This window comes from Marinobacterium iners, from assembly GCF_017310015.1.
Lineage (GTDB): Bacteria > Pseudomonadota > Gammaproteobacteria > Pseudomonadales > Balneatricaceae > Marinobacterium > Marinobacterium iners.
The window spans coordinates 977368-1092710 of the sequence record NZ_CP022297.1 but is presented as its reverse complement, the minus strand read 5'-3'; the positions used below and the strand labels follow the sequence as shown (position 1 = coordinate 1092710).

At 55.3% G+C, this 115343-nt stretch carries 113 protein-coding genes and 1 pseudogene; 43 read left to right on the top strand and 71 right to left on the bottom strand.

Going from position 1 to position 115343, the window contains the following annotated elements:
* Nucleotides 1-162 precede the first annotated feature (162 nt).
* The 10 genes from CFI10_RS05310 (at nt 163) to CFI10_RS05265 (ending at nt 12162) form a co-directional block, all read left to right on the top strand.
* Nucleotides 163-1230, top strand: coding sequence for a Leu/Phe/Val dehydrogenase (locus CFI10_RS05310; protein WP_206840326.1), 1068 nt, complete (start codon nt 163-165; stop codon nt 1228-1230).
* Nucleotides 1223-2311 carry a pyruvate dehydrogenase (acetyl-transferring) E1 component subunit alpha gene (gene pdhA / locus CFI10_RS05305; RefSeq protein WP_206840324.1) on the top strand — a complete coding sequence of 363 codons (1089 nt, stop codon included), beginning with the start codon at nt 1223-1225 and terminating at the stop codon, nt 2309-2311. The genes CFI10_RS05310 and pdhA overlap by 8 nt, the downstream gene beginning before the upstream one ends.
* A complete protein-coding gene (locus tag CFI10_RS05300) occupies nt 2304-3290 on the top strand; it encodes an alpha-ketoacid dehydrogenase subunit beta (RefSeq protein WP_206840322.1) in 987 nt (328 codons plus the stop codon). The genes pdhA and CFI10_RS05300 overlap by 8 nt, the downstream gene beginning before the upstream one ends.
* Nucleotides 3290-4402: a dihydrolipoamide acetyltransferase family protein gene (locus CFI10_RS05295; RefSeq protein ID WP_091825304.1), complete on the top strand. Its 1113-nt coding sequence runs from the start codon at nt 3290-3292 to the stop codon at nt 4400-4402. Before CFI10_RS05300 ends, CFI10_RS05295 begins: the two co-directional genes overlap by 1 nt.
* A 214-nt stretch (nt 4403-4616) precedes the next feature.
* Nucleotides 4617-6539 carry a PrkA family serine protein kinase gene (locus tag CFI10_RS05290; RefSeq protein ID WP_206840313.1) on the top strand — a complete coding sequence of 641 codons (1923 nt, stop codon included), beginning with the start codon at nt 4617-4619 and terminating at the stop codon, nt 6537-6539.
* A 75-nt stretch (nt 6540-6614) separates the two neighbouring features.
* Nucleotides 6615-7913 (top strand): YeaH/YhbH family protein, encoded by a 1299-nt coding sequence (locus tag CFI10_RS05285; protein ID WP_206840311.1) that lies wholly within the window; start codon nt 6615-6617, stop codon nt 7911-7913.
* Nucleotides 7903-9429 carry a SpoVR family protein gene (locus CFI10_RS05280; protein ID WP_206840309.1) on the top strand — a complete coding sequence of 509 codons (1527 nt, stop codon included), beginning with the start codon at nt 7903-7905 and terminating at the stop codon, nt 9427-9429. Before CFI10_RS05285 ends, CFI10_RS05280 begins: the two co-directional genes overlap by 11 nt.
* A gap of 51 nt (nt 9430-9480) precedes the next feature.
* Nucleotides 9481-9852 carry a histidine triad nucleotide-binding protein gene (locus CFI10_RS05275; protein WP_175527614.1) on the top strand — a complete coding sequence of 124 codons (372 nt, stop codon included), beginning with the start codon at nt 9481-9483 and terminating at the stop codon, nt 9850-9852.
* A gap of 152 nt (nt 9853-10004) precedes the next feature.
* Complete coding sequence (locus tag CFI10_RS05270; protein ID WP_242530122.1) at nt 10005-10976, top strand: bifunctional enoyl-CoA hydratase/phosphate acetyltransferase; 972 nt, start codon at nt 10005-10007, stop codon at nt 10974-10976.
* Nucleotides 10977-10980: 4 nt separating this feature from the next.
* Entirely contained in the window at nt 10981-12162 is a 1182-nt protein-coding gene (locus tag CFI10_RS05265; RefSeq protein ID WP_206840307.1) for an acetate/propionate family kinase, read from the top strand.
* Between the two features lie 15 nt (nt 12163-12177).
* Here the strand turns inward: CFI10_RS05265 and rlmB are convergent, their stop codons facing one another.
* From rlmB to rpoE, 18 genes are all read right to left on the bottom strand, one after another.
* A complete protein-coding gene (gene rlmB / locus CFI10_RS05260; RefSeq protein WP_206840305.1) occupies nt 12178-12930 on the bottom strand; it encodes a 23S rRNA (guanosine(2251)-2'-O)-methyltransferase RlmB in 753 nt (250 codons plus the stop codon).
* Between the two features lie 100 nt (nt 12931-13030).
* The gene (gene adk, locus CFI10_RS05255) at nt 13031-13687 is read right to left on the bottom strand and encodes an adenylate kinase (RefSeq protein ID WP_091825285.1); all 657 of its coding nucleotides are present in this window, start codon (nt 13685-13687) and stop codon (nt 13031-13033) included.
* Between the two features lie 234 nt (nt 13688-13921).
* Nucleotides 13922-16528 (bottom strand): phosphoenolpyruvate carboxylase, encoded by a 2607-nt coding sequence (gene ppc, locus CFI10_RS05250; RefSeq protein WP_206840303.1) that lies wholly within the window; start codon nt 16526-16528, stop codon nt 13922-13924.
* Between the two features lie 98 nt (nt 16529-16626).
* Nucleotides 16627-17430: a nucleoside triphosphate pyrophosphohydrolase gene (gene mazG / locus CFI10_RS05245; RefSeq protein WP_206840300.1), complete on the bottom strand. Its 804-nt coding sequence runs from the start codon at nt 17428-17430 to the stop codon at nt 16627-16629.
* On the bottom strand, nt 17427-19700 hold the full coding sequence (gene relA / locus CFI10_RS05240; protein WP_091825277.1) for a GTP diphosphokinase: 2274 nt from the start codon (nt 19698-19700) through the stop codon (nt 17427-17429). Before relA ends, mazG begins: the two co-directional genes overlap by 4 nt.
* Nucleotides 19701-19867: 167 nt before the next feature.
* Nucleotides 19868-20761 (bottom strand): cysteine synthase CysM, encoded by an 894-nt coding sequence (gene cysM, locus CFI10_RS05235; protein ID WP_206840292.1) that lies wholly within the window; start codon nt 20759-20761, stop codon nt 19868-19870.
* Between the two features lie 102 nt (nt 20762-20863).
* Nucleotides 20864-21241, bottom strand: a complete 378-nt coding sequence (locus tag CFI10_RS05230) for a holo-ACP synthase (RefSeq protein WP_206840290.1) — start codon at nt 21239-21241, stop codon at nt 20864-20866.
* Nucleotides 21238-22011, bottom strand: coding sequence for a pyridoxine 5'-phosphate synthase (gene pdxJ, locus CFI10_RS05225; protein ID WP_206840288.1), 774 nt, complete (start codon nt 22009-22011; stop codon nt 21238-21240). The genes CFI10_RS05230 and pdxJ overlap by 4 nt, the downstream gene beginning before the upstream one ends.
* The gene (recO, locus tag CFI10_RS05220) at nt 21998-22696 is read right to left on the bottom strand and encodes a DNA repair protein RecO (protein ID WP_091825265.1); all 699 of its coding nucleotides are present in this window, start codon (nt 22694-22696) and stop codon (nt 21998-22000) included. Before recO ends, pdxJ begins: the two co-directional genes overlap by 14 nt.
* Nucleotides 22696-23598 carry a GTPase Era gene (gene era / locus CFI10_RS05215; RefSeq protein ID WP_206840286.1) on the bottom strand — a complete coding sequence of 301 codons (903 nt, stop codon included), beginning with the start codon at nt 23596-23598 and terminating at the stop codon, nt 22696-22698. Before era ends, recO begins: the two co-directional genes overlap by 1 nt.
* Entirely contained in the window at nt 23595-24281 is a 687-nt protein-coding gene (gene rnc / locus CFI10_RS05210) for a ribonuclease III (RefSeq protein ID WP_206840284.1), read from the bottom strand. Before rnc ends, era begins: the two co-directional genes overlap by 4 nt.
* On the bottom strand, nt 24278-24658 hold the full coding sequence (locus CFI10_RS05205) for a DUF4845 domain-containing protein (protein ID WP_091825257.1): 381 nt from the start codon (nt 24656-24658) through the stop codon (nt 24278-24280). The genes rnc and CFI10_RS05205 overlap by 4 nt, the downstream gene beginning before the upstream one ends.
* 11 nt (nt 24659-24669) lie before the next feature.
* Entirely contained in the window at nt 24670-25482 is an 813-nt protein-coding gene (gene lepB / locus CFI10_RS05200; protein ID WP_206840282.1) for a signal peptidase I, read from the bottom strand.
* Between the two features lie 9 nt (nt 25483-25491).
* A complete protein-coding gene (gene lepA / locus CFI10_RS05195) occupies nt 25492-27291 on the bottom strand; it encodes a translation elongation factor 4 (RefSeq protein WP_206840280.1) in 1800 nt (599 codons plus the stop codon).
* 133 nt (nt 27292-27424) lie between these two features.
* On the bottom strand, nt 27425-28804 hold the full coding sequence (locus CFI10_RS05190; protein WP_206841952.1) for a DegQ family serine endoprotease: 1380 nt from the start codon (nt 28802-28804) through the stop codon (nt 27425-27427).
* A 50-nt stretch (nt 28805-28854) separates the two neighbouring features.
* A complete protein-coding gene (locus CFI10_RS05185; protein WP_206840278.1) occupies nt 28855-29289 on the bottom strand; it encodes a SoxR reducing system RseC family protein in 435 nt (144 codons plus the stop codon).
* A gap of 2 nt (nt 29290-29291) precedes the next feature.
* On the bottom strand, nt 29292-30128 hold the full coding sequence (locus tag CFI10_RS05180; RefSeq protein WP_091825246.1) for a MucB/RseB C-terminal domain-containing protein: 837 nt from the start codon (nt 30126-30128) through the stop codon (nt 29292-29294).
* Between the two features lie 42 nt (nt 30129-30170).
* A complete protein-coding gene (gene rpoE / locus CFI10_RS05175) occupies nt 30171-30761 on the bottom strand; it encodes an RNA polymerase sigma factor RpoE (RefSeq protein WP_206840270.1) in 591 nt (196 codons plus the stop codon).
* A 233-nt stretch (nt 30762-30994) separates the two neighbouring features.
* Between rpoE and nadB the strand changes: the two genes are divergently transcribed.
* Complete coding sequence (gene nadB / locus CFI10_RS05170; protein ID WP_206840268.1) at nt 30995-32632, top strand: L-aspartate oxidase; 1638 nt, start codon at nt 30995-30997, stop codon at nt 32630-32632.
* On the opposite strand, the gene CFI10_RS05165 is transcribed toward nadB, so the two are convergent.
* Entirely contained in the window at nt 32586-33053 is a 468-nt protein-coding gene (locus CFI10_RS05165) for a hypothetical protein (protein WP_206840259.1), read from the bottom strand. The two genes, nadB and CFI10_RS05165, sit on opposite strands and share 47 nt — an antisense overlap.
* Nucleotides 33031-33285 (bottom strand): FAD assembly factor SdhE, encoded by a 255-nt coding sequence (locus CFI10_RS05160; RefSeq protein WP_091825235.1) that lies wholly within the window; start codon nt 33283-33285, stop codon nt 33031-33033. The genes CFI10_RS05165 and CFI10_RS05160 overlap by 23 nt, the downstream gene beginning before the upstream one ends.
* Before the next feature lie 132 nt (nt 33286-33417).
* On the opposite strand from CFI10_RS05160, the gene pyrC reads away from it, so the two are divergent.
* Nucleotides 33418-34455, top strand: coding sequence for a dihydroorotase (gene pyrC / locus CFI10_RS05155; protein ID WP_206840255.1), 1038 nt, complete (start codon nt 33418-33420; stop codon nt 34453-34455).
* A gap of 17 nt (nt 34456-34472) precedes the next feature.
* Here the strand turns inward: pyrC and CFI10_RS05150 are convergent, their stop codons facing one another.
* From CFI10_RS05150 to CFI10_RS05130, 5 genes are all read right to left on the bottom strand, one after another.
* Nucleotides 34473-35030, bottom strand: a complete 558-nt coding sequence (locus tag CFI10_RS05150; RefSeq protein ID WP_091825231.1) for a DUF3833 domain-containing protein — start codon at nt 35028-35030, stop codon at nt 34473-34475.
* A gap of 67 nt (nt 35031-35097) precedes the next feature.
* Nucleotides 35098-36402, bottom strand: a complete 1305-nt coding sequence (locus tag CFI10_RS05145; protein WP_206840254.1) for an MFS transporter — start codon at nt 36400-36402, stop codon at nt 35098-35100.
* Between the two features lies 1 nt (nt 36403).
* Nucleotides 36404-37651: an SAM-dependent methyltransferase gene (locus CFI10_RS05140; protein WP_206840253.1), complete on the bottom strand. Its 1248-nt coding sequence runs from the start codon at nt 37649-37651 to the stop codon at nt 36404-36406.
* The gene (locus CFI10_RS05135) at nt 37651-38436 is read right to left on the bottom strand and encodes a DUF1365 domain-containing protein (protein WP_206840244.1); all 786 of its coding nucleotides are present in this window, start codon (nt 38434-38436) and stop codon (nt 37651-37653) included. The genes CFI10_RS05140 and CFI10_RS05135 overlap by 1 nt, the downstream gene beginning before the upstream one ends.
* On the bottom strand, nt 38433-39806 hold the full coding sequence (locus CFI10_RS05130) for an NAD(P)/FAD-dependent oxidoreductase (protein ID WP_206840242.1): 1374 nt from the start codon (nt 39804-39806) through the stop codon (nt 38433-38435). The genes CFI10_RS05135 and CFI10_RS05130 overlap by 4 nt, the downstream gene beginning before the upstream one ends.
* 153 nt (nt 39807-39959) lie before the next feature.
* Between CFI10_RS05130 and CFI10_RS05125 the strand changes: the two genes are divergently transcribed.
* The 4 genes from CFI10_RS05125 to phrB are packed head-to-tail and all read left to right on the top strand — an operon-like array spanning nt 39960 to nt 43596.
* Nucleotides 39960-40589 carry a sigma-70 family RNA polymerase sigma factor gene (locus CFI10_RS05125; RefSeq protein WP_206840233.1) on the top strand — a complete coding sequence of 210 codons (630 nt, stop codon included), beginning with the start codon at nt 39960-39962 and terminating at the stop codon, nt 40587-40589.
* Entirely contained in the window at nt 40586-41236 is a 651-nt protein-coding gene (locus tag CFI10_RS05120) for a ChrR family anti-sigma-E factor (RefSeq protein ID WP_206840231.1), read from the top strand. The genes CFI10_RS05125 and CFI10_RS05120 overlap by 4 nt, the downstream gene beginning before the upstream one ends.
* A gap of 17 nt (nt 41237-41253) precedes the next feature.
* A complete protein-coding gene (locus CFI10_RS05115; protein ID WP_206840229.1) occupies nt 41254-42216 on the top strand; it encodes a YbgA family protein in 963 nt (320 codons plus the stop codon).
* A complete protein-coding gene (gene phrB / locus CFI10_RS05110) occupies nt 42217-43596 on the top strand; it encodes a deoxyribodipyrimidine photo-lyase (RefSeq protein ID WP_206840227.1) in 1380 nt (459 codons plus the stop codon).
* On the opposite strand, the gene CFI10_RS05105 is transcribed toward phrB, so the two are convergent.
* On the bottom strand, nt 43597-44067 hold the full coding sequence (locus CFI10_RS05105; protein WP_091825208.1) for a Dps family protein: 471 nt from the start codon (nt 44065-44067) through the stop codon (nt 43597-43599). It lies immediately after the preceding gene.
* A gap of 309 nt (nt 44068-44376) precedes the next feature.
* On the opposite strand from CFI10_RS05105, the gene ahpC reads away from it, so the two are divergent.
* Both ahpC and ahpF read left to right on the top strand, forming a co-directional pair.
* A complete protein-coding gene (ahpC, locus tag CFI10_RS05100) occupies nt 44377-44934 on the top strand; it encodes an alkyl hydroperoxide reductase subunit C (RefSeq protein WP_425270444.1) in 558 nt (185 codons plus the stop codon).
* Nucleotides 44935-45059: 125 nt separating this feature from the next.
* Nucleotides 45060-46598 (top strand): alkyl hydroperoxide reductase subunit F, encoded by a 1539-nt coding sequence (gene ahpF / locus CFI10_RS05095; protein ID WP_206840219.1) that lies wholly within the window; start codon nt 45060-45062, stop codon nt 46596-46598.
* Nucleotides 46599-46650: 52 nt separating this feature from the next.
* On the opposite strand, the gene CFI10_RS05090 is transcribed toward ahpF, so the two are convergent.
* The 6 genes from CFI10_RS05090 to CFI10_RS05065 all read right to left on the bottom strand — a co-directional run bounded on the left by CFI10_RS05090 (nt 46651) and on the right by CFI10_RS05065 (nt 52200).
* Nucleotides 46651-47217 (bottom strand): PH domain-containing protein, encoded by a 567-nt coding sequence (locus CFI10_RS05090; protein WP_206840217.1) that lies wholly within the window; start codon nt 47215-47217, stop codon nt 46651-46653.
* Nucleotides 47218-47341: 124 nt separating this feature from the next.
* Nucleotides 47342-48241 (bottom strand): SphA family protein, encoded by a 900-nt coding sequence (locus tag CFI10_RS05085; protein WP_206840216.1) that lies wholly within the window; start codon nt 48239-48241, stop codon nt 47342-47344.
* Nucleotides 48242-48304: 63 nt separating this feature from the next.
* Nucleotides 48305-48847 (bottom strand): flavin reductase family protein, encoded by a 543-nt coding sequence (locus tag CFI10_RS05080; RefSeq protein ID WP_206840213.1) that lies wholly within the window; start codon nt 48845-48847, stop codon nt 48305-48307.
* A gap of 1 nt (nt 48848) precedes the next feature.
* Nucleotides 48849-50093 carry a styrene monooxygenase/indole monooxygenase family protein gene (locus tag CFI10_RS05075; protein WP_206840211.1) on the bottom strand — a complete coding sequence of 415 codons (1245 nt, stop codon included), beginning with the start codon at nt 50091-50093 and terminating at the stop codon, nt 48849-48851.
* Nucleotides 50094-50165: 72 nt separating this feature from the next.
* Nucleotides 50166-50954, bottom strand: coding sequence for an SDR family oxidoreductase (locus CFI10_RS05070; protein WP_206840209.1), 789 nt, complete (start codon nt 50952-50954; stop codon nt 50166-50168).
* Nucleotides 50955-50964: 10 nt separating this feature from the next.
* Entirely contained in the window at nt 50965-52200 is a 1236-nt protein-coding gene (locus tag CFI10_RS05065; RefSeq protein ID WP_206840208.1) for a dienelactone hydrolase family protein, read from the bottom strand.
* A gap of 213 nt (nt 52201-52413) precedes the next feature.
* Between CFI10_RS05065 and CFI10_RS05060 the strand changes: the two genes are divergently transcribed.
* Nucleotides 52414-53187, top strand: coding sequence for a cupin domain-containing protein (locus CFI10_RS05060; RefSeq protein WP_206840206.1), 774 nt, complete (start codon nt 52414-52416; stop codon nt 53185-53187).
* A complete protein-coding gene (locus CFI10_RS05055; RefSeq protein ID WP_206840204.1) occupies nt 53163-53423 on the top strand; it encodes a helix-turn-helix transcriptional regulator in 261 nt (86 codons plus the stop codon). The genes CFI10_RS05060 and CFI10_RS05055 overlap by 25 nt, the downstream gene beginning before the upstream one ends.
* 34 nt (nt 53424-53457) lie before the next feature.
* Here the strand turns inward: CFI10_RS05055 and CFI10_RS05050 are convergent, their stop codons facing one another.
* The 7 genes from CFI10_RS05050 to antA all read right to left on the bottom strand — a co-directional run bounded on the left by CFI10_RS05050 (nt 53458) and on the right by antA (nt 60273).
* Nucleotides 53458-54717 (bottom strand): TRAP transporter large permease, encoded by a 1260-nt coding sequence (locus CFI10_RS05050; RefSeq protein WP_206840202.1) that lies wholly within the window; start codon nt 54715-54717, stop codon nt 53458-53460.
* The gene (locus tag CFI10_RS05045) at nt 54714-55238 is read right to left on the bottom strand and encodes a TRAP transporter small permease (RefSeq protein ID WP_242530120.1); all 525 of its coding nucleotides are present in this window, start codon (nt 55236-55238) and stop codon (nt 54714-54716) included. The genes CFI10_RS05050 and CFI10_RS05045 overlap by 4 nt, the downstream gene beginning before the upstream one ends.
* Before the next feature lie 84 nt (nt 55239-55322).
* Nucleotides 55323-56309 (bottom strand): TRAP transporter substrate-binding protein, encoded by a 987-nt coding sequence (locus CFI10_RS05040; protein ID WP_242530119.1) that lies wholly within the window; start codon nt 56307-56309, stop codon nt 55323-55325.
* Between the two features lie 59 nt (nt 56310-56368).
* Entirely contained in the window at nt 56369-57292 is a 924-nt protein-coding gene (locus tag CFI10_RS05035) for a catechol 2,3-dioxygenase (protein ID WP_206840191.1), read from the bottom strand.
* A 39-nt stretch (nt 57293-57331) separates the two neighbouring features.
* Nucleotides 57332-58351, bottom strand: coding sequence for an anthranilate 1,2-dioxygenase electron transfer component AntC (gene antC, locus CFI10_RS05030; RefSeq protein ID WP_206840188.1), 1020 nt, complete (start codon nt 58349-58351; stop codon nt 57332-57334).
* A gap of 44 nt (nt 58352-58395) precedes the next feature.
* On the bottom strand, nt 58396-58884 hold the full coding sequence (gene antB / locus CFI10_RS05025) for an anthranilate 1,2-dioxygenase small subunit (RefSeq protein ID WP_206840186.1): 489 nt from the start codon (nt 58882-58884) through the stop codon (nt 58396-58398).
* Nucleotides 58885-58887: 3 nt separating this feature from the next.
* Entirely contained in the window at nt 58888-60273 is a 1386-nt protein-coding gene (gene antA / locus CFI10_RS05020; RefSeq protein ID WP_206840184.1) for an anthranilate 1,2-dioxygenase large subunit, read from the bottom strand.
* 267 nt (nt 60274-60540) lie between these two features.
* Here antA and CFI10_RS05015 point away from each other — a divergent pair, with 267 nt between their 5' ends.
* Nucleotides 60541-61548 (top strand): AraC family transcriptional regulator, encoded by a 1008-nt coding sequence (locus tag CFI10_RS05015; RefSeq protein WP_206840182.1) that lies wholly within the window; start codon nt 60541-60543, stop codon nt 61546-61548.
* 25 nt (nt 61549-61573) lie between these two features.
* On the opposite strand, the gene CFI10_RS05010 is transcribed toward CFI10_RS05015, so the two are convergent.
* From CFI10_RS05010 to CFI10_RS04960, 11 genes are all read right to left on the bottom strand, one after another.
* The gene (locus CFI10_RS05010) at nt 61574-62521 is read right to left on the bottom strand and encodes a ZIP family metal transporter (protein WP_242530118.1); all 948 of its coding nucleotides are present in this window, start codon (nt 62519-62521) and stop codon (nt 61574-61576) included.
* A gap of 186 nt (nt 62522-62707) precedes the next feature.
* Nucleotides 62708-62980: a Txe/YoeB family addiction module toxin gene (locus CFI10_RS05005; protein WP_206840180.1), complete on the bottom strand. Its 273-nt coding sequence runs from the start codon at nt 62978-62980 to the stop codon at nt 62708-62710.
* A complete protein-coding gene (locus CFI10_RS05000) occupies nt 62961-63233 on the bottom strand; it encodes a type II toxin-antitoxin system Phd/YefM family antitoxin (protein WP_206840178.1) in 273 nt (90 codons plus the stop codon). The genes CFI10_RS05005 and CFI10_RS05000 overlap by 20 nt, the downstream gene beginning before the upstream one ends.
* Nucleotides 63234-63397: 164 nt before the next feature.
* Complete coding sequence (locus CFI10_RS04995) at nt 63398-63589, bottom strand: 4-oxalocrotonate tautomerase (protein WP_091825178.1); 192 nt, start codon at nt 63587-63589, stop codon at nt 63398-63400.
* A 10-nt stretch (nt 63590-63599) separates the two neighbouring features.
* Nucleotides 63600-64406: a 2-oxo-3-hexenedioate decarboxylase gene (gene dmpH / locus CFI10_RS04990; protein WP_091825175.1), complete on the bottom strand. Its 807-nt coding sequence runs from the start codon at nt 64404-64406 to the stop codon at nt 63600-63602.
* Nucleotides 64406-65434, bottom strand: a complete 1029-nt coding sequence (gene dmpG / locus CFI10_RS04985; protein ID WP_206840176.1) for a 4-hydroxy-2-oxovalerate aldolase — start codon at nt 65432-65434, stop codon at nt 64406-64408. Before dmpG ends, dmpH begins: the two co-directional genes overlap by 1 nt.
* Before the next feature lie 14 nt (nt 65435-65448).
* Nucleotides 65449-66360, bottom strand: coding sequence for an acetaldehyde dehydrogenase (acetylating) (locus CFI10_RS04980; RefSeq protein WP_206840168.1), 912 nt, complete (start codon nt 66358-66360; stop codon nt 65449-65451).
* A 30-nt stretch (nt 66361-66390) separates the two neighbouring features.
* A complete protein-coding gene (gene dmpE, locus CFI10_RS04975; RefSeq protein WP_206840166.1) occupies nt 66391-67176 on the bottom strand; it encodes a 2-oxopent-4-enoate hydratase in 786 nt (261 codons plus the stop codon).
* 11 nt (nt 67177-67187) lie between these two features.
* Entirely contained in the window at nt 67188-68030 is an 843-nt protein-coding gene (locus CFI10_RS04970) for an alpha/beta fold hydrolase (protein ID WP_206840164.1), read from the bottom strand.
* A 35-nt stretch (nt 68031-68065) separates the two neighbouring features.
* Nucleotides 68066-69526 carry a 2-hydroxymuconic semialdehyde dehydrogenase gene (locus tag CFI10_RS04965; protein ID WP_206840154.1) on the bottom strand — a complete coding sequence of 487 codons (1461 nt, stop codon included), beginning with the start codon at nt 69524-69526 and terminating at the stop codon, nt 68066-68068.
* Nucleotides 69527-69848: 322 nt separating this feature from the next.
* Nucleotides 69849-70844: a hypothetical protein gene (locus CFI10_RS04960; RefSeq protein WP_242530117.1), complete on the bottom strand. Its 996-nt coding sequence runs from the start codon at nt 70842-70844 to the stop codon at nt 69849-69851.
* Between the two features lie 76 nt (nt 70845-70920).
* Between CFI10_RS04960 and CFI10_RS04955 the strand changes: the two genes are divergently transcribed.
* On the top strand, nt 70921-71955 hold the full coding sequence (locus CFI10_RS04955; protein WP_206837791.1) for an IS630 family transposase: 1035 nt from the start codon (nt 70921-70923) through the stop codon (nt 71953-71955).
* Between the two features lie 442 nt (nt 71956-72397).
* Here CFI10_RS04955 and CFI10_RS04950 read toward each other — a convergent pair whose 3' ends face one another.
* From CFI10_RS04950 to CFI10_RS04920, 7 genes and pseudogenes are all read right to left on the bottom strand, one after another.
* On the bottom strand, nt 72398-74059 hold the full coding sequence (locus tag CFI10_RS04950; protein ID WP_206840152.1) for an AMP-binding protein: 1662 nt from the start codon (nt 74057-74059) through the stop codon (nt 72398-72400).
* Between the two features lie 78 nt (nt 74060-74137).
* Nucleotides 74138-75634: pseudogene (tnpC, locus tag CFI10_RS04945) on the bottom strand (IS66 family transposase); the annotation flags it as partial.
* A gap of 235 nt (nt 75635-75869) precedes the next feature.
* Nucleotides 75870-76205, bottom strand: a complete 336-nt coding sequence (tnpB, locus tag CFI10_RS04940; protein ID WP_206834773.1) for an IS66 family insertion sequence element accessory protein TnpB — start codon at nt 76203-76205, stop codon at nt 75870-75872.
* 32 nt (nt 76206-76237) lie between these two features.
* Nucleotides 76238-76555, bottom strand: coding sequence for an IS66 family insertion sequence element accessory protein TnpA (gene tnpA, locus CFI10_RS04935; RefSeq protein WP_206834776.1), 318 nt, complete (start codon nt 76553-76555; stop codon nt 76238-76240).
* A 73-nt stretch (nt 76556-76628) separates the two neighbouring features.
* Complete coding sequence (locus CFI10_RS19330) at nt 76629-76832, bottom strand: class II glutamine amidotransferase (RefSeq protein ID WP_277987753.1); 204 nt, start codon at nt 76830-76832, stop codon at nt 76629-76631.
* A gap of 455 nt (nt 76833-77287) precedes the next feature.
* Nucleotides 77288-78538, bottom strand: coding sequence for an FAD-dependent monooxygenase (locus tag CFI10_RS04925; RefSeq protein WP_206840151.1), 1251 nt, complete (start codon nt 78536-78538; stop codon nt 77288-77290).
* 424 nt (nt 78539-78962) lie between these two features.
* Nucleotides 78963-79868: a LysR family transcriptional regulator gene (locus tag CFI10_RS04920; RefSeq protein ID WP_206840149.1), complete on the bottom strand. Its 906-nt coding sequence runs from the start codon at nt 79866-79868 to the stop codon at nt 78963-78965.
* A gap of 163 nt (nt 79869-80031) precedes the next feature.
* Between CFI10_RS04920 and CFI10_RS04915 the strand changes: the two genes are divergently transcribed.
* The 3 genes from CFI10_RS04915 (at nt 80032) to CFI10_RS04905 (ending at nt 84354) form a co-directional block, all read left to right on the top strand.
* Nucleotides 80032-80994: a TAXI family TRAP transporter solute-binding subunit gene (locus CFI10_RS04915; RefSeq protein WP_206840134.1), complete on the top strand. Its 963-nt coding sequence runs from the start codon at nt 80032-80034 to the stop codon at nt 80992-80994.
* A gap of 45 nt (nt 80995-81039) precedes the next feature.
* Nucleotides 81040-82953 (top strand): TRAP transporter permease, encoded by a 1914-nt coding sequence (locus tag CFI10_RS04910; protein ID WP_206840131.1) that lies wholly within the window; start codon nt 81040-81042, stop codon nt 82951-82953.
* Nucleotides 82954-83379: 426 nt separating this feature from the next.
* Nucleotides 83380-84354 carry an AraC family transcriptional regulator gene (locus CFI10_RS04905; RefSeq protein WP_206840129.1) on the top strand — a complete coding sequence of 325 codons (975 nt, stop codon included), beginning with the start codon at nt 83380-83382 and terminating at the stop codon, nt 84352-84354.
* Between the two features lie 181 nt (nt 84355-84535).
* On the opposite strand, the gene CFI10_RS04900 is transcribed toward CFI10_RS04905, so the two are convergent.
* A complete protein-coding gene (locus CFI10_RS04900; RefSeq protein ID WP_206840128.1) occupies nt 84536-85441 on the bottom strand; it encodes a LysR family transcriptional regulator in 906 nt (301 codons plus the stop codon).
* Nucleotides 85442-85563: 122 nt separating this feature from the next.
* Between CFI10_RS04900 and CFI10_RS04895 the strand changes: the two genes are divergently transcribed.
* The 6 genes from CFI10_RS04895 to CFI10_RS04875 all read left to right on the top strand — a co-directional run bounded on the left by CFI10_RS04895 (nt 85564) and on the right by CFI10_RS04875 (nt 90786).
* Complete coding sequence (locus CFI10_RS04895; protein ID WP_206840126.1) at nt 85564-85764, top strand: tautomerase family protein; 201 nt, start codon at nt 85564-85566, stop codon at nt 85762-85764.
* 525 nt (nt 85765-86289) lie between these two features.
* Entirely contained in the window at nt 86290-87186 is an 897-nt protein-coding gene (locus CFI10_RS04890) for a transporter (RefSeq protein ID WP_206840123.1), read from the top strand.
* A gap of 14 nt (nt 87187-87200) precedes the next feature.
* The gene (locus CFI10_RS04885; protein WP_206840120.1) at nt 87201-87635 is read left to right on the top strand and encodes a twin-arginine translocation signal domain-containing protein; all 435 of its coding nucleotides are present in this window, start codon (nt 87201-87203) and stop codon (nt 87633-87635) included.
* Complete coding sequence (locus CFI10_RS19325; RefSeq protein WP_277987746.1) at nt 87617-87751, top strand: hypothetical protein; 135 nt, start codon at nt 87617-87619, stop codon at nt 87749-87751. Before CFI10_RS04885 ends, CFI10_RS19325 begins: the two co-directional genes overlap by 19 nt.
* Nucleotides 87752-87770: 19 nt before the next feature.
* Nucleotides 87771-89315: a GMC family oxidoreductase gene (locus tag CFI10_RS04880; RefSeq protein ID WP_206840118.1), complete on the top strand. Its 1545-nt coding sequence runs from the start codon at nt 87771-87773 to the stop codon at nt 89313-89315.
* Nucleotides 89316-89331: 16 nt separating this feature from the next.
* Complete coding sequence (locus tag CFI10_RS04875) at nt 89332-90786, top strand: aldehyde dehydrogenase family protein (protein WP_206840116.1); 1455 nt, start codon at nt 89332-89334, stop codon at nt 90784-90786.
* Between the two features lie 56 nt (nt 90787-90842).
* Here the strand turns inward: CFI10_RS04875 and CFI10_RS04870 are convergent, their stop codons facing one another.
* The 10 genes from CFI10_RS04870 to CFI10_RS04825 form a co-directional block, all read right to left on the bottom strand.
* Nucleotides 90843-92723 carry a sigma-54-dependent Fis family transcriptional regulator gene (locus CFI10_RS04870; RefSeq protein WP_206841938.1) on the bottom strand — a complete coding sequence of 627 codons (1881 nt, stop codon included), beginning with the start codon at nt 92721-92723 and terminating at the stop codon, nt 90843-90845.
* 60 nt (nt 92724-92783) lie between these two features.
* Nucleotides 92784-93980: a benzoate/H(+) symporter BenE family transporter gene (locus CFI10_RS04865; RefSeq protein WP_206840113.1), complete on the bottom strand. Its 1197-nt coding sequence runs from the start codon at nt 93978-93980 to the stop codon at nt 92784-92786.
* Complete coding sequence (locus tag CFI10_RS04860) at nt 93980-94387, bottom strand: RidA family protein (protein WP_242530115.1); 408 nt, start codon at nt 94385-94387, stop codon at nt 93980-93982. The genes CFI10_RS04865 and CFI10_RS04860 overlap by 1 nt, the downstream gene beginning before the upstream one ends.
* 62 nt (nt 94388-94449) lie before the next feature.
* Nucleotides 94450-95235: a 1,6-dihydroxycyclohexa-2,4-diene-1-carboxylate dehydrogenase gene (locus tag CFI10_RS04855; protein ID WP_206840104.1), complete on the bottom strand. Its 786-nt coding sequence runs from the start codon at nt 95233-95235 to the stop codon at nt 94450-94452.
* A gap of 10 nt (nt 95236-95245) precedes the next feature.
* Complete coding sequence (benC, locus tag CFI10_RS04850) at nt 95246-96259, bottom strand: benzoate 1,2-dioxygenase electron transfer component BenC (RefSeq protein ID WP_206840102.1); 1014 nt, start codon at nt 96257-96259, stop codon at nt 95246-95248.
* Between the two features lie 71 nt (nt 96260-96330).
* Nucleotides 96331-96825 (bottom strand): aromatic-ring-hydroxylating dioxygenase subunit beta, encoded by a 495-nt coding sequence (locus CFI10_RS04845; RefSeq protein ID WP_206840099.1) that lies wholly within the window; start codon nt 96823-96825, stop codon nt 96331-96333.
* 3 nt (nt 96826-96828) lie between these two features.
* Nucleotides 96829-98169, bottom strand: a complete 1341-nt coding sequence (gene benA, locus CFI10_RS04840) for a benzoate 1,2-dioxygenase large subunit (protein ID WP_206840091.1) — start codon at nt 98167-98169, stop codon at nt 96829-96831.
* 263 nt (nt 98170-98432) lie between these two features.
* On the bottom strand, nt 98433-98981 hold the full coding sequence (locus CFI10_RS04835; RefSeq protein ID WP_206840090.1) for a LysR family transcriptional regulator substrate-binding protein: 549 nt from the start codon (nt 98979-98981) through the stop codon (nt 98433-98435).
* Nucleotides 98982-99177: 196 nt separating this feature from the next.
* Nucleotides 99178-100482, bottom strand: coding sequence for an IS1380 family transposase (locus tag CFI10_RS04830; protein ID WP_206834329.1), 1305 nt, complete (start codon nt 100480-100482; stop codon nt 99178-99180).
* A 107-nt stretch (nt 100483-100589) separates the two neighbouring features.
* The gene (locus CFI10_RS04825) at nt 100590-101036 is read right to left on the bottom strand and encodes a LysR family transcriptional regulator (protein WP_206840087.1); all 447 of its coding nucleotides are present in this window, start codon (nt 101034-101036) and stop codon (nt 100590-100592) included.
* A 111-nt stretch (nt 101037-101147) separates the two neighbouring features.
* Here CFI10_RS04825 and CFI10_RS04820 point away from each other — a divergent pair, with 111 nt between their 5' ends.
* The 4 genes from CFI10_RS04820 to CFI10_RS04805 all read left to right on the top strand — a co-directional run bounded on the left by CFI10_RS04820 (nt 101148) and on the right by CFI10_RS04805 (nt 104695).
* On the top strand, nt 101148-101366 hold the full coding sequence (locus tag CFI10_RS04820) for a class II aldolase/adducin family protein (protein ID WP_242530114.1): 219 nt from the start codon (nt 101148-101150) through the stop codon (nt 101364-101366).
* Between the two features lie 220 nt (nt 101367-101586).
* Nucleotides 101587-103029, top strand: coding sequence for an IS66 family transposase (gene tnpC, locus CFI10_RS04815; protein WP_206834310.1), 1443 nt, complete (start codon nt 101587-101589; stop codon nt 103027-103029).
* A 14-nt stretch (nt 103030-103043) separates the two neighbouring features.
* Nucleotides 103044-103649: a class II aldolase/adducin family protein gene (locus CFI10_RS04810; RefSeq protein WP_277987752.1), complete on the top strand. Its 606-nt coding sequence runs from the start codon at nt 103044-103046 to the stop codon at nt 103647-103649.
* Between the two features lie 20 nt (nt 103650-103669).
* Nucleotides 103670-104695 (top strand): TRAP transporter substrate-binding protein, encoded by a 1026-nt coding sequence (locus tag CFI10_RS04805; RefSeq protein ID WP_206840085.1) that lies wholly within the window; start codon nt 103670-103672, stop codon nt 104693-104695.
* A 199-nt stretch (nt 104696-104894) separates the two neighbouring features.
* Here the strand turns inward: CFI10_RS04805 and CFI10_RS04800 are convergent, their stop codons facing one another.
* Nucleotides 104895-105818: a catechol 2,3-dioxygenase gene (locus CFI10_RS04800; protein ID WP_206840083.1), complete on the bottom strand. Its 924-nt coding sequence runs from the start codon at nt 105816-105818 to the stop codon at nt 104895-104897.
* Between the two features lie 247 nt (nt 105819-106065).
* Here CFI10_RS04800 and CFI10_RS04795 point away from each other — a divergent pair, with 247 nt between their 5' ends.
* The 6 genes from CFI10_RS04795 (at nt 106066) to CFI10_RS04770 (ending at nt 111535) form a co-directional block, all read left to right on the top strand.
* On the top strand, nt 106066-107238 hold the full coding sequence (locus tag CFI10_RS04795) for an ABC transporter substrate-binding protein (RefSeq protein ID WP_206840081.1): 1173 nt from the start codon (nt 106066-106068) through the stop codon (nt 107236-107238).
* Nucleotides 107239-107307: 69 nt separating this feature from the next.
* Complete coding sequence (locus tag CFI10_RS04790; RefSeq protein WP_206840071.1) at nt 107308-108171, top strand: branched-chain amino acid ABC transporter permease; 864 nt, start codon at nt 107308-107310, stop codon at nt 108169-108171.
* Nucleotides 108172-108186: 15 nt separating this feature from the next.
* Complete coding sequence (locus CFI10_RS04785; RefSeq protein ID WP_091828022.1) at nt 108187-109149, top strand: branched-chain amino acid ABC transporter permease; 963 nt, start codon at nt 108187-108189, stop codon at nt 109147-109149.
* Complete coding sequence (locus CFI10_RS04780) at nt 109146-109907, top strand: ABC transporter ATP-binding protein (RefSeq protein ID WP_091828023.1); 762 nt, start codon at nt 109146-109148, stop codon at nt 109905-109907. Before CFI10_RS04785 ends, CFI10_RS04780 begins: the two co-directional genes overlap by 4 nt.
* A gap of 2 nt (nt 109908-109909) precedes the next feature.
* Nucleotides 109910-110620, top strand: a complete 711-nt coding sequence (locus CFI10_RS04775) for an ABC transporter ATP-binding protein (RefSeq protein WP_206840069.1) — start codon at nt 109910-109912, stop codon at nt 110618-110620.
* Between the two features lie 93 nt (nt 110621-110713).
* On the top strand, nt 110714-111535 hold the full coding sequence (locus tag CFI10_RS04770) for an IclR family transcriptional regulator (protein ID WP_206840067.1): 822 nt from the start codon (nt 110714-110716) through the stop codon (nt 111533-111535).
* Between the two features lie 45 nt (nt 111536-111580).
* On the opposite strand, the gene CFI10_RS04765 is transcribed toward CFI10_RS04770, so the two are convergent.
* Complete coding sequence (locus tag CFI10_RS04765; protein WP_206840065.1) at nt 111581-112546, bottom strand: AraC family transcriptional regulator; 966 nt, start codon at nt 112544-112546, stop codon at nt 111581-111583.
* A gap of 86 nt (nt 112547-112632) precedes the next feature.
* Nucleotides 112633-113529, bottom strand: a complete 897-nt coding sequence (locus CFI10_RS04760) for a LysR family transcriptional regulator (protein ID WP_206840063.1) — start codon at nt 113527-113529, stop codon at nt 112633-112635.
* A gap of 168 nt (nt 113530-113697) precedes the next feature.
* On the opposite strand from CFI10_RS04760, the gene CFI10_RS04755 reads away from it, so the two are divergent.
* A complete protein-coding gene (locus tag CFI10_RS04755; RefSeq protein ID WP_091828028.1) occupies nt 113698-114285 on the top strand; it encodes an antibiotic biosynthesis monooxygenase in 588 nt (195 codons plus the stop codon).
* Nucleotides 114286-114324: 39 nt separating this feature from the next.
* Nucleotides 114325-115335, top strand: a complete 1011-nt coding sequence (locus CFI10_RS04750) for an LLM class flavin-dependent oxidoreductase (RefSeq protein ID WP_206840060.1) — start codon at nt 114325-114327, stop codon at nt 115333-115335.
* The last annotated feature ends 8 nt before the right edge of the window (nt 115336-115343 follow it).

Sequence of the window (115343 nt, the reverse complement as noted above, 5' to 3'; positions counted from 1 at the left end):
ATCTGCACATGCCGCACCCAATCACTCTAAATCACTGATCCTCAAGCTGTACTTTGCCCAGAGCTGTGCTATTCAGAATGTAAGGGGTGGTGCTGTCCACAAGACTCAAGGTCACCCATTCACATACGTTTTCCCTGACGCCCCAGTGCGGAGGACCCCGTCATGTTGAAGCAGATGGAAAACGCCGGTCTGACCGACCTCCACTTCGGCCTGGATCCGGCTACCGGTCTAAAAGCCATTATCGCGATTCACTCCACAGCGCGCGGCCCGGCCATCGGCGGCTGCCGTTTTATCCATTACACTCGTGAGCAGGATGCCATTACCGATGCACTTCGACTTGCCCGTGGCATGAGCTACAAGGCCGCCTTGGCCGGCTTGCCCCACGGCGGCGGCAAGGCGGTGATTATCAAGCCGGAAGGCGCGTTTGACCGAGCCGCATTGATGCAGACCTTCGGCCGCATGGTGGATCAGCTGGGCGGGCGCTATATCACCGCCATGGACAGCGGTACCGAAGTCAGCGACATGGATGCCATCGAAACCACTACCCGCTTTGTCAGCTGCACAAGTGCCAGCGGCGATCCCTCTCCACATACATCACTGGGTGTATTCGAGGGCATCAAGGCTGCAGTTATGCATCAGCTTGGCAAGGACAGTCTGGCAGGGCTCAGCATCGCCATTCAGGGGCTTGGCCATGTGGGATACGCACTGGCACAGCGCCTGCACCAGGCCGGCGTACAGCTCTACGTCGCCGATATTGAGCGCGAACGGACCGATCGCTGTGTGCGTGAATTCAACGCCCGAGCCGTTGCAACCGAGGCGATCTACGATACCGGTGCGGATATTTTCAGCCCCTGTGGCCTGGGCGCCACCCTCAACAGCGACACCATCCCTCGCCTCAACTGTCGCATTGTTGCCGGCTGTGCCAACAACCAGCTGGCGACCGATGAGGACGGCAACCGCCTGCGTCAGCGAGGAATTCTGTATGTACCTGACTATGTGCTCAATGCCGGTGGATTGATTCATGTTGCCATGCATCATGCCGGTCGCTCCGCTGATGAGCGTGATGCCAAGATTCGTGAAATTGCAGCAACCCTCACTCATCTCTTTGCAGAAGCCGACCGTACCGGTCAGTCAGTGCACCATGTCGCTGACCTGCACGCCGAATCGCTGTTGCAGGCGGCCGGTGAGGTACAGCTGACTCATCAGCACCAGGAGGTGCAGCATGCATGAGATACGCTATCACGGCGAAATTCATCTGACCCGTTACCTGGCTCCGGACGGCACACCTGTGGGTGGCATGCCTGAGTGGGCGCAGGGCAGTGATCCCTGGTGCCACTATTACCGCCAGATGGTGCTCGCTCGGCAGTTTGATGCCAAGGCGATCAGCCTGCAGCGTACCGGCCAGCTGGGTACCTATGCCTCTCTGCTGGGTGGCGAGGCCATTGATGTGGTTTGTGGAGCACTGATGCAGCCGGAAGACGTGCTGGTACCCTATTATCGCAACCATATTCTGCAGATGATGCGCGGCGTTCCCATGCAGGATGTGCTGCTGTACTGGGGTGGTGACGAGCGCGGCAGCGCTTCACCGGCCATGCGCAAGGACCTTCCCAACGCAGTCCCCATCGCCACCCAGTGCCTGCATGCATGCGGCGTGGCCACGGCACTCAAGTTGCGTCAGCAACCACAGGCCGTACTCACCATGATCGGCGATGGCGGCACCTCCAAGGGTGATTTTCTGGAAGCCATCAATGTGGCCGGTGCCTGGCAGCTGCCGGTGGTCTTCGTGATCAACAACAATCAGTGGGCCATCTCGGTGCCTCGTGCCAAACAGTGCATTGCTCCGACACTGGCTCAGAAAGCGATCGGTGCCGGTATCCGCGGCGAGCAGGTGGACGGCAACGATGCCGTTGCCCTGCATGAAGTGGTCGGCCAGGCATTGGCACGCGCCCGCAACGGAAAGGGCCCCACATTGATTGAAGCGGTCAGCTACCGACTCTCCGACCATACCACAGCCGATGACGCCACCCGTTACCGTTCGGCAGAAGAGTTGAAACAGGCTTGGGCACGAGACCCCCTGCCTCGTCTGCGCACTTGGCTCCACAGCCAGAATCTGTGGGACGAACAGCAGGAGCAGCGCTGGCAGGAAGAGGCCAAGGGGATGATCGGAAAGGCGGTCGATGCCTACCTGGCCATGCCGCCACAGGCGATTGATGATCTGTTTGATTATCTCTATGCAGAATGCCCGCCGGGGCTGCAACGGCAGAAAGAAGAGATGCGTCAGAAGCGGCAGGGAGGAGAGGATCATGAGTGACAATGCCATTACCCTGCTGGATGCCGTTAATCTGGCACTGGCACGCGCTATGGAAGATGACCCTAACGTAATTTTGCTGGGCGAGGATATCGGCACCAACGGCGGCGTGTTTCGTGCCACTGCTGGCCTTCAGGATCGCTTCGGTGAACGCCGCGTGATCGACACGCCGTTGGCCGAAACCATGATTGCGGGTCTCAGTGTCGGCATGGCCACCCAGGGCATTCGGCCCGTCGCTGAAATCCAGTTCATGGGCTTCATCTTTCCGGCCTTTGAACATCTGGTTGCCCATGCCGCCCGCATGCGCCACCGCACCCGTGGCCGCCTGAACTGCCCCATGGTACTGCGGGCGCCGTTCGGCGGCGGCATTCATGCCCCCGAACACCATTCGGAAAGTACCGAAGCCCTGCTGGCACACATCCCCGGGTTACACGTCGTGGTGCCCTCGTCCCCCGCTCGTGCCTACGGTTTGCTGCTGGCCGCGATTCGTTGTGACGACCCGGTTGTCTTTCTGGAACCAAAACGGATCTATCGCGCCAGCAAAACACTGGTGGAAGACGATGGACAGGCTCTGCCGCTGGATACCTGCTTCACCTTGCGCGAAGGAGAGGACATCACTCTGATCAGCTGGGGGGCTGCCGTCACGGAAACCCTTGCCGCTGCCCGCCAGCTGGCAGAGAACGGTGTCAGTTGTGAAGTAATCGATGTTGCGACCCTGAACCCGATCGACCATGACACCCTGATCGCATCGGTCAGCAAAACCGGCCGCTGTGTCATTGTGCATGAAGCATCGCGGCACGGCGGCCTGGGAGGAGAAATTGCCGCCACTCTGGCCGAACAGGCTCTGCTCTCGCTCAAGGCCCCGCCACGCCGTGTCACCGGCTATGACACCGTCATGCCCTATTACCGTAATGAACAACTCTACCTGCCCACCACGGCTGACATTGTTCAGGCCGTGCAGGAAACGCTGGAGTACGCCTGATGAAATATTTCAAGCTGCCCGATCTGGGCGAGGGTCTGCCCGAAGCGGAAATCGTGGAATGGCATGTTCGTGAAGGAGACAGCATCAAGACCGATCAGATCATGGTATCGGTGGAAACGGCCAAGGCGATCATTGAAGTCCCTTCGCCCCAGGATGGGGTGATTGCGCACCTGTTTGGTGCAGAAGGTGACACCATTCACACCGGTGAGCCTCTGGTCGAGTTTGCGGATGAGGACGACAGTGACAGTGGTACCGTTGTGGGCGAACTGAGTCGACACCAGGGCAGTGACAGTCAGCGCGAAGAGTTCATTATCGGGGCCGCTCCCAGCAGTCGCCAGGCGGCATCCGCCCGAGTAACACCCGCTGTACGCGCCTTGGCTCAGCGCTTGAATGTGTCACTGGATACGCTGCGCGGCAGCGGTTCACAAGGCGCTGTCACGGCACAGGATGTGGAACATGCCGCAAGCCTCGACCGTTCACTGGGCGCTCCCGAGGCCCTGCGCGGCGTACGCAAACAAATGGCACGGACCATGGCCCAGTCCCATGCTGAGGTGGTACCGGTCTCGCTGTGTGAGGATGCCGATATCGACCACTGGCCCGCCGGTACCGACATCACCATGCGGCTGGTTCAAGCCATCGCGGCTGCCTGCAAGGCCGTTCCCGAGCTGAATGTCTGGTTTGATGGCCATCAGCTGGCACGGCGGGTACACCAGAAAATCGACCTTGGCGTGGCCGTGGATACCGAGCAGGGACTGTTCGTACCGGTCCTGCGTGATATCGGCAACCGGTCTGTCGAAGACCTTCGCGAAGGGCTGAACCGGCTGCGTGCCGATGTCAAATCCCGCTCCATTCCACCGGCCGAGATGCAGGGCGCCACCATCACCCTCAGTAACTTCGGCACCCTGGCCGGCCGTTACGCCAGCCCGGTGGTGGTACCGCCTCAGGTGGCGATTGTGGGTGCGGGTGTGATTCGATCAGAGCCGGTTGCCATTGATGATCAGGTCGTCGTACACAAGGTGATGCCCCTGTCACTGACATTCGACCATCGTGCCGCCACCGGTGGCGAAGCGGCGCGATTTATGCAGGCACTGATTATGTCGCTGCAGGCCTGAGCCGTTTGTCGCGATGCAACGTATGACAATTCAGATGGTCAAATCAGACAGGAGGACAGGACCGCTGGATGACAGGTGCGACCAGCTTTTTTAGGTCGCACCTCACTTGACTCTCCGTAATCTGAACTACACTGAAATCACTGGAACGCTTCGCCGGTTTGGCCAATAAGCGTTTGAATTTTCAGTGGGTAGCGTAACGTACAGGAAGGTGAGCATGAGTATCTTCGAGCACTATAAGGCACGTTATTCGGCCATCCTGCAGGAAGAGATGAGCCTGCAGGAGTATCTCAACCTGTGTCGGGAAACCCCAAAGGTATACGCCAATGCTGCCGAGCGCATGCTGGATGCGATCGGTGAACCCGAGGTGATCGATACCGCACTGGACCCTCGCCTGAGCCGCATCTTTTCAAACAAGGTGATCAAGCGCTACCCTGCTTTCAGCGAATTCTACGGCATGGAAGAAGCGATTGAGAGTATCGTGTCCTACTTCCGCCATGCAGCTCAAGGGCTCGAAGAGAAGAAACAGATCCTGTATCTGCTCGGACCTGTTGGGGGTGGTAAGTCATCGCTGGCGGAGCGTCTCAAGCACTTGATGGAGCATATCCCCTTCTATGCGATCAAGGGCTCACCGGTATTCGAGTCACCGCTGGGACTGTTCAATCCGGAAGAAGACGCCGAAATACTGGAGCAGGAGTACGGCATCGCCCGTCGCTACCTGCGTGGCATCATGTCCCCCTGGGCCGTGAAACGTCTGCATGAATACGGTGGTGATATCACTCAGTTTCGGGTGGTGAAACTGCATCCGTCCATTCTGGATCAGGTAGCCATTGCCAAGACCGAACCGGGTGACGAGAACAACCAGGACATCTCAAGCCTTGTCGGTAAGGTGGACATTCGCAAGCTGGAAGAGTATCCACAGCACGACCCGGATGCCTACAGTTTCTCTGGCGCCCTGTGCCGTGCCAACCAGGGGATTATGGAATTCGTCGAGATGTTCAAGGCACCGATCAAGGTGTTGCATCCACTGCTGACTGCCACTCAGGAGGGCAACTACAACAGCACCGAGGGCATGGGTGCCATCCCCTACGACGGCATTTTGCTGGCCCACTCCAACGAATCGGAATGGCAGAGTTTCAAGAACAACAAGACCAACGAAGCGTTCATTGACCGTGTGTATATCGTCAAGGTGCCCTATTGCACCCGAGTGAACGAAGAGATCCATATCTACGAGAAACTGCTGGAAAACAGTTCGCTCAATGCCGCCCCATGCGCACCGGATACCCTGCACATGCTGGCCCAGTTCACTGTCCTGTCACGCCTGAAGGAGCCTGAAAACTCCAGCATCTACTCCAAGATGCGCATCTACAACGGCGAGAACCTCAAGGACACCGATCCACGTGCCAAGTCGATGCAGGAGTACAAGGACTCCGCCGGCGTCAACGAGGGTATGGATGGTCTCTCAACCCGGTTCGCCTTCAAGATTCTGTCCAAGGTATTCAACTTCGACGCCATCGAGGTGGCGGCCAACCCGGTCCACCTGATGCATGTACTGGAGCGTGAGATCAGTCAGCAGCAGTTCCCGACCGAAACCCAGGAGCGCTACATCGGCTTTTTGAAAGAGTATATCGCGCCCAAGTACATCGATTTCCTTGGCAAGGAGATCCAGACCGCCTATCTGGAATCCTACTCCGAGTACGGGCAGAACATTTTCGACCGCTATGTCACCTATGCCGACTTCTGGATTCAGGATCAGGAGTACCGTGACCCTGAAACAGGTGACATTCTCGATCGCCAGGCCATCAACGAAGAACTTGAGAAGATCGAGAAGCCGGCGGGTATCAGCAACCCGAAAGACTTCCGCCACGAGATCGTCAACTTTGTACTGCGCGCCCGGGCCAGCAACAACGGCAAGAACCCGGCATGGAACAGCTACGAGAAGATGCGCTCCGTGATCGAGAAGAAGATGTTTGCCAATACCGAAGATTTGCTGCCGGTGATCTCCTTCAATCCGAAAGCCTCTTCGGACGATCAGAAAAAACATGGCGAGTTTGTGAAACGGATGATCGAACGTGGATACACCGAGAAGCAGGTTCGCCTGCTGTCCGAATGGTACATCCGCGTCCGCAAATCGCAGTAACCGGGCACCAGGAGCCGTAGCCTGATGGAACTGACCCGGCAGTTGCCTGGCAACTGCCGCATGGGAGCCTGAAACATGAGTTACATCATAGACCGCCGAGAGAACGCCAAGAAAAAAAGCACGGTAAACCGTCAGCGTTTTCTGCGCCGCTACAAACAGCACATCAAACGTGCCGTTGAAGACGCCATCCATGATCGCTCCATCAAGGAGATCGATCAAGGCGGACAGGTCACCATTCCTCGACGTGACATCTCCGAGCCGGTCTTCCATCACGGTGAAGGTGGATTGCGGCACAAGATTTTCCCGGGCAACAAGGAATTTGTCGAAGGCGACGAGTTCAAACGCCCCGAAAGCGGTGGTGGCGGTGGCGCCGGTCAGGGAAAGGCCAGCAATCAGGGTGAAGGCGAGGATGACTTTACCTTCACCATCAGCCAGGAAGAGTTCCTCGACTTCATGTTTGAGGATCTTGAGCTGCCCTGGATGGTGCGCAAACAGCTCAAGGATGCCACCTCGTTTGAAACCCGTCGTGCCGGCTTCACCAGCAGCGGATCACCGGAGAAGCTGCATATTGTGCGCTCGTTGCGGGCCGCTCATGCCCGTCGCATCGCGCTGACCGACAAGAACGTACGACAGCAGATTCGTGCCCTGCGCAAGGAGCTCTGGGCGCTTGAAGACACACCACCCTCCGTTGAAAAAACAGAGAAGATCACCGCCTTGCGTGAGCAGATCACTCAGCTTGAAAAAGGCTCTCGCAAACTGCCGTTTCTGGATGACTTTGACCTGCGCTACACCAACCTCGTGCGAGTGCCCTTGCCTTCCAGCAAGGCGGTCATGTTCTGCATCATGGATGTATCCGGCTCCATGACGCAAAGCGTCAAGGATATCGCCAAGCGTTTCTTCATCCTGCTCTATCTGTTCCTGAACCGGAACTACAAGCAGATCGATGTGGTCTTTGTGCGCCACCACACCCATGCCAAGGAGGTGGATGAACAGGAGTTTTTCTATTCTCGCGAGACCGGCGGCACCATAGTCTCCAGCGCCCTGGCTCTGACCGCCGATATTATCGATGCCCGGTATCCCCCGGCCGACTGGAACATCTATATCGCTCAGGCGTCGGACGGCGACAACTGGGATGGCGACTCGACCACCTGCAGCAAGCTGTTGGCCAGCCGCATTCTGCCCAAAACCCAGTATTACGCATACGTGGAGATCACCACCGGTCCACACCAGAATCTCTGGCATGAATATGAGCAGGTGCGTGAAGCTTTCAAGGAGCAGTTCGCCATGCAGCAGATCACCGATGCTGGCGATATCTATCCGGTCTTCCGCCGACTGTTCGAGAAGCGTACCGAGGGGGGTGCCCATGAGTCGTAAAAAACGCCAGCCAATCTCGACCGGCTCAGACTGGACCTTCGAGCTGATCGAGTCCTATGACCGGGAAATTGGCCGTGTCGCCCGTGAGTTCGGGCTTGATACCTATCCCAACCAGATCGAGGTCATCACCTCGGAACAGATGATGGACGCCTACTCCTCGGTCGGCATGCCGCTAAACTATAACCATTGGTCCTTCGGCAAGCAGTTTGTGGAGACCGAGCAGAACTATACCCGTGGCCGCATGGGGCTGGCCTATGAAATCGTTATCAACTCCAACCCCTGCATCGCATATCTGATGGAAGAGAACACCATCACCATGCAGGCGCTGGTGATTGCACATGCCTGCTACGGCCACAATTCCTTCTTCAAGGGCAACTACCTGTTCCGAACCTGGACTGATGCCAGTGCCATCATCGACTACCTGCTGTTCGCCAAGAACTACATCCGCCGCTGCGAGGAGAAGCATGGCGTGGAAGAGGTTGAGCAGCTGCTGGACTCGTGCCACGCCCTGATGAACTATGGTGTCAACCGCTACAAACGCCCACGCCCGCTCACCGCCGCCGAAGAACGTGAGCGTCAGCAGGACAGGGAAGAATACATACAGCGTCATCTGAACGATCTGTGGAACACCACCGTACCCCGCAAGGCGGACAGTGATGATCGCAAACACCCTCGCTTTCCGGCAGATCCGGAAGAGAACATTCTCTACTTCATCGAGAAGAACGCGCCACTGCTCGAACCCTGGCAACGGGAGATCGTTCGCATCGTGCGCAAGGTTGCACAGTATTTTTATCCCCAGAAACAGACTCAGGTGATGAACGAGGGCTGGGCCTGCTTCTGGCACTATACGTTGCTGCATCAGCTGTATGACGAGGGGCTGGTCACCGACGGTTTCATGATGGAGTTTCTTCATTCCCATTCCAGCGTGGTCTATCAACCCCCGTTCGACAGCCCCTATTTCAGTGGAATCAACCCCTATACGCTGGGTTACAACATGATGCAGGATATTCGCCGCATCTGTGAAAATCCGACCGATGAGGACCGGGAGTGGTTCCCCGATATTGCCGGCAGCGACTGGAAAGCAACGCTTGACCACGCCATGCGCAACTTCAAGGATGAAAGCTTCATCCTGCAGTATCTGTCACCCCGGTTGATGCGGGAGCTGAAACTGTTTTCGATCATGGATGACAGCAATCGTCCGGTACTGAAAGTCGATGCTATCCATAATGAACGTGGCTATCGTCAACTGCGCGAATCACTGTCCGCTCAGTACAACCTCGGCAATCGTGAGCCCAACATTCAGGTCTGGAATGTGAACATCCGTGGCGACCGTGCCCTTACCCTGCGTCATTACATGCATAACAACCAGCCATTGGGCCAATCAACTGAAGAGGTGTTGCGGCACGTACACCGCCTGTGGGGATTCGATGTACAGCTTGAATCCGTACTGCCGGACGGTACCGTTGCCAAGCAGTATGCCTGCCCACCACGGGAGCAAAAGGTTGAGGCAATCTGACTGCGCTCGCTATACTGCTTCGACACGAATCAAATGAGTCGAGAGAAGGTTATGGATTGTCTGTTCTGCAAAATTCTGGAAGGTGAAATCCCGGCTGAGCGGGTGTACGAAGATGACCAGGTCATCGCCTTTCGCGACATCAACCCACAGGCACCCTTTCACTGCCTGATTATTCCGCGCAAGCATATCGCAACATTGAATGACATTGCCGACGACGACCGCGAGGTAGTGGGGCATATGATTCAGGCCGCCAGCAAAATTGCTCAGCAACAGGGCTTTGATCAGGATGGCTACCGCACCGTATTCAACTGCAACACCCACGGTGGCCAAACGGTCTACCACATTCATCTGCACCTCCTCGGTGGCAAGCCGATGGGTTGGCCTCCGTATCAAGACACTCTGAAAACCCCGGTTAACAACTGAGGCATGGTGGCCGAGCCACATGCTCGGCTGCCCTGGATCTTGCCTCGGATCAATTTTGCCGCGAGCCTGTCCGCTTTATGTTGCACTGCGTCATAATGGGTTCATTATAGGACTATACCCTAGTCATCAGCATTCTCAGGAAGGATACCCCCATGTCGATATCAGCTGACGCCCCCAACACCACGATTTCAACCGAGACACCGCCGATGCACAACCAGCTGGAGTTCTTTATTGAGCAGGCACGCAAATCCGGCCCTATCCGCACCGCCGTTGTCCATCCGGTCGATCACAACAGCCTTTTGGGTGCCATCGAAGCGGCTGAACAGGGGTTAATCGAGCCTCTGCTGGTCGGCCCGGAGCACAAGATTCGTGCCGCAGCCGAAATTGAAGGCATCGACCTGTCACCCTACAAAATCATCAGCACCGAACACAGCCACATGGCGGCCGAATGCGCCTGTACACTGATTCGCGAAGCCAAGGCCGTCGCGCTGATGAAAGGCAGCCTTGGCACTTCTGAACTGCTCAGTGCCGTGGTTCATAAAACCAAAGGCATCCGTACAGAGCGGCGCCTGAGCCATGTATTCGTGTTTGACGTGCCCAACTACCACAAACCATTGGTGATCACCGATGCCGCCATCAACGTGGTGCCTGATCTGTTGGTAAAACGGGATATCGTTCAGAACGCCATCGACTTCTGTCAGTCATTGGGTAATGAGTCGCCCAAGGTCGCGATTCTGGCCGCGGTTGAAAAGGTGAAGCCGACCATGCAGAGTACCATCGACGCTGCCGCCCTGTGCAAAATGGCAGATCGCGGACAGATCACTGGCGGCATCCTGGACGGCCCGCTGGCTTTCGATAATGCCATTTCACTGCAGGCCGCCATCGACAAACATATCAACTCACCGGTCTCTGGTGACGCCGATATCCTGCTGGCGCCAGACCTTGAGGCCGCCAACATGATCGCCAAGCAGCTGATCTACCTGGCCGATGCCAAGTCAGCCGGCCTGGCCGTAGGGGCCAAGGTACCCATTATTCTGACCAGCCGTGCCGAAGGTACTCTGGGCCGCCTGGCGTCCTGTGCACTGGCTTCCTACATGGTCAAGCATCCACGCAAGGGGGGCTGAAAGCATGGATACCATTCTGACCGTTAATGGTGGCTCCTCCAGTCTCAAATGTGGCCTATATGCCCTGCGTGCGAGCGAACTTCACTGCCTGTTTCACCTAAAAGTGGAAAACCTGCTGGGTGACACCACACTGTTCAAGGTGCGTGATGAAGACAACCGGGTACTGGACTCGCATCAGCTGGAGTGCCAGTCAGTGGCACTGGACGAGCGTCATCAGTTCGCCTTGCGTGAAGTGCTGCAATGGGTCGAAGCGCACCTGCCGGAGTCACGTTTGATTGCGACCGGTCACCGAGTCGTACATGGTGGTGACCTGTTCAACACACCGATGCGACTGGACGATGCTGTGCTGGAGCAATTGAGAAGCTTTATCCCGCTGGCCCCGCTGCATCAACCTTATAACCTGAAGCTGGTTGAAGCCTGCCGTGCACTGGCACCACAACTACCCGTTGTCGCCTGTTTCGACACCATGTTCCATGCGGCACAGCCCCGGCTGGAGCGGCTATATGCCTTGCCGCGCCACCTCATCGAGAAAGGCGTGCACCGCTATGGCTTCCATGGCTTGTCCTACGAGTATATCCAGCGCCAGCTCAGCCTTGGCGGAGCTGGCAATTTGAAAACAGTGGCCTGTCACCTGGGCGCAGGCGCCAGCATGTGTGCCATTCGAGATGGACGCTCCATCGCATCCAGCATGGGCTTCACCGCCGTCGAAGGCCTGCCCATGGGTAGTCGCACCGGCAATCTTGACCCTGGCGTGCTTCTCTATCTGATGCGGGAAGAGAACATGGATGTGGATGCACTGGAAAAGCTGATCTACAAGGAAAGCGGCTGGCTGGGCGTTTCCACCATCAGCTCGGACATGAAGGAGCTGCATCAGGCCAATGATCCTCGCGCCGAGGAAGCAATCGACATGTTTTGCTACCGTGTCGCGCTGGAGATGGGCCGCCTGGGTGCCGCACTGGAAGGGGTGGAACAGGTGGTGTTCTCGGGTGGTGTCGGCGAGAACGATGCGGATGTGCGCGCGCGCGTGCTGGAGCGCTGCCGCTGGCTTGGCATAGAGATTGACAGTGAAGCGAATCAGCGCAACAGCGGTATCATCAGCACGCCGGACTCAAAGGTCACTGTGCGTGTGATGCCGACCAATGAGGAAGCGATGATCGCCACCCATGTGGATGAACTGCTGCACTGAAGCACACAGCGGAGGCTAGGCCTCCGCTTTTACCGCCCGCTGACGCACCACTTCAAACAGGCACACTCCGGTTGCCACGGACACATTGAGGCTACTGACCTCCCCTGCCATCGGAATGTTCACCAGCTGATCGCAATTTTCACGGGTGAGACGACGCATGCCCTTGCCTTCCGCACCCATCACGATCGCCTGCGGCCCGGTCAGGTCAGCCTGATACAGGCTCTGGGTCGCTTCGCCGGCGGTTCCGGTGATCCAGATACCGTGTTGCTGCAACAATTGCAGGGTACGCGCCAGGTTGGTCACCTGAATGTAAGGCACCACTTCGGCAGCACCGCAGGCAACCTTGGCAACGGTGGCATTAAGCGGTGCCGACTTGTCCTTGGGGGCAATAACGGCTGTTACGCCTGCGGCATCCGCTGTACGCAGGCAGGCTCCCAGATTGTGTGGATCGGTTACGCCGTCCAGCACCAGCAGCAGAGGAGCTGTGTCGGATTGTTCCAGCAGCCGGTCCAGTGCCTTTTCACTCAAGGCACGCAGCGGTTCACATTCGGCGATAACCCCTTGATGACGACCTCCACCAGCACGCTGATCCAACCCTTCACGCGGCTGTGTGATCACCTTGATGCCGCGCGTACCAGCCAGATCCAGTACTGTCTGCAACCGGGCATCTTCGCGGCCCTGCTGGATCAACAGGCAACGAACCCGATCGGAATTGCGCTGTAGAAGAGTCGTGACGGCGTGCAGGCCGAAGATATCCGTTGTGTTCATGCTGCCTCATATGGCTGTATCAGAAAACAGGCGGGTATTATGGGCCAATTGAAAGCAAAAAGCCGCCCACTGGCGGCTTTTTAACAATCAGAACAGGCAATCAGCCTTCGAGACCCGCAAACACCTTGTTGCGGATATCATCAACGCTGCCGACACCTTCAACGTATACATAACGCGGCGCGTTCGCTTCACCGGATTCATTCCAGCTGCGGTAGTAATTGATCAGCGGAGCTGTCTGGTCATGATAGACCTTCAGGCGCTGACGTACGGTTTCTTCCTTGTCATCCTCACGCTGAACCAGTTCCTCACCGGTAACATCGTCGAACCCTTCCTGCTTCGGCGGGTTGAACACGATATGGTAGGTACGGCCCGAAGCCGGGTGTACGCGGCGACCGCTCATACGCTTGATGATTTCAGCATCGGCCACATCAATCTCGACAACGGCATCAATATCCACACCGGCATCTTTCAGCGCATCAGCCTGCGGCAGGGTGCGGGGGAAGCCGTCAAACAGGAAACCATTGGCACAGTCTGCCTCTGTGATACGTTCCTTGACCAGCCCGATGATGATGTCATCGGATACCAGGCCGCCTGCGTCCATCACTTCCTTGGCCTGCTTGCCAAGCGGGGTGCCCGCCTTGACCGCAGCACGCAGCATGTCCCCTGTGGAGATCTGCGGAATGCCGTACTTTTCGGTGATGAACTGGGCCTGGGTGCCTTTGCCGGCGCCCGGTGCTCCAAGCAGAATAATGCGCATCTATTTCGTCTCCTGAACGTTGTTGTAAACTGCAACTCGGGCCGCACGCCAAGGCCCTGTCGGGACGATACAGCGGCAGCCACTTTATAGTTATCCTGCAGGACAGGCTAAACGCCCCTGCCCTGCGCACACAATTCGACATTAGACCTAGCTGCTGTCCAACTGTTGACAAAAAAGCCGAGGTTACGACAAAGCCCGAGTCCTGTTCAAGCCCTCACGTCCTCTTCGTAGTGATCAGCCGGTGTTACGCATGCCCGCTGAAATGCCAGCCATGGTAACCATCAACGCCTGCTCCAGACGCTGATCCGGCTGGTTGCGATCACGGAACAACAGCTCCGCCTGCAGTACATGTAATGGGTCGATATAGGGGTTACGCACCTCTATCGACTGACGAATCACGCTGTTGCCTTCCAGCAACTGCTGCTCCTGTTTTATCTGCTTCACCTGCTCAACAGCCTGCTGCAGGCGAGACCTGAGACTGGAACCCAGCACCCCCAACTCCGGCGAGGCCAACCGCTTTTCGTAGTAGGCCGAAATGTTGACATCACTTTTGGCCAACACCATCTCCAGCATATCGATCCAGGACTGAAAAAACGGCCACTGTTCATACATTCCGTGCAACAGTGGCTCCTGGCCTTCCTCCAGCGCCTGCTTCAACGCCGCGCCCGAACCCAGCCAAGCGGGCAGCATCAAGCGGATCTGGGTCCAGGCGAAAATCCAGGGTATGGCCCTGAGGCTTTCCACTCCACCATCGACCTTGCGCTTCGCCGGTCGTGACCCCAACGGCAGCTTGGCCAGCTCCTGCTCCGGCGTAACCGCGCGAAAATAGGGTACGAACTGGGGCTCTTCACGCACCAGCGAACGGTAAATGGTCATACCGCAAGTGGCCATGCTGTTCATCAGCGTACGCCATTCAGGTTCAGGCTGCGGCCCCGGACTGAGGGTTGCCTCCAGCACCGCTCCGGTGTAAAGCGTCAGGTTGCGTACTGCAATTTCAGGGATGCCGAACTTGAAGCGAATCATTTCGCCCTGTTCCGTCACGCGCAGACTGCCCGCGACCGAACCCGGTGGCTGCGCCAGAATTGCGGTATGGCTGGGGCCACCGCCACGGCCAACGGTACCACCGCGGCCATGGAACAGCGTGAGACGAACCTGCTTGCGCCGACACAACTCCGTCAGGGCCTCCTGTGCACGGTACTGCCCCCAGGCCGCTGCCAGCTGCCCGGCATCCTTCGAAGAATCCGAGTAGCCAATCATCACTTCCTGATGGCCTTCAATATAATCACGGTACCAGTCGATCTGCAGCAGTGACTCGATACAGTCACGCGCGTTGTCCAGGTCATCCAATGTCTCAAACAGCGGTACCACCCGCATATTGCGCTCTACACCAACCTCCTGCAGCAGCAGGATAACGGCCAGCACATCCGATGGCTGGCCCGCCATGGAAATCACGTAGGAACCAAGACTGTAATCTGGATTGGCGGCGATCACCCGACAGGTACTGATCACTTCCTGCACACTGGCAGAGGGTGCCCAGCGGTGAGGAATCAGCGGGCGACGCGAATTCAGCTCCTGCAACAGAAAAGCCTGCTTCTGTGTCTCATCCCAATCCGAGTAACAGCCCAACTGATAGAATTCGGTCAGAGCATCGAACACTTCGGTATGACGCTCGGCATTCTGGCGAATATCCAGACGCACCAGCGTCAGGCCAAAGCAGGCGATACGCCTAATCAGGTCTTCCAGCGCCCCTGCAGCGATGCAGCCCATGCCACTGTCATTGAGCGAGCGATGGCACAACAGCAAAGGCTCAATCAGTTCGTCCAGCTCGCTGATCCACAGGTCCGGATTACTGGCACGGCCCTTGAGATAGTCTTCGATGCCCTGCCGGGTTTCATGCAGGCGGCTGCGCAAGCGCCCCAGAATCTCACGGTAGGGTTCGGGGTGGTTATCCGTTTCATGTCGCAGCTCGGCATTGGCCTGATACATGGACAGCTCGCCACGCAACAGGTCCACGTCACGCGCATACAGGTCGGCAGCCATCCAACGCGCCAGCAGCAGCACCTCGGAGGTTACCTCGGCAGTCACATTGGGGTTACCATCACGGTCGCCCCCCATCCAGGACGAGAAGCAAACCGGTGAGCAGGTCAGCGGCAGTGAGGTATTCAGTGTTTCCTGCAGACGATCATCCAGCAAACGCAAAAAGCGCGGTACGGCACTCCAGAGCGAGTTTTCGATCACTGCAAAGCCCCATTTGGCCTCTTCTACCGGGGTGGGACGGTGCTGACGAATCTCATTGGTATGCCAGATCTGACTGATCAACTGATCGAGGCGATGCTGTACCGACTCACCGCGATCGCGCTGTTTGAGGGTCTCGGCAATGGCATCGTACTTCTGGATCAGAGTACGTCGATTGACTTCGGTGGGATGAGCCGTCAACACCAGATCGATGCACATCTCGTTCAGGCAGGCCAGGATTTCATCAGGACCGCGACCTTCGCCATGCAGGCGTTTAAGCAGGCTGTCAATCAGCTCTTCATCTTCGTCACCTTCGGTTTCATAGTGACGACGTACCCGATGATGCTCTTCGGCGATATTGGCCAGATTGAGGAACTGGGTGAACGCGCGGGCGATTGGCAACACTTCATCTTCACTCAGTTCACTGAGAGCTTCTCGCAGTGCGGCTTGTGTCGCATCCTCGGCATGTCGCGCCGACTTGGCCAGCTTGCGGATATACTCAACCTTGTCGAGGAAGTCGTGGCCCAGATGGGATTCCATTGTTCGGCCCAGGCTCTCACCCAGAATCCGGACATCATCGCGTAACGCTTCGTGCAGGTCGCTCATGCGCTCACCTCCATTGACATATCATGCCTCGATGCTAACCGATTCCGTCGATCAGCATAACCGCCATTGGTATGATTGCACAGCAACGAACGAAGGTATCAAAGCCCCTTCTGCTTGGCTTCGTCCCACCAGTGGTCAAGCTGATCCAGACTCAGCTGCTCCCACGCCTGGCCACTGTCGGCTACGCGTGATTCCACATGACGGAAGCGACGTTCAAACTTGGCATTGGTGTGACGCACTGCCTGTTCGGGGTCAATTTCAAGGTGCCGTGCCAGATTAACCTGCGCAAACAGCAGGTCACCGATCTCTTCACGGGCATTGTCCAGATCACCTTTCGCCAGTGCTTCGCGCAATTCGGCAATTTCCTCTTCTATCTTGTCCAGTACGCCCTGAGTATCCGGCCAGTCAAAGCCAACCCGCGCCGCACGGCGCTGCAGTTTGGCGGCACGGCTCAGTGCAGGCAAGCCAACAGGAATATCATCCAGCACACCGGTGCGGGATTTGGCCTCTCGCTCCTGCTGTTTGATCGTTTCCCAGTTGCGGTTGACCTGTTCCACGGCGATGGCGTCAACACCGGCGGAGTTCAGACTGCCGTTCGGGAACACATGTGGGTGACGACGAATCAACTTGGTCACCAACTGATCGATGATGCGATGCAGATCAAACCAGCCCTGCTCGTCCGCGAGGCGAGCATAGAACACCACCTGAAACAGCAGATCACCCAGTTCGTCACGCAGGTGCTCCCAGTCTTCCCGCTCGATGCAGTCGGCCACTTCGTAAGCCTCTTCCAGCGTATGCGGCACAATGCTGGCGAAGGTCTGCTGCAGATCCCAGGGGCAGCCTGAATCGGGCTCCCTCAGGGCATCCATCAGTCGGATGAGGTCATCAAGACTGTAGCTCATCGCCCGGCCCCGCTGCGTTCACGGTGTACGTCCAGGACGTTGGGCACCTGATTGATCTTGTCCATCAGTCGGCCCAGTCGCTCAAGCCGTGGAATCTCAACGGTCAGTGTCAGACGCGCCATGTTGTTCTTGCGATCAGTCAGGGTGTTAGCCGCCAGAATATTGAGTTTCTCGTTGCTCAGCACCAGCATCACATCGCGCAGAAGACCCGGGCGGTCAAACGCTTCAATGATCATATCCACCGGGTAAGTCTGTTCGTGCTCGTCACCCCAGTCGACACTGATCACCCGGTCCGGCTCGTTTTCACGCAAACCCATCAGGTTGAGACAGTCCTCATGGTGAATCGAGATCCCCCGCCCCTGGGTGATGTACCCCATGATCGGGTCACCGGGCACCGGTTTGCAGCAGGTCGCCAGGGTGGTCAGCAGGTTGCCAATCCCCTGTATGTTGATGCCGCTGCCACCGCTGCGGGGTTCCTTCGCCGACTGGCTGGTCGGCAGCGCCAGGTCCAGCTGGGATTCCTGCCGGTCAGGCTCAACCTGACGCTGGGCCTCATGAATGATCTGCGATAGGCGCAGGTCGCCAGCGCCAAGAGCTGCGCAGAGGTCTTCCGAGGTTTTATAGTTGAGTGCTCGCGCAATATCGCTGAGGTCTATCGTGTGCGGATCCAGCGCCAGGCGGCGGAATTCACGCAGAATAATATCTCGCCCCGCTTCGGCATTCTGCTCCTTGGCCTGAAGCTTGAACCAGTGCGCTACCTTGGCACGTGCACGAGAGGTGGTCACAAAGCCGTAGTTGCTGTTGAGCCAGTCACGTCGTGGCGCTTCCTCGCGGGAGGTCATGATTTCGACCTGGTCACCGGTTTTCAACGCCTTGTTGAGTGGGATAATGCGGCCGTTGACCTTCGCACCCCGGCAACGGTGCCCGACTTCGGTATGCACACGGTAGGCGAAGTCGACCGCCGTAGCGCCCTGCGGCAGGTCGATCACATGGCCATCGGGTGTAAAGACATAGACCCGATCCTGCACCACATCACCGCGCAACATATCACCCAGCGCTTCGGTATCACCCAGGTCGTCATGCCACTCCAGCACCTGCCTCAGCCAGGCGATTTTCTCTTCATAGCCATCGCCACGGGCCTGGGTATCCGTGCCCTTGTAAAGGTGGTGAGCACACACGCCCAGCTCCGCTTCTTCATGCATGGCGAAGGTACGGATCTGTACTTCCAGCACTTTGCCTTCCGGACCGAACACGGCCGTATGCAGTGAGCGATAGCCGTTGGGCTTGGGTGATGCGATGTAGTCATCAAACTCGTGCGGAATGTTGCGCCAAAGGCCGTGCACAATCCCCAGCACGGTGTAGCAGTCACGAATTTCGGGCACTAGAATGCGGACGGCACGTACATCATAAACCTGACTGAAGTCGATGTTTTTGCGCTGCATTTTGCGCCAGATACTGTAGATATGCTTGGCGCGCCCCATCACGTCACCAGCAATACCGGCATCGTCCAGTCGGCTACGCAGCAGCTCCACCACCTGGTTGATGAACAGTTGGCGATCGAGACGCTTTTCATCAAGCAGACGCGCAATATGCTTGTAGTCGTTGGGTTTCAGATAGCGGAAGGAAAGGTCTTCAAGCTCCCACTTGATATGACCAATGCCAAGTCGGTGTGCCAATGGCGCGTAGATGTCGAACACCTCGCGCGCCACCAGATAGCGCTTCTTGCGGTCACCGTCCTTAACGCCTCTAATGGCGCAGGTACGCTCGGCGATCTTGATCAGTGCAACACGCACATCATCAATCATCGCCACCAGCATCTTGCGGACATTATCGATCTGAGCAATCTTGGTGCCGAGAACACCATCATCCGAGCGCGGATTCTTGCGGCTGCCGATGGCAGCCATCTGCAATACACCGTCGATCAGGCCCGCGATGGTTTCACCGAACTGCTCCTGCACTCGCCCCAGGCTGAGCTTGCGCTCACGCACTGCGCGGTAAAGGATCGCCGCAATCAGCGTTTCCTGGTCTTGCTGCAGCTCCGCCAGAATCTGGGCCATTTCCAGCCCGGTACGAAAACTGCCAACCGTGTTGTGAGACCAGTCATCATCCGACTCGGCAACCGCAGCCCTTGCTTGCTTGGCCAGCAGACACGCCTGACGGATCTGGTCGATATCGCTGACTTCCACCTGCTGCTGCAGACGCAGCAGCCAGAGGTCCAGATCAACGGTACCATCTTCTCGTATCGGGTGTTCTTCTCGAACCTTCACCATGGCTGAACGCCACTCCTGTCTTGCCTCCGGCGACCATTACTGAAAGGCGGGCCAGTGCCGGCAACAGTGACTCACCCTCAGGATGGAGCCACATTCTAGTCCCTAAGACCGCTCAGTGCGAGCAAGTTCCCTGACCGGTTTTCACCGTATGTGACTAATGGTTAACACTAGCCAAACACACCGGTGGACAGGTAGCGGTCGCCCCGGTCACAAATGATGCACACAATGGTCGCGTTGCTAACTTCCTCGGCCAGCTGCAGGGCACCTGCAACAGAGCCACCGGAGGACACGCCACAGAAAATGCCCTCTCGACGCGCCAGTGCGCGCATAGTCTCTTCTGCCTGCTTCTGAGAGATATCGATCACCCGGTCTACGCGGCTGCGTTCAAAAATTTGGGGCAGGTAGGCTTCAGGCCAGCGCCTGATACCGGGAATCTGAGATCCCTCCTGCGGCTGCAGGCCAACAATCTGGATTTCTGGATTCTGCTCTTTCAGGTAGCGCGACACGCCCATGATGGTACCGGTCGTGCCCATGGAGCTCACAAAATGGGTGATGGTACCCTGAGTCTGTTGCCAGATTTCTGGGCCGGTGCTGCGATAATGAGCCTCGGGGTTGTCGGCGTTGGAAAACTGATCCAGCACCTTGCCTTCTCCTGCCGCCTGCATCTCAAGCGCCAGATCACGGGCACGCTCCATCCCTTCAGCCTGAGTTACCTCGATCAGCTCGGCACCATAGGCGCTCATCGCTGCCTTGCGCTCAGAACTCATATTGGCTGGCATGATCAGTTTGAGCTGATAGCCCTTGATCGCGGCGGCCATTGCCAGCGCAATACCGGTGTTACCGGAAGTCGCTTCAATCAGGCAGTCACCCGGCTGGATATCACCACGGGCTTCGGCCAGCTCGATCATGCTCAGTGCCGGGCGATCCTTGACCGAGCCTGCCGGGTTGTTGCCTTCCAGCTTACACAACAGGGTGTTGCCATTGGCCACCGGGATACGCTGCAGACGGACCAGCGGCGTGTGACCGACGTAATCGGCAATTGTTGGATAATCAATGGCCATGAATGCTCCTGAGCAGTGCTTCAATATAGATATAACAGCCAGATTACTTATTCCTGACTAATATTGTCGGAATAATATCAGGACGCATGAACAACGGCAATCTCAGCCGGTTTCAGCTACCACAAAGGCCATCACCAAGGCCTGTTCATCACTGTAAGACAGATGCCAGCGGCTTATGCCCTGCTCACAGGCCAGCGTTTCGGCCGCTCCCGCCAGTTTCAGCAAAGGTCGGCCCAGCGCGTCATGCTGAACAGAAAAGTGTTGCCAGCTGATGCCGCGTCCTATTCCGGTTCCGAGTGCTTTTACGGCCGCCTCCTTGGCTGCAAAACGTTTCGCCAGGAATACTTCCGGGCGCACGCTCTTATTGAATGCGTCCAGCTCCTCGGGCGTGAGAATCCGAAGCGGCAGGCGTGGCGTTCTAACCAGCGCCTGCCGGATGCGATCAATCTCGACGATGTCGGTGCCGATCCCGTAGATCATGAGCGCAGGGCATCACGCCTTGATTGAACCCTTTGTTGTACCTCCATCATGCGCTGGCGCATCTCGGCCACGGCTGGCTTCAGCCCCACCATCAACGCTCGAGCGATGATGCCGTGTCCGATATTGAGTTCATTCAACTCTGGAATTTCAGCCACGGGCTCCACGTTGTGATAGTGCAGCCCGTGCCCTGCATTGATCACCAGCCCCTGCTGCCAGGCATTGCGGGCAGCGGTTTTCAAGCGCTCCAACTCTTCACTGCGCTCAACAATGGTTTGCGCATCGGCGTAGTTTCCGGTGTGCAGCTCAATGACCGGCGCACCACAACGTACGGCAGCATCAATCTGGGCCGGATCGGGGTCGATAAACAGAGAGACCTCACAGCCCGCATCGGCCAGACGCATGCACGCGGCGCGGATCTGGGACTCCTGCCCGATCACATCCAGCCCCCCCTCGGTCGTCAGCTCTTCTCGTTTCTCAGGCACCAGACAGACATGGGCCGGACGAACCGCTTCGGCCAGCTGCATCATCTCTTCGGTCAAGGCCATTTCCAGGTTCATACGGGTTTGCAGGGTCTGCGCCAGCAGGTGGATATCACGGTCCTGAATATGACGCCGATCTTCACGCAGGTGCACGGTAATGCCGTCAGCTCCGGCCTCCTCCGCCAGTGCAGCCGCCTGTACCGGATCAGGATAACGGGTACCACGCGCCTGACGCAGCGTGGCAATGTGATCAATATTGATGCCCAGCAGCAGGCGATCAGGCTCGGTCATCTTGTACTCCCTTGCGCTTGAGAAACAGCTCGCGACTGCGCAGAGGCCTGTCTCCCAATAGTGGTGAAAGTCGGTTCCGCATCAGGCGCTTGGCACTGCGCCGTACTGCAGGATCATCATAATGGTCTTCGGCAATGGCCTGCAGGTGTTCGGCCGGATAGGCATCCGCCCGATTACAGACGATCAGCCCCCGCTCCGGATCCAGGCGATAGCTCAGCCCCGGCTGAAGTGAACGAGTATCCAGCGCAAACCCCAGCTGCTCAAGCAGTTGGCGTTCAAAGGTGCGCAATGCGCCTTCAAGGTCTTGCCCCAGTCGTAACTCATTGAGTGCATAACGGAAGTAGACGAATAGCCGGGGGTGAGAGTCAAACGGGCGCAACAGACGCTGCAGCAGCTCATTCAGATACAGTCCGCACAGCAGCGCCTTACCCTGCAGCATCAGCAGGGATTCGACCGGCTCGGCCATGCGCAGGGTTTTAAGATCGGTACGCCCCTGCCAGCCAACCTGCAGCGACTGGAACGGCTGTAGCGTGGAACGCAGGCGAGAGCCCGGTTTGCGGGCACCTCGTGCAACCACGCTGACCTTGCCATGCTCCAGCGTCAGCAGATCAACCAGCAGGCTGGTTTCACGATAGGGCCGGCTGTGCAGGACATAGGCGGCCGCCGCATCGACCCGCTGGCTCATCACTCATGCCTGTAACCGAGGCTCTGCAGTGCCCGTTCATTATCGGACCAGCCCCGCTTGACCTTGACCCAGAGGTTGAGCATGACTTTGGTATCAAACATTTTTTCCATATCGATACGGGCATCACGACCAATGGTCTTGATCACCGCGCCGCTGTCACCGATCACGATCCGCTTCTGGCCTTCACGCTCAACCAGAATCAGCGCACTGATATGCAGTACACGACCATCATGCTTAAACTCTTCAATCTCGACCGTGGTGCCATAGGGCACCTCTTCGCCCAGATTGCGCATCAGCTTCTCACGCACCAGTTCGGCAGCCACAAAGCGGGAGCTGCGATCCGTAATCTGATCTTCCGGGAACAGATGCACGCCCTCAGGGATACGCGATTCGACTTCCTGTTCAAGGCGTTCGACATTGTGCCCCTTCTCAGCCGAGATCGGGATAATCACGTCAAAGTGGCGTTTGGCCGCAAGCTCTTCAAGCTGTGGCAGCAGGGCTTCCTTGTCTTTAAGCTGATCAACCTTGTTGACCGCCAGAATCACCGGGCAGTGCAGGTGTTCCAGCTTGTCGAGTACCAGTTGGTCCTCTTCTGTCCAGGCGGTACGGTCAATCATGAACACAACCAGATCCACATGCCGTAACGCCTCGGAGGCGGTACGGTTCATGAAGCGGTTGAGCGCCTTGCCCTTGTCATCCTTGTGCAGCCCCGGTGTATCCACGTACACCACCTGCAGATCGTCCTCGGTCTTGATACCCAGAATCTGGTGCCGGGTCGTCTGTGGCTTACGCGATGTAATGCTCAGTTTCTGCCCCAGAATGCGGTTCAGCAGGGTCGATTTGCCCACATTGGGACGGCCCACGATGGCCACATAACCACAACGCTGTGTTGACTCACTCATGCGCTAGCCTCCTGATCCAGTTGCGCCAGTGCGGCGCGAGCCGCTTCCTGTTCTGCCTGACGGCGACTGCTGCCATGCCCCTCGGTGGGCGCATCCAGCAATGATATTTCACAACGGATATGAAAGGTTTGATCGTGGGGCTCCCCTTCCACCGACACCAGCTCATACTGAGGCAGTTGCGAGCGACGTGATTGCAAAAACTCCTGCAATCGGGTCTTGGCATCCTTGAGGGTAATATTCAGATCCAGCTGTTCCAGGTGGGGGCCAAACCAGTGCAGAATGAACGCTCTGGCTGCTTCCACACCCTGATCGAGATAGACGGCTCCGATAATGGCCTCGACACTGTCGGCCAAGATGGAGTCGCGCCGGAAACCACCACTTTTCAGTTCACCGGAACCCAGACGCAGGTAGTCACCGACCGCCATTTCACGGGCAATAAGGGCCAACGTTTCACCCTTGACCACACGGGAACGCAGACGACTCATCTGACCTTCACGGGCATCCGGGAAGCGCCTATAGAGATCATCGGCAATGACAAAGCTCAGAATCGCATCGCCGAGAAACTCCAGCCGTTCATTATTGCGTTTACCACAGCTGCGATGGGTCAGCGCCAGCTCAAACAGCTCGGGATCTTCACAGGGGTTGCCCAGTTTTCGGGCCAGTTCAGCAGCAGGTTTAATCAAGGTTTAACAGCTTCATAGTGTTCTTCAAACTTAACCAGCGCATCGACGTTGTAGAACATCGGTACACGGACCTCATAGACCAGATCAAAATAGAGCACGCCTTCTTTCTGCGTGACTTGCAGTGAGTCCTTGTTCGGCAACGACACCTGGTTGATCAGGAATTTCTTGTCAAAGTCACGACGGATTTCACGCACCGGCTTGGACAGTTCATCCGGGTCCTCGCTGACCTTGGCCACAATGGAATTGATGGTGGCGTGCTCCCAGTAAGGGCCAAACAGCTTGAACCCTACGGCAAAGAAGATGCCAGCCACAATTAACCCAATCAAAGTCGAGGTAAATGAGGCTCCGCGCTGAAAGTGTGTAGCTCCGTTGTTCATCTTTCCATCCTCTAGTTAATGCGACGAACATCACTGAAATCGGGCAGACTGAAAAAACTGTCCCAATGCATCCATACAGCGGTTGCTTTTCCGACCAGCAGTTCTTCAGGCACAAAGCCCCAGTAGCGACTGTCCCTGCTGTTATCACGGTTATCACCCAGAACAAAGTAATGCCCTTCCGGCACCACCCACTGACCGTTCATGATCGGTCGATAGATATCCTGATGAATTCGGTGCGGCTTACCCACCAGTGTTTCGCTCAGCAGCAACTGCTCAGGATTGCCCGGCGGCAGGCGTGCGATCAAACTTTGTGGCTGTGCTTCACCGTTGATAAACAACGTCTTGCCCTGATAGGTGATCACATCGCCCGGCACACCGACTACCCGTTTAATGTAGTTGATACTGGTATCTTCCGGGTAGCGGAACACGATCACATCACCATGCTGTGGATCATTATTGCTCACGAATTTCGTATTGAGCACTGGCAAACGCAGCCCGTAGTGAAACTTGTTTACCAAAATGAAGTCGCCGATCTTGAGCGTCGGCAACATGGAGCCGGAAGGAATCTGAAACGGCTCAAACAGGAAAGAGCGCAGCAGCAGCACCACCAGCAGCACCGGAAACATGGAACGAGAGGTGTCGGCCCAGCCAGGCTGACGCATCAGGCTAATCTGTTGCGCCTCCGGCAATGGCGCGCCGGCACTCTGCTCAGCCTGCGCCAGTGCCGCCCGGCGCCGGGGCGCAAACATCAGTGTATCGACCAGCCAGAGGATACCAGTCAACAATGTGACCAGTACCAGTATCAGTGAAAAGTCCAGATTCATGTCCCTGCCCTAGCCGTCAACTTTGAGTACAGCAAGGAAGGCGTCCTGAGGAATCTCAACCCGCCCGACTTGCTTCATGCGTTTCTTACCCTCTTTCTGCTTTGACAGCAGTTTCTTCTTACGGCTCACGTCACCACCATAGCACTTGGCCAGCACGTTCTTGCGCAGCGCCTTGACGGTTGTTCGCGCGATCACCTTGCCACCAATGGCGGCCTGAATCGCCACATCAAACATCTGCCGTGGAATCAACTCTTTCATCTTTTCACACAGCATTCGGCCACGGTACACCGCGTTATCCTTGTGCAGGATGACCGCCAGCGCATCCACACGCTCTCCGTTAATCATGATATCCATGCGCACCAGCTTGGCTGCTTCAAAGCGCTGAAAATTGTATTCAAGCGACGCATAGCCACGACTGCAGGACTTGAGGCGATCAAAGAAGTCGAGCACCACCTCCGCCATCGGCAGTTCGTAAGTGACCTGAACCTGCTTGCCGACAAAGTGCATGTTTTTCTGCACACCTCGCTTTTCCACGCACAGACCGATCACCTGGCCCAGATGCTCGTCCGGCACCAGAATATTGGCCAGCACGATCGGCTCGCGCATTTCACGCACAGTAGAGGGGTCCGGCAGCTTGGAGGGGCTGTCGATCTGAACCACGTCACCGTTGTTCAGCTCAAGCTCGTACACTACGGTCGGGGCGGTTGTGACCAGATCAAGATCATATTCGCGCTCCAGGCGCTCCTGAATGATCTCCATGTGCAACATGCCAAGGAAGCCACAGCGGAAACCGAAGCCCAGTGCATCGGATGTCTCCGGTTCAAAGAACAGGGAGGCATCGTTCAGGGTCAGCTTGTCCAGCGCTTCACGAAAATCTTCATAGTCATCGGCACTGGTCGGGAACAGACCGGCATACACCTGCGGCTGTACCTTCTGGAAACCGGGCAAACTGGGTACATCCGGCGTTTTGAAATGCGTCAGAGTATCGCCCACGGGCGCACCATGAATATCCTTGATACCCGCAACAATAAACCCGACCTCGCCGGCACGCAGCTGATCGGTTTCTTTCCGTTTAGGAGTAAAGACACCCACTGCATCCACCTGGTGCGCCTGACCGGTGGATTTGACCAGCAGCTTGTCCTTTTTGCGCAGGGTGCCGTGTATCACGCGCACCAGTGACACCACGCCCAGGTAGTTATCAAACCAGGAGTCAATAATCAGCGCCTGCAGCGGACCATCCACATCACCTTCCGGCGGAGGGATTACCCGAACCAACTCTTCCAGCACCTCCTCAACCCCCAGACCAGTCTTGGCCGAACAGGCGACAGCATGGGTAGCATCGATGCCGATCACCTCTTCGATCTCCTGCCGCACACGGTCAGGATCAGCCTGAGGCAGATCCATTTTGTTCAGTATCGGCAGCACTTCCAGACCTTGCTCGATAGCGGTGTAGCAGTTGGCCACCGACTGGGCCTCAACACCCTGCGCAGCATCCACTACCAGCAAAGCACCCTCACAGGCAGACAGCGAGCGTGACACTTCATACGAAAAGTCCACATGTCCGGGGGTGTCGATGAAGTTGAGCTGATAGGTTTTACCGTCCTTCGCGGTGTAGTCGAGGGTAACACTCTGTGCCTTGATCGTGATGCCGCGCTCACGCTCAAGATCCATGGAGTCGAGAACCTGGGCCGCCATTTCACGGTCGCTCAGACCACCACAGATCTGAATGATGCGGTCGGACAGGGTGGATTTGCCATGATCGATATGGGCGATGATCGAGAAATTACGAATATGTTCCAGTTTACTCACGATACGGTTACCCGACTCCGGTCAGAAAGTGGCTGAGATCAGTTAAAGAGGACGCAGTTTAACGCAAGAGGGGGGATCAGGTCATCGGCAAAAGCGGAAAACCCGGGGAGCGATGCGCTCCCCGGGTTCAGGGTCACTCGGTTTTAAGTGCAATAAACAGGGGACTGCCGCGTCGCACGATACGCAAGGGGACGGAGCGCCCTGCCGGCAAAGCGGATGCCACCTGCTCGAACTGCTCTACCGTTTCGATACGCTTGCCATTGAGCATGGTGATGACATCACCACGTACCAGGCCCGCCTGGAGCCCGGCCCCTTCCTGGACCTGCTGAACCATCACACCCGAACTGATGGCCCACTTGTCTTTAAGTGATGGGTCCAGCGGAGCCACTACCAGCCCCAGGCGACCCGTTTCAGCCGGCTTTTCAGCGGAACGTGATGCCTGCTGCGGTTCATCTGGCATGGTCCCGATAACCAGTTCTACCATCTCACGCTCGCCAGAACGCATCACCTCCAGGCGGGCAGTCTGACCTGGCTTGATACGGCCAACCAGTGGCGGCAGATCTGAGGACAACTCGACTGGCTTGCCATTGAGTTTGAGGATTACATCCCCTTCCTGCAGCCCTCCGGATTGTGCTGGGCTGCCCGGCAGCACCTTGGCGACCAGCGCTCCCGCCGGCTTCTTGAGCCCGAACGACTCGGCCAGATCTCGATTAACCTCCTGAATGATTACACCGAGCCAACCGCGTTGCACGAACCCTTGGTTTTTCAGCTGGTCCGCCACATCCATGGCAACGTCGATCGGTATCGCAAAGGAAAGCCCCATGAAACCGCCCGAGCGAGTATAAATCTGCGAGTTGATGCCAACGACCTCGCCATCAAGATTGAACAGCGGACCGCCGGAGTTGCCCGGGTTGATCGCCACGTCGGTCTGAATGAACGGCACGTAGGTTTCATTGGCCAATGCGCGCTCGGTGGCGCTCACGATACCCGCGGTAACACTGTGATCGAAACCGAACGGGGAACCAATGGCCAGAACCCACTCACCCACCTTGAGGTCGGCCGAACTGCCTTTCTTCACCACCGGCAAGTCGCGTGCATCGATCCGCAGCAATGCCACGTCAGTGCGCTCATCGGAGCCAATCACCTCGGCCTGCAGCTCACGCCGGTCATTCAGGCGCACCAGCACCTCTTCAGCATCCTTGATCACATGATGATTGGTCAGAATGTAACCATCACTGGAAATAATGAAGCCGGAACCCAGAGAGCGAGGAGCCTTGCGCTGCGGCCCTTCACGAAGCTGCGGCATGTCACGGAAGAAGTGCCGGAAAATTTCGGGCACATCCTCTCCTTGAGGACCATGGAATTCAAAGTGCCCGAAGGGCGTTGAAAGGGATTGTTCACTGCGACTGACCGTGCTGATATTGACCACAGCCGGCGAGGCGTCCTCGACCAGTTCTGTGAAATCAGGCAACGCGGCCGCATTCACCAGAGGGGCACAAAGCCAGGCAAGCATGAAACCAAGGCTGATCTTGATGCTTTTCACTGATTTTCACCTTTTGTCGATTACAGGATTTTCAATAGGACCGGCTGATAGCGACTGAGTTCAGCCGTTTTACGTGTGAGAAAACGTACCGCCACAAACCCGGCCAGCAGCATGAAGGCTGCAGCCAGAATCTGTACCGCCTCACTGGCACCCAGCACACTGGCGACCAGAGCGCCAGCAACCAGCATCAGCAGAGGCACAAGGTAAAGCAACAGGGAGGCACGCATAAGCCCCCCCTCCTCCAGCCCGATCAGCACCTGCTGCCCGGGCGAGAGTGCCAGATTGGCAGGATTGAGTACCTCTATCTCAACGGTACGTCCGCGAGACCACTGAGACAGCACACCCTGACTGCAGTTGGAGCGACTGCTGCACTGAGCGCAGGCACTGTTGCGGGCCGCTTCGACCCGTGCCAGCCCCTGGCCGCTCCAGGTGACGGTAGCCACTTCTTCAATCATGCTCAGCGCTCAGGTTGAACCGCACTGGCAATGCGATCCGCTATCATCAGCGGCACATCTCCAACTACAGTGACGAAATGCTCACCGCGCCGCTTGCCAACCGCAATGTAACCATCAGCCTGAGCCACCCCTTCGGGCATGCTTTGGTGGCCGATCTCTTCAACACTGACCGAAAAAGCATCACGCGCATTCGCAAATACCATTACTTCGCCATGAGGCAGAAGTTCGTGCCGCACAATGGAGTATCCCTCCGGCAACCAGCGCGTGGTCCACTGTGGCACCTTCTGAGTGCTGAGCAGGTGTTGATGCTGATCGATATAACGCTTGAGCCCGTCCGACAAACGAATCACATCCGCTGAATCATAGCGGATTGAAGGTGAGGCCGAGCGAGTACCAAGCTGAGTTCGCATCAAGTCGGCACTGGCCGTTGCCCCGGGTAGTGTATAGGTCGGTCGTGTCGCATCACCGGCTTCATTAAGCGAGCCGGCCCCCAGAATCACCACAGCAGTAACGGACGCGGCCACTGCCATGCTGGATACAGAGCGCCACCAGCGAGACACCGGTTTGAATGCTCGCTGTCCCGCTTGGCGTTCGTCCGGCTGATCCACACTGGGGTGGTACACCGGTTCTCGCTCAAGCGCAGCCATGACCCGATCACTGAGATCGACATCAATGGCTGCAACTGTTTCACGCTTCAGCGCAGATCGCACAACCTGGTAACGATGCCACTGCTGGCCCAGCTGCGGGTCCTGCCCCACCTGCTCCAGTGTACGACGCAACTCGAAGTCACTGACCTCTCCATCCAGGAGTGCCGATATGGATTCATTCGCTTCTCGCATAGACTTACCCCGAATGGCTGCAAACGGCAGTCATATGATCTCTCAGTTGTTATTGAGCAGCGGTGCGATCTCCTTGTCGATCGCCTCGCGTGCCCTGAAAATCCTTGACCGAACCGTGCCAACAGGACAATCCATGACGTTGGCAATATCTTCATAACTCATGCCTTCAAATTCGCGCAGCGTCAGCGCCACACGCAAATCTTCCGGCAGACGATCAAGCGTCTGCTTGATGACACGCTCCATCTCGTCGCGGTAAAGTGCATTTTCCGGAGTCTCCAGATCACGCAACTCATTTTCCGCCCCTAGATATTGTGCGTCGTCTACATCCACATCCACGTCCGGTGGTCGTCGATTGCGGGCAACCAAGTGATTCTTGGCCGTGTTGATCGCAATACGGTACAACCATGTATAAAACGCGCTGTCGCCACGAAAACCGGGCAACGCTCTATAAGCCTTTATAAAAGCTTCCTGGGCAACATCCAGTGCCTCGTGCTGATCGTATACATAACGTCCGATCAGTCCGATGATCTTGTGCTGGTACTGTTTGACCAGCAGGTCGAAAGCACGTTTGTCACCAGCCTGAACCCGCTTGACCAGCAACTGGTCAGCGGCTGCCTGACTCTCGTTAGACACTCGGTATCCTTAAGTCACTGTGACTGTTTTTCCTGCAGATGCGAGGAGATCATGATTCAATAAAGTATGTATGGATGACCTGATGCATTGCAACCTCATGTCTTGAGCAGGCTCGCAACTGGTATGAACCTGAATCGGGGATGAAGTTCCAACACAATTTAAATTTGCGGCAACCTTACACTTGTCTGTACAAGACCGCATAATAGTTTGCCCTACAGGTACGGAATCTGAATATGAGTACAACACAGAGCCCCCCTCGGGACTTCGATGTATTGATCATCGGCAGTGGTGCTGCAGGCCTGACACTGGCACTGCAGTTGCCGGAGCACCTGAAGATTGCCCTGCTCAGCAAGGGCAGTTTCGAGAGCGGCTCTACCTGGCTGGCCCAGGGCGGCATCGCCGCTGTGCTGGAAGAGGGCGACAGCCTTGAAGAGCACATTCGCGATACGTTGACCGCCGGTGCCGATCTTAGCCGCCCCGATGCAGTTGCTCGAATGGTGGAAGAAGGCCCGGAAAGCATCCGCTGGCTGATCGATCAGGGGGTGCCTTTCACCCGCGAGGGCGACCACTACCATCTCACCAAGGAAGGGGGTCACTCCCATCGTCGCATTATCCACGCCACCGACGCCACCGGTCGCGCCGTCCATGAAACCTTGCTGGCACGGGCGCAGAAGGCGACCAACATCACCCTGCTGGACCGCCACGTTGCGATTGATCTGATTACGCGGCGCAAACTGAAGCTGCCGCACAACCGCTGTATCGGAGCCTATGTACTGGATATCCGCAGCGGACATATCCGCGCCTTTCGGGCGCCACAGGTGGTACTGGCAACCGGCGGAGCCGCCAAGGCCTATCTCTATACCAGCAACAGTGACGGCTCTACCGGCGACGGCATCGCCATGGCCTGGCGTGCAGGCTGCCGCATCGCCAATATGGAGTTCAACCAGTTTCACCCCACCTGCCTGTATCACCCCCAGGCCAAGTCGTTTCTGATCAGCGAAGCGGTGCGTGGCGAAGGCGGCAAACTGCTGCTGCCGGACGGTTCTCGTTTCATGCACCATTTTGATGAGCGTGCCGAACTGGCACCCCGCGACATTGTGGCCCGCGCCATCGACCACGAAATGAAGCGCCTTGGCTGCGATTGTGTTTATCTGGATATCAGCCACCGGCCAGCCGACTTCATTCGCGAACATTTCCCCACCATCCACCAACGTTGCCTGGAACTGGGGATCGATATCACCCGTGATCCGATTCCGGTGGTGCCGGCGGCCCACTATACCTGCGGCGGTATCGTCACGGGAGCAGATGGCAAGACCGATCTGGCAGGACTCTACGCCATCGGCGAAACCGCTTTCACGGGCCTGCACGGTGCCAACCGACTGGCATCCAACTCACTGCTGGAATGCATAGTCTCTGGTCGAGCGGCTGCACGCGCAATTTCACAGGATACAACAACAGCCCAGGCGGAGCGCCCCGAGATTCCGGGTTGGGATGAGTCACTGGTCACCGATTCGGATGAGGATGTCATCATCTCTCACAACTGGGATGAGCTGCGCCGTTTCATGTGGGACTACGTAGGCATCGTACGAACAGACAAACGCTTGGCAAGGGCACAGCACCGAATCGAGCTGCTGCTGCAGGAGATCAGCGAGTACTACAGCAACTACCGAGTCAGCTCGGATCTGATTGAACTGCGCAACCTGGCCACTGTTGCCGAGCTGATCATCCGCAGCGCCATCAGCCGCAAGGAGAGTCGAGGTCTGCATTATACACTGGACTACCCTGCACCCGCAGCAGAGCGCAGTGACACTGTACTCGCTCCGGCTAACTTTCAGTGGCCTGATGCGACCCGAGTGGAGGCGCCCATCTGAGCACGACATGCAGACGCCGCACATCCGTGCGGCTGACCTGCTCCGGTGTAATGATCAGCCAGGTTGGCCGCGCCCGATCCGCACGTTGCAACTTGAGCACCTGAATCAGCCCCGGCACAGAGCAGCTGAAGTAAAGCCGTTCCACCTGGCACCAGCCACCCGATAGAGTCAAAAGCTGCATGGAACCCAGATCCGGCTCCCATATGAGCTGATCTACCGCATCATCAGCGTGCGGATACAACAATGGCCAACACAACAGCGGCATGACAACCAACAATACCAGCATGGACAGAAGCCGCAGGCCCAAATCCGGCAACATCAGCCATACCGCCGACTCTGCTGCACCTAACAAGACCAGACAGAGCACGCGCAGCCTGATACCCTGCTTCAGCTGTAATTCAAGCCGGCTGAACCCGCTCAAGCATGATCCTTATGATACGTTTCAAGTCCTCATCCTGAGGCTCCTCTCGCTGCATGAACCAGACAAACAGATCCTGGTCCTCGCAATCCAGCAGCTTAACAAAACGCTGCTGATCTTCAAACGCCAGATCTCTGAACGCCTCCTGCATGAAAGGTACAAACAGCACATCCAACTCCAGCATTCCCCGGCGGCATTGCCAGGTCAACCGGCGTACATCATCTTCTGTAAACATTGATCCACCAACCCTGTCGGCATGTAACATGCCGCTATTAAACCTCGAAACGCGCTGCAGCTCCACTTGCGGTGCGAAACAGGTACTCATTCCGGTATACTGACGCTTTTTCACCAGCCACCGGATAACCCCATGACTGAACGCCTGACAATTACCCGTCCCGATGACTGGCACCTGCATCTGCGTGATGGTGAGGTGCTGCAGCATGTTGTGCCCGCCACTGCTCGTCAGATGGGACGTGCCATTGTAATGCCCAATCTGCGTCCACCGGTAACCGATGCTGCGCAGGCACTGGCATACCGTGAACGCATTCTGGCTCAGGCCCCCGAGGGCAGCGGCTTCAATCCCTTGATGACCCTGTATCTGACTGACAACACAAGCCCGGAAATGATTGCCGAGGCCAAGGCCAGCGGACGAGTTGCCGCAGTCAAGCTCTACCCTGCCGGTGCCACAACCAACTCGGATTCAGGCGTGACAGATCTGGGCAAGCTGGACGATATCTGCGCTGCGCTGGCCGAAGCCGGCATGCCATTGCTGGTACATGGCGAAGTCACCCACAACCATGTGGATATCTTCGACCGTGAAAAGCAGTTTCTGGACGAGATCCTGACACCTTTGGCAGGTCGCCATCCGGCCATGAAACTGGTGGTTGAACATATCACCACCCGTGACGCTGCAGAATTTGTGAACGCCCACGGCGATAACGTGGGTGCGACCATTACCGTTCAACACTTGGCCTATAACCGCAACCATATGCTGGTAGGCGGTATCCGCCCTCACCTGTTTTGTCTGCCGATCCTTAAGCGCAACGTGCACCAACAGGCCCTTCAGGACGCGGTTGTCAGCGGCAGCCACAAGTTTTTCCTCGGCACCGACTCGGCACCTCACGCCAGGGGCGCCAAGGAAAACGCCTGCGGCTGCGCCGGCTGCTACAGCGCCTATGCAGCCATTGAGCTCTATGCCGAAATATTCGAAGACCTGGGCGTACTCGACAAGCTCGAAGGGTTTGCCAGCCACTACGGGGCAGACTTCTACGGTTTGCCACGCAACACTGACAGCATCACGCTTGTGAAACAGCCATGGCAGGCTCCCACCGAGATGCCGTTCGGCCAGGAGACCATCGTGCCACTGCGCGCCGGCGAAACCCTGCGCTGGAAACTGGAACGTTAAGTTTCAAACCCGAACACTCAGAGGGCGAAAGGTGCTTCCTTCAGTTGCTCGGAGCGCATGAAAAACAGGGTAACCACTCCGAGCTGAACGCCCCACTTGTTCACACCGGCCCGGTTAACGAGCACGTTGCCGGGCTGCAGATACATCCAGTCATCGAAACTGACCTTCCAGCTGCCATCACCCACTTTCAGTTCCATGCGATAGCGCCAGTTGAGGCGATTACCCTCACTGTAGCCCTGAGCCGTCCCGATAATATCCCCTGCACGGCCTTCGTACTCACCCTCGCCTTTGGGCACAATGGTCCAGACTCGGGTGTCGCGCTCACCATCGCTGTACAGAAACTTCTCGTCCAGCACCAGCCGCTGCCCATTCCAGTCACCATCAATCTCTACCTGAAACTGGCGTCTCAGGTTGCCAAAACGGTCTTCAAAAATGCCCCAAGCGTACACCTTGCCATCGAAGAACTCTTCGATCTTGAGGGTAGGTCCCTGCTGGCTTAATCGGTCAGTATTCATGGGTGAACATCCGGTTATCAAAACAGTGGTCAACACGAGCAGAAAAGCGAATATCCGCATGGCGGTCTCCTTTGTGTCGTACACCGATACGACATGTACTGGATTACGTGCAGTAATGATGTACAGATCATTTCGGCAATGACAGCTGAATGCGCTGCATCAGTCGTGCATGCAGTCGTGTTCTCAGCGGGTAGTGTCGCAATCGCCAGATAGCTATCAATTTCATCACACAGGGAATGCCGGCATACAAAATCGCCAACAGCACATCCGAGTATTCGGGTACAAATCCATCAGCCAGATTGAGCAGACCAAACCCGATCAGGGCGGCCAGTGCCAATGCCAGTTTGTTGGCGCCGTTCCAGCACGCAAACAGCAGCCCTCTGCGCTGACGCCGATACCGGAAACGGTCCCAGTCACAGACCTCGGCCTGTAGCGCATGGGGCAGCGCCAAATCGGCTCCCAGCGCCAGTCCTGTCAGGACACAAACCAGCATGAACCAGTACAGATCGCCGGCACCCAGCCAGCTTGCAGGCAGGAAGGCACAGATGGCAAACAGCATGGCACCGCGCCACAGGTCGGCCTTGTCGAACAGGCGACTGAGACCCAGCCACAGTGGCAACGACAGCACCGCTGCACCGAAATACACCAGAATCAGCAAGCCTCGGTCAGCCTCACTGCCCGCCAGAGTGCGCGTAACATAGAGCGGAAACAGCACCGCCGGTACGCCGTTGGCAATGCCGTTCCAGAACCAGCTTTGCAGCAGCATTCGAGCGGTACGATTGCGCCAGAGGCTTTTCCAGTCGGAACCGGAACGGTTCGACATCTCCTGCGCCGGCAACTCAAGACAATGCAAAAGACGCCACAGCGCCCAGGCACCGGGCAAGAGCGTAAAGCCGGCAATCAGCCAAAGGACCTGCTGTGTACTGAGCGCAAGCATTAAACCGGCCGCCGGCAGAACCGCCGACAGCAACAGACCGATCAAACCAAAGCCCTCACGCAGGCTGGCAGCGCGAGCCCGCTGGTACGACTCGGGGCTAAGAGCCGCCAGCCAGCTCAAGTAAGGCACCTGCACCAGAGTCCAGCCCAGATAGAGCAGTGTTGACCCCAGCAGCAGAGAAAGCACTGCATGGCCTGCAGGCGGCAGCACAAGCAGCGCCAGCCCCGGCAGACACAGAACCGCTCCAGCCAGTATGAACTGTCGATAGCGCACCGGCCTACCTCGATCCAGCCAATAGCCGATCAGCGGGTCAGTGATCAGATCGCTGGCCCGGGCCAGCATCAGAATGAGCCCGACCAGCCAAAGCGCCAGACCGCCCTGCTCCACATACCAGGTTGGCAAAAGAACATATAGACCAACCGTTGGAACCGCCAGCGGCAGTGCAGGCAACGCATAGGTAAACAGCTGTTGAGAGCCAAGCCTGGCAGCTTTCATATCAGTGGCTCAGCTGATAGAGGCCTACATCAATACTGCCGTGGCGAAAGCCTGCCTCGCAGTAGGCCAGATAATAGACCCACATGCGACGGAAGCGCTCATCAAACCCCTGCGCCTGAACCCTTGGCCATTGTTCGATAAAGCTGTGGTGCCATTCCCGCAGGGTACGGGCATAGCCCAGGGCAAAGGTATGCTCCTGCTGCAGCTGCAGCCCACCATCCGCAATTTCACGCCGCAGTCGTTGCGGGCCCGGCAGCATACCGCCCGGGAATATATAGGTCTGAATAAACTCGGCACTGTTGCGATAGCGCTCAAAGCGCTGATCTTCAATACTGATGATCTGCAGTACTGCCCGACCACCGGGTCTGAGGCAACGCTTGAGCTGGTTAAAGTAGACCGGCCAGTGCTCTTCACCCACCGCCTCGAACATTTCGATCGAGACAATATGATCGTAGGTTTCATCCACATCGCGATAATCGGTCAGGGTAAAGCGGCACTGCTCATTCAGCCCGGCCTTCTCGATCCGCTCACGGGCATAGATCAGCTGCTCGGTGGACAGGGTAATCCCGTGCACTTCGACGCCGTATTCTTGCGCCGCCAATTCGGCAAAACCACCCCAGCCGCAACCGATCTCAAGCACCCGCTGTCCGGGCTGCAGCTCTAGCATCTCGGCGATGCGCCGATATTTTGCAAGCTGTGCCCGGTACAGTGCTTCCTGCCCCTGCGCATCCACATCTTCATACAGGGCTGCGGAATAGGTCATGCTGCGATCCAGCCAAAGCCGATAGAAGTCGTTGCCCAGGTCATAGTGATAGGCAATATTGCGTCGACTGCCCTTGCGGGTATTGGCACGGCGCAGATGACGCAGGCGGTTGAACATGCGCAGCAACGGATTGCCTCGAATCAGGTTCTGCATCGCACTTTCATTACCCAGCGCCCAGCGCAGCAGCGACTCAAGATCCGGGCTGTCCCAGTCACCCTCCATGTACCCCTCGGCCCAGCCTATAGCGCCACCACGCAGTAGGCGTCGCAGGGCACGGTAATGATGCAGGCGGATTTCTGCACGCGGCTCACCTTCTCGGGCCTGACCAAACTGCAGCAGCTGACCCGACGGCAACTGTAGATCCAGAGTGCCGAACTCGATCCGAGGCAGATGATCCAGCAGCACCTGCAGGCACCAGCGATTGAGCCAGCCGGTGCGCGGCAGGGAGTTCTGTGTACTGAGACTGGGTGTAGGTGAATGCTTCATCAGTGTTGCTCCCCTGTCTGACTGACCAGTGTGGTGCGATGTGCCGGCGGTGTCGGACGCGGCTGCAAAGGAACTTTCTTGCGCCAAATCAGTAGCGCCTCCCAGTGAATGCCGGCAATCACCTTAAGCGTCATCAACGGGTGGCTGAAAAAGGTTCTCAGCAGAGCCTGATCACTCAGTTCGCGGCGCTGCCCGGTGAAGGTCGCGTGCAGTACGGCACTCTCGCTGTCGGTTTGACGTATGCATACCGCAATCCGGCTGCCGGGCGGCTGCATGCGAAAGTGATAGCGGGTTGCCATACTGATGAACGGAGACACGTAGAAATCCTTGTCACAGGACTGACGAATCTGATCCGACGCCGCATGGTCTACCGGGATCAGGTAATTGTGTTTCTGATTGAACGTGTTGCTCACCTCGTACAGGATCGCACGCAACTGGCCGGACTCGTCATGGCAGTAGAAGACGCTCAAGGGATTGAACACATAGCCCAGCAGTCGCGGGTAGCACAGCAGACGAATCGAGCCTTGACCGATATTGATGCCACTTGCACTCAGAATGGACCTGACCTGCTCAACCAGCGGTTGATCACTGCCATCACCGTGATCACGATCATGGAATGAGAACAGGTTGAAACGGTTACGGGAAAACCACTTGAGTGTGCGGCCAAGCTGATCCAGCTCATCCAGATCGATCAACATTGAGGTGACACGGTAAATGAAGCGGTGCTTTTTCGGCTTCATCCGGTGGTGCATCACCTGGCCGGCGTAGAGGCAGGACTGTGTCATGCCACGGCTCCATGCAACCAGACAACGCGTGGCTTTTCGGGCGCCTGCACATGAATGCGGCTGTTGGGATCATCCAGCGTCCAGGGGCGTTTTGTGCCACCGAGCTGCTCAGCTACAGCCAAACCGGACTGCAACCCATCCTCATGAAAGCCATAACCAAAGTAGGCGCCGCAAAACCAGGTGTTCTGCTTGCCCTGCAGTGACCACAACTCCTTCTGAGCTGCAATCGAATCCAAATTGAACACAGGATGGTCATACAGAAAACTGCGCAAAATCTTCCCTTCAGCAGGCTCCTCAACCGGATTCAGGGTCACGAACACTGGATGCTGTTGCGGCAGGTGCTGCAGGCGATTCATCCAGTAGGTGACCGATATTGCCCTTGGCAAACTGTCAGGGCTGTGACTGTCGGTAAGATAGTTCCAGCTGGCCCAGGCGGCCTCGCGCCGGGGCATCAGCGCGGCATCGGTATGCAGCAGTGCACGGTTGCGCTGGTAGGGAAAGCAACTCAACAGGCGTTTCTCATCCGGGCTGGGATCAGCCAGCAGCGCCAGTGCCTGATCGGCATGGCAGGCGAGCACTACATGATCAAAGGATTCACTCTCGCCATGCATGAATTCAACCACCGCCTGACCTCCACGGCGATGAATGCGGTGAATGCGGCTATTCAGGCGCACTCCACCCTTGAGTTCATCACAGACCCGCTGTACATACTCGCGACTTCCCCCGGCTACCGTACGCCACTGGGGTCGATCCTTGAGCTGTACCAGACCGTGATTCTGACAGAAACGAAGAAAGGTAACCGCAGGGTAGTCCAGCATCTGATCGGCAGGGGTAGACCAGATCGCCGCCCCCATGGGAATCAGGTGTTGATAAATAAAGGCTCGACCGTAGCCGCGGCTGTTCAACATTTCGCCAAGAGTCTGTGGCTGCACCTCCGGGTCATCGATCAGGCTCGGAGCCTCGCGATAGAAACGCATCAGGTCGGCCAGCATTTTCCAGTAGCCTGGGCGCAACAGATTGCGTTTCTGTGCGAACACCCCTGCCAGCCCGCAGCCACTGTACTCCAGCGCACCCGAGTTGATTGACACGCTAAATGACATGTCGGTCTTCATGCTGGGTACACCGAGAGTACGAAAAAACTCGACCAGGTTGGGGTAGTTGACTGGGTTATATACGATAAAGCCAGTATCGACCGCCAGGTCCCCTTCCTCAGTCGCGACAGTGACGGTATTGGAATGACCACCGGGGCGATCATCTTTCTCGAACAGAGTGACATCATGCTGCCGGTTGAGCAGCCAAGCCGCGGACAGCCCGGAGATCCCTGAGCCAATGACGGCAATCTTCAACGGTCTGATCACTTTAACGTTCATGCGTGGGGCCTTTTCAAAAAATGCATCTGTTGCCTCTTACGCGTCCCTGATATGGCTGGATCATCGACATTGTGAAGCCAATACTGTATCAACAACAGAAATATCAGTATCCAGCCTGATCCACCCAAGGCCACTCATTCGTATGGAGAGCAAATGCAGATAGACCAGCCTGAAGGAGGCGATGTGAACGCTGCCGCTGTTGATTCTGCCGCTCTCAGAGCGCGCGACTCAGAGGAGAGGAGAAAGCAGGTGCGTGATGACTGGAGTGCCTGTCTGACTGCACTGGCCGAGAGCCGGGACAAGTCTGAATTTGCTCGCCTGTTCTCCCACTTTGCCCCTCGGGTCAAATCCTACATCTTGCGTTTGGGGATGCCTGAAGCCAGTGCTGAAGAGATCACCCAGGAAGCAATGCTGCTGGTCTGGCGCAAGGCGCACCTGTTCAATCGAGCCAAGGCCAGTGCCAGTACCTGGATATTCACCCTGGCGCGAAACCAAAGCATCGACCGGATGCGGCGAGACAAAATGCCATTGTACGAGCTGCCTGAAGAGGAACCAGATCCTGATGAGCGTGACATGAACGAGCACGGGGTACTGGAAGATCGCATGCGGGCTGCAATCGAGACTCTGCCCGAAAATCAGGCTCAGGTGCTGCATTTATCCTATTACGAGGGCAAGAGCCATTCCGAGATCGCTGACCAGCTGGGTATACCGCTGGGCAGTGTGAAGTCACGATTGAGACTCGCATTCAGTAAGCTCAAGGCCCACTGGGGGGAAGAAGAGTGAAAATCAGCCATCATTTTGACGACGCAACCCTGATGGCGTACTCCGCTGGTACCTTGCCACAGGGCATGGCGCTTCTGGTTGCCTGTCATCTGCACTGGTGCCCGCACTGTCGTGAACGGATGCACGCCACCGATGCGGTTGGCGGAGCACTGCTGGAACAACTGCCACCAAGCCACCTGCAAGCTGATGCCTTTGAGCAACTGCTGGCACGGCTTGATGAGCCGGAACACGAACTCTGCACTTCGGTGCCGGAAGCCTACGCCAACCCGGAGCTGCCGGCACCTTTGGCACAACTGCTCGATAAGCCGCTGGATGAGTTGCCCTGGAAACGGATCGGATACGGTGTCAAGCAGCTGGACCTGCACCTGGATGGTCCCGGTGCCGCACGCCTGCTGCGTATTTCACCAGGGGTTTCGGTACCGCACCACACTCACGGCGGCAATGAACTGACGCTGATCCTGAAAGGCTCCTATAATGATGAGCTGGGGCGTTTCTGTCAGGGTGATGTGGCCGACCTTGATGGTGAAGTGAGCCACCAGCCACTGGTCGATACCGATGAAGAGTGTATCTGCCTGATCGCCACCGATGCCCCGCTCAAGTTCAGCGGACTGGTTGGGCGGCTGGTACAGCCCTTTATCGGTCTGTAAACAAACTTGGAGTGTTCATGTCGGATCAGACAGCAGGCAAAATTCCGGTCGGCATCAGTGCCTGCCTGACCGGTCAGAAAGTGCGCTACAACGGTGGTCACAAACAATCCCGCTACTGTCTGGATGTGTTGCAGGACTGTTTCGAGTTCAAGACCTTCTGCCCTGAAGTGGCGGCAGGTCTTGGCATCCCCCGTGAACCGATACGCCTGGTTGGCCTGCCCGATGAATTGCCTCGCGCATTGGGCACCAATGATCCGAGTCTGGATGCCACTGACGATCTGTTAGCGGTCGGCACTGAGTTTGCCCGTCAAAACAGAGACCTGCGCGGTTTTATTCTGATGAAAGGTTCCCCCAGCTGCGGTATGGAGCGGGTCAAGGTCTATCACCCCAACGGCATGCCAAATACCGCCGATCAGGGGTTGTTTGTGCGTGCGTTACGGCAGACCAATCCAGAGCTGCCTCTTGAAGAAGAGGCTCGGATGAACGATGCCGTGTTGCGAGAAAACTTTATTGCACGCGTATTCGCCTACGATGACTGGAAAACCAGTATCGAACCTGACCCTTCCTATCACGCCATCATTCAGTTCCACAGCCGGAAGAAGTATCTGCTCATGGCGCATCACTATGAAGGCTACCGTGAGCTGGGTCGTTATCTGGCCGATGCGCATCAGCAACCGCTGCCAGAAGTGATGCAGCATTACATCAGTCGCTTCATGCATCACATGAGTCACAAGGCCACACGCAAGACACACACCAATGTACTGATGCACATACTCGGTTATCTCAAGAAAGAGATAGACAGCGAGTGCAAGCAGGAGTTGCTGGATGCCATCGAGCAGTACCGTCAGGAGCATGTTCATCTGGTTGTGCCATTGGCCCTGCTCAAGCACTACGTCAAGCGCTTCGGCTCTGATTACATTCGCTCACAGACCTACCTGAACCCGCACCCGCACGAGCTGGGGCTTAGGAACTACATCTGAATGCAACTCGTATGGTTTCGCAACGACCTGCGCCTGCAGGACCACCCGGCACTGCATGCTGCCTGCAGCCGAGGTGAGCCGGTTACGGCACTGGTCTGCCTGACCCCACAACAGTGGGAAGCACACCATGAATCCTCGGCCCGTATTGCTTTCTGGCAAGATCGACTCAACTGGCTGCAGACCGAACTTGAAGCCCTTAACATTCCGCTGCTCCGGCTCTCGTTGCAGCGGTTCAGTGACTGCCCTGCAGCAATTCTTGAGCTGGCGCGTTCGCTGCAGGCAAGCCATCTGCATTTCAACTACGAATACCCGCTCAATGAGCAAAACCGTGACCGAACAGTGTGTGAAACGCTGCAGTCTGCCGGGATTGCCGCTTGGGGCTATCATGGCGACCTGATTCTGCCACCGGGCAGTGTACTGACCGGCAACGGAGGCCCATTCAAGGTATTCACCCCTTTCAGCCGTGCCTGGCGACGTCATCTGCTGCAGGTCGACCATGCCCCCCTGCCCACCCCCACAGCCGTTCCTGTGTCAGATCAAACCTCAACAACCGCACACGCTCGGGCCGACTCCGATGCCTATGACCGCTTGCGCTGGCCCGTTGATCAAGCGGCTCTGTTGGAACAGTTGCAAGGTTTTGTGGAATCGCAGGAGCCCTGTTACGCCGAAAAACGCGACTTCCCCGCCATCAAGGGAACATCAAGCCTGTCCCCCGCACTGACAATCGGAGCACTGTCCGCTCGCCAGTGTCTGGCGGCGCTGCAACAGGCACGAGGCGATGACAGCTGGCTGGAAAGCACTTGGCTGAATGAGTTGATCTGGCGCGAATTCTACCGCCACCTGCTGGTGGCTTTCCCTGGCCAAAGTCGACTTGAGCCGTTTCGACCCGAAGTGGAAACACGCATCAGCTGGCTTGAAAACGAGAAGGCCTTCGAGGCTTGGAAGGCAGGGGAAACCGGATATCCCATTGTTGACGCTGCCATGAAACAGTTACTGGCCACCGGGTGGATGCACAATCGCTTGCGCATGATTGTTGCCAGCTTCCTGACCAAGCTGCTCCGTATCGACTGGCGCCGGGGTGAAGCGTTCTTCATGTCAAAGCTGATTGATGGGGATTTCGCTTCCAATTTGGGGGGGTGGGCCTGGAGTGCGTCAGTCGGGGCAGATGCCGCACCCTACTTCCGCATTTTCAATCCACAACTGCAGAGCGAGAAGTTTGATCCCAAAGGGGAGTTTATTGCACATTGGCTGCCGCAGCTGGGCAAATTGCCGACCAAGGAGCGACACAAGCCCGGAGCGGGACAACATCTGGGTCGCCCTGCTCCGGTCGTAGACTACAAGCGCGCCCGTCAGGCCGCGCTTGATGATTACAACGGATGATCAGCCCATCCAGGCGCTGAACATCCACACTGTCTTCTCCTGCTGAGTGATGTAGTCACTCATCAGGGTAGCAGTTCCTTCGTCCTGAGCGTCCTGAGCCAGCTCCATGACTTCACGCTGCATGCTGATCAGCTGCTTGTAACCCTGCAACAGGCCCTGCACACAAAGCTTGCCTTCGGTTACATTCTTGGCTTCCTTGACTTCGCTGTTTTCCAGGTAGTCGCTGAACGCATGCATCGGTCGATGACCCAGTGTCAGAACACGTTCGGCGATCTCGTCCACTTTCAGCAGCAGGTCGTTGTACTGCTCCTCAAACTTGACGTGCAGTTCGAAAAATTCGGGGCCACGCACATTCCAGTGGTACCCACGTACATTCATGTAGAAGATTTGGTAGTTGGCCAGCAGTGTGTTGAGTCTTTCAGCCAGCTGCTTCGATTTGTCGCTGTCCAGTCCAATACGGTTGGTTTGCATGTTCGCCTCCTTACTTGGCTTGGCGTAAAAAATCGTTCCATACATCATTCTTCAGGGCAGTCTGGTCGGGTTTCAACCCCTTGGGCAAGATTCTTTTCTCATGCTCAAGGGCGAAATCCGGCAGTTATTGCCATTTCATGGAATCAGCATAAACTGATGTGAGCTGTTTTGCAGCACAGTTGCTGATAGATAAAATTTATCAACCAATTAGCGGCTATCAATTTCATTAGACTGCAATTCTGCTCTAGTATTGTCTTCGACTTCAAAACGATCCACTCAATCGAGCCAAGGAGAAATACACACATGGGTATCGTCAATACCGAAATCAAACCGTTCAAGGCAACTGCATTCAAAGCGGGTGAGTTCGTTGAAATCACCGAAGCTGATGTTAAAGGCAAGTGGGCCGTATTCTTCTTCTACCCGGCTGACTTCACTTTCGTTTGCCCGACTGAGCTGGGTGACGTAGCTGATAAATACGAAGAACTGCAGAAGCTGGGCGTGGAAGTGTTCTCTGTCTCTACTGACACTCACTTTACTCACAAAGCTTGGCACGACACGTCTGAAACCATCGGCAAGATCCAGTACTACATGGTTGGCGACCAGACCGGCACCATCACCAACAACTTTGGTGTAATGCGTGAAGGCATGGGTCTGGCTGACCGTGCTACCTTCCTGATCGACCCGCAGGGTGTGATCCAGGCTGTTGAAATCACTGCCGAAGGCATCGGCCGTGACGCTGACGACCTGCTGCGCAAGGTTAAAGCCGCTCAGTACGTAGCTTCTCACCCGGGTGAAGTATGCCCGGCGAAGTGGAAAGAAGGCGAAGCCACTCTGGCACCGTCTCTGGACCTGGTTGGCAAAATCTAAGATCAGCCTGCTGTCCCCCCGCCGGTTTGCACTGACCGGCGGGTCTTCCTCTCCCCCCGCTTTGCAAAATCCTTTTCGTTATACATGCTTATCTGACACGACCTCACAAACACAGGGATACGTATATGTTGGATGCCAATCTGAAACAGCAATTGAACACCTACCTGCAAAATATTGTGGCCCCGATTGAGCTGAGCGTGTCGAGTAATGACAGCCCCAAATCACGAGAACTCAGCGACCTGGCACAGGAAATCGCTGAGCTTAATGAAAAAATCACCCTCAGACAGGTTGAGGGCGCACGCGCTCCCAGTCTCGCCGTCGGTCCTGCCGGTCAGACACCGCGGGTCAACTTCGCCGGCATCCCCATGGGCCACGAGTTCACCTCGCTGGTACTCGCGCTGCTGCAGGCCGGCGGTCATCCGTCCAAGGCCGATGCCGCACTGCAGGAACAGATCCGCAACCTGAAGGGCGAATTCCACTTCGAGACCTACATCTCGCTGTCATGCCAGAACTGCCCGGACGTGGTACAGGCACTGAACCTGATGGCGGTGCTGAACCCGAACATTACCCACACCATGATCGACGGTGCCTTGTTCCAGAAAGAAGTTGAAGAACGTCAGATCATGGCCGTTCCGTCCGTCTATCTGAACGGCGAACACTTTGGTCAGGGCCGCATGACGCTGGCCGAGATTGTCAACAAGCTGGATACTGGCGCCGCCGAGAAGAAAGCGGCTGAGCTGAACGAGCGCGAGCCTTACGAAGTGTTGATCGTCGGCGGTGGCCCGGCCGGTGCCTCTGCCGCGATCTACGCCGCACGCAAGGGCATCCGCACCGGTGTGGTCGCCGAGCGCTTCGGTGGCCAGGTAATGGATACCGTCGGTATCGAGAACTTCATCTCCGTGCCTTACACCGAAGGCCCGAAACTGGTCGCCAGCCTTGAGCAGCACGTCAAGGAATATGAAGTCGAGGTGATCACCGAGCAGTCCGCCGCCAAATTGCGCAAGGGCGAGCTGATCGAGGTGGAACTGGCCAGCGGTGCGACCCTGAAAAGCCGTAGCGTGATTCTGGCTACCGGTGCTCGCTGGCGTGAAATGAACGTGCCGGGCGAACAGGAGTACCGCGGCAAGGGCGTGGCCTACTGCCCGCACTGCGACGGACCGCTGTTCAAGGGCAAGAGTGTCGCGGTGATCGGTGGCGGCAACTCCGGCATCGAGGCGGCGATTGATCTGGCCGGCATCGTTAAGGACGTAACCGTACTGGAATTCTCCGACACCCTGCGCGCCGACAGTGTGCTGGTGAAGAAGGCAGAGTCTCTGCCCAACATCAAGATTATCAAGCAGGCGATGACCACCGAGGTTCTGGGTGACGGCAACAAGGTGATCGGCCTGAAATACAAGGACCGCAAGACCGATGAGTCTCATGTGGTGGATGTGGCCGGTATATTCGTCCAGATCGGTCTGGTGCCGAACAGCGAGTGGCTGAAAAACAGCCTGGAGCTGACCGAGCGCGGCGAGATCGTCATCGACAGCCACGGCGCCACCTCCATGCCGGGTGTGTTCGCGGCCGGTGATGTAACCGCGACACCGTACAAGCAGATCATCATCGCCATGGGGTCAGGCTCGACGGCCGCCCTCGGCGCCTTCGATTATCTGATCCGCCATTGATCAGATTCGGGTGGTGACCCCTGTCACCACCCACGCGGAAGGCTGCCCTTCTTCACTCCTGAGACTGTTTGCTTCTGCGCGCCAGCACGATACGGTCTATTTTTTCCCGCACCTCATCCGGCGAGCGCACAAAGGTAAATTTCAATTGGTTGTTGCCCCTGCCTGAGATGATCAGATCAGCATGCCCCAACAGCCGGCCCATTGGGCTTTGATGCAGCGACACACCATCCACACTGAGCAGGTACAGTTCATCAGTCGCCCGACCGATCAAGCCACGACGGCTCAAGATCCTCAGGCTGGTTACTGAGTAACGCCGACTGGCTTCACGTATCACCTGACGCAATGCCCCTGCACCCACCAACAGTGCCAGCAGACCAAATACTGCTGCTATCCAACTGGCCGGAATGCCCGCGCCTTCCCACAGAAAACGGGTGGCCAGAGCCCGGTACTGCTCGACCAGCCACCAGCTGTCCCAGAATGGCACCCTTTCCTGTGCCTTGAACATTCCCCACAGGAGGAGCAGCGCAATTGTAAGATCCAGCATCCCCCGCAGCAGAGCCAACGGGGAGCGACGAATATTAAGCAGTGATTTTTCATTGGGGAGCATAGGGCCATCCATTCCAGCATCCTTGTTCAGTGCGCATTGTAACCGAGATTTTATCAATATCGATCTGCAACCGGATGACAACGGAAGAATGGCATCTGAAAAGTGCCGACCCTGAGATCAGGACCGGCAAGACCGATCAGAAGGGGATGATGGTCTTGATCCAGAAGGCATCACCTTCAGGACGGTTCTCAACGGCAAATTCTTTCTGGTACTTCAATGACAGGAAGAAACCCTGACCGTTGTCATACTTGATAGATGGACCAATGGCGAAAGCCTGCCCCTCATTGCCGATGTTGACTCCGTTCACCTTGTCCGGCGTGGTCTGTTTATAACCATAGCCACCCACACCCACGACCCAATTGGGACTGACGCCGTAGCCAAGCGAGTAATCAAAATGTAGCTCCTGACCTGACTTGTAGTCAGTATCGTCGTTTTCGAAGTTGTAGTCATACATCAGCTTGATGTCGGCATTCCAACCCCTGGGGTTGACCCAGGATGCCGCATACGCTGCCTGTATACCCCAGTAATTGCGACCAATGTTGGCCATTTCACCGGCATCGTATTCGCCTGTCGGGACGAAGATATCCATACCGACCACAGAGTGAAAGTTGGGGCTGTGATGATACGCCAGAGCAAACGCGGTCAGGTCGAGGTCGCCAATACCCTGGTTACTGTCAGCCATACCATTTACCGAGACATCCAGATCCACCAGCGGCAGCAGGGCTGCATGGAACAGCTGACCACCCAGAATGGTCTTGTCAGTGACCCAAACCAGACGTGGCGCTACCACATTGGCACGCAAGCGGAAGTCGATCGGCAAGCTATCGCCGGAATCATCCATCAAATCGTCAGCAGCATAGCGATTGGCATAGATCAGTGGGTATACGCCAGGCGGAGGCAAGGCCCCCATCAGATAGTTCTCGGCCCCCATCGGATAGTTGGAGCCGCCGCCCTCTGTTGCCCGAGCCTCTACCGTCAACATCAATGCCAGCGCAATCGCGGCAGTCAACCCCTGTTTACTTGATACATTCATCATGCACGGAATCCTGTGTTGTTATTGTTATCAAGGCGCCGCGCACAGATGGCGGCACCCCTGGTGTCAATTTGCCAGCTGTACGAAGGCCCCCCTGTAAAACAGCAAGGGCTCGCTCGGCAAGGTCGTCAGGGCCTCAACACGCCCAACAATCAACAGGTGATCCCCCAGCACGCGCGTAAACTCCACCGTACATTCCAACTGCGCCTGAGCACCGTCAAGCAACGGCACTCGATGACGGTTAAGCCGGTATTCCACGTCCCGGAACTTGTCTTCAACCGGTCGTGCAAACTGCAATGCAAGCGCTTCCTGTTCTCGCTGCAGAACATTAACTGCAAATGGCCGCCCCTCTTCAAAGGCTCCGCAGTTTGGCGACCGCAGCGCCAGACTCCAAAGCACCAGCGGCGGCTCAAGAGACAGTGAAGAGAAAGAGTTCGCCGTTATCCCGATCGGCTGACCATCGCTTCCCGGGGCCGTTACCACTGTTACCCCGGTTGCAAACAGCCCAAGCGCATCACGCAGTGTTCGCGGATCGATTGAAGGTGCGAGCGTAGCGGCGGCGGGCGCGCTCACTTCGATGGCCGCATTGGCAGTGTTCATTGTTGTCATCTCAGGCGGCTCCCTGTTGCATATGGGTGTTGATCAGGCTCTCGCACGCGTCGGCATCCAGCCACCAGGGCATGTAGTCGGGAGGGTTGTCGAAACCGTTGGCAAGACGCGCTGCCAGCGATGGTGACTGTTGGGCAGCTCCCAACAATTCCAGAATGTGCGGCGGCGGGGGCAGAAGGAAAGCATTGGTCCACTCGACCACCTGGGATGCATACGCCCAGTAAGTTTCAAAGGTCTGCTGCATCCATTCCTCAGTGAACGGCTGGTCACCATGAGACAGTATCGCTTCGAGGTACACCCGGCTGCACTTTGCGCCATTATTGGAGCCTTGGCCGGTGATTGGATCGTTGACCACCAGCGCATCGGCAATACCCATCACCTTGCGACCTGACGGCAGAGTTGCCACTGGCTTGCGGACCGTTGGTGCGAAACGTCCGGCCAGCACACCACCCTCATCCGTCAGCTCAACGTTATGGCAGCGTTCGGCTTCCCAGGGCGCATAGGTACGGATGATTTCAAGGCTGCGCTGCAGGTGCTCCTGCGGCGTCGTGACATCGCCCCAGCAGTCCATGGGGCCGCCCGGAATTCCCTCAAAAACCATAATTTCACAAGGACCGCTCAACGTGAGAGCTGGAAAGACAAAGTATTCTCCCACTCCCGGTATCAGATTGAAGGCAACACGAGAGTAAGGTTCTTTGGGGGTCATGCCGTGAACGTAGGTCAGCGCCAGTGCGCGCTGCGGTTTATCAAAACGGGAGCGCTGTTCATCACGTTCAAACATGCGCACAATTTCGCCCTTGCCAGCAGCTACCAGCACCAACTCATAGGCGGCCGCCAACTCTTCCAGCTCTGCAATGCCCACGTCACAGATCTGCAACTTACCACCCAGCCGTTCAAATTCGTCCATCCATACCGGCATTTTCAGGCGCTGATCCACCGATTGAGCCTTATTGTCCAGTCGGGCAGACCAGTCGATCAATCTGTCGCCTGCCTTGTCAGGGTTGGGGACTGACACCCCTATTCCTTCCACCGGTGGGCAGTCATGCTCCCAGAAATTCAAGCCCAGATCTCGCTCGGTCTGCAGTGCCTGGTCGAACATGCACTGACTGGACATTACCTTACCACTGCGAATCTGCTCGCCGGTACGGTTGGAAAGAATGGTCACGTCATAGCCGGCCTTGAGCAGGCCGATGCCAGTTTGCAGGCCGGACTGGCCCGCACCTACGATTGCGATTTTGCGTGTCATGGAGAGACTCCGATCTTATTGTTATGCTGCGGGCCGAGTGAATCGACCCGTTATTGAGTTAAAGCTGGACGGTTACTCCGCCAATTTGGGAATGGCCGGTTCCTGCTGTTCCGGTCCCAGTGAGGAGTAACCGCCATCAACGGCGTAATCCGCACCGGTTACGAAACTTGCCCGTGGCGAGCAAAGGAAAAGCACCACCTCCGCCACCTCATCAGGACCACCCAAACGCCCCAACATGTGGAAAGGAGCTGCCACTCGGTCGGCCTTGGCTCGATCACCACCACTGACTTCTTCGATTACACGAGACCAGGTCCAGCCCGGCGAAACCGAGTTAACCCGAATGTCATCCGCGGCGAAATCCAGCGCCATGCTGCGGGTCAAATGTTTGAGCGCCGCTTTGCTGGCGGGGTAAATCCAGCGGCCGGTCTGAGCGGCCTGAGCCGAAATGCTGGTAAAGTTGACGATGCAGCCGCCTTTTGACTTGCTCAACCAGGGACGCACTGCCCGTGCGGCCATGACAGCACTGACCACATTGATATCCAGCGCCTTGAGCCAGTCCTCCCGGTTGGAGTCGGCACCCTCATCGAGGTAACTGCACGCCAGGTTGATCAGATAATGTAGCCCACCGAAATGCTCTGCTGTCTGCCGAACAGCGGCTTCAAGCTGACTGTCGTCCGTAATGTCGGTTTTGATAAACAAAGCCGCAGGGCCCAGCCGATCCGCCAGATTCGCCCCGGCCTGTGCGTCGATATCCAGAATCGCCACATTGGCCCCATCACGAACGAAAGCCTCAGCCAGGGCCGCACCGATCAGGGTAGCTCCCCCGGTAATCAGCGCCGTACGATTGTTGAACTCACTCATGGCCACGCCCTCATTCCTTTCCAGCGCTGCTGGGCCAGGTTGGCATCAACTCGTTGGATGGCAGAGTCTCGTCAAGCAGCTTCGCAGCCGTTTCACGGCCGGCGACCGGCAATCCCTTGGGGTCCAATACACCCAGCTGTACCAGTACCGTCGCCTGATCCCAGTAGATATGCTCGTGGTAAAGCTTGTCCCCACGGAACTTGACCACTGCAACAAAAGGAACTTCGACATACTTGCCGGTCGGTTCGATACCGGGCACCAGCCAGTCGATTTCACGATCATGGGTAAAACAAAACAGCAGCTCATCCACGATTTGGGTATCCCCTATCGTTCGGGAAATCGGAATCAGCTTGGTATCGTCCGGATTGGAATTGACGAAGTGATGTTTGTAGAAACGGTACAGGTCCTTGTAACCCACCCCTCCGGTCAGCGTCGGAATGTGGTTAACGTAGGGCTCTGCCACCATGGTTGCCATAGTATCGTCGACGTTGCGGGTATCGAATTCGTACTCACAGTGCTTGTCCCAGAGGTGAGACAGGTTGTAATGCGGACCGATGGCACGGCGCAGCACGGCCACTGAGCGCTCATGAGCAATCAGGGCCGAAGGTTTGTGATAATGCTCAGAGCCCGGACGCGCAAAGGCATGATCAACCCCAGGATAGAGATACAGCTCAACATTTTCGCGCGACTCCAGAGCCGCAAAAATATCGTTGCGTGCGGAGGCCGGACAGTACTCATCATTCTCGGCAAAATGCAGCAGCAGGCGTCCCTTAATGTTATCCGCTTCATCCAGGTGGTTCTCCATCCCCATGCCGTAGTAGCCGATGGCCGCATCCACGTCACAGCGGCAGGCCGTCAGATACGCCATGCGGGCACCCAGGCAAAAGCCCAGCACACCCACGCCACCTGTGCACTCTTCACGTGAACGCAGGACACTCAAAGCGGCATCAATGTCTTCAACACCCCTGTCCTGATCGAAGCCTTGAAAGAGCCCGAACGCCTTCTGCCATGAGTCAGGATCGTAACCAAGCTCTACATTCGCCTCTTGACGCCAGAACAGATCCGGCACCAGAACCACATATCCCTCCTCGGCATAGTAGTCCGCGATCTCGCGCATCGTAGCGTTAACGCCAAAAATCTCCTGCAACAGAATCAGGCCCGGCCCCGTCCCTGCCGATGGAACCGACAGATAACCGGTAAATGCACCTGAACCGTCTTTTGAGTCGATATCAATCTGAATTCCCATAAATGGCTCCTTTTATTATTTTTCATATTTCAGAGCCCATACTATTTAGAATTAGCCTTTTCAAACGATCCATTTCCGGCAGCAACTATCCATATAGTGCAGAAAAGTAAAATTGTTTATCCACCTCCTGCACATCACCTGTTTATAATGATCACACCCTGAGCAGCCGCAGCTCTAAATGCGGAAAGATAAATATAAGAAGGGAAGTAGCCCATGCCACCCAAAAAAACCATTCCGCCCATGTTGGCGAATGCTTTGCTGTATCAGCCTGAAACCCTGGTATTGAACTCCTGCGATATTGATGAGGTGAGAAACACGGTCGGCCAGTCATTCAAGCCACATAACTTGAAGCCCGTTCGACACACCTCTGCCCTCGAATCCAGACTGCACCAGTTTTCAGTAGGACATGTCTCATTCCATCGGCTTAAGTATGGTGGAGAGGTCGAGGTTGACCCGGAGTGCCTTGACGACTTCTTCCTGGTCCAGATGCCGCTGACAGGCAAGGCCGACATCAGCTGTGGCGACTGTTCGTTACTCTCGAGCTGCCAGCAGGGCGTGGTTTTAAACCCGACTAAACGCCTCAAGATGCACTACAACAGCGAATGCGATCAGTTGATGCTGCGCATAAGCCGCCTGGAGCTGGAGCAAGTCTGCAGCCGCTTGCTGGGGCACAACCTCAAGCATCCGATAGAATTCGATTGTCACCTTGACTGGTTGCACTCGCCTGCCTGGCTGCACATGTTGGAATACATCATTCAGTTGCAAAAAGATGCACCTGACTGTCTTCAGCAAACACTGGTATCCCGGCAACTGGAAGAGCTGGTCATCAGCACGCTGTTGAGTCAGCAACCCGGTAACTACCTGGAGGAGCTCACCCAGGATGCTCGGTCACTGGCCCCCGCCATGTCAAACGCGTGGAAGAATACATCGAGTCACATGCCAAAGACCCGCTTACCCCCGGTATGCTGGCCGAACTGGCGGGTGTAAGCGTACGCACACTGTATGCCGGATTTCGCGACTTTCGCCACATGAGCCCGATGGAGTTCCTGCGTAACGTTCGACTCCAGCGAGTACGAGAGTCTTTACAGAACCCTGATAACCATCAGACCGTTACCGACACGGCCATACACTGGGGGTTTTCACATATGGGCCGCTTCAGCAAGGAATATCAGCTGCTGTTTGGCGAAAAGCCCAGCCAAACCAAGCGCAAGGCGCAAGCCTGAAAGCCCGCGCCTTGCCTCGACCCTGCTTGATCAACTAGAGCAGCATCAGTGACAGCTGAGGGAAGGCACTGAGCAGTATCAGGGTAACCAGTGTTGCCAACAGGAACGGCAAAAGTGAGCGGAAGATTTTCATCGGCGGGATGCCGGTCATTGACGACCCAATGAACAACCCGGCCCCCACAGGTGGTGTCAAAAGCCCCATGACCAGCGTCAGGCACACCACAACACCGAACTGATAGGCACTGATATCGAACTGTTGCTGTGCAATTGGCAGCAGGATTGGTACCACCAGAATCAGGGCCGCGATACCATCGATCACCATTCCCACCAGAATCAGTACACCTACGACCATCAACATGAACACGAAGGGATCGGTTGTCTGCTGTGCAATCCACGCGGCTGCCGCCTGAGGAATCTGCTCATACACAATCACCCAGCCAAACACACCGGCGGCCGATATCAGCATGATCACCATGCCCGAGTTCAGCGCTGTACGTTTGAGAATATCCGGCAGGTGAGAAAACTTAAGGTCTTTGTAGACATACTTGCCGATCAACAACGCGGCCAGCGAGGCCAGCGCCGCCGACTCTGTCGGGGTCGCCAGACCTGTCAGAATACCGCCGATGATCACCAGCGGTATCAGGCCAGCCGGAATACCCATCAGTATGTAGCTTTTCATCTGCTGGCGATCGGGCCATTGTCCTGCCGGGTATTGCTGGACCAAGCCGATCACGGCGATGACGATAAAAAATAGCCCCGACATCAACAAGCCAGGCACGATACCTGCGATGAACATCTCGGCAATCGGGATCTGCGCCAATACGCCAAACAGCACAAACAGCATGGAGGGCGGAATGATGGGCGACAGCAAGCCACCAGCGGCGGTGATGGCTGCCGCATAGGAGCCGGAATAACCCTCCTTCTCCATTGCAGGCACCATGGCTCGCGACATGATCGCGATCTGTGACGCCGCAGACCCCATGATCGCAGCCATCATCATGTTGGCAACGAGGTTGATATAGGCAAGCCCGCCTCTGAAGCCTCCCACAAAGATGCGTGCCAGATTGATCAGGCGTGAAGTCAGCCCGCCCTCGTTCATTAATTCGCCGGCCAGCATGAACAACGGAATCGCCAACAGGCCGTAGCTTTCAATGGCGCCAAACAACTGCTGTGGATAGGAACTGAACAACACCGTATTACCGGACGTCGCGATATACCATAATGCCGTCAGTGCCAGAACCAGTGCGATCGGAACAGCGCAAAAAAGAAGTATAAGAAAGAAAACAAACGTCATGCCGAAGCCCTCTTGAAATAAACAGCTTTCTTCAGGCTTCCTGCCATATTACTCAATGCATGAACGGTTAGGGTGAACGAAAAAAATGGCAGTATCAGCCAGGGCCATATTTTAAGTGCCCCAAGAGTATTTGTTTTTTCCGAATATACAAAATTGAATGTATCACCCTGAAATGCCCGGATATCAAAATCAAATGCATACAGGGTTGCGGGATCAAGCCAGTGCCAGCACAAAACCATCAAACTCACGGCAAAAGCCAGGATCATCAAGTCGGAAAAGCACTGCATCCACGCCCGACTGCGTTCGCCCAACAGGTCAACCAGTATAGTGACTGCAATGACCTGACGTCTTTTGAGCACAACGGATGTAGCCAGAAAAGTGGTCCAAACCATGGCATAGATGGCCAGCTCATCAACCCAATAGATCGCCATCCCCAGGGAGCGGCTGACGATGTTCAGCAAAATAAGAAGGGTAACGGCTCCAGCCAATACCGCTGCAGCAACCATTTCAACTCTGGCCAATGCCTCGGAAAAGGCTCTCAACATAATGGAATCCTCACCCGCAACGGGGTTTACCGCTGCGGGCTTTTACAGAGTGGCTCAGGCTCAGTTGCTCTTGATGTCGGCAGCAGCCTGTCTCAGGTTGGGCAGCGACTTGGACTTGGCGGACCAGATTTTTTCCCAGTCATCGATGGCTGCAGCAAAAGTCTCTCTGCCCGCCTCTTCGATAGTAATATCAAGCGCACGCAGCTGCTGTTCCTGCTGACTTTCCTGCTGTTGGAAGTGATCAATCACACCATCAAGATGCTTCCGCATGCTGGCCTGAAGCAACTGGCGATCTTCCTTGCTCAGATCTTTCCATACACGACCGGACACCACCCCCACCATCGGGAACATCATGTGGTTTGAAATCAGCAGGTTGTCGGCACGCTCATAAAACTTGAAGATCAGAATGGAGTCGAAATCCATGTCAATCGCATCGATCTGCCCATTGGCCAGCGCATCGTACACGGCCGGCAGCGGCAGGGGCGTCGGTGCTGCACCGGTCGCCATGTAGAAATCACGCAGAGGCTCAAACGGTGTAATGCGCAGCTTCTTGCCCACCAGATCATCCGGCCCCTTGGCAGGGCTTCGACTCATGACCTGACGCATTCCCGCCATGCCGTAGCCAACACCGACCAGTCCCGCTTCAGCCGGCAACTGGTTCAACAGATCGTTGGCTGCATCGGATCTCAACAGAGCGGCGGCCTGATCAATATTGTCGACCAGGTAAGGTGCATAGAGCGCACCGAAGTCCGGTACCCGGTTGGAAATCTCGGCAATAGTAAGGAATGCCATATCCAGCGCACCGGTTTGCAGTTGCTGCACCATTTGGGCTTCGTTACCCAGCTGCTGCGCCGGAAAGATCGAAATATTGTGCTCGCCACCTGATTGTTCCTTTACCTCATCGGCAAAGGCAACGGCAGCCTGCGTCCATTTATGTGACGGAGGCGTAATCAAGCCAAGGCGGAAGTCGCGCGCCTGAGCCGGCAGAGCCATCGCCAGAGCCAGTGCACCGGTCATGACAGGAGTGAGTAAGCGTTTGATAGACATAGGTAAACTCCAATGTTTTATTATTCTGGTCAGGACTGCGCCGAAGCGAAGATCCCGCCTCAGGTCAAAGCAGTCAGAAAGCGTTCATTAAGCTGGCGATCGTGATAGAAAATCGCTTTGCCAAGCATATCGGCGTCCCAAGTGATCGGCTCATGATCCGGGTAGAAATAATCCCCGCCACAGAATACCTCATTCCGATTGCCGGATGGATCAAAGAAATAGATTGTTTGACCATGGGTGATGCCGTGACGGGTTGGACCGATGTCAATCGAGGTATCGGTCATCGAGATCAGATCCCCGGCCCGCAACACATCCTGCCAAGTCTCCAGCAGGAAAGAGGCATGGTGGAATTTATTGGGCTCGGGGTGATCGATGAAAGCAATATCGTGCGCCTTCATACTGCAGGTCAGAAACTGTGCCACACGCTTGCCATCAGGGGTCACCACCTGCTCACACAGATCAAAGCCCAGTACTTCTTTGAACAGCTCCAGCGTTTTGTCCAGCTCCGGGCCATACAGCAGGCAATGATCAAAGCGCTCGGCCTTCATGCCCTTGAGGTCTCGCGGCCAGGCTTCCGGGTTATGATTACCCACGCCGTAGCGACCGGTCTGCACCTTGTCGGCGAACAGCTCAAAGCTGTGACCGGTCGGGGCCACAAAGCGGATACGACGACCACAGCCTTCCAGCTCACCGGCCGGAATCTGGTCCACCTGACAGCCGAAGGCGATCAGTTCGCCGTGCAGCTGCTCCAGTGCCGCTTCACTCACTACCTTGAACCCCATAAAATCCATCCCCGGCTGATCGGCTTCACGCAACACCACCGAAAATCGATCCACCTCGGTCCAGCCCTTGAGATACACGCGGCCCCGGCTGTCCCGATCCACTTCAATCAGCCCCATCAAGTCGCGGTAGTGAACCAGAGCCTCATCCAGATCCAGCACCCTGATTTGGACATGGCCTGGACGCATTACACCTTTTTTCATTGTGCTTACCTCATCATTATTATTGTATTGGGCTACCTGTTAACTGGCCGAAAACTTCTCGAAGTAGATGCTGGCATTCGCCATCTGACGCTGATCCAGCCAGTTCTTGACCGCTTCGACCATCGGCGGCGGGCCACACAGGTAAGCGTCGACCTCGCCATCGTTAAAGTGATGTTCTTCAAACAGGTCCGTCACCACCCCCAGTGAGCCCTGCCAGTCCTCACTGGGTTGCATGACGATGGTCTGAAAATCGAACCCGGGTATACCCTGCCTGTAGCGCTCCAGCCGCTCCAGTTCACACAGGTCTTCGGGGCGCGTCACGCCATAGAACAGTGTTACCGACTGGTTGATTCCGCCAGGGGCTGATTCCATCTGATCCAGCATCCCCAGAAAGGCCGCCAGTCCGGTTCCACCTGCCACCATAATCAATGGCCGCTTGACCTGTTGCAGATAAAAAGCCCCCAGCGGTGCTTTCAGTCGGATCCGGTCACCCGGCCGGGCACGCTCACGCAGGTAATTGCTCATCACTCCGTCCGGCAGTAAACGGATCAGAAGTTGCAACTGATTATTTTCATTGGGCTGACAGGCAAAAGAGTAAGACCGCCACTCGTCAGTACCCGGCACCTCAACATGGGCATACTGTCCGGGCAGGAAGTCCAGCTGCCCCATGCGCCCACGGGCATCCAGGTGCAGCGTTGAGGTGGAGTCAGACAGTACTTCCACTTTTGCCACAACGGCTTCAACTACTTCAGGTCCGGCACTGCTGCACAGCGAAGAGTCAAAGTCGAAGCGTACCGCACAGTCACTTTCGACCCGCATCTGGCAGGCCAGAATGCCTCCTCTGGCCAGATCATCTTCACTGAGCGCATCCTCATCTACATATTCGAGGTCATATTGCCCCGACTGGCAGGTGCCCTTGCAGGAGGCGCAGACCCCTTCGCGACAATCAACCGGCAACGTTAGGCCATGACGCAGGGCGGCATCGATCAGCATTTCACCGGGGTTGATCGAAATAAAATGGGTCCGTCCATCACTGAAGTTCAGTGCTACCTTATGCATACTACTCACCACTTCTTTCGGGGATCATGAGCACCTTGCGGTGCTCAGACATGGTAGAAATCCAGCACATGGCGGATTTTGTCATTCAACACGATGGAGCGCTTGCTTGTGATCTTCCAGTCATTGCCCTCTTCACGCAGACGGTATTCCGCCCAGCCAAAGAAGCATTCGGCTTCGCCAAAGCGGTAGAAATGGGTGACCCAATTGACTCTGGCCTTCCACTGCCCATCTTCCTGCTGTTCCGCCTGAACATTGTTGATCAGGTGCACAGTGCGCGGCATCGGGGTACAGGCTGCACTTTTGCCGGTACGGATACGGAACACTCGGTCCTCTAGCCCGGCCCGATTCGGGTAATAGATCAGAGACATTTCACGCTTGGGGTCTGTGGTATACACATGCTCGCTATCCCATTGCGGCATATGAAACTCGGCACTCTCGTCAAACGCTGCCAGGTATTCATCCCACTGCTGACGATCACAATATTCGGATGTGCGGTACAGGAACTGCTCGATGCTCTGGATAACATTGCTCATTGCTTAACCCTCCTTCTTTGCCTTGGCTGCCAGACCTTCGAGCAGATAACGCTGCCACGCGGAATGCTGATTCACGTACAGGCCTTCCTGAGTAAACTCGGTACCGGTCAGCACCGGGCTGATGCCCAGTGCCTCGGTATTAACCGTGGGCTCTGCTGTCCAGTTTTCACAACCGCGCGAGATGTCATTCCAGCGCTCTGCACGCCCTTCAAAGCCGATCTGGGCTTCACGAAACTCGACCAGATCGTCCGGCGTTCCCATACCCGAGACATTAAAGAAGTCCTCGAACTGGCGGATACGGTTCTCACGGTCAGCATCCGATTCACCCTTCACGCCCAGGCAGAAACTGTGTACTTCCGTTTTGTTCCAGGCCACAGGGCGAATAACACGCAGCTGAGAGCTGATCTGATCCATGAAGAAGAGGCTGGGATAGATGTTCAGGTTGCGAAGGCGATGCATCATCCACTCGGCACGTGCCTGACCATACTCTTCAACCAGTCGCGGCATCACCGAGGCATAGCCCGGTCGCACGTCAGGGTTGGGCATATCACTGAACAGGATGGTGTGGCCATTCTTGAATGCAAACCAGCCATCATCGGTTTCCTTGTCACCGGCTCCCAGCTTGCTGTAATCCAGGGTTTTACGGGCTTCGTTGGATTTGGCGGCTTCCTGCTGCTGACGCTGCTGCACGGTAGCAACATAATTGAAGTGCACGGTACTGACATGGTAACCGTCCAAACCGTTTTCGTTCTGCAGCTTCCAGTTGCCGTCATAGGTGTAGGACGAAGCACCCGGCAGTACTTCAAGTTCGCCTGTGGGAGACTGGGCGGCCATCATGTCGAATCCGATCTTTGCATCACCCAAAAATTCTTCCAGCGACTGGGCCGACTCGGTATTCAGGTTGATAAAGACAAAGCCCTTGTAATTGCTGACCAGTGCCTTGCGCAGGCCGCGGGTAGACTTGTCAAAGTCCGCTGGGTACTCGTCAGGCGCCTTGACCTTGACCAGCTTGCCATCGGTCTTGTAGCACCAGGCATGGAATGGGCAGGTAAACGTGGACTGATTGCCCTTGCACACACGCGTAAGGGTTGCACCACGGTGCTGACAGGCGTTGAGCAGCGCATGAATTTCACCCTTGGCATCACGGGTGATGATCATCGGTTGACGGCCAGCCTTCATGGTGAAAAAGTCGTTGGGGTTGGCAACCTGGCTTTCGTGGCAGGCAAAAATCCAGGTGTTCTCAAAGATCAATTCCATCTCGAGATCGAACAGTTCTCGATCAGTGAAGATCTCACGAGCCACTCGGTAGGTCTTGTCATCAGGACGGTAGTCAAGCGCGGACTCAATCCTGTCGCGCCAGCTCTCAAGGGTCTGTTTGTTATTATTCATACTCAGGTCTCCTTTGGTGGCGAGCCAGTAACCACACCCGCCGTTTCTTTCGTCCTGTACATAAGACCAGAGCCGCGCACGGTGGAGCTATCCGCATTTTCGAGAAGATCTATCCTCTTTTCCCCTCCCTCGTCTGGTTGAATCCATTGCTGAAGCGCCAGCCGGCCAAACCTTGACCCCTTTGCACGCCGGGTGCTAGATTAAAAAGTGGTTCAAGCAATAACCCAACAGACCTGAATATTTATAGTAATTAAAACTGGTTGTTCGATGCTGAATAAAAACTACGATTTGGGAAGTACTGGTCCCACAAAGATTATTGCGGATATTCGTGATGCGGGTGATGCCATATCCTGGATGTCCAATATATGCGGCCCACATGAGCTGAAAGTCCACAATGCAAATAAAATGCATTTCAGGTATATTGGTAATGTATTAAACTCGACGACAACGGCTATTGGTCATATTGAATACGGCACAGACGTTACCGTTAAAGTTGAAGATCTCAACAACAGTTATAGCATCAGCCTTCCGGTCAGCGGATTCCAGGAATTGGATACGGGTGATAATACGGTTCAGTCCAATGTAACCAGTGGCGTCATCATCTCGCCGGCCAATGCCTGCGAGCTGCGAATCAGTGGCAACTGCCGTAAAACGCTGGTACGAATTTCCCGCCAGGCCATGGAGCTTGGCCTGGAATCCCTGATTGGACAAAGTATCAGCAAACCCTTGATCTTTGAATCAAAAATGGATGCGAACATCGGTGCATCCAGTGCCTGGTGGCGTACCATTCACTATATTGAGAGCGAGCTGTCCAACCCTGATAGCCTGTATAACAGCCCTGCCTTTATTCGTGACATCGAGCAGGCCCTGATCAAAGGCATTCTGACCTCACAACCACACAACTATTCAGATGAAATCAAGCGTGCGATTCACAGCAAACTTCCCTCTTACCTGATTAAAACCATTGACTACCTTAAGTTGAATGCTCGCAACGAAATACATATTGATGATATTGAGTGGATATCAGGGGTTTCACGAAACAAGTTATATTCTGATTTCAAACGCTATATCGGTGTTCCACCCACTGCCTATTTAAAACGCATCCGAATGGAAGGTGTTCGTACCGATATTATTAGATGCACAGGTGAAGAGAGCATTTCCACTCTGGCATTCAGTTGGGGCTTCAATCATTTGGGACGCTTTTCAACTGAATACAGAAAAATGTTCGGTGAAACGCCATCCGAAACTCAGGCCAAGGCCAGGTTCAACCTCTGAACAGAGGCAACCCGGCCCGGTCCGCCTATCCCAATACGGTATCCAACACCAGCATGGCAGCGAAACCGCCCATCAGGCCAAGCGTGGCCGGTGTCTGATGGCCGTTGCGGTGAGTTTCGGGAATGACCTCATGTGATACCACAAAAATCATGGCCCCTGCAGCAAGCCCCAGCCCAACCGGATAGGCCAGAGGCAAACCTCCCGCTATACCGATACCCAGGAACGCTCCCAGCAGCTCCATTAAGCCTGTACCCGAGGCGACAATGGCAGCCATCACGGGACTCAACATGGCCGCTCTGAGCGCCAAGGCAACCGCCAACCCTTCGGGAACATTCTGGAACAGAATAGCCATTGTCAGTGGCATACCCACACTCAAGTCGTTGTCGGCAAAACTGACCCCGATCGCCATCCCTTCGGGCAGGTTATGCAGTGCAATGGCCAGAAAGAACAGCCAGACTCGGCCTATTCGCTCGCACCCCGGACCACAGGGCCCCTCGTTCTCGTGTTCATGCGGCGTGAACTTGTCCAGCCCCAGCATAAGCAACACACCCAACCCCATACCGGTAATCACGACTGCAGCCGCAATATACTCCACACTGACCAGGCGCTCAGCAGCCTCAATACCCGGCAGAATCAGCGAAAATGCACTGGCCGCCAGCATCATACCCGCGGCGAACCCCAGCATGGTATCCTGCGTTCTGGCCTTTATATCCCGCAGCAGCAACGCAAGGCTTGCCCCCACAGCAGTCGAGACAAAGCCCCCCAGTCCACCCAGCATGGCATTACCAAAACGCTCTCCGCCGCCATTTTGAATTTCAACAAGGCTGTTCTGTAACAGCAGCAAGAGTACAGCCACCACCGCAACCGCCATCCCGATGGCTGCCGTGCGGTGCTGGCGTATCTCTCGCCACAATACATCCTTGAACGAATAGTCGGGCGCCTGAACCTGATCCATGACAACAGCTCCAATCATGTGGATATGTCACTTTATCTTAGCGCCACGCAACACACAGCGTCTAATCACCACTGACTATGCAGTTGATCGCTGAAAGCAATAGTTGAACGAAACCGCTTCGCAGTAGCTCCCTACTGACCGCCCCCGCAGGGTGATCGTCACCAGGTGCTATCCCGTTGCTCCGGCACACAATTTACAGCGACGTTAGGGCTGATCATAGTGACCACCAATAGCGAAGATATAAATGGACTTTTCGTCAAACCGATATATCAAACGATCTTTTTGTGATATCCGTTTGGACCAGAGGCCAGAGAGGTTGTACTTAAGTGGTTCAGGCTTCCCCAATCCTGAAGCAGGATCGTTTGAACGCAGCATTTCCTTGAGTAATTTACACAAAGCCTTGTGCAATTGTTTGTCCTTCTCGCGCATAGTTTCATACGCTTCCCAGGTGTTGCCTTCAAATACCAGTGATCTCATTCATTTGCTCTTCAGTCGGTATATAGCCTTTGTCGCGGTTGTGGGTTTCCAGAGAGTGGGCAATCTGTTGCATGAGGCTCTGGTTTTGGAGAACATGAAGTGTTTCTTGTTCTCTCTCCCAGTCATCGGCGCTCATTACAACGAAAGCCTCTCCGGCTCGTCGAGTTACCTTGAGTGGCTCATGTCTGTTAACCACTTGTTCTACAAAGCCTTTCAGGTTGTCTCTAAATTTGTTTACACTGATCGTGTCCATAACAGCACCTTCATGTACGGAGTTTCCGTACCAGTATATGTCAAGCGTCCTAACAAGGCCAAGGCAGCAGAACGTGTAGTTCCCCAATAAAAAAGAACCCCGCCAGTGGCGGGGTAAAAGCTACAGTCAACGAGAGTTAAAACGATGTTGCATTGGCTGGGGCGCTAACGCCCCAGCTTCTTGGCCGACTGGCCACCGATACCGAAATGCTGTTTCGGCATCTCGGTAATGATGACCCGGACATTGGCCTCGGGGGAGTCGAGTGAGCGAGCAATCGCGCTGGTCACTTCCGCGATCAGCTGCTCTTTCTGCTCATCCGAGCGCCCTTCCATGATATGGATTTGTGCTACCGGCATGGTGGCCTCCTCAGACGAACTTGCCGCTCAGAGTACCCAGACCCTGATAGCGTACGGTGAAGGCGTCACCCTTGTTCACCTGCACCGCTGCGGTGATCGCACCGATCATGATGAAGCTGCCCGCGGGCAGACTTTCGCCACGGTCGGCCATCATGTTGGCGAGCATGGCAACGGAAGCCGCCGGATGACCCAGTACGGCAGCGCCGGCACCGGTCTGAACCACTTCACCGTTGATCTCCATGACCACACCGATGTTCTTCAGGTCCACATCGGCGATGTCGGCCATGCGGCCGCCGGTGACGAAGCGGCTGGAAGAGGAGTTGTCGGCAATCACGCTCTTGAGGTCGAACTTGAAATCCTTGTAGCGCGAGTCGATCACTTCAACGGCCGGCATGACGAAATCGGTTGCGCGCAGCACATCACCGATGTGGACGCCCGGGCCTTTCAGTTCGTGTTTCAGTACAAACGCCAATTCAGCCTCGATCTTCGGATGGATCAGCTCATCGTGCTTAATCTCGCCACCCTCAGGTACGCTAAAGTAGTCGGCCAGGAAGCCGTAGCAGGGCTGCTCGACACCCATCTGCGCCATCTTGGCCCAAGAGGTCAGGCCCATCTTCATGCCAACGATCTTGTGGCCACGCTCTTCCTTGCGGCGACGAATTTCCCACTGGATGTCGAAGGCATCCTTGTAGGTCATTTCAGGATAATCGTCCGTGATCTTGGTGATCTCATAGGCTTCCAGCTCGGCGTTTTCACAGTGAATCGCCAGCTCTTCAATCTGTGCCGGTGTCAGTTTGTTCTCGTATACTTCAGCCATTAGATCAACCCCTTCTCTTTCGCCATGGTCAGTGCCAGGTCTTCAATCATGTCTTCCTGTCCGCCTACGGTGCCGCGACGGCCCAACTCGACCAGTATGTCGCGCGCCGAGATGCCGTATTTTTTCTCCGCACGTTCCGCGAACAGCAGGAACGAGGAGTACACACCGGCATAGCCCAGCGTCAGGGCGTTGCGATCGACACGGATCGGCTGATCCATGATCGGTACGATCAGGTCTTCCGCCACATCCATAATCTTGTACAGGTCAACGCCGGTCTCGACGCCCATGCGATCCAGCACGGCGCAGAACACTTCCAGCGGGGTGTTACCAGCACCGGCACCCAGACCCGCTACGGAGCCGTCGATGCGTGAGGCACCGGCTTCGATCGCGGCCAGGGAGTTGGCGATCGCCATGCCCATGTTGTGGTGACCGTGGAAGCCGACTTCGACCTCTTTCGGCAGTTCTGCACGCAGCAGGCCGATGCGGGCGGTGACGTCATCCGGCAGCATGTAGCCGGCGGAGTCGGTGGCGTAGATGCAGTTGGCGCCGTAGCTGACCATCAGTTTGGCCTGTTCCAGGATCTTCTCCGGGCTGACCATGTGCGCCATCATCAGGAAGCCAACGGTGTCCATTTCCATTTTGGCGGCCATGCCGATGTGCTGTTCGGATACATCCGCTTCGGTGCAGTGGGTGGCCACACGGATGGTGGAGACGCCGCAGTCCCGGGCCATTTTCAGGTGGTCAACGGTACCGATCCCCGGCAGCAGCAGCGCGGAGATTTTGGCGTTTTTCATCTTGGGCACGACGGCGCTGAGGTATTCTTCGTCGCTGTGGGCCGGGAAGCCGTAGTTCAGTGAGCGACCGCCGAGGCCGTCACCGTGGGTGACTTCGATCAGTGGCATGCCCGCCTCGTCCATCGCCGAGGCGATGCTGACCATTTCGTCCAGGCTGATCTGGTGGCGCTTGGCATGCATGCCATCGCGCAGGCTCATGTCGTGCAGGGTTACTTTTTTGCCGTTCAGGTTCATGTTCTGTTCTCCCCTTAGCCGCGTGCCGGCAGTGTGATGGTGCCGTTGGCCGCTTCTTCAGCAAACATCTCGGCGGTGCGCAGACCAGCAGCCGTCATGATGTCCAGGTTGCCGGCGTACTTGGGCAGGAAGTCGCCCAGCCCTTCCACCTGCATGAAGCAGGAGACCTTGTTGCCATCAAACACGGGGCCGTTGACCAGGGTGTAACCCGGTACGTATTTCTGTACCTCTTTCACCATGGCGTGGACGGACTCGGTGATGGCGGCCTGATCCGGCTCGCTCTCGGTGAGGCAGTGGATGGTGTCACGCATCATCAGCGGTGGCTCGGCAGGGTTGATGATGATGATCGCCTTGCCCTCTTTGGCACCGCCGACCTTTTCAACGGCACCGGCCGTGGTGCGGGTGAACTCGTCGATGTTCTGACGGGTGCCCGGGCCTACGGAACGGGAGGAGACGGTGGCGATGATCTCGCCGTATTCAACCGGTTGCACGCGGCTGACCGCCGCGACCATCGGGATGGTGGCCTGGCCACCGCAGGTGACCATGTTGACGTTCATCTCCAGGTTCTTGGCATGGTCGGTCAGATTGACCGGCGGGATGCAGAACGGGCCGATGGCGGCGGGGGTTAGGTCAACCATGATCACGCCCAGTTCGTTCAGCTTGCGGCTGTTCTCGGCATGGACATAGGCGGAGGTGGCGTCGAAAGCGACACGGATATCGTCTTCAATGATGTGCGGCAGGATACCGTCCACGCCGGTGGCGCAGGTCTTGATGCCCATTTCGGCGGCACGCTTGAGGCCTTCGGACTCGGGGTCGATACCCACCATCCAGACCGGCTCGATCCACTCGGAACGCTGCATTTTCATCAGCAGGTCGGTGCCGATGTTACCCGGGCCAATGATGACCGCTTTGAGTTTTTTGCTCATGTTTCGTACTCCTGTAATCAACGGGACCGATCAGATGAAACGGACAGACGCACTGCCGATGCCACCGATGCTGACACTCATGAAATCACCGGCCTTGACCGGCTCCAGCGGAACCAGGGAACCGGACAGAATCACTTCACCGGCCTTCAACGGAATGCCGAACTGACCCAGAGTGTTGGCCAGCCAGGTAACACAGTTCACCGGGCTGCCCAATGCTGCGGCACCGGCACCGGTGCTGATGATGGAACCGTTTTTCTCAACCACCATGCCACAGGTCGCCAGATCGACCTTGCGCGGATCAACAGCACGGTCACCCAGTACAAACAGACCACAGGAAGCGTTGTCCGCCACGGTGTCCTGAATTTTGATCTCCCAGTTCTCGACACGGGAGTCCACCACTTCAAAGCAGGGAATAACGCAGTCGGTCGCTGCCAGTACATCAGCGTTGGTGATGCCAGGGCCCATCAGGTCCTTTTTCAGGATGAAAGCGATCTCACCTTCAGCCTTGGGTTGCATCAGACGCTCGGAGATAGGCATCTCTTCGCCCTGGCTGAACGCCATAGAGTCGGTCAGGTAACCGAAGTCCGGCTGGCCAACCTTGAGCATGTTCTGCACCGCCTTGGAGGTCAGACCGATCTTCTTGCCGATCACTCGCTCACCGGCTTCGATACGGCGTTCCAGCATGCGCAGGGAAATGTGGTAGGCGTCATCAATGGTGATATCGCTGAAGCGTTCAGTCAGCGGGCGTACCGGCTTGCGGTCGACCATTGCCTGGTAAAGCTCGTCGCCGCAGGCTTGAATCTGTTGCTTATCCATAGAACTCTCTTTTATTGGCTGTGCTGAAGGCGATCTGCTTCAGTAAGGAAGTCAGATACCAATTTTGTGAAACGTTCGCTGTGTTCAATCTGGGTCCAGTGACCACAATGGCCAAACACGTGCAGCTGGGCATTGTCGATCCACTGCGCCAGCGTAAGACTGGTCTGCAACGGAATGACCTCATCTTCACGGCCGTGAATGATCAGGGTCTCGTGAGGCAAGGCCCGAATATCCGCCTCGGGACTGGCCATGGCATCCACCCAGCGTTGACGCGGTGCGGGGAACATGGCCGCGAAAGATTCCTGAAAACCGGGGCGGATACTGGCTTCATAGCGCAGGCGCGCCAGTTCGTCGTTTACCAGCGAGCGGTCGTAGGCGAAGACATCCAGCAGGCGGCGCATGGTCTCGAAGGAAGGTTCATAGCCCCAAACAGCGTCCAGCCCCGGTGTAATCTCAAACGGAACACCGACACTGCCCATGAGCACCAAACGGCGAACCCGCTGCGGGTGTCGAATCGCCAGTGCCAACGCCAGGGCGCCGCCGAAGGAGTTACCTACCAGATCCGTTTGCTCGATTTCCAGTGTATCCAGCAGATCGATGGCATGTGTCACCCAACGCTCCATGTTGTACACCTGGTCAGCCGGACGCTCGGTATAACCAAAACCAAGCATATCCAGCGCCACAACACGGCGCTGCTTTGCCAATTCCGGCATCACCAGACGCCAGTTGGCCCAAGCCGTCACCCCCGGCCCGGAGCCATGGATCAACAACACGGGAAATCCTTCGCCCAGATCGTGCACGTTGGTCTGAACACCCTTTACGTCCAACATCTGACCTATTTCGGGATTGCTCATCGCATGGCTCCTGTTGCTCTGGACCGATATCAGCCTTACAGCTTGATGCAGATGTTTTTGGTTTCGGTGTAGAACTCGAGTCCATGCACGCCTCCCTCACGGCCGATACCGGACTGCTTGGCACCACCGAAAGAGGTACGCAGGTCACGCAGGAACCAGGAGTTCACCCAGGCCAGACCCACTTCCATCTGCTCGGCTACACGTACGGCACGGGCAGAATTTTCAGTCCAGATGGCGCATGCCAGTCCGTACTCGGTGTCGTTGGCCAGCTCGATCGCTTCCTCTTCGGTATCAAAGGGACGGATATGGCAGCAAGGGCCAAAGATCTCTTCACGCACCACTCGGGCATCATCAGACAGGCCGGTCCAGATGGTCGGCTCGATCCATGCTCCACCGTTCAGCTCTTCACCCATGTCCGGGATGCCACCGCCAATTTCGACCGTTGCACCCTCTTCACGAGCCAAATCGTAGTAATACTTGACCTTGTCACGGTGCTCCAGACTGACCAGCGGGCCGAAGTTGGCAGCAGGATCTTCCGGACGGCCCAGCTTCAGCTTGGCCACCTCTTCCTTCATGCGCGACAGGAACTTGTCGAAAATGGGGCGCTCAACGTAGACACGTTCGGTACCCAGACACACCTGACCGCAGTTGACGAAAGCCGAGCGCATGGTGCCCTCAACCGCCTTCTCAATATCGCAGTCTGCAAACACCAGGCCGGGGTTCTTGCCGCCACATTCCATGGAAATGTTGCGCAGGCCAACGGAAGCAGCACGCATGATCGCCTCGCCGGTACGGGTTTCACCGGTGAAGGTGATCGCATTAACCAACGGATGCGTGGTCAGGAATTCACCGGCCGAGTTGGGGCCGAAACCGTGCACCACGTTGAATACACCCGGCGGTACGCCGCACTCATTCATCACTTCACCCAGAAGGGTGGTAGTGGCCGGTGTTTCTTCAGACGGCTTGACCACAACGGTGTTACCACAGGCCAGTGCCGGACCAACCTTGAAGGTCATCAACAGCAGCGGCAGGTTCCACGGAGAGATAACCGCGATGACGCCCTTGGGTGTACGATGACCCACGTTCAGTGCGCCCTGCCCATCCGGTGTATCCATGCGGAACGCTTCAGTCGGATGGTTGGCAAGGGTTTCGGAGAAGGCCTTGAAGTTGGCCGCACCACGCGGAATGTCGATGTGGCTGGCGATGGAACGCGGCTTACCGGTATCGAGACACTCGGCTGCGAGAAACTCTTCAAAGCGCTCGTTGATACGATCCGCAACCTTGTTAAGCAGCGTGGTACGCTGAGCCTGAGTCAGCTTGCCCCAGGGGCCTTTCAGCGCAGCCTTGGCGGCACGCACTGCCGTATCGACTTCCGCCTCACCGGCTTCGTGGACCATACCGATCAGGCTGTTATCCACCGGGCAACGGTTCTCGAAGGTCTTGCCGCTGGCTGAGGCGACATACTCACCGTTGATAAAGTGTTTGAACTCTTTCATGGCTCACCTTATTTGTTACGACCGGGTTGGTCAGGTCGCGGACTTTTATGGTCGGATTACACAGTCACTGCCTGTACTGAAGGCGGTGCATTAGAGTGAAATCCAGTATAGCGTTGCAAAAACGGGATAGAAGGCGCAAAAACGGGGGTTGGTGATTCCAGTTTCGGGAATTAGGATCATACATGGAATATCGACAGGGAACTTTGTTTTTACCGCTTTGGCCGGATGAACCACCAACCGGTACCATCATGCTGACCGCGCCTCAAAAAAATAACCCGGGGAAGGGGACCCGGGTTACTCTTCATGCTGTTCTAATCAATAATCAGAACTTGTACATCGCCATCAGCTCAAGCTGCTGCCCCGCAGGACGTGTACCGTGTGTGGCCAGGTTCTGGTCTCGCCACTCGATACCAAAATCAAGCCCTGGCAAGTAGTTGTACACCAGATTGACGTGACCAATCTTCAATGTATCTTCGGCCCCGGCTGACGTTTCATCGGCCTCAATTTGGGCATAGCGAACTGCGCCTGTCAGTTTGTCATTGAACTTGTGCGAGACACCCGCAACGATGCCTGTGGTTTTAATCAACTCACCGGCAGCATTCGCATCAACGGCTGGCCTGAGAGTCGGGTGCCAGGCACCACCGTAACCGAATCCGGAATAGACCCCCTGCCCTTCACCGTGATAGCCGTTCAAGTGCAGTGTGGTCGCGCCCAGTGAGTACTTGCCCGCATAGATCAAAGCGGCACCAAACTCCGAATCGTCACTGCTGTTGGTGGTGTTGCTTCTGGCAACATCTCGTCCAGCCAGAGCAATGCTCGCGGCATGACCACCTTCGAATTTTTTCGCATAGTTGATAACGAAGTCAGGGTAATCCGCATCATCATTAATGGGGTCCTGCAACGTGAAGCGGACATCGCCCATCTGGTAATGCATGACCATATCCGGTCGAACAACACCACCATTTCCACCAGTGTTACCCTTACCAGCATTGAAGAAGTCAAGGTGCGGAACATCATAGGGAACCGAAGCCAAGAACTGACCGCTCCAGGTTTGTCCCAGTGTCAGGTTATCGACCTTGAGAAACGCGTGGCGCAAACGCCAGTCGTAGGTCGACCCCGTGGCATCGCCACCATAGAAGTCCCCTTCCACAAAGCCCATCAAAGAGTGGCCTTCAATATTGCGCTTGGCAGTAAAGTTGAGGCGTGACTGGCGGGCAGTGCCATCAAACTCGCTGTCACCGTTGTCAGCATCGGTAAAACGGGCTTCCGCCTTTACATATCCGCCAATGCTGAACGAAGTGCCATTGAACTCACCCAACTCGAGTGCATGAATCTGGGTTGTGAGACTTGCTGTTATTAACCCGGCGGTAGTTTATATCTGATATAATACCTGCATGAATACAGACGCACGCAAGCTCAGCCCAGAGCAACAGGAACTTCTCAGGCAGAAGGCGATTCGACTCCGCGAGAAGGGTAAAACCTTCCGGCAGATCGGGCTGCTTCTCGACGTTCATCCCGACTCTGTTGGCCGCTGGTATAAGCGCTATCAAGCGGGTGGTGCCGAGGCTATCGCTGTTCAAAAGCGCGGCCCCAAAAACAAGCCTCGACGGTTGACCGAACAGCAGGAACAACGTGTCATCGAGGCGATTCGTGACCAGATGCCCGACCAGCACAAGCTTGGCTTTGCGCTTTGGACACGGCGCGCGATTACTCAGTTGATCAAGCAGTTCTGGGGCATTGATATCCCGGTGCGCACGATGGGCGATTACCTCAAGCGCTGGGGCTTCACGCCTCAGAAGCCATTGAAGAAAGCGTGGGAGCAGAACCCGTCCCGCGTTGACGCTTGGCTGAAGGAGGAATACCCGCAGATTCAGGCCCGTGCCAAAGCAGAGAATGCCCAGATTTTCTGGGGTGACGAGACGGGTATCAAAAACAATACCCAACACGGTCGGAGCTATGCACCAAAGGGACAAACACCGGTGCAGCCTCTGCCGGCCAAGCGTGTATCGCTCAACATGATCTCGGCGATCACCAACCAGGGCACTGTACGATTCATGCTCTATGAGTCGACCATGACCGCCAAGGTCCTGAAGAAATTTCTGCGCGCGCTGATCGAATCGACGCCCGGCAAGGTCTTTCTGATCCTGGATAACTTGCGGGTACACCATGCCAAGGTCGTCAAACGCTGGTTGGAGCGCAAGACAGTCAAACGCTATCTGGAAGTATTCTTCCTGCCAGCCTACTCCCCGGAGTTGAATCCGGATGAATACCTCAACTGTGACCTGAAAGGCATGGTGCATAGTGGGCCTGCTACTCGCTCTGTCGACGATCTGAAGAAGCGCACGCGATCATGCATGCTGACGCTTCAACGCCGTCCTGAACGAGTGAAAAAATACTTTGATGCAGAGCATATCGCCTATGCTGCATAGTCGACATAAATTTCCGCCGGGTTAATATAATTGCCAGCGTCAATTTATTTCTGATTAACATTTAACCTTCCTATTTATTATCTTTTTAATATTGGGGCGGTTAATGAAAACAGAACGATATAGGCTAAAACTATCCATTTTTTACATCAACACTATCCAAAAAGTGAAAACAGCCGATGGTCAAGTAGATGTGAGCGCCAAAGAGTGTATAGGAAACTCTTACCAGCTTGTTAGCACACTATTTTGTATCAAAGCTATACACTACTCGCGCTTATCTCTTTTCACAGGCTGCAACCGCTTTTTTAAGAAGACAGGAGGACTAAACTGTGCTCTCAAATATCTGCCCCCACGCACACAAGGTTGACAACGTACCCATCGGCCGCCCAACAGAGACAAGATGCTAATGCCAGTACAACATCTCAGGGGCTATTAGCAGATATATTCAACCCGTATGTCGCCCCAGCGCCTGTTCGCGCAATGCTCGTCGCGACACCTTACCAATGGACGTGCGCGGCAGCTGCTGGCAAAATTCAACCAGTCGCGGCACTTTATAGAGTGTCAGCCGTTCACGGCAATAGTCGCGTACCGCTTTAATAGTCAACTGCCGACTTGCAGGCACCACATACAGCTTGATCTGCTCCCCCCTGCAGCTGTCCGGCAGCCCGATCACTGCACACTCCAGAATGTCTGGGTGGCAAGCGATGATACCTTCCACCTCGCTTGGATAAACCTTGAAGCCGGAGACATTAATCAACTCCTTACGCCTGTCAGTAATATATAAATAGCCCTGTGCGTCGATCAGACCAATATCCCCTGTATCCAGCCAGCCACCCTGCAGTACCAGCTGGGTTTCCTCGTGTTGGTACCAGTAGCCCTGCATCAACTGCGGTCCACGTACGAAGATGGAACCAATCTCGCCATCCGGCAGGACCTGCCCCTGCTCACCCAGTATCTTTACATCGGTATCCGGCAGCGGCCGTCCAACACTGCCCAGGTGAATGGCATCGGGCCGATTGACGCTGACAACCGGTGAACACTCGGTCAGACCGTAGCCTTCACAAATCGAATGCCCCGTCACCTGTTGCCAGCGCTGTGCCACGGAGCGCGTCAGCGCCATACCTCCGGAAATGGTCAGTTTCAAGCGACTGAAGTCCAGCCTCTGAAATTCAGGCTGCTGACACAGAAAAATGAACAACGGATTGATACCGGCGACCACGCTGGGATCAAAACGATCCCAGCACTTGACCAAACCACGAATGCGGCGCGGATCAGGTACCAGTTCGATGCTGCTGCCGATACTGAACATCACCAGCGTCAGCATGAAGGAATAAATGTGATAGAGCGGAAGAGGCTGCAGCAGCTTTTCTCCCCCGGGCTCGCAATAGTCATCCAGCAGATTGCGGATTTGAGCCAGATTCGCCAACAGTGCCTTTTCCGTCAGCATTGCGCCCTTGGCAGGCCCGGTCGTGCCACCGGTATACTGCAACAGTGCCAGTGATTCCAGCTGCCCGAAGCGCTCCGGTGGCTGCCAGATCAGGCTACTGCCCTTCTGCATCACCTGCGTCAATCGTATGCCTGTCACACCCGGAACGACGGGCGCTGCTGCCTGCAGCAACCCCGGACTCCCGCCACGCTTCAGGCGAGCAGCCAAATTCAACGCCCAGCGCTTGCCAATTGGATGCAGATCACCCAACTCCGTCGTAATCAGATACTCGACTTCAGTACTGTCAAGGCGCTGACACAGCACGGCTTCCTGTGGGGCAAACGCCACCAGCGCTCGCGCACCCGAATCCTTCAGGTGCTGACACAACTCATCGCAACAATAGAGAGGGTTGGTGTTCACCACCACGAGCCCCGCCCGTCGAGCACCGAACAGAACGACCGGGTACTGCATCACATTAGGCAACTGCAGCGCGATACGATCGCCCGGCTGCAGATCGGTTTCATGCTGCACCCAGGCCGCAAAACGGCGCGACATGCGGTCAAGGTCGGCAAAACTGATGCTGGCGCCCATATGACCAAAGGCCGGCTGTTCGTCAAACCGGCGCGCCAGCTGCTGCACCATATCAGACAGACTGTCGAACACGGGGCCGGGTGCCGCCATCAACGGGCCTCCGGCAGCTGACACACCACTTCGCCATCCCGGAACACCGTACACGCCGTTAAAACGACCCACTTGCCCTTAACTGTACTGCGCCACTTTTTTTGAAGTCCGCTCCAGTTCAACATTCCAGGGCAGCAGTCGCTCCAGCTTTTCCAGTGTGTCGGCGTTGGCGATACGCTCCAGCACATGCCGGATGTACGCCGAGGGTTCCAGGTCGTTGGCTTTGGCCGTTTCGATCAGGGAGTAGCAGGTGGCGCTGGCGTGAGCGCCCTGCGGGGTATCCGCGAACAACCAGGCCTTGCGACCCACGGCGAACGGACGGATGGCATTCTCGGCCAGCACGTTGCTGATGTGCAGGTCACCCCGCTCACAGTAGCCGATCAGGGTGGGCCACTGGTTCAGGGTGTATTCCATAGCTTTGCGAGTTAACCCGCCTTTCATCACGCGACCCACGTTGGCGTCCAGCCAGGCCTTGAACGCTTCCAGTCGAGGCAGGCTCGATGCCTGACGGATCTGATAGCGTTCGGCAATGCTCAGGTCCTTGATCTGACGTTCGATGGCATACAGTTTGTTGATGTGACTGAGTGCCACATCCGCTTTGGACAGCTTGGCCTGTTTGCCTTTACCCGCCGGCTTGGCCGCTTTGGTCGCTTCGATGAACTTGCGGCGGGCGTGATCCCAGCAGCCGATGCGGGTCAGCTTATTGGCTGAACAGATCTGCGCATAACCGGAGTAACCATCGGCCTGCAGGACACCCTTGAAGTCATCGAGCAGGCGTACGGGTACCGCTCCGCTTCGGGAAGGATCATAGGCGAACAGGACTGATGGTTGGCTGGGTGGTCCGCCCCGGGTCACCCACATCCATTTATCGGATTGGGCAGCCTTGCCGTCCTCTTTGAGTACCTGGATCCGGGTTTCGTCGGCCTGCAGGTAGGCCGCACTGTTCTGCGCCTCCCGCATCAGGTTGAACAGGGGTTTGAACACCTCATCCAGACGGATGATCCAGTGCGCCATGCTGGTGCGGCTCAGCTCATGGCCCAGACGCTTGAACATCTGCTCCTGACGATACAGCGGCAGACCATCGGCATATTTGGAGGTGATCAGGTAGGCCAGCAGGGCCGGGGTGGCGATGCATTTGCCCAGCGGGTGTGTCGGGCGAGCCGCGGCTACGATCCGCTCGTCGCCGTTCGTCTCGAACACGGCTTTTTCCTGCCAGTATTCCAGTACTTTGAGCTGAGCCGGGATATAGTCCAACTCTTCCTTCACCTTGGTGAAGAAGGTTTTGACGGCCCCGGCCTTCTCTTCATCACTCAGCCGCAGCTCGATGCGCTCACGCAGCAAGCTATCGGAGAAGCCGCGCTGACGGCGTTTGGGTGTAGACGCGGCAGCAGGGGTATCGTCTTCAGCGACTTCAATATCGTCCGGGAGCTGATCCCGCAGCTGATCGATCTCGGCTTCCAGCTCGGACTCATCGAACAGGTGGATCTGGTGGGCCGTTTTCTCACTGCTGGCCGCGAAGCGCTGGATGCGCTGCAAACGCAGCATCTCTTCCAGCAACAGGATGTATTGCTCGCGCTGCTGGAGTTGCCGGTCGCGCTCTTTGACGACCTGATCCCGCTGCTCAAGCACCTGGTTTTGCTGCTCAAGCTCGTCCTCTTTCGAGGCCAGTTGCTGCTGCAGCCCGGCCACCATCGACAGCAAGTCAGCGGTCGATAAACTGCTGATATCAGGCGTCTTTGAGGTGGTTTTGGGCTGTGTTTTCATGGGCAAAATTATATCAAAAACAGCCAGTTGAAGCACCCAAAACCCGCTATCCAACGGCCTCATAATGCAAGGTTTTATGGCCTTGCAGCAGGCTGATGTCATAACCATCGAGCAACCAGTTGATCTGTTCGCCGGTCAACGGCATGAGCTCATCAGCCGGGCTGGGCCACTTGAATTTCTCTTCGGCCAGCGCCTTGTAATAGAGGATAAAACCGTTGTCTTCCCACATCAGGCACTTGATCTTGTTACGCTGCCGGTTGGTGAACGCATACAGGGCACCAGTGAAGGGGCTACGCCCTAACTCCTGCTCAATCAGCACCGCCAGGCCATTGGCTTGCTTGCGAAAATCAATGGGCTCACGGTACAGATAGATCTCGGGCATGGACCGAGAGGGACGCAGATACCGCGGTTTCATCAGAGCTGCCTCAGGATTGCACCGAGCAGGTCAACATTACCGGCATGCAGGCCTGTAATGGCCATGCCACCCGGAAGCCTCAGGGTCAGATCATCCGATAGCGGTGAAGCGGCCACCTGGGTGACGCGAGCAAAGCCGGGTGTTGGTGAGCGCTCGGTATCGGTCGCATCATCTGTACCTTCGAGCTTGCGGCGCCAATAGACAAACTGGTGATAGGACAGCGATTGCTGTTTGCAGAAAGCAGCGCCGGATAGCCCGGTATCGCGCCAGTGTTCAATGTACTGTTGCCAGTAGTGTGTGCGCTCGGCTGAGTTCATAACTGATTCCTCGCGTAGGTGACGATGGAATCAGTGTGCGGCGGTTAGTGGCTGGAAAAAAGGTGCTGATTCTCTAGCGCTTACGGAACACCACCAGCTCTCCGGCCTGCAATCGATGCCAATGTCCATTGTCTGTCAATGGCTTGGTGGCAATCACGGTCACCACATAATTAGGGGTTATCACAGCACCAAAATCGACGCTCATCTCACAGTCCTTGATATATACTTCGCCAATAGGTTCAAGACGGTGTACCCAGAACCGTTTGCTACCAACGATTTTTTTTGTTCGGTTCCGCCTTGATTGGCAAAACCTTGATCTGTTCAGCTAATAACAACCATTCGTGCAGCGGCAAAACTTCCATGTCTCGAAGTTTCGACTTACAGGGCATCAGCTGTTACTCGAACATCTCGCTCACCGGACAGGAAATAGAACCATCAATCCGCTTCATACCAAGCTCTATAAGCCTTTCTGGTGCGCTGAGCTCGCTATCAGCGAAGGTGACTTACAGATCCACTCTACGCCGAAAAACGTGTAACGGCGGGTATATCTTATACCGCGAAATTGATTGCTTCCTTAGATTGAAAAACAAGAATTAGAACAGATAGAAACATCATATAAACTCAAATGAAATTACCTCTACTGTGGCACAATGCCGCTCAAACAAGCGGAATTGTGCCACACGTTTAAAATTTTTTATTTCATTCAAATGCCGTGTTAAAAGCGCTCTTTATTTATAACCAAGTCCCACCTTGGCGATCATTTGGCTCGTTGAGATCACCAGCGTCGAAACCATGAATCCAATCAAGGTGATGCAACATAGCTTTATGTGAAGCAAGGCGCGCATCACGCTGATCTCGGGTTTCACCGGGTGGCAAGTGCAACATATCTCCTGTAGTTACGGACGCATACACAACCTTACGTGCACGACCACGACGCAGACGCTCGTAACGCTCGAAGGTCTCAGCAATTGATTCAGACCCAGCGGCGGCAATGCAGTCTGCAAGAACTACTGCATCCTCAATCGACTGGTTAGCACCCTGCCCATGATGTGGTACCAGTGAATGTGCAGCATCGCCAAGCAGTGTTACTCGTCCTTTGCTCCAGCGGCCCAAGGTCATGCGATATACCATGCCCCATCGTTCGTTAACTGTCTTCAAAGTATTTGAAGCAATCATCTCGACAAGTGCGGGGTGCCAGTCTTTAAACAGACGAAGCTGCTCACCGTCTTCTGTTGGTGCCGTTGATCGGTTTAACGGCCATGTCGTCGGCGTACGTTCAACAAGAAAGAAGTTGATATCCCCTTTTCTGTCCCCACCTATTGGGTAGTGGAGGCAGTGGCCCGACTCACCCATCCAGAATTGAATTGCAGTTGGATCAGGCATATTAGGTAGCTTATCAATTGGTACAATCCCGCGAAATGCCGTGTATCCTGCATAGATGTAATCTTCATAGCCCAGCATCAAGTTTCGTACGGTAGAACGCACCCCGTCAGCACCAATGACGATATCCGCTTCCGCCTTGCTGCCATCTTTAAACTGCAGCACTACCTGCTCACCAGTGTCATCGATATTTTCCAAACGCTTGCCCAAGTGGATGCGGTCCATACCTACCTTGGCAGAAAGAATTCTTTGCAGCTCAGCTCGGTGAATACCAAGATATGGTGCGCCAAAAAGCTCTCTATATGCCTGCCCTCCTGCATGCCGGCCAATTTCTTGACCGGTCTTTCCATCTCGATAAATTAAGGCAGAGATTTCAAACGCTGCCTCTTCGAACGACTCCCCCATACCCCATTTATCATAATAGAAACGTGTAGCGTTAGCGGATAAAGCCACCGCTGCACCTACCTCACGCAACTCATCTGCTTGTTCATATACATCGACATCAATACCATGGTGACGCATTGCAATCGCAAAGGTTAGGCCGCCAATACCGCCACCAACGACAGCAATACGGCGTACTTTATTCATTTCTTTTTCATTCATAATGATCATCTCTTTCTTATTAGATGTAGACAAAAATTGAGAAAGTGCGAATGACATCATGTAGGGGCTTTTAACAGAGACCGATGAGTTGCAGCGTCTCATGCTGTTGTGTGAGTGTCTGCCTGACCACACTCCCCACGGTGATGTGTTGAGTGAAAATAGAGAAGGCCGACATATAAGTAAATATTCAAATCAATATAACCATTATCACTGGCGTGAATATTAACAATGAGGCATTAAGCTGAATGCGCCTGCCCCGACCTAGAGCTGGCCTGCCAAGTCAGCAAATGGGGTCGGGAGCTCAAATTGTAAATGTGACACTAATGGAGGAAGGTGAAAGGTGGTAAACTGCTGGCTGATACCGTCTGTAACCTTTGCATGCAGAGTTCGGAATGATTTCTTAGTCTGACGCATAACATGATGACTACTCAGAAAAGAGTTCAAAAATCAAGTTGCGTAACCAGATATTACCGGCATCACGATGGTATCTGCGATGCCAAAACAGATTGATCTGAACTGGATGTATGTCCACGGGGTGAGTGCGCACTACTAAGCCAAGACTCTTTTGGGTTTGTAGTGCCAGTTTTTCTGTTACTGTCGCAATGAAATCTGTCTCGCTCACGATATAAGGGGCGGACATGAAATGTGTCAAACGCAAACGGATAATCCGCGAGATCCCGCTCTGGGCAAGCTGCTTTTCAACCCGCCCGTGTCCTGTACCACGGGCTTCGATGACAATGTGTCTAGCCTGCGAAAATTTTTCGAGTGTAAACGCACCTTCAGACAGTGGGTGGCCTTGGCGCATCAGGCAAACATATCGTTGATCAAAAAGACGTCGCTGATAGAAACCTGCCTCCAGCTGCGGTAATAGCCCAATCGCCAAGTCGACATTACCCATCTCCATATCGTCTTTCAAGGCACTTTCGTTGTCCCTGACGGTACTCAATGAGATATTGGGAGCGTGCTCTGTAAGGTAAGCCATCAGTCGTGGTAGAAGATACATTTCCCCCAAGTCTGTCATGGCGATTGAAAACGCTCGATCACTGGAGCCAGGATCGAAGCAATCGTTGTAGTTGAGCCCCTCCTGTATAGCACTAAGGGCATAACTTATCGATTCAGCTATACTGTCAGCGAATGGAGTTGGCCTCATCCCTCTTGCTGTGCGCTCAAATAATTCATCATTAAGCATCTTCCTCAACCGTTTGAGTGCATTGCTCACAGCTGGTTGGCTCAGGCCCAGCTGTTCTGCCACTACCCCGGTTTTACGTTCCCGATACATTAGCTGAAAAACCACCAAGAGGTTCAAATCGATATCTTGCAAGCGAATCATTAGCCTTCCGATATAAGTTCCGTGAATATATACTATAAACATGATTATATATCTGAATATCAAGTGCGAGTCTATAGTGGTTCCCGCATAAATGTTCAGGGTCGTCCGCCTCAACGACGCCTTGAAATCCAGCCCATAACAATAAGTAAACTGGAGTATAGCTATGAAGCGTACCGCCATCTCCCTTTTCGCAGGGTTGTCTTTCTCAGTCTGTTCGGCACTCGCATCTGCTCAGATGCTCTCGTTCGCATCACCACCACAGGGGTCGGTGTGGAACACCATGAGTACATCGATCGCTAATGTGGCGCGGTCGAAGCAAAATCTTAACGTGGTTGTACAGCCCTTTAGTGGTAACCGTGCAATGATGGACGCGGTTGACCGAGGTTTTGCCGAGTTCGCGATCAATGATGTCAATGACGTCATCGTCGCAGCTCGTGGGCAAGCCGATTACACAGACCGGGCACGTAGCAACCTGAGGGTCGTGTTACGGATCAGTCCTCAGCCTATTGGCATTTTCGTTCGTAAGGATTCAGGTATCGATAGCATTTCCGACCTGGCTGGCAAGCGTGTCGCAGCTGGTTGGAATGCGTTCCCGCTGGGTCGCTCACACATGTCTGCGATGCTCGCGACCGGAGGTCTTACATGGGATGACGTTGAACAAGTTCCTGTGCCTGACTTGATCCGTGCTGCAGATAACCTTGCTTCAGGAAGATTGGATGCAACTTTCTTCGCTGTGGGTGGCCCCAAAGTGGCAGAAGTAAATGCTTCGGTTGGTGGTGTTAAATTTCTCCCGGTTGCAACCGATGAAAAGTCCTTGGTAGCCATGTCCGCCATTAGGCCCGCTTTCTACTTCTCCGTCGTCAAACCTGCACCTCATCGAGCGGGGCTTGAATCCCCAATGGAAATGGTAACATGGGATAATGTATTGGTTGCTGGTGCTGATGTTTCTGAGGAGAAAGTATACCAACTCGTAACGGCCATTCTTGAAAATAAGGACGAGTTGGTGAAACTGTTCCCCGGCTTTCGTGAGCTTGCCGTGGAGGAGCCGTACAAGGTTTACCCCGATCTTGAGTACCATCCAGGGGCATCGCGTTACTTTAAAGAAAAAGGTCTGCTGGAAGAATAAGCTGTTGAAAATAAGTAATACTGCAGAGCCTTTTGGAGGTCTATCATGAGCATTCGTTCTCATGTTAAAGAACCTATTGCGCTGCCACTGATCCGGACCCTTCTTGGGTCCTTTATCGCAGTCGCAGCGATTGCCTATGCCACTGATCTATTCAGCCGCTTGGGACTCTCAATTTATACAGAGCAATACTTGTCGATTGTCCTTGGCGCCAGTCTGGCTTTGGTATTTTTAAAACCGCAACCCTTACTCAAACGGCGCTGTATCGATAGTGTCATCGGTCTCGTTGGGCTCTCTGCGGGCGGCTACATGGCCGTGGCATACCCTGACTTGGTAGAGCGGCAACTGGATTTGCCAATAGATGCCCTGATTATATCAAGTGTGTTGTTTGTACTTGTCCTTGAAGGTCTACGCCGGGTCGTAGGTGTAGCACTGGTAGTAGTCGTGCTGGCCTTTCTTGCTTTTGCCATGCTGGGTCACCAATTGTCAGGGCCGTTGCAAACTCGCGAAATCGAGATGACGCGCCTGATGGTGTACTTAGGTGTAGATACAAATGGTATGCTAGGGCTGACACTGAGTGTAGCTGCAACAATTGTTATCGGCTTCGTACTGTTCGGGCAGCTCCTGCTGCGATCAGGTGGTGCGGACTTTTTCAATGATCTGGCACTTGTCTTGATGGGACGCTCACAGGGCGGGTCTGGCAAAATCGCTACCATTGCCTCCGCTTTATTCGGTTCAATATCAGGTGTAGTGGTCTCCAATATTGTCGCTACTGGCGTGGTAACGATCCGTATGATGAAACAGGGTGGTTTTAAGCCCCAGACGGCGGCGGCGATTGAAACAGTCGCCTCAACCGGCGGGCAGATTATGCCACCGGTCATGGGTGCTGTCGCTTTTCTAATGGCTGAATTTCTTCAGATTAGCTACGCGGATGTAGTACTGGCTGCCTTAGTGCCAGCCATTCTTTATTATGCAGCGCTCTATATTCAAGTTGACCTGGAAGCTGCGAAAGAACATATAAAGAAAATCGACCCTTCATTGATACCAGCCAAAAAAGATGTTTTTTCTCAAGGTTGGGTGTTTGTGATACCGTTCGCTGGAGTTATTGGGGCACTCTTTTTCTTCAATGCGCGCCCGGAAGTTGCCGCACTTTGGGGAGCATTGGGCGCTTTAATTGTGGGTCTTGCAAAAGGCTACAAAGGTAAGCGCATGACTTTGGGGGATGTGCGCGACTCATTAGCCGAAACCGGCCATTCAATCGTTGATATCATCATGATTGGTGCTGCTGCAGGCTTCATTATTGGCATTCTGAACATGACAGGTCTTGGTTTTGGGCTGACATATTTTTTGGTTGAGCTCGGGCAGGGTAACTTGTTTTTGCTACTGCTGATCTCGGCGGCAGTTTGTATTGTGTTGGGTATGGGGATGCCGACGGTAGGCGTCTATATGTTGCTGGCAGTTTTGGTAGCACCTTCACTGGTTCAGGTTGGTGTAGAGCCAATAGCGGCACATCTGTTCATTTTCTATATGGGCATGATGTCCATGATTACACCACCAATTGCGATAGGTGCCTTTTTTGCCGCCAGCATTGCCAAGGCGGACCCCATGAAGACAGCATTTACCTCCATGCGACTGGGTTGGACTGCCTACATCGTGCCCTTCCTGTTTGTCTCTTCTCCTGCACTCCTGCTGATTGGGGATACAGTCGAGATAGCACTGGCTGTGGTTAGTGCACTTGCTGGTGTTTGGGCTGTATCTGTAGGCTTTGTGGGCTATCTGGGCTATAAACGGGGCCCCATAGGACGACTTGCATTTGCACTAGCAGGGATACTGCTTTTGCTCCCCAATATCGGGGGTCATGACTTTATTCTTATTACACGTGCTGCTGGGTTGCTGCTGATCGTCCTACTTATTGTGATGGGATGTTCAGGTAAACGGGGTTTATCTCTGGAGCTGAAATGAAGCCGGTGTATTCTGGTACTCATTGCGTTGGCTTCTCCTTTTCCTTGGCCCTATAACCTTCATGAGATTTCCGCTTCCACTGCAGAGGTGGAAATCTCAATATAAAGGAGCCTTGCAGGTAACTACCATGATTCTATAGACCACCCAATGCCTATAGGGTGAATTAGAGCATAGGAGATATTATACCTATACATGGCTTTCTAGAAGAACTCAAAGTCGACGTAGTAATTCAGCTTAAGGAATGGGGATCCTTCGCAGCTGCTGTCGCGATTATATATGTGTAAATTGTTATTCCAATTGCTCAAAGATGACAGTTCAATAGCCTGATATAGATATATTTTCTGAATAGCAGTTTATTTAAGGAGCGCTGGGCGATCCAGTCTGGATCCCTACAGAATTAGGATAATAAGTAAAAAGGTATATAATATGCTTCTTGATGTCCTAAATAACACAATGGTTTTTGACGGCGTACACCCACTAAAGGTTTCCGAGTATATGAACCAGCACGTCGGAACGCACCGTCTTGAAATAATTAATACAAACAAAAAAAACAGAACCTTCTCCGCTAAACTCAGCTATCGCGTCTTTGCTGACATGGGGCTTGCACGCGTTAGTTATGGTGATGAGGTTAGGATTTGCTGTCTGGGCCTATCTGATGTTTACCACCTACATGTAGTAACCGGTGGGCAGTGCTGCTGGCATTATGATGATGACCAACGTTTGCTGTTGCGGCCCGGCCAAGCTTTGATGATAAACCCACAAGAACGGATGTATATATCTTACTCAGATGACTGTGAAAAAATTATTATAAAGATACCGGTAGAGATACTAAAAGAAGGATATTTAAAACATATCGGTATATTACCGCATGATGATTTTTGTTTTGACCGAAGAGTGGTTGACCTTAATAATTCGAAATGCTTTCTCAGTTTCCTTGATGCACTACTTACAGAAGCCAATGAAGTAAAAGTAGATATAGACACTCTTCAGCGCCCATATAGAGACATATTAATAAGCAAATTGCTGCAGCAGTTCAGCGGCATGATTAAAATTCATAATATGGGTAGTTCCCAGATGGATAGGAGCTTCTTCAAACTGCTCACTTATATAGATGTTAATATTAAGGATGATATCGATGTACACGCGATGGCAAAAGCCAGCAACGTCAGCATACGTACCGTTTATAATCAGTTTTCAAAATACTTTGGTCTGACTCCAAAGCGCTATATAAGAAAAGCAAAGATGAAAAATTTACGTGAGGAATTGGTTAGAAATACAAAATTACGTAACGTAACTCAGGCTGCTCTCGATTACGGCTTCACACACTTGGGTCGATTCTCATCAGAGTACCGAGAGATGTTCGGTGAATTACCTTCCGAAACCATCAAGTACCGCCGTTAATATAAAGCACATATATGACCACACCAAAAAAAGGTGCTGCTAAATATAATTTTTCAGGTGGCCGTGCCTCTAATAGCTATTTCAAGAAATAGTGTTATATATCATGATGTATTGACACACAGACTGTCATAAAAAAGACCTGTACAGGTTGGGCTATCGCTGAATCAATACTGAAGCGCTTTCACTTCGCCCATTTTTTACACAAAGTTGTAAGTTCATCTACAACATATCGAACTTTGGGACGTAGGTCGGACACTTTCGGCCATAGGGCATGAACATCCACAGGTTCCGGTTCCAGATCCACTAGCACCTCTATCAATCTTCCTTCTGCTATATCATTCTTGAATAGGCAACGAGGCATCTGACAGAGCCCAATACCAGCCAAGGCCCCGAAAATCATGACCTCACCATCCCCAATCTGATGGATGATTGCTGGTGTGAAACGTACCGTTTTGCCTTCTTGCATAACTCGCCAAGAAAGTGGCTGCCCAAGCCGGTGCCCGACGATGCAGTGGTGATGACGTAGATCCTCCAGGGTAATGGGAGTACCGTAACGTTCTAGGTATTCAGGGGCCGCGCAGATAGACCATCTCTGTCGTGCTAAACGACGTGCCACCAGCCCTGAAGTATTACTTAGCTCACCAAATCGAACAAGCAGATCTATTCCTTCCTCAATCGGGTCTACCAATCGATCAGAAAATGTCATATTCAGATGCAACTTCGGGTACTTACTAGCAATCTCGAAGAGCGCGGGCGCGACTACACGCCGACCGAACGCAACCGGTACATCCACCCTGAGACTCCCTGAAGGCTCTTTTCCTGCAGAACCAAACACACTTTCGGCTGCGCTGATTTCATCAATAGCTGCTGTACAAGCTGCAAGATAGGCTTCTCCATCAGCTGTTAGTGAAATTTTTCGAGTCGTCCTATGAAAAAGCTGGGTACCAAGTCGTGCTTCAAGTCGCGCTATAGCCTTGCCAACAGCCGATTTCGAAATGCCTAACTGATCAGCTGCTTCAGTAAAGCTATGGCATCTGGCGGCGACCGTAAACGTGATAACCCCCTGAAATGAATCATTAGAAACCATGTTAAGCATCCAGTGTAGATTTAATGTCTACTCAGTTTAATCTTTTAGCTTGTTTATCGACATTTTTTTCTACATTAACATAGGGGTCGTAACAGTTTTCTTAATCATCAGAGGATTACCCCATGCCCGTAGTACGCGTTAGCTGGTTTGAAGGTAAGGAGCAGTCGCAGAAAGCAATCGTTGCTGCAGAGATCACTGAAAGTATCATGAAGAACACAGGTACACCTGCCGAGTACATCTATGTCATCTTCGAGGATGTTGCACCTTCCGACTGGGCGGGTGCCGGTAAGATGTTCGGAGGGACTCCAGAGCAAGGTTCCTGAACGGTTCTAGTACGTTAGAGGTTTGACCAAAGCCATAGTTGAGCCTGAGATTTTTCAGTCTATCTATGGCTTTTGCTTAATCGCCTTCAACACGTACAAACAAAGAAGGTTGCCGCAAGCCGTTGGATGCGAAGGCCCTTGGCTCAAGCGTAGTCTTGGGCGGACGTATCGAGTAGGAGGGGGCCTGAGGCCTCCGTCCTGTATACGGGAACCAGTGTTTTGATCCAGGGCAGCAGTGCCTGCTTGAGGCGAAACTCCAGGCCTTTCTAGTGTCGACCGCGCCACTCCTAGGCCAGGGCACTCGCGGTAGTTCAAGTCGAGTTTGCCGGCGTGCTCACACAGGGGGCTCCAAATCGTCTTGTATCGAGACACCTGGCGCGAGACAGTGTCCCGCAAAGACACACAACCATCTATAAAACAGCCAAATTAATACACTAACCATCTGATTTTAAAGATGTTATTAAAAATGGCACACCCTTCGCTATACAGACTACTGAAGTCAAAAACTATAAGAAGGTTTCCGCCATGAAAAATCATTTTGTTACATCACTCACTGCAAGTTCGCTTATTTCCACTCTTTTTCTGCTTGCACCAGCATCTCACGCTGCACAGGTCGCGACCGATGCTGGCGACTATGCGCCCTTACCTGCAGGTATCGACTTGGGTATTCTGTACCTGCAGCACACGACCCATGATGAGCTCTACTCATCCGGCCAAGAAATCAGTGACCTGGCCGGTATTGAAAAGCTGAAAACCGACATCGGACTGGTGCGCTGGGTTCACTACATTGATGTGGGCGGTTACATTCTTGACCCACAGATCATCATCCCTTTCGGCAAAGTCACCCTGGAGACCACCGGTGGCACTGTCAGCAGCTCCGGTGTGGGAGATCCAATCGCTGGCGGCACTCTCTGGCTGCATAACGACACCAAGACAAAGCGTGCATTCGGTATTACTGCTCTGGCGTCCCTGCCACTGGGCCAGTACGACGCTGAAAAGGGTGCCGTAAATATCGGTGAGAATCGCTGGAAACTGATCACTCAGGCGGGCTATGTGACACCGCTCACGAACACCCTTTCGCTGGATTTAATCGCTGAATACACTTTCTTCGGCGACAATGATGACTTTGGTGGTCTCAAGAAAGAACAGGATGACCAGTACGGTATTCAGGCGCATTTGAGCAAAGCCCTGAGCCCCAACACCAAAGCCGTGCTGACCTACTATCACGATTTCGGCGGTGAAACGCGGCTAAATGGCGTGGATCAGGATGATGAGCTGGACAACAACCGCTGGCAGGCAAGTCTTCAGCATTTCATTACTCCTGACATGCAGCTGCAGTTCCAGTATGGCCGCAGTATCGATGTCGAAAACGGCTTTGCCGAGAACGATCGATTCAACTTCCGCTTTGTAAAAGTATTCTAAAAAGAAGAGAGCGTATGAACACGATGATGATCAACCGTCGCAAGTTTCTGCAGACCGCTTCCATGGTGGCAGCGGCGGTCAGCCTACTGCCCGCCGTTTCCAGCATGGCCGGCATATTGACCGAAGAAGCGAAACTGAACGACCTGGAGCGGGATGTATTCGCCAAGCTGCTGCGCATTTCGGTTCCAACCGAGGGCAGCTCTCTGGTCGACCCGGCTACGCTGCCAGTACTGCCAACACTGGAAAATGCCTTGCTCGCCGGCATGGCACCGCATATCCGTCAGGGCCTCAGAGGTGGCATTGGTTACTTTAACGATGGTGCCGTCAAAGCCTTCGGCAAGACCTTTGTGCAGCTGGACGACGACAAGGCCGCGCGTTTCTGCGATCAGTGGGCCGACTCCCCGACAGTGCACCGCAACGCGCCCTGGCGATGGGGCTCAAGAAGCTGACCACCCTGTCCTACTGGGCCATTCCCGATACCTGGCAGCCGCTCGGCTACGATGGCCCGGTCTCAGACAAGTGGAACCTGCCCTCACTGGGCAACACCCCCGAACCCAAGGCATAACCAGGACAGGTAAGCACTCATGTCAGCACAGAACACATTGAACATTAAAACCGCCCAGGACATAGATAAACCGGAACTGTCCATCGACGCCGACGTGGTTATCGTCGGCTCGGGTGCCGGTGGTGCCATCAACGCCTATGAGCTGGCTCGCCAGGGCAAAAAGGTCGTTGTGCTGGAAGCCGGTCCCTATGTGCCCTCTTCCAAATTTTCGGAGATGATGGCCGTGGCCATGGGCACCCTCTATCAGGACGAAGGCGGCCAGTCGAATACCCATGGCGATATCAGTGTCCTTCAGGGTGCCTGTGTCGGCGGCTCGACCGTAGTTAACGCGGCGCTCTGTTTCCGCACACCGGAATATTATCTCGACCTCTGGGCACGGGAGTTCGGTCTCGATAACCTGACTCCGGAGCTGATGTCGAGCTATTTCGACAAGGTTGAGAAAAACCTCAGCATCGACAAAAACGGCCCGCAGGAAACCAGTATCGGTGCCCACCTGATCTCCAATGGCCTCAAGCAGCTGGGCATTCGGGAGGGTGTTGCCTACCGCAATATTCGTGACTGCGCCCTCACCGGCTTCTGTTTCGCCGGCTGCAAGACCGATCGCAAGCAGTCGATGCTGGTGACCTACCTGCCCTGGGCCTGCAACCATGGTGCGGAAATCTATGCCGATACCCGTGTAACCCGTATCAATACACAAAATGGACGCGCCACCGGTGTCGAAGCCCAGGTCATCGACCCCAAGACCAAGACGGTCAAATCCAACGTCAAGGTCAACGCCCCCATCGTGGTGTTGGCAGCCGGCCCGGTGCAGACACCGATCATTCTGATGCAATCGGGCATCGCCAACTCCAGCGGCCAAGTAGGCAAAAACTTCGCCTGCCACCCGACATTGTCCATCACGGCGATGTTCGACCGTCATGTGGATGACTTCCACGGCGCGACACACTCTCTGTATGTGGATACTCATGTGCTGCCCGAAGAGGGTGGCTACCTGTTGTTGAACGCCGTGCAGGACCCGGTGGAAGCAAGTTTCCAGGCCGAGCCGGGTACCGGTGCGCCTTACGTCGCCTATATGGAGAAGTACCGCAACTCGATCCGACTGATCACCCTGATCCATGACCAGAATGTGGGTGAAATCCGCTTCAAGGATGGCGTCAAGGAGATCATCTATGAAGTCGATGATAAGGACTTCGAGATCATGAAGGAGGGCCTCAAGTATAACGCCCGCATCCTGTTTGCAGCCGGTGCCGAGTATCTTTACCTGCCTACATCCGATCGTACCCTGATCAAGAGTGTCGAGGAGATCGACAGCGTTATCGATCAGCTCAAAAACGAGCCGGCGCGTTACCGCTACGTTTCCTTCCACCCCCAGGGCTCCTGCCGCATGGGTGCCGACCCGACCAAAACCGTGGTCAACCCCTACGGCGAGACCCACGATGTGAAGCAGCTGTATATTGCAGACGCCAGCCTGTTGCCGACCTCCATCGGCTACAACCCGTCCGAAACCGTCTATGCGCTGGCCAGCTATATCGCCGACCAGATCGCCAAAGCCAACTTCAGCTAAGGAGCGGGAACCCGACATGAACCTGTCCACCATCAACGATGACAACTGTCATTTCGAGTTCGACAGCGGTTTCAGTGGCGAACTGTTACCGATAACTGAGCCCGCGACCCAATCCCGCTTAGGCACATTCCGCTGTGCGACGGTAACTGAGCTGAATCAACTGATCTTAACGACAACGAAGGCCCAGTCTGATTGGGCAGCAACAAGCTTCGAAACCCGCGCCCAGGTGTTGCGTCACTTTGCCCAGCAGCTGGAGCAGAACGCCGAAGCAATCAACGCCTGGAATGCCCGCGAAGCCGGCTCCACCCAGGGCAAGGCGGGATGGGAGCTGCAGGCCTGTATTGATCAGGCCCACATGTGTGCAGCCATGCCGATGAGCCCTTATGGCGAAGTCTACCCCTCCAACATGCCTGGCCGGGAAAACATCTGTATTCGGGTTCCCGTCGGCGTGGTCGGCGTGATCTCCCCCTGGAACTTCCCGTTATTGCTTTCATTACGTGCCGTGTTGCCCGCGTTGGCCATGGGCAATGCGGTGGTCCTCAAACCGGATGTAAACAGCGCCATCGTCGGTGGTGTCATCATCTGCGAGCTGCTGGAAAAGGCCGGGTTGCCCAAAGGGGTCTGTTCCCTGGCACTGGGCGGTGCCGAGACAGGTCAGCAGCTGGTCGAACATCCGCAGGTGAATATGATCGCCTTTACCGGCTCGACCGCCGTGGGTCGTCAGATTGGCCAGCACTGTGGCTATAACCTGAAAAAAGCCTCACTGGAGCTGGGTGGCAACAACGCCCTGGTGATCATGGAGGATGCCGACATCCAGGGTGCATCCTCCTGCGCGGCCTGGGGCTCCTTCCTGCACCAGGGGCAGATCTGTATGCAGAGTGGCCGTCATATCGTGCATGCCGACGTTGCCGATGACTATGTAGCCGCGCTGAGTGAACGGGCGCGCAACCTCAGCGTTGGTGATCCCTACCGCGACAACGTGCACCTGGGACCGATCATCACCGAACGTCAGGCCGAGCGTGTGATGCAGCTGATCGAATCATCAGTGGCCATGGGAGCCAAGGTTGTGTGTGGCGGGCACAGGGAGGGCGCATTCATTCAACCCACCGTGATGACCGGTGTCACGACTGACATGCCGATCTACAAGGAAGAGATCTTCGGCCCTGTTGCGCCGGTGATCACCTTTGCTACCGAGGCGGAAGCCATTGCGCTGGCCAATAATACTGAATACGGCCTGGCCGCATCGGTACACAGCCAGGATATCGGACGGGCCAAGCGCCTGGCGGCACAGATTCATGCCGGCATGGTGCATGTAAACGACCAGACGGTTAACAACGAGTACCAGGTCCCCTTCGGCGGCATGAAAGCTTCCGGAAATTCCGGTCGCTTCGGTGGCCCGGAGAACTTCGGCGAATTTACCGAAACCAAATGGATCAGCTCCGTCAACGAACCCATGCTCTATCCGTTCTGATCCGCCCGGTGATACCCCGCACACGGCGGGGTATCACCGATACTGCAACCGATCACTCAGTGCATTTTCATCATGCGCCGATACAAGGTGGCGCGGCCAATCCCCAGATAATCCGCTGCCCGAGTCTTGTTGCCGCCGCATTTTTCCAGCGCCTCAAGGATCACTTCATCCGAGCGAGCCTCGAGTACTCCCTTGTCTTTTCGCTCCAGCGACCGGGCCTGTCGAATGATGCGCCCGATCTCTTCCGGAAAGTCGGTCAACTGCAAGGGTTCGCCGGGTGCTGCCAGGGTATCCGCAAAGACAATGGCGTTGCGCAACTCGCGCACGTTACCGGGCCAGGTATAGATTCCGAGCGCGTCCAGTAACTCTTCGCTGAACTGGCGCTGTCCGCCGGAAACCTGTTCCAGAATGGCCGTGGCCACACCACTAATATCCTCCCGCTTGCGTAACGGGGGAATTTTGATCTCGTAGCCGTTGATGCGGTAAAACAGGTCTTCCCGAAACAGACCGCTTTGAATAGCATCCGGCAAGTTTCGGTTGGTGGCACAGATCAGCTGGAAATCAACCTTCTCCACCCTGGAAGCTCCCAGTCGCATCACTTCCCGTGTTTCCAGCACGCGCAGCAGGCGTGTTTGCAACGCTGTGGGCATATCCCCAATCTCGTCGAGAAACAGGGTGCCACCATTGGCCTCCTGCACCTTGCCACTACGCCCCTCTCGGCTGGCACCGGTAAAGGCACCTCGTTCGTAACCAAAGAGCTCGCTTTCAATCAGGCTTTCCGGAATGGATGCGCAATTGAGGGACACGAAATTGCCTTGCCCTCCTGGACTGGCGCCATGAATATGACGGGCAATCACTTCCTTGCCGACACCGGACTCACCCAGCAGAAGAATGGGCAGACGGCCCACGGCTCTCAGGCTTTTTTCTACCGCCGTTTGAATGCCTGTATCGCCATAATAGGGTGCAGGGCGTTCAGCAGATACCGCATAGGCGTGCCTTCTACTGCCCGGCTCTGCAACGGCATGAACGCGTTTCTGCTCCCGACCAGGCGCACTCAGCACCCTCCCCGAGAGCTGGATGCCGGTCGCAAGCCTCAGGTTGAAAGGTTCACTTTTCAAGACTCCTTGATCGAACAGCAGGGCAAAGTCATCCTCGAAAAGGCATGCAAAGCTGACCGGCCGATGCTGCAGATCCAGGTTGAAGAAGCGCTGCGCCGCCTGGTTGGCGCCAATCAGACTATGCTCGTAAGAAAACGCCAGAATGATGTGGTCGTTGATCAACCGCCCAGCCCCCAGTTGCAGATCGATCACGATTGTATCGGGTATCGAGCGGATCAACTCGGCTTGTATGTTTTGTGCGCAAGATTCCAGCAGATAGAACGCACTGGGATCACGTTGCGGTGCTTCGTTGGTGATATCAATGCTGCCGCACACTCTTCCGGTCGGATCAAACACCGGAACAGCCACACAGTTGAAATTACGATGAAACGCCTTGTAATGCTCCTCGCCAAACACACTGACAAGGCGCCGGGAATCGATGGCGCAGGACATGGCCGAGGTGCCGATACGCTCTTCCGACAGGACGGCGCCCTGCCGGAAAGCTTGCATGATGCGCTGTTCAGCCAGGTTCCTGGACTGAAAAACCTTCAGCGCGTGGCAGTCAACATCGGTGAATAGGACGGACCACCCTGCCCCGCTGATCGAACGGTAGAGCGCGTCCAGATGAGCATCCGAGCAGTCGAGCAATGGCTTCTGAAACAGCAGGGTATCTTTCAGCTGCTCATCCGACAGAAAACCATAATCCACCTCACCATCCATTGGCAGGTGATTGGAGAAGCATCGTCGCCAGGAATCATACACCGGCCGATCCATAAGACTGGCAAGCGTACCGTCTCCATTGGCGAACTCTCTCCGAACCAGAGACATGTTCGGCGTCATGAGGTCATCCTTATTATTGTTATACAAACAGTTCCGGGGCAGGTCTGCACCTGCTCCCCTTCAGCTGCTGCTGGCGGCCTCCCTTTCCGGTGAACGGCGTGCTCGCAATACCCCCATCAGGGCATATACCATCGATCCCAGCACCACACCCCAAAAGGCAGATCCGATTCCGAATATACTAACCCCCGACGCAGTCACCATGAAGGTGATCAGTGAGGCGTCCAGATGCGCCTTGTCTTCCAGTGCGGCAGTCAAACTGTTGCTGATGGCGCCCAGCAGTGCAAGGCCGGCAATGATCGCGATCATTTCGCTGGGGAAGCTGGTAAAAAACAGCACGATGCTGCCGGCCAGAATGCCGCCGATGAGGTAGAACACGCCGTTGGCGACACCGGCCCAATAGCGTTTGTCCGGATTTTCATGCGCATCGGGGCTAGTACAGATCGAGGCGGTGATGGCGGCAATCACCGTGGTGATGCCACCAAAGAACGCGGTCGGTATCGACACCAGTGACAGCATCGACACGATGGGTCTGGACGCGAAGCTATAACCCGATGCCTTGAGGATGGTAAAGCCCGGCAAAAACTGACCCGTCAGGCTGACAATGACTAGCGGCAACGCCAACCCCAGAGTGGAACTCCAGCTCCATGCAGGCATAATCAACATCGGGCTGGCCAGTCGCCATTCCAGCTGGCTCAGATTGGCATCCAGTGCGGTGACGGACAACACCACACCCAGTACTACCATCAGTACCAGAAAATAGGCGCGGCTGACAAACTTGAACAACACAAAGCCGAGGATCATCACACTGGTCACCAGTGGCACCGAGTCCAGCGCCCTGAAGGCTCCCAGACCGAAGTCGAACAGGATGCCCGCCATCATGGCGGCGGCGACCCCTTTCGGGATCATCTGTACCACCCTGTCGAACAGGCCGGTGATACCGATCAGAAAGATAATGACTGCTGCGGTGATATAGGCCGCTACCGCTTCGTTGATCGACAGCTGCGGAAACAGTGTTACCAGCAGCACCGTTCCCGGTGCCGACCAGGCGGTGATCACCGGAATTTTAAACCACAGGCTGAGTGCAATGCCGGTCACTGCCGCGCCGATGGAGATCGCCCAGACCCATGAGGTCATCATCTCCACCGAGATACCGGCGTTCTGAGCCGCCTGAAAAAAGATCGCCAGCGGCCCAGAATAGGACACCAGCACGGCCATCAGGCCCGCAATAATAGTCGAGATGGAGAGATCCTTCAGCATCACTCATCCCCCCTCTCGATGACGGCGACCGCTTTCACCTCCAGAAAATAGCCCGGCGCACCGCAGAGGGAGGCTGCTCCGATGGCGGTCCAGGCCGGATAGCAGCCTTTCATGTAGCGGTTGCGCACTTCCATGTACAACGGCAGGTCACGCATATCGGTGTGGTAGCTGGTGACCTCTACCACATCCTCGAAGCGGGCTCCTGCCGTTTCCAGTATCCGCTTCATGTTTTCGAACACCTGCACAAACTGAGCTTCCTTTTCAGCGACCAGTTCACGCTGATCGTTGCGGCCGATCTGACCGGCAATGTAGAGCGTGTCATTGACCAACACCGCCGGGGCGTAGCCGATCTCGTCACGGATAAATTCCATTCCTTCAGGCACGATTATTGTTTTTGTTGCCATCATGTTTCTCCTCAGCATAAAACGGAAAAGCAGGGCCTGAGCCCTGCTTGGTTTGGATATAAGGGTCAGCCCTGATCGCCACCGCCCACCGGCAAGATGGTACCGGTGATATAGGAGGCCTCGTCCGAGGCCAGAAAGAGTATGGCGTTGGCCTGCTCTTCCGGCACGCTGTAGCGTTTCATGAATGTCGAGTCGATGGTCTGGTCGACAATGGTCTGATACCAGTCCTTCTCCTGCTGATTCATGGTGTCGTTGTTGCGCGGAATGCGTCGTTCACCCACATCGGTTCCGCCCGGCGCCACCGCATTGACCCGGATGCCGTGTTTGGCATTCTCAAACGCCATGCACACGGTCATCGCATTCACGCCCCCCTTGGCCGCCGCGTAGGGCACCCGGTTAAGGCCTCGGGTTGCGATGGAAGACACGTTGACGATCACGCCGCTCTGCTGCTTCTGCATCTGCGCCAGCACGGCGTGACAGCACCAGAGGGTCGGGAACAGGGAGCGGCGAATCTCGGCTTCGATCTGCTCCTCTTCGTAGGCTTCATAGGGTTTGGCCCAGATGGTACCGCCCACGTTGTTAACCAGAATGTCGATGCGACCAAAATGGCTCACGGCCGCATCGATCGCCTTGCAGGCACCGGCATACTGTTCCAGGTCCACGTTGATGATCTGGGCATCAACGGCACCTGCGGCCAGCGCTTCTTCGGCCACTTCTTTAACAATCTCGGAGCGGTCTACCAGCAGCAGGCTGGCTTTTTCGGCGGCCATCTGCAGGGCAACGGCACGACCAATTCCCTGGGCCGCGCCGGTGACAACAACCACCTTGTTTTCGAAACGTTCAGCTCTCATGGAATCGTCCTTACTTGCTGGCTGCAAACTTTTCATAATGGAAGCTGGCCGGCTGAATGCCCTTTTCCTGCATATGGCTGTTCACCGCTTCTACCATCGGCGGCGGACCACAGAGATAGATATCCACATCGCCGTCATGCAGATGACCGGGTTCCATGTGGTTGGTGACATATCCTTTCTGCAGCCAGCTGCTCTCTTCAGAGGCGACGCAGGCACTGAAGGTGAAATTATCGATGGCCGCTGCAAAGGCTTCCAGCTTGTCCATTTCCACCAGATCGGTGTCGTGGGTGACGCCGTAGATCAGATGGATCGGATACTGGCTGCCGACCTGCTGAATCTTCTCCAGCATTGCCAGGAAGGGTGCCAGACCGGTACCGCCAGCCAACATCAACACCGGACGCTTGATATCGCGCAGGTAAAAACTGCCGAAAGGACCGCGCAGAGTGATGCTGTCGCCGACACTGGCCTTTTCGGCCATATAGGTGCTCATCAAACCTTCAGGTACAACACGGATAAGGAAAGAGACCGATTCGTCAGACTGGTTAACCATGGAACTGAAGGAGTAGGCACGGGACTGATCGGTCCCCGGCACCTGTACGTTGACGTACTGCCCCGGCAGGAAGTGCATGGCACGCACCTGATCACCGGCGACGGTGAATGACAGGGTGGAATCAGACAGACGGTTGATATCGGTGAGTTTGGCATGCACATCCGCCTGCTGACTGCGCACACAAACTTCAGACGAGGCCGGCACGGTAACCACACAGTCCGACTCCGGAATCATGCGACAGGTCAGCACGTACTGTTGCTCCGCTTCCTGATCGGACAGCGCATCCTCGATATAGCCATCCATCTCATAGCTGCCCGATTCGCAGTGACATTTGCAGGTACCACAGGCACCGTCACGGCAATCGAGCGGGATATTGAGCCCGGAACGATAAGCGGCATCGGCCACCGTTTCCATCGGCAAGGTCGTAATGAAGCGGGTTACACCGTCTTCAAAGTTGAGCGCTACTTTATACATTGTGTGCTACCTCGGTCCCCTTCAGGGGTGTCGATAACACCCCGAGGGACACTTGTTATGTTGGGCCGGGATCAGAGGTGATAGATATCCACAACGTGGTGGATATAGTCGTTCTTGAGCACGACCTTCTTGCGTTTGATTTTCAGCTTGCTGTCTTCGTCACGGATCAGAGTGACAAACGCGGTACCGAAATAGGTATCCACGGCGTTGTAGCGCACGCTGTTGGTCATCCAGCTGTAGCGCACTTCAGCGTCATTATCCGATGCAGCGGACACTTCCAGATTGCTCAGCATGTGCTGGGTGCGTGGCTCCGGCAGCGAACTGGCACTGGAGCGGTCGGTACGAATGCGGAAAACACGGTCTTCCAGACCATCACGACGGGCGTAGTAGATCAGGGAGATTTCGGACTGCGGGTCTTCGGTCAATTCACCGTCCACATCCCAGCTCGGCACCCAGAACTCGGCACCCTTGTCGTAGTGCTCCAGCCAGTTGTCATAGTCCTTGTCATCCAGCGCACGCTGTTCAGAGTGCAGGAAATCACGAATTTCGTCGTAGCTGATAGTCATGGCTTACTCCCCCTTTTCCTTGCGTGCCGCTTCGGCCAGCACTTTCTGCCAGTAGTGATGCTGAACGATGTAGAGACCTTCGTCCTCGACCTTCTCGCCGCTCATCACCGGATGCACATCGATCTTCTTCGCACCTTCATCCTGACCGTCGATCCAATGCTCGGCACCACGGCACATGTCGTTCCAGGGCAGGTTCATGCCCTTGAAGCCTTCCTGACAGGCGCGGAACTCTTCCAAATCATCCGGAGTTGCCATGCCTGAGGCGTTGAAGAAGTCTTCGTACTGACGGATACGATGCGCACGCGCTTCCGCACTCTCGCCCTTGGGCGCGATGCAGTAGATGGTCACTTCGGTCTTGTCGACAGAGATCGGACGGAAGTGACGGATCTGCGAGCTGAACTGGTCCATCAGGAACACGTTCGGATACAGGCAAAGGTTACGCAGGTTGCCGATCATCCAGTCGGCACGATCAGCGCCGAACTTCTCTACCAACTCGTCACGACGCTCATACAGCGGACGGTCCTGCGGGTTGGGCCAGTTCATCCACAGCAGAATGTGGCCATGTTCAAAGGCGTAGAACCCACCCTTTTGCTTGTTCCAGGTGGAGGCATCCATCGCCTTGACGTCATCGGCGGACATGCCGGCCTTGCGGCGCGCCGTAGTGGCAACGTAGTTCCAGTGCGTAGCGGAGACGTGGTAACCGTCAGCACCGTTCTCAGCCTGCAGCTTCCAGTTGCCGTCGTAGATATAGGTGGAAGAGCCACGCACCACTTCCAGGCCTTCCGGTGACTGATCAACGATCATATCGACGATCTTGGCAGCCTCGCCCAAGTGCTCGGTCAGTGGCTTGACATCATCGTTCAGTGAGCCGAACAGAAAGCCACGGTAGTTCTCCATGCGGACCTTTTTCAGGTCATGTGAGCCTTCGCAGTTGAATGAATCCGGGTAACCCGCATCGTTGGGATCCTTGACCTTGACCAGCTTGCCGGAATTATTGAAACTCCAGCCATGGAACGGGCAGGTGAAAACAGCCTTGTTGTCCTTCTTCTTGCGGCAGAGCACAGCGCCACGGTGACTGCAGGCGTTGATAAAGCAGTTCAGCTCGCCATCCTTGTTACGGGTGATGACGATGGGCTGACGACCGATGTAACCGGTAAAATAGTCGTTCGGGTTGGCAACCTGGCTTTCGTGCGCCAGATAGATCCAGTTGCCTTCGAAGATGTGTTTCATCTCCAGCTCGAACAACTCGGGATCGGTGAACATGTCGCGACGACCGCGATACAGGCCTTTTTCTTTATCGACCTCCATCATGCCGCCCACTTTTGCTATCAGATTGTCTTGCATGGCGATGCCCTCCTTATTGTTTGTCTCAGATTAGAGGGCAGTGCCAGTGGTCACTATCCAGCCAGTGCCATTCTTTATCCCATATTTGCAGAGGGTGTATACATGAATCCGGGGGATCGCGGATATCGGCTCGTATCGGCTCGAACAGGAGCAAACCCGTGTTGATATGCACAAAGACTGACCGCTAAGCGCCAGGCCAGTGCGCAGCCACCCGTGCTCAATGACGAAAGGGCTGCCGTGTTGCCAAATAGAAAATGAGCAGGCTAGACAACGCTGCCACGCCAGTGGCCATTTTCATTTTCCTGCCGCGTGATCGTACGAATTTTTTCAATCACCTTGCTCATTGCATTGGTCACAGGCTTGTCTCTGCACGAAACAAGGAAAACATCTCGATAGAGTCGAGGCTCGACAATATCAATGGCATTCACCTCATCATTTTTTTCGAGGTGGAAGAAGGACGATGACGGGGTAATCAACATGCCGTGTCCTTCTGTAACATGCCTTAATGTAGTCATTAATTGACCATGCGGCTGGCATTTTTTTAAGTAAAAACCAGTCTCTTTTTCGTACTGGCCAATGAGATAGCCAAGTGAGTCTGTACGATTTGTAACCATGACCTCGTAGTGTCTCAAGTCTGAAAATCGTATAGCGCCTTTTCTAACAAATAAATCATCGAATTCGAAAAACCTGTTCTTCCCAATCAATAAATATATTTTTTCTCGAAAGAAAAGCTCATAGTTAATATTTTTACAATCACTTTCATCATAAGAACCTGAATCAGTGACTTCACCCGCTGTTGCAGCACCCAGCACTGAAGACGACCTCGCTCTTTAACACAGCTCGATCTTATCTAACGTGTACCGGGTTAATCTACGCCACTGCAGCATCGATCATGCTTCTCACCGCAGTATTTCGTCTCGATTCTGTCTGCAGGCCAAGGCATACCCTGCCATGCATGGCGCTCGGGCGTGTGGCTATTTTGAATGGCTGTAAATCCGACAGTCCGGATCAGGCCAGCCCGTAGACGCGACTGAATGCCCCGAAACCGGGACAATGTCGTCCGAAGCGCAGGTGGAGACGACGACCGCTGCTGACTAAGCGACAGGCCATATACATCAGTTCCTGAATCACGGTTTTCAGCCGCCGACGCTTGGCCGGATGACGCACCGGTGCATCCGGCCCCAATAGCGCGTTCTGTCCCATCCAACGCAGTATGTTGTAGCCCAGTACGGCAAAGGCTATGACCAGGTCGTTGGTATCGAACTTCCCTGACGGCAAACGTTCGAGATCCAGATCAGTCTTGAACTCACTGTGGAACTGTTCGCTGGTGGCGTGATCCTGGTAGAGCGCAATGACCTTGGCGTTATCTGCTGCGTCCGATGTGAGTGAAGTCGTCCAGCCCTCCAGGCTGACCTCCGGCTCCAAAAACAGCTGTCCTGAACTGTCACTCTGGCGCACCGTCACCTTGACGATCAGGCGGTCGTCCGTGCCATCCAGCGGTTCGCTTACCAGCGTTTCCATTTTGCCCGGTCGGGTATGGCACCAAAGTGCGCCGGCCGCATGAGCCTTGTCGACCCAGGCCAGTCCATCTTGTGAGCGGGGGTTCCACTTAATCAGGTAGTCTGCCCCGTGCGCACGGAAGTACCCCCGGTTCTCGGCGGCATCATGGGCGCTGTCAAGACGTACCAGTAGCGGTGCATCGGTCAGCTCTCGGACTCGAGGCAGCACCCGGTCGAGGGTGTGAATAAACTCTTTATTGGCATGTTGGTTACCCGGTCGCAGCTCACAGCCCAGACACCAGCCCTCCGTGCCCAGGTAGGCCGCGATGGGGGCATAACCGTCATGCCCCTTGTAGGTATAGGCCACGCCCTCTTTTTTACTGTTGCTGTTGTCCATGGGAAACACGTCCATATCCAGTGGCACGTGCCCGGTGGTGAGTGTGCCGATAGGCACCGAAGCGTTACACAGAAACTCGACGCTGGCCTCATCCAATAACGGGATCAGTGCGCGGGCATCTTCATCAAAGCGCTGACGCAGCCGGGCCGATGAAGGTGATTGCTTGATGCCCATGGCCGCTTTGAAGAAGGGATCATGGCGTGCGTGCTCGACCGCTTCGAAGTCGCTCTTGCCAAGGCAAATCAACCCCAGGTAGGTACGGATGAGGTCGATGTTGGCGATGCCATGGCGCTTGACGATGGAGCGCGAGGTCTTAGCCAGAGAGGTCATCCTGTTCACGCTGTGCCCAACCAGCGCCAGACCACCGTGGGGTGTGATAATCTCGGTTTTTGACTGTTCAAGCTTGAAGGTACGCATAGTCAGATATCACTGCCTGGGTGAATCGAGAATGGCGTCCATATTACCGCCGCAGGCCGCGTGGTTACAGTGTTGTAGAGGTGTGAGTGGGGTTGTAAGTCACGGAATCAGGAAGAAGAAACAGCAAGATCAATATCACCGCACTTCATCATTTTAATCAGATCGGATGAATATCCTGTATAAATGCTTAATTCAATATTCGGAAATTCTTTTTCAAGGCATGTCATTAATGGCACAGCTAGAATATTGCAAATGGGCTGGGTAAAACCGATCGAAACCTTGCCGGAAGGTGACGATATCGATTGATGTAACTCAGCCTGTGCTTGCTCCAACTGACGAATGACTGAGCGCGCATGAGCCAAGAAAATCTCTCCACTCTCGGTTAGATAAACCCCACGCACATCACGACTGAACAAGGTCGCCTTGAGTTCATGCTCCAGTACCGAGATCTGCTGGCTAATACTGGGCTGCGAGATCTCAAGCTCCCGAGCTGCAGCTGCAATGCTGCCAAGCTCAGCTGATTTCACGAAATATATCAATTGCTTGGTATTCATAAGTTTTATACCTATAGGAGTTGCCTATACCTGCTATACCGGATTGTTTGTTTCGTCATCGAATCAGTTTTTCTATGCTGGCACAGGTATCAACGCTACAGGAAAAACCACATGAAAAAACAGAGTTATTATTTCGACCGACCTCTTAAATACAGTGCCGAGGAGTGGAAGGCGAGGCAGGATCTGGCTTGCATGTATCGGATTTTTGATCATTTCAACTGGGATGAGTCAATTTATAATCATATCTCATTACGTGTACCCGGTGAACCTGAACACTTTCTGATCAATCCATGTAACTATTCAGCTCAAGTTCCTGCAAAAAGTTCTTGACAGGTTTTTTGTCAAAATATCTCCCAGTCCAGTGACAGTCGGTATTTCGCTTTAAAGCCTGCCTCAAGGTGCCGTACCGCCACTCTGTGGCGTCTGGCGGAGCTCTATGTCTCGGAGCGTGGGAGCAATGTAAAAGTTGCTCAGATCCGCACACAAAGCGAAAAATTTGACCTGAAAAAGTCGTGCGATAATAGGCCATCAATCGACGATACTCAGGCTCATGAAGATCAGCAATATGGATGTCGACGCCATCTTGGCGAACGTCAGACAACAGCTCCAGGACGACAAGACACTCTCGCCATCTCTGCGCGCAGCCATTGAGATGATGATGGTGCTGATCCAGATGATGACCGGCCGGCTCAACACGAACAGTACCAACAGCAGTACGCCGCCCTCCCAGGATCCGAACCGGCCCAAGAAGAGCCGCAGTAAAGGTGAGCGTAAACCGGGCGGACAGCCTGGCCGTATTGGCAAGACGCTGCAACGGGTCGAGGAGCCGGATGCGATCAAGACCGTGAAGGTCGACCGGCGCACCCTGCCTAAGGGCAGCGCATTCCGCGTGGTCGGCTATGAAAAGCGTCAGGTCTTCGATCTGGATATCAGCCGCTTCGTGACCGAGTACCAGGCCGAGATCCTGGAGAACGAACAGGGGCAACGCGTCACAGCGCCATTCCCGGCCGGTGTTGATCGTCCGGTGCAGTATGGTCCCCGCTTGAAAGCGCATGCGGTGTATCTGTCGCAGTACCAGCTGCTGCCCTACGAACGTGTCCGCGAATACTTTGAGGATCAGGTTGGTATCCCGCTCAGCGCAGGGTCGCTGTTCAACTTCAACCAAGACGCTTTCGACAAAGCTGAGGGCTTCGAGCACTGGGTTAAGGACCGTCTGGCCGAGTCGGTGCTGATTCACGCCGATGAAACCAGCATCAACATCGGTGGCCAACGCCGCTGGCTGCATTGCGCCTCGAATGATGACCTGACCTGGCTGGCGCCCCATGCTCACCGGGGTCACGAGGCGATGGAGGCCATCGGTATCCTGCCGCGCTTCCACGGCGTGCTTTGTCATGACCACTGGAAACCGTACTACCGCTATCAGTGCCGGCATGCGCTCTGTAATGCCCACCATCTGCGCGAGCTTCAGCGCGCCTGGGAGCAGGACAAACAGACCTGGGCGCAGCGCATGCAAACCCTGTTGTGCACCATGGAGGATGCCGTTAAGAGTGCGGGCGGCAGCCTGCCGCCTGAAAAGGCAGAAGGGTGGCGAAAGGCCTACCGGCAATGCCTCAAAAAAGCGGAAGACGAGTGTCCGCCACCGGATGAAAACCAACGGCAGGGCAAGCGTGGTCGGCTCAAACGCTCTCGGGCGCGCAACCTGCTGGAGCGGTTGCGCGACTATGAGGCAGATGTTTTGCGCTTTCTGGACGATCCGGCGGTCCCCTTTACGAACAACCAAGGCGAGCGTGATATCCGTATGCTCAAGGTGCAGCAGAAGATCTCTGGCTGCTTCCGCTCGATGGATGGGGCACAGATCTTCTGTCGTGTGCGCAGCTATCTGTCGACGGCGCGCAAGCAAAACCTGAGTGGTTCCGAGGCGTTGACACTGTTGTTCGAAGGACGTTTGCCGACCTTCATGGCAGCGCCAAGCGATAATCCGAAAACTTTTTAAATCAAGCCAACTGAATAGTTACCAATCCATTTGGTTTGCATTACAGTGAAGTAAAAGCATCCAACCTCGTCAAGATTGATATCGATGGTAACATCGTGGGTGATTCTGACTGGCCAATCAATCCTGCCGGCTTTACCTTCCACAGTGCCATACATAAACATGTGCCCGATGGGCATTGCATCATGCATGTCCATACAACACCGACCCTGGCTGTATGCTGCCTGGAAGAAGGTCTTTCATTCACAAATTTCTACTCAGCACAGCTGCATAACCAAGTCGCGTATCATGACTTTGAAGGCATTACGGTCCGCATGGATGAAGGCGATCGAATTGTAGCCAGCAGTGAGGGCAAAAAAATCCTGATGTTGAGAAATCATGGCCCTGTTATCATCGGGGCTGATCTACCACAGGCATTTTCACTGATGTGGCTTCTGAACCGAGCATGTGAAGTTCAGTTGGCTTCAATGTCCATGGGTAAAACACTGAAAATTCCTGATAACATTCTTGAGCGTTGTGCACGCGATACGCCTCTTTTCAATCCAAAATATGGTTCTGGTCGAGATGCAGTTGCCGCTTTTGAACGTTTGATGGATAAAAAAGATCCATCCTACAAGTATTAATCCATAAGAAAGGCCCAACAATGAATATAATAAAAACGATCGCATACATTTGTGCATTCATGTTTTCCACCGCTACCTACTCACAAACCACACTGCGTGTGGCCACTTGGCTGCCTCCGACCAGTGGACAAAATGATGTCGTTTGGCCTACCTGGGGGAAATGGGTTGAGGAAGCAACGGAAGGACGTGTCAAAATTGAACTGGAGTATGGTTCAGGACACCCCAAGTCCATGTTCAGCCTGGTTGAAGATGGTGTGGCAGACGTCAGTTTCGGTGTAAATGGCTATCTGCCGGGCCGATTCAAGCTACCGGCCGTCGTTGAAATCCCGGGGGTAACCGCTGATCCTGAAGCCTTGTCGGTCGCTCTGTGGCGCGTGTACAAGCAACACTTTGAGGCGGCTCACGAGTTCGATGGGCTGAAAGTTTTGGGCATGTTTGTACACGGCCCTGGTCAGCTGTTCACCACTTTCGAAGTCAACGACCTCTCGGATCTGCACAATAAGAAAATCCGCACGGGCGGTGGAGTCGTGAACGACCTTGCAACACGCCTGGGCGTCGTGCCTGTATTTGCTCCCGTTACAAAAGTGTATGAAATGATGCAACAGGGTGTCATAGACGGTGTTTTCCTTCCCGCTCAGGAACTGAAGTACTCTCGCCTGAACGAGGTTGTGAGCGATGTGACCCTGTTCCCTTCGGGCATGTATACAACTGCTTTTACAATTTTCATGAATCCAGATGTGTTTGAGGACCTGAGTGAAAAGGACCGTAATGCGATCATGTCGGTATCTGGTGAAAAGCTATCCGCTCTCGCTGGTCGCGCTTGGGGCAACTCGGACACTAAGGGGCTTGAGGCTGCTCGTGAGATGAACGTGCGGATAAAAGAACTGACCCCTGAAGACCCTCTGACACAGCAATTTGCAGAGAAAGTCCAAGGAATGCATGAGGCCTGGATTGACAGTGTGTCCGACCGCCCCATCGATGCACAGGCCGCTCTGGATGACTTGAACCGAGCAGCCCTGGAATACCAACGCCAGACAACCGATTAATCGCCCTTGATTGCAGCGGTGCATAGCCGATCCAGGCATGTACCGCTGCATACAGGCCTTATCACATTAATGACCCGAACATGGGACACATCGACTTATCAGTGACCGGCTTTGCCGAGCAAACAAAAAACGCCGTCAATAGACGGCGCAAAAGGTTTGGTCACAGGAGAGCCGTGACCGGTGCAGCACAACAACAAAATCAGGTCAGCACGCTCAGGAAACGCTCGTTCAACTGACGGTCGTGATAGAAAATTGCTTTACCCAGCTCGCCCGCATCCCAGGTCACCGGCTCGTGGTCCGGGTAGTGGTAGTCGCCACCGCAGAAAACTTCATTACGATTGCCGGAAGGATCAAAGAAATAGATGGTCTGACCATGAGTCAGCCCATGACGTGTCGGGCCAATATCGATTGAGGTATCGGTCATGGAGATCAAGTCCGCCGCCTTGAGCACATCGTTCCAGGTCTCCAGGAAGAAGGAAGCATGGTGAAACTTGCCTGGTTCCGGATGATCGATAAACGCCACATCATGTGCCTTCATGCTGGCAGTCAGGAACTGACCGACACGCTTGCCGTCCGGTGTCATCACCTGCTCAGCCAGATCGAAGCCGAGCACATCACGGAACAGCTCTAAAGTGCGGTCCAGGTTGGGGCCGTACAACAGGCAGTGGTCGAAACGGGTCGCCTGCATGCCTTTCAGGCCACGCGGCCATGCTTCCGGGTTGTGATTGCCCACGCCCCACTTGCCGGTCTGCTCCTTGGTGGCAAAAAGCTCGAACGCGTGCCCGGTGGGGGCAACAAAACGGACGCGGCGTCCACAGTCTTTAAGATCACCGGCAGGAATGTCTTCCACTTCGCAGCCGAACGCAACCAGCTCAGCACGCAGGCTGTCCACAACCTCTTCGCTCAAGCACTTGAAACCCATGTAGTCCATGCCGGCTTCGTCCGCTTCACGCAGCACCACCGAGAACTTGTCCACTTCGGTCCAGCCCTTGAGATAGACACGACCCTGATCGTCACGGTCCATTTCAATCAGACCGAGCAGGTCTACGTAGTGCTTGACGGCTTCATCCATATCCAGCACGCGAATCTGCACGTGCCCGGGACGCATTACACCTTTTTTCATAGCCACCTCTTGTTATGACAACCCTTGGCCGCTGCCGGCCCGATTACAACTCAGATCGACTATTACAGGCCTTGGCGGCGTGTTAAATCCGGTGGGTGCAAGCTTTATCCGCACACTGCATACCGCATGCATCTGCAACATCGTTGCAGTTTTTGGACACAGGTCTGCATCAGGCGGCTATTGATGCAGGTCAGGGTTCTTTCTAATCAGCAGACCATAAAAATAACGCACTCCCTGAGAGGTTTATATGTTCAAGACCAATACTCTGCGTACTGCTGTCGCTGCCGGCCTGGCAACCCTAACCCTTAGCACACCGGTGCTGGCTTCGGATGAGCCGGTCAAAGTGGGCATCATGCTGCCCTTCAGCGGTGTGTATGCCGCGCTGGGCGATGCTACCCGTAACGGTCTGAAAATGGCATTGCAGGAAAAGGCTTCCGAACTGCACGGTCGCAAGATTGAATACATCGAGATCGACACCGAGGCACGCCCCGAACGTGCACCTGAAATCGCATCCTCGCTGCTGGATCGCAGCAAGGCCGACTTCATCATCGGCCCTGTCCACTCAGGTGTGGCCATGGGCATGCTGAAGGTGCTGCGCGGCAAGGATACCGTGATGATTGTGCCGAACGCCGGTGCCGGCCCCGTGACCGGACCTCTGTGTGCACCCAACGTATTCCGCACTTCCTTCTCTTCCTGGCAGCCGTCGTACCCAATGGGCAAGGTAGCACTCGACAAGGGCTACAAGAATGTCGTGACCATGAGCTGGAACTACGGCATGGGACGCGAGAGCCTGGATGCGTTTGAAGAATCCTTTACTGCCGGTGGCGGCACGATCGTCAAACAGATGCTGGTCCCCTTCCCGCAGACCGAATTCCAGTCCTACCTGTCGGAAATCGCATCGCTCAAGCCTGATGCCGTGTTCGTATTCTTCGCCGGCGGCGGCGCGGTCAAATTCGTCAAGGATTACGATGCACTGGGCCTGAAAGGCAAAATCCCACTGCTGGGCTCCGGCTTCCTGACCGAGGGCACTATTGAAGCCCAGGGTGCTGCCGCCGAAGGCGTGATGACGACGCTGCATTATGCTGACACGCTGGATAATGATCTCAACAGCCGCTTCAGAGCCTCCTACAAGGAGCAGTTCGACAAGCCGTCTGACCTTTACGCGGTACAGGGCTATGACACCGGTCTGCTGATTGCCAATGCGCTGAACCAGCTCAAGGGCGACATTTCCGATCGCGATGCCCTGATCAACACCATGGCCAACACCACGATCAACAGCCCGCGTGGCGACTTCACCTTCTCCAAGGCCCACAACCCAGTACAGAACATCTACCTGCGTACGGTTGAAAACGGCGAGAACAAGGTGATCGAGGTCGCATCCCCGATGCTGGAAGACCCGGCTCGCGGCTGCAAGCTCTAAGCCTGCAATACCGGGCGGGGCTTGCCCTGCCCGGTCGTATTAACCTGACTGATCATCCCGGGTTCTGCTATGACCACCTCTTTGTTTTTTGTGCAGCTGATCAACGGCCTGCAGTATGGGCTGCTGCTGTTTCTGATCGCTTCCGGCCTGACGCTGGTGTTCGGCGTGATGGGCATTCTCAACTTGGCGCACGGCTCCATGTTCATGGTCGGCGCTTATCTGGCCTGGTATTTCTTCGAGCATACCGGCAGCTTCGGCATCAGCGCACTGATCTCCGCCGCGATCGCCCTGCTGATCGGTATTGCCATCGAACGGGGGCTGATACGCCATCTCTACCGGCGCAACCATCTGGACCAGGTGTTGCTCACCATCGGCATGATCTTTGTCTTCAACGCACTGCAAAGCCTGCTTTGGGGTAACGACCCGCTGGGCGTGCCGGTGCCCCAGGCTCTGTCCGGTGCCGTACCGCTGAATGATGTACTGGAGTACCCGATCTATCGCATCTTTGTCGCCCTGCTCTGTATCGCCATCGCTTTCGTGATGTATTACATGATCAACAAGACCCGGCTGGGCATGCTGATTCGAGCCGGCGAGTCCAACCGTGAAATGGTGGAGTGTCTGGGCATTGATATTCGTCGCCTCTACACCATCGTGTTTGCAATTGGCGTGATGCTGGCGGCTGTCGCCGGGGTCGCGTCTGCCCCCATGTCCTCCATCATGCCCGGCATGGGCGAACACGTATTGATCACCTGTTTTGTAGTGGTCGTGATCGGCGGCATGGGATCGATCAAGGGCGCCTTCGTTGCGGCCCTTCTGGTGGGGCTTGTGGATACCTTCTCGTCCGTTCTGGTACCCCAAATCTCGAGCATGATGATCTACATCCTGATGGCGTTCATCCTGCTGATCAAGCCGCAAGGCTTGTTCTCTTCCTGATCCGGAGTCTGTGTCATGTTGTTCAATAAACGTACCGAACGCATCTTCATCTGGGTGTTCTTCCCCCTGGCACTGCTGTTGCCTCTGTTTCTGGAACAGAACACCTTCTACGTCAGCAAGCTGACCAGCATCATGATTTTCGCCCTGTTCGTGATGTCACTGGACTACCTGGTGGGCCGCTGCGGCTTGATCACCCTGGGCCATGCCATGTTCTATGGCCTGGGCGGCTATCTGTTCTGGATGCTTGCGCCGGAGTACACCGAGGTCAACTTCTGGGTGTATACCTTCTACGTATGCATGAGTGCGGCCGCCATCGCACTGGTGATCGGCTTTCTGGTACTGCGTACCAACGGCATCTATATGATCATGATCACGCTGGCCTTTGCCCAGATGGCCTTCTATTTCTTCTCGGACTCCATCAAGTTTGGTGGCAATGACGGGCTGTTCATCTACATGAAGCCTGAAACCAGTATCTTCGGCCTGAGCCTGTTTGATCTGGATAACCCGATCCACTTCTACTACCTCTGCCTGCTGTCACTGTTCAACACATTGGTGTTTTTCAAACTGCTGATCCGCTCTCGCTTCGGTCGCGTGGTGGATGCCATCCACCAGAATCCGGGTCGCACCACGGCCCTTGGCTACAACATCTTCATGTTCCGCCTGATGAGCTATGTGATCGCATCAGCACTGGGGGCTTACGCCGGCTACCTGTTCACCCTGCAGTATGGTTTCGTCAACCCGTCCATGCTGGCCTGGACTACCTCCGGCTCGGCACTGGTGATGTCAATTCTGGGCGGCATGGGCTCCATCTATGGCGCCATCCTCGGCACCTTCGTGTACGAGGGCCTGCACTACTCCCTGGAGCATCTGACCGAACACTGGATGCTGTTTATGGGCATTCTGATCATCGCAATGGTAATGGTGTTCAAGAACGGCATTGCCGGTTATCTGGAGAAACTGCTGGAGAAACGCTCATGACCACAGAGCTGATGCTTGAAACCGAGGGCCTGTGCAAATACTGGGGCGGGCTGAAAGCACTGGATGATATCTCTCTCCAGTTCCACGATAACCAACTGCACGGCATTGTCGGACCCAATGGTGCGGGTAAAAGCACCCTGCTGAACCTGTTGTGCGGCCACTACAAACCCACCAGCGGGCGGATTCTGCACAAGGGCGAGCCGATTGAGGCGATCAAGCCACACGCTTTTGCCCGCCGGGGGATTGGTCGCAGCTTCCAGAAAACCAACATCTATCCGGGTGCCACTTGTCTGGAGAATTGTTGTGTGGCGGTACAGCGGCGCATGGGCGGCAACTTCAATTTTCTGCGCTCACGCTACACCCAGAAAGTACTGGACGAGATCGCCACCGAGGCACTGGAAAAGGTTGGACTGGGTGCGCGGCGTGACGAAATCGCATCTCACATCAGTTACGGCGAACAGCGACAACTGGAGATTGCCATGGTGCTGGCAACAGCTCCCGAGGTTCTGCTGCTTGACGAGCCGATGGCGGGCATGGGGCATGAAGAGTCGCTGCTGATCATCGAGCTGTTGAAAAAACTGAAACGGGAATACTGCATCGTGCTGGTCGAGCACGACATGGATGCAGTGTTCGAATTGTCGGACCAGCTCACGGTGATGGTGGACGGTCAGCATCTGATCACCGGCACCGTTGATGAGGTGCGCGATGATCCCCGCGTGAAGGAAGCCTATCTGGGCCAGGGCGACGAGGTATTCTGAACATGACAAAATTGCTGGAAGTAAAGGGGCTGCACAGCTTCTACGATGAAAGCCACATTCTGCACGGTGTCAGCTTTGAAATTGAAGCAGGTCAGGCGGTAAGTCTCATGGGACGCAACGGCATGGGCAAGACCACCACGCTGAAATCGATCCTTGGGCTGGTTCAGCCACGCAGTGGTCATGTGTTCTTTAAGGGCGAAGAAATCTCTGCCCTGCCCACTTGGCAGCGGATGCGCAAGGACATCGCCTATGTTCCCGAAGGCCGAGGCATGTTTCACAACCTGACGGTAAAAGAGCATCTTGAAATGGCCGCACGCCCCAACAATCGAGGCGAGCAGCACTGGAATTACGAACGAGTACTGGAAACCTTTCCGCGCCTGCAGGAACGATTGAGCAATCTGGGCACCCAGCTGTCCGGCGGTGAGCAGCAGATGCTGGCCATCGGCCGAGCGTTGGTCACCAATCCGGATCTGCTGATTCTGGACGAAGCCACCGAAGGTCTGGCGCCACTGATACGCAAGGAGATCTGGGACGTGATTCGCACCATCAAGGAAAGCGGTATTTCCACCCTGATCGTGGACAAGAACATCCAGGTACTCAAGGAGCTGTGTGACCGGCATGTGGTGCTGGTCAAGGGCAAGGTCGTGTTCAACGACAACTCTGAACAGCTGCTGTCACGGCTGGACGAGGTTGAGTCCTATCTCGGTGTCTGAGCCCTTCGCGACGTTGCGCTTCGGGCTGATTCCGGCCCGGAGCGATTACTTGGTACAATCCCCTATTTGTGCAGCGCCACAGGGCCCCACACTATGACAGCAGACACTGAAAAGAACCCTGTAACGCTCCGCCAGGGGATTGGTTCTCTTGAAATCGGGCTACGCATTCTGAATACCATTGCAGAGTCGCCCAGGCCCCTGACGCTGAAAAACCTGTCCGACCAGCTTGAGCTATCGCCCAGCCGGTTGCACAAGTACATCGTCAGTCTGCTGCGCATGGGCTACATCATGCATGACAACGGAAGCAGCTATACCCTGGGCAGATCCTGCCTGACCCTTGGCGTGGCAGCCATCCGCCGCATCGACCCGATCAGGCTGGCATTCACAGCCGTTGAAGAACTCAATGAAACCACGGACAAGACCGTGTCGGTGACGGTCTGGAACGGCCAGGCACCACTGGTCATCAAATGGCTGGATGCCAGCCAGCCGGTCGCCGTCAACATTCGGCTGGGGCTGGAGCTGTCCCCCTTTTTCTCGGTGTCTGGCCGCATCTTCCTGGCCAACCTGCCGCAGGAGCGACGCGAAGCCATGCTGGATGCATTTTTCCAGCAACCGCTGGCCCTGCCGCGTCATGGCGGCAAGTTGCTGCAGCGTGATGCATTCCGGGAGCATTTGGATCAAGTCAGACAGGACAACCTGTGCTGTTTCTACGGCGATTATCTGCCCGATCTGAATGTGGCCGCCAGCGCCATCTTCGATATCAACGGCAATATATCGTCGGTCATCAGTTTGATGGGGATGGCGGGTGATACGGACATCCGTCCCGGCTCGGCGCTGCAGCAGCAACTCACTGGATGCGCCGAGCAGGTGACGGAAGCCATCTGCGGCCAGCAGCACCTCAAGCGGCACACCTGATCCGGTATGTCGCCTAAGGTCATTCAGCCGCGAGGTACAGCGCGATCAACGCTTGCGGCGCAGTGTCTCGGACGGCAGCTCACCAAACATCTTGCGATAGTCGGACGAGAAACGGCCCAGGTGGGTGAAGCCATAGTCCAGCGCCACCTCGGTTACATTGCGAACCGCCTTGCCACTGACCAGCTCTTCACGCAGGCTTTTCAGTTTGGATTGCTTGATGAACAGCTTGGGTGTCACATTGAAATATTTGGCGAACAGGTTGTATACGGTACGTACACTGACGTTACCGACCTGCGCCAGTTCTTCAACACTCAGATCATCACGGATATTGGCCTCGACGTAGGCCAGCAGGTGGGAAAAACTGCGATCATTGGCATGCAGGTCACGTCCCGAAGCCGCATTGCTGTCGAACTGCTGCAGCAGTTTGCGAATCAGGATATCGCGGTAGGGCAACTGCAGATGGCTCAGATCGAGTTCGGTCTCATTGGCCTCCAGGAGCAGCGCATCCAGTAATCGCATGAACCCCAGAGACTGCTCCAGCTCGATGACACGGCGCTCGAAACGAACCCCACTGCGTGGCACCAGCCCCGCCTGATCCAGACAGACTTCCTTGACCAGCTCCTCGGGTACCTTGACGATCACTTTTTCGCAATCCTCGGAGTAGGTCAGGTCCATCTGCTCTCCGGGGTTCATCATCAGTGCCTGGCCCCGAAACAGACGCAGATTCTCGTCTCGGAAGCGCCAGCGGCATTCGCCTCGGGTCACCACCTGGAAATGATAGATACCCTGTAACTCAGGGCAGCGCACATCCACACAGTCACCATAGCTGATGGAGGACAATCCTAGCCCGGCAAAGTCCCGGTGGTTCAGTCGCGAGGCCGGTGAACGACTACACTCGCGATCGGCAAACTCAAGCTTGTGGTGTCCTACATGGCGATTGACGTATTCGGACACTTCCAGCGGGTGTGCCTGATCAAAAATCACAGCATTACTGAGCACGTTGGAGAACATGGCTTGCACCGTATTTTGTAATTATTGTTAACGGCTTAATTATAGGTAAAAGACCCCTCGATGCAATGCCTGTTTTTTAATCAACGTCACTCGGCCATACCTGCCTCCATGTGCGCCACCTTGTCCATGACGAACTCGATAAAGGCCCGGGTTTTGACCGGCAGGCTTTCCCGGTGTGGATAGAGCATATGCATGGTCCTTCCCTCCATCGACCACTGGGGCAGCAACTGGACCAACTCGCCCCGCTCCAGTTCTGCCGCGACAACGTAGCGTGGCATGCAACAAACACCCAGATTCTTCTTTACCGCATCCACGGCAAAGCGGATCTCATCGGTTCGCAAATGGGCGTGCGGGGTGAAGGTAATCGCGTGTCCATCCGGGTCCATGAAACGCCAGAACGCCGAACGCTTGAGCACCACCAGCGGCAGCTTGCTCAACTCTTCCGGTCTCTGTGGAGCACCATGGCGTGCAACCAGTTCAGGTGTGGCCACCACGACCATCTCGGTACTGAGCAAAGGACGCATCACCCAGTCATTGAGGGTGACTTTGCCCAGTCGAAAGGCGATATCAATGCTGTTCTTCACCAGATCCACGTTCTCGTTGCTGAGAAACATCTCGACACTGATGCGCGGGTTCATCTCCATAAACTCAAACACCCAGTTCTTGACGTAATGGTGCCCAAGGGTCAATGGTGCGGTAATCTTGATGTCACCCGACATGGAGGACAGTTCAGTGTTCACATCCTCGGTTCGCATCTCCAGCTCTGTCACAACGCTGGACAGGCTGTTGTAAAAACGCTGACCGGACTCCGTCAGGCCGAATTTTTTGGAACTGCGGTGTACCAGCTTGTAGCCAAGATCCTGCTCGAACGCCTGCAACCGACGCGACAGGGTTGAAGTCGGAATATCCAGATAGCGCGCCGCCGCCACCAGACTTCCCTTCTCAACCACCTTGATGAAGTAGTACAGATCCTGATAGTTCATAGTGTAATTCTCAAAAATGAAATCACGCCGTCCCGCGCAGCGTGTGGATAAATATCCCTGAACGCCTATATTGAGCATCATTGGGCGGATCGTGCAATCCGAATCGTCTGATGCTACACCACTCGGCTTCGGCTTTCCCCACTCATTTTCGGGATTCAGGACATCAACATGTCAGACCAGACTTCAGCGGACAACAGTATCAACCCCGTTACGGTGGTAATCTCCCGTCGCGTCGTCAAGGGCCAGGAAGCCGAATTCGAACGCCTCAGCAGTCAGATGACCGAGCGTGCGGCGCGTTACCCCGGTTACCTCGGCGCCAGCATGTTTCGTCCTGCGAGTTCCGACGATCCCGAGTACCGCATCATTTTCAAGTTCAATGATGAAACGACTCTGTCAGCCTGGCAGCAGTCGTCCGAGCGCGCCGAGATTCTGGAGCAGATCGAGCCTTTGCTGGTAGCCCCGAGTCAGGTGGAAACCACCTCCGGCATCATCAACTGGTTCACCCTGCCCGGCCACAATCCGGTGAAGCCGCCACCCAAATACAAAATGACCTTTGTCAGCTGGTTGGCGCTTTACCCCACCGTCACCATCATCTTTCTGCTGTTTGGCGACCTGTTGGCACAAGTACCACTGCTGTTGCGCACCATGCTGATTACAGCCGTGGTGATGGTGGCCATGTCCTATCTGCTGATGCCGCGTTTCACTCGATGGTTCGCCTTTTGGCTGTTCCCCAAGCGAGAACAGAACGAGCGCTAAGCTCGGTTGTACGTCCGGACCAAGAATTCAGGAACTCCCATGACCCTAAAACTGACCGTTGTTGACCAATCTCCCGTGCAGGGTCTGCCTGCAAACGTTTCACCCGTTGCCCTGACGGTTGAGCTGGCTCAGGCCTGTGATCGGTGGGGCTATCACCGTTACTGGTTGGCCGAGCACCACAACAGCATCAACTTTGCCGGCCCCTGCCCGGAGATACTGATCAGCCACATCGCCAGTGTGACCGAACGGATTCGTGTCGGCAGCGGGGGGGTCATGTTGACCCACTACAGCCCTTACAAGGTCGCTGAACAGTTCAGCATGCTGGAAACGCTCTATCCCGGTCGTATCGATCTGGGCATCGGACGGGCACCAGGGGGTGACGCGCTGGCATCACATGCGCTGGCCTACCCCGCCCAGCCGGGGCTGGAAGACTATGCTGAGCAATCATGGCTGCTGCAGAACCTGCTGCACCACAGCCTGCCTGAAGGCCATGCCTACAAGGGGCTGCAGGTCATGCCGGGACAGCCGGCCATACCACAAACCTGGATGTTGGGATCAAGCGGTGGCAGTGCCGGGCTGGCTGGTCAGGTCGGCATGAAGATGTGTCTGGCCCTGTTCATCAGCCCCGAACCGGCCCCGCCCAGTGTCATCAGCGAATACAAGCAGGCCTGGCGTGAGGCGGGACACTCTGGCCAACCTGAAGCCAGCATTGCGGTGGCGGCACTCTGTGCCGACAGCCGTGAAGAAGCCGAATACTTGGCAGCCCCCGCCGTGTACTGGAAGGTCAAGGCGTTCCGTCAGGGCATCCGTGAGGTGGTTAAGCATCCCGACGAGGCCCTGCGCCTGAAACAAAACCTGAGCGCGGCCGATCAGGCCTTCTTTGATGCGGTTCTGAACTCAATGATACTGGGGACCGCTGAAGAGTGTGCCGATCAGATCAATCGCGTAGCGGATCAATACCGCTCCGATGAAGTGGGCGTTGTGACGGTCACTCATGATTACAGTGATCGTCTGAGCAGTTACGAGCGGCTGGCCGGGGCTCTACTCTGAACCTTTGA

Bases quoted from the DNA above. Each gene is read 5' to 3' on its own strand.
- pdxJ (WP_206840288.1), bottom strand. From the start codon at position 22,011: ATGACCGAGCCTGATCGCCTGCTGCTGGGCATCAATATTGATCACATT.
- CFI10_RS05070 (WP_206840209.1), bottom strand. From the start codon at position 50,954: ATGAGTGAGTTCAACAATCGTACGGCGCTGATTACCGGGGGAGCTACC.
- benA (WP_206840091.1), bottom strand. From the start codon at position 98,169: ATGCAAGACAATCTGATAGCAAAAGTGGGCGGCATGATGGAGGTCGAT.
- CFI10_RS04995 (WP_091825178.1), bottom strand. From the start codon at position 63,589: ATGCCGGTAGCACAAATCCATATCATGGAAGGGCGCTCGGATGAGCAG.
- CFI10_RS05015 (WP_206840182.1), top strand. From the start codon at position 60,541: ATGCTGAATAAAAACTACGATTTGGGAAGTACTGGTCCCACAAAGATT.
- CFI10_RS04755 (WP_091828028.1), top strand. From the start codon at position 113,698: ATGTCAGACCAGACTTCAGCGGACAACAGTATCAACCCCGTTACGGTG.
- CFI10_RS05075 (WP_206840211.1), bottom strand. From the start codon at position 50,093: ATGACACGCAAAATCGCAATCGTAGGTGCGGGCCAGTCCGGCCTGCAA.
- tnpB (WP_206834773.1), bottom strand. From the start codon at position 76,205: ATGCCCGAGATCTATCTGTACCGTGAGCCCATTGATTTTCGCAAGCAA.
- CFI10_RS04805 (WP_206840085.1), top strand. From the start codon at position 103,670: ATGAATATAATAAAAACGATCGCATACATTTGTGCATTCATGTTTTCC.
- CFI10_RS04880 (WP_206840118.1), top strand. From the start codon at position 87,771: ATGTCAGCACAGAACACATTGAACATTAAAACCGCCCAGGACATAGAT.
- CFI10_RS05275 (WP_175527614.1), top strand. From the start codon at position 9,481: ATGGATTGTCTGTTCTGCAAAATTCTGGAAGGTGAAATCCCGGCTGAG.
- tnpA (WP_206834776.1), bottom strand. From the start codon at position 76,555: ATGAACTCAGCCGAGCGCACACACTACTGGCAACAGTACATTGAACAC.
- CFI10_RS04780 (WP_091828023.1), top strand. From the start codon at position 109,146: ATGACCACAGAGCTGATGCTTGAAACCGAGGGCCTGTGCAAATACTGG.
- CFI10_RS04775 (WP_206840069.1), top strand. From the start codon at position 109,910: ATGACAAAATTGCTGGAAGTAAAGGGGCTGCACAGCTTCTACGATGAA.
- antB (WP_206840186.1), bottom strand. From the start codon at position 58,884: ATGAGCAATGTTATCCAGAGCATCGAGCAGTTCCTGTACCGCACATCC.
- CFI10_RS05295 (WP_091825304.1), top strand. From the start codon at position 3,290: ATGAAATATTTCAAGCTGCCCGATCTGGGCGAGGGTCTGCCCGAAGCG.
- CFI10_RS19325 (WP_277987746.1), top strand. From the start codon at position 87,617: ATGGGGCTCAAGAAGCTGACCACCCTGTCCTACTGGGCCATTCCCGAT.
- CFI10_RS04915 (WP_206840134.1), top strand. From the start codon at position 80,032: ATGAAGCGTACCGCCATCTCCCTTTTCGCAGGGTTGTCTTTCTCAGTC.
- CFI10_RS05150 (WP_091825231.1), bottom strand. From the start codon at position 35,030: ATGCGGATATTCGCTTTTCTGCTCGTGTTGACCACTGTTTTGATAACC.
- ahpF (WP_206840219.1), top strand. From the start codon at position 45,060: ATGTTGGATGCCAATCTGAAACAGCAATTGAACACCTACCTGCAAAAT.
- CFI10_RS04830 (WP_206834329.1), bottom strand. From the start codon at position 100,482: ATGCGTACCTTCAAGCTTGAACAGTCAAAAACCGAGATTATCACACCC.
- CFI10_RS04800 (WP_206840083.1), bottom strand. From the start codon at position 105,818: ATGAAAAAAGGTGTAATGCGTCCCGGGCACGTGCAGATTCGCGTGCTG.
- CFI10_RS05080 (WP_206840213.1), bottom strand. From the start codon at position 48,847: ATGACAACAATGAACACTGCCAATGCGGCCATCGAAGTGAGCGCGCCC.
- CFI10_RS05090 (WP_206840217.1), bottom strand. From the start codon at position 47,217: ATGGATGGCCCTATGCTCCCCAATGAAAAATCACTGCTTAATATTCGT.
- lepB (WP_206840282.1), bottom strand. From the start codon at position 25,482: ATGAATCTGGACTTTTCACTGATACTGGTACTGGTCACATTGTTGACT.
- CFI10_RS05115 (WP_206840229.1), top strand. From the start codon at position 41,254: ATGTCGGATCAGACAGCAGGCAAAATTCCGGTCGGCATCAGTGCCTGC.
- phrB (WP_206840227.1), top strand. From the start codon at position 42,217: ATGCAACTCGTATGGTTTCGCAACGACCTGCGCCTGCAGGACCACCCG.
- CFI10_RS05270 (WP_242530122.1), top strand. From the start codon at position 10,005: ATGTCGATATCAGCTGACGCCCCCAACACCACGATTTCAACCGAGACA.
- CFI10_RS05060 (WP_206840206.1), top strand. From the start codon at position 52,414: ATGCCACCCAAAAAAACCATTCCGCCCATGTTGGCGAATGCTTTGCTG.
- CFI10_RS05310 (WP_206840326.1), top strand. From the start codon at position 163: ATGTTGAAGCAGATGGAAAACGCCGGTCTGACCGACCTCCACTTCGGC.
- ppc (WP_206840303.1), bottom strand. From the start codon at position 16,528: ATGAGCGACCTGCACGAAGCGTTACGCGATGATGTCCGGATTCTGGGT.
- CFI10_RS04865 (WP_206840113.1), bottom strand. From the start codon at position 93,980: ATGCTGAAGGATCTCTCCATCTCGACTATTATTGCGGGCCTGATGGCC.
- nadB (WP_206840268.1), top strand. From the start codon at position 30,995: ATGAGTACAACACAGAGCCCCCCTCGGGACTTCGATGTATTGATCATC.
- CFI10_RS05285 (WP_206840311.1), top strand. From the start codon at position 6,615: ATGAGTTACATCATAGACCGCCGAGAGAACGCCAAGAAAAAAAGCACG.
- pdhA (WP_206840324.1), top strand. From the start codon at position 1,223: ATGCATGAGATACGCTATCACGGCGAAATTCATCTGACCCGTTACCTG.
- CFI10_RS05050 (WP_206840202.1), bottom strand. From the start codon at position 54,717: ATGACGTTTGTTTTCTTTCTTATACTTCTTTTTTGCGCTGTTCCGATC.
- CFI10_RS04965 (WP_206840154.1), bottom strand. From the start codon at position 69,526: ATGAAAGAGTTCAAACACTTTATCAACGGTGAGTATGTCGCCTCAGCC.
- CFI10_RS05180 (WP_091825246.1), bottom strand. From the start codon at position 30,128: ATGCGAGAAGCGAATGAATCCATATCGGCACTCCTGGATGGAGAGGTC.
- CFI10_RS04750 (WP_206840060.1), top strand. From the start codon at position 114,325: ATGACCCTAAAACTGACCGTTGTTGACCAATCTCCCGTGCAGGGTCTG.
- CFI10_RS04970 (WP_206840164.1), bottom strand. From the start codon at position 68,030: ATGAGCAATCCCGAAATAGGTCAGATGTTGGACGTAAAGGGTGTTCAG.
- CFI10_RS05135 (WP_206840244.1), bottom strand. From the start codon at position 38,436: ATGACACAGTCCTGCCTCTACGCCGGCCAGGTGATGCACCACCGGATG.
- CFI10_RS04925 (WP_206840151.1), bottom strand. From the start codon at position 78,538: ATGAATGAAAAAGAAATGAATAAAGTACGCCGTATTGCTGTCGTTGGT.
- CFI10_RS04905 (WP_206840129.1), top strand. From the start codon at position 83,380: ATGCTTCTTGATGTCCTAAATAACACAATGGTTTTTGACGGCGTACAC.
- CFI10_RS04860 (WP_242530115.1), bottom strand. From the start codon at position 94,387: ATGATGGCAACAAAAACAATAATCGTGCCTGAAGGAATGGAATTTATC.
- CFI10_RS05065 (WP_206840208.1), bottom strand. From the start codon at position 52,200: ATGGGAATTCAGATTGATATCGACTCAAAAGACGGTTCAGGTGCATTT.
- CFI10_RS04895 (WP_206840126.1), top strand. From the start codon at position 85,564: ATGCCCGTAGTACGCGTTAGCTGGTTTGAAGGTAAGGAGCAGTCGCAG.
- CFI10_RS04980 (WP_206840168.1), bottom strand. From the start codon at position 66,360: ATGAGCAAAAAACTCAAAGCGGTCATCATTGGCCCGGGTAACATCGGC.
- CFI10_RS04760 (WP_206840063.1), bottom strand. From the start codon at position 113,529: ATGAACTATCAGGATCTGTACTACTTCATCAAGGTGGTTGAGAAGGGA.
- CFI10_RS04845 (WP_206840099.1), bottom strand. From the start codon at position 96,825: ATGACTATCAGCTACGACGAAATTCGTGATTTCCTGCACTCTGAACAG.
- relA (WP_091825277.1), bottom strand. From the start codon at position 19,700: ATGGTGAAGGTTCGAGAAGAACACCCGATACGAGAAGATGGTACCGTT.
- dmpG (WP_206840176.1), bottom strand. From the start codon at position 65,434: ATGAACCTGAACGGCAAAAAAGTAACCCTGCACGACATGAGCCTGCGC.
- dmpH (WP_091825175.1), bottom strand. From the start codon at position 64,406: ATGGCTGAAGTATACGAGAACAAACTGACACCGGCACAGATTGAAGAG.
- rlmB (WP_206840305.1), bottom strand. From the start codon at position 12,930: ATGAACACAACGGATATCTTCGGCCTGCACGCCGTCACGACTCTTCTA.
- dmpE (WP_206840166.1), bottom strand. From the start codon at position 67,176: ATGGATAAGCAACAGATTCAAGCCTGCGGCGACGAGCTTTACCAGGCA.
- CFI10_RS04795 (WP_206840081.1), top strand. From the start codon at position 106,066: ATGTTCAAGACCAATACTCTGCGTACTGCTGTCGCTGCCGGCCTGGCA.
- tnpC (WP_206834310.1), top strand. From the start codon at position 101,587: ATGAAGATCAGCAATATGGATGTCGACGCCATCTTGGCGAACGTCAGA.
- CFI10_RS05055 (WP_206840204.1), top strand. From the start codon at position 53,163: ATGCTGGCCGAACTGGCGGGTGTAAGCGTACGCACACTGTATGCCGGA.
- CFI10_RS04770 (WP_206840067.1), top strand. From the start codon at position 110,714: ATGACAGCAGACACTGAAAAGAACCCTGTAACGCTCCGCCAGGGGATT.
- CFI10_RS05130 (WP_206840242.1), bottom strand. From the start codon at position 39,806: ATGAACGTTAAAGTGATCAGACCGTTGAAGATTGCCGTCATTGGCTCA.
- CFI10_RS04765 (WP_206840065.1), bottom strand. From the start codon at position 112,546: ATGTTCTCCAACGTGCTCAGTAATGCTGTGATTTTTGATCAGGCACAC.
- CFI10_RS05040 (WP_242530119.1), bottom strand. From the start codon at position 56,309: ATGTCTATCAAACGCTTACTCACTCCTGTCATGACCGGTGCACTGGCT.
- CFI10_RS05160 (WP_091825235.1), bottom strand. From the start codon at position 33,285: ATGTTTACAGAAGATGATGTACGCCGGTTGACCTGGCAATGCCGCCGG.
- CFI10_RS05140 (WP_206840253.1), bottom strand. From the start codon at position 37,651: ATGAAGCATTCACCTACACCCAGTCTCAGTACACAGAACTCCCTGCCG.
- mazG (WP_206840300.1), bottom strand. From the start codon at position 17,430: ATGAGCTACAGTCTTGATGACCTCATCCGACTGATGGATGCCCTGAGG.
- CFI10_RS05085 (WP_206840216.1), bottom strand. From the start codon at position 48,241: ATGATGAATGTATCAAGTAAACAGGGGTTGACTGCCGCGATTGCGCTG.
- CFI10_RS05265 (WP_206840307.1), top strand. From the start codon at position 10,981: ATGGATACCATTCTGACCGTTAATGGTGGCTCCTCCAGTCTCAAATGT.
- CFI10_RS05105 (WP_091825208.1), bottom strand. From the start codon at position 44,067: ATGCAAACCAACCGTATTGGACTGGACAGCGACAAATCGAAGCAGCTG.
- antC (WP_206840188.1), bottom strand. From the start codon at position 58,351: ATGCATAAGGTAGCACTGAACTTCAGTGATGGACGGACCCATTTTATT.
- CFI10_RS05145 (WP_206840254.1), bottom strand. From the start codon at position 36,402: ATGAAAGCTGCCAGGCTTGGCTCTCAACAGCTGTTTACCTATGCGTTG.
- CFI10_RS04875 (WP_206840116.1), top strand. From the start codon at position 89,332: ATGAACCTGTCCACCATCAACGATGACAACTGTCATTTCGAGTTCGAC.
- CFI10_RS04910 (WP_206840131.1), top strand. From the start codon at position 81,040: ATGAGCATTCGTTCTCATGTTAAAGAACCTATTGCGCTGCCACTGATC.
- antA (WP_206840184.1), bottom strand. From the start codon at position 60,273: ATGAATAATAACAAACAGACCCTTGAGAGCTGGCGCGACAGGATTGAG.
- CFI10_RS04870 (WP_206841938.1), bottom strand. From the start codon at position 92,723: ATGACGCCGAACATGTCTCTGGTTCGGAGAGAGTTCGCCAATGGAGAC.
- CFI10_RS04885 (WP_206840120.1), top strand. From the start codon at position 87,201: ATGAACACGATGATGATCAACCGTCGCAAGTTTCTGCAGACCGCTTCC.
- CFI10_RS04855 (WP_206840104.1), bottom strand. From the start codon at position 95,235: ATGAGAGCTGAACGTTTCGAAAACAAGGTGGTTGTTGTCACCGGCGCG.
- CFI10_RS04790 (WP_206840071.1), top strand. From the start codon at position 107,308: ATGACCACCTCTTTGTTTTTTGTGCAGCTGATCAACGGCCTGCAGTAT.
- CFI10_RS05190 (WP_206841952.1), bottom strand. From the start codon at position 28,804: ATGCTTGCCTGGCTTTGTGCCCCTCTGGTGAATGCGGCCGCGTTGCCT.
- CFI10_RS05125 (WP_206840233.1), top strand. From the start codon at position 39,960: ATGCAGATAGACCAGCCTGAAGGAGGCGATGTGAACGCTGCCGCTGTT.
- pyrC (WP_206840255.1), top strand. From the start codon at position 33,418: ATGACTGAACGCCTGACAATTACCCGTCCCGATGACTGGCACCTGCAT.
- CFI10_RS04825 (WP_206840087.1), bottom strand. From the start codon at position 101,036: ATGAATACCAAGCAATTGATATATTTCGTGAAATCAGCTGAGCTTGGC.
- CFI10_RS04920 (WP_206840149.1), bottom strand. From the start codon at position 79,868: ATGATTCGCTTGCAAGATATCGATTTGAACCTCTTGGTGGTTTTTCAG.
- CFI10_RS05280 (WP_206840309.1), top strand. From the start codon at position 7,903: ATGAGTCGTAAAAAACGCCAGCCAATCTCGACCGGCTCAGACTGGACC.
- CFI10_RS05005 (WP_206840180.1), bottom strand. From the start codon at position 62,980: ATGAGATCACTGGTATTTGAAGGCAACACCTGGGAAGCGTATGAAACT.
- era (WP_206840286.1), bottom strand. From the start codon at position 23,598: ATGAGTGAGTCAACACAGCGTTGTGGTTATGTGGCCATCGTGGGCCGT.
- CFI10_RS04820 (WP_242530114.1), top strand. From the start codon at position 101,148: ATGAAAAAACAGAGTTATTATTTCGACCGACCTCTTAAATACAGTGCC.
- CFI10_RS05290 (WP_206840313.1), top strand. From the start codon at position 4,617: ATGAGTATCTTCGAGCACTATAAGGCACGTTATTCGGCCATCCTGCAG.
- recO (WP_091825265.1), bottom strand. From the start codon at position 22,696: ATGAGCCAGCGGGTCGATGCGGCGGCCGCCTATGTCCTGCACAGCCGG.
- CFI10_RS05000 (WP_206840178.1), bottom strand. From the start codon at position 63,233: ATGGACACGATCAGTGTAAACAAATTTAGAGACAACCTGAAAGGCTTT.
- benC (WP_206840102.1), bottom strand. From the start codon at position 96,259: ATGTATAAAGTAGCGCTCAACTTTGAAGACGGTGTAACCCGCTTCATT.
- CFI10_RS04900 (WP_206840128.1), bottom strand. From the start codon at position 85,441: ATGGTTTCTAATGATTCATTTCAGGGGGTTATCACGTTTACGGTCGCC.
- CFI10_RS04950 (WP_206840152.1), bottom strand. From the start codon at position 74,059: ATGGCGGCACCCGGCCCCGTGTTCGACAGTCTGTCTGATATGGTGCAG.
- CFI10_RS04890 (WP_206840123.1), top strand. From the start codon at position 86,290: ATGAAAAATCATTTTGTTACATCACTCACTGCAAGTTCGCTTATTTCC.
- CFI10_RS05185 (WP_206840278.1), bottom strand. From the start codon at position 29,289: ATGATTGAAGAAGTGGCTACCGTCACCTGGAGCGGCCAGGGGCTGGCA.
- CFI10_RS05035 (WP_206840191.1), bottom strand. From the start codon at position 57,292: ATGAAAAAAGGTGTAATGCGTCCAGGCCATGTCCAAATCAGGGTGCTG.
- CFI10_RS04955 (WP_206837791.1), top strand. From the start codon at position 70,921: ATGAATACAGACGCACGCAAGCTCAGCCCAGAGCAACAGGAACTTCTC.
- CFI10_RS05230 (WP_206840290.1), bottom strand. From the start codon at position 21,241: ATGATCTACGGGATCGGCACCGACATCGTCGAGATTGATCGCATCCGG.
- CFI10_RS05205 (WP_091825257.1), bottom strand. From the start codon at position 24,658: ATGAACAACGGAGCTACACACTTTCAGCGCGGAGCCTCATTTACCTCG.
- CFI10_RS05300 (WP_206840322.1), top strand. From the start codon at position 2,304: ATGAGTGACAATGCCATTACCCTGCTGGATGCCGTTAATCTGGCACTG.
- adk (WP_091825285.1), bottom strand. From the start codon at position 13,687: ATGCGCATTATTCTGCTTGGAGCACCGGGCGCCGGCAAAGGCACCCAG.
- CFI10_RS05010 (WP_242530118.1), bottom strand. From the start codon at position 62,521: ATGATTGGAGCTGTTGTCATGGATCAGGTTCAGGCGCCCGACTATTCG.
- cysM (WP_206840292.1), bottom strand. From the start codon at position 20,761: ATGGCCATTGATTATCCAACAATTGCCGATTACGTCGGTCACACGCCG.
- CFI10_RS04785 (WP_091828022.1), top strand. From the start codon at position 108,187: ATGTTGTTCAATAAACGTACCGAACGCATCTTCATCTGGGTGTTCTTC.